125 protein-coding genes, 6 tRNA genes, 2 pseudogenes and 2 riboswitches are annotated in these 115,343 nt (G+C 43.3%); of the genes and pseudogenes, 32 read left to right on the plus strand and 101 right to left on the minus strand.

Annotation, left to right across the window (positions count from 1 at the left end):
• Positions 1–111: 111 nt before the first annotated feature.
• From ACFSUO_RS00005 to spoIIIAA, 8 genes are read right to left on the minus strand one after another with little or no spacing between them, the layout of a single operon-like run.
• Positions 112–684, minus strand: coding sequence for a SpoIIIAH-like family protein (locus ACFSUO_RS00005; RefSeq protein ID WP_382389875.1), 573 nt, complete (start codon positions 682–684; stop codon positions 112–114).
• 12 nt (positions 685–696) lie between these two features.
• A complete protein-coding gene (gene spoIIIAG / locus ACFSUO_RS00010; RefSeq protein ID WP_382389876.1) occupies positions 697–1,326 on the minus strand; it encodes a stage III sporulation protein AG in 630 nt (209 codons plus the stop codon).
• Complete coding sequence (gene spoIIIAF, locus ACFSUO_RS00015) at positions 1,323–1,955, minus strand: stage III sporulation protein AF (protein ID WP_382389877.1); 633 nt, start codon at positions 1,953–1,955, stop codon at positions 1,323–1,325. Before spoIIIAF ends, spoIIIAG begins: the two co-directional genes overlap by 4 nt.
• A 10-nt stretch (positions 1,956–1,965) precedes the next feature.
• The gene (gene spoIIIAE / locus ACFSUO_RS00020) at positions 1,966–3,156 is read right to left on the minus strand and encodes a stage III sporulation protein AE (protein WP_382389878.1); all 1,191 of its coding nucleotides are present in this window, start codon (positions 3,154–3,156) and stop codon (positions 1,966–1,968) included.
• 31 nt (positions 3,157–3,187) lie between these two features.
• Entirely contained in the window at positions 3,188–3,580 is a 393-nt protein-coding gene (gene spoIIIAD, locus ACFSUO_RS00025) for a stage III sporulation protein AD (protein ID WP_382389879.1), read from the minus strand.
• Between the two features lie 3 nt (positions 3,581–3,583).
• Entirely contained in the window at positions 3,584–3,793 is a 210-nt protein-coding gene (gene spoIIIAC, locus ACFSUO_RS00030; protein WP_382389880.1) for a stage III sporulation protein AC, read from the minus strand.
• Positions 3,794–3,815: 22 nt separating this feature from the next.
• Positions 3,816–4,328, minus strand: coding sequence for a stage III sporulation protein SpoIIIAB (spoIIIAB, locus tag ACFSUO_RS00035; RefSeq protein ID WP_382389881.1), 513 nt, complete (start codon positions 4,326–4,328; stop codon positions 3,816–3,818).
• On the minus strand, positions 4,273–5,250 hold the full coding sequence (gene spoIIIAA / locus ACFSUO_RS00040) for a stage III sporulation protein AA (RefSeq protein WP_382389882.1): 978 nt from the start codon (positions 5,248–5,250) through the stop codon (positions 4,273–4,275). The genes spoIIIAB and spoIIIAA overlap by 56 nt, the downstream gene beginning before the upstream one ends.
• A 42-nt stretch (positions 5,251–5,292) precedes the next feature.
• Between spoIIIAA and ACFSUO_RS00045 the strand changes: the two genes are divergently transcribed.
• Positions 5,293–5,520, plus strand: coding sequence for a hypothetical protein (locus tag ACFSUO_RS00045; protein WP_382389883.1), 228 nt, complete (start codon positions 5,293–5,295; stop codon positions 5,518–5,520).
• 538 nt (positions 5,521–6,058) lie between these two features.
• On the opposite strand, the gene efp is transcribed toward ACFSUO_RS00045, so the two are convergent.
• The 4 genes from efp to ACFSUO_RS00065 form a co-directional block, all read right to left on the minus strand.
• Complete coding sequence (efp, locus tag ACFSUO_RS00050; protein ID WP_382389884.1) at positions 6,059–6,616, minus strand: elongation factor P; 558 nt, start codon at positions 6,614–6,616, stop codon at positions 6,059–6,061.
• Between the two features lie 21 nt (positions 6,617–6,637).
• On the minus strand, positions 6,638–7,699 hold the full coding sequence (locus ACFSUO_RS00055; protein WP_382389885.1) for a M24 family metallopeptidase: 1,062 nt from the start codon (positions 7,697–7,699) through the stop codon (positions 6,638–6,640).
• 14 nt (positions 7,700–7,713) lie between these two features.
• The gene (aroQ, locus tag ACFSUO_RS00060) at positions 7,714–8,145 is read right to left on the minus strand and encodes a type II 3-dehydroquinate dehydratase (RefSeq protein WP_382389886.1); all 432 of its coding nucleotides are present in this window, start codon (positions 8,143–8,145) and stop codon (positions 7,714–7,716) included.
• A 118-nt stretch (positions 8,146–8,263) separates the two neighbouring features.
• Positions 8,264–8,779, minus strand: coding sequence for a YqhR family membrane protein (locus ACFSUO_RS00065; RefSeq protein ID WP_382389887.1), 516 nt, complete (start codon positions 8,777–8,779; stop codon positions 8,264–8,266).
• 270 nt (positions 8,780–9,049) lie between these two features.
• Here ACFSUO_RS00065 and ACFSUO_RS00070 point away from each other — a divergent pair, with 270 nt between their 5' ends.
• The gene (locus ACFSUO_RS00070; RefSeq protein WP_382389888.1) at positions 9,050–9,427 is read left to right on the plus strand and encodes an SA1362 family protein; all 378 of its coding nucleotides are present in this window, start codon (positions 9,050–9,052) and stop codon (positions 9,425–9,427) included.
• A 13-nt stretch (positions 9,428–9,440) separates the two neighbouring features.
• On the opposite strand, the gene ACFSUO_RS00075 is transcribed toward ACFSUO_RS00070, so the two are convergent.
• The 3 genes from ACFSUO_RS00075 to ACFSUO_RS00085 all read right to left on the minus strand — a co-directional run bounded on the left by ACFSUO_RS00075 (position 9,441) and on the right by ACFSUO_RS00085 (position 13,561).
• Complete coding sequence (locus ACFSUO_RS00075; protein ID WP_382389889.1) at positions 9,441–10,331, minus strand: patatin-like phospholipase family protein; 891 nt, start codon at positions 10,329–10,331, stop codon at positions 9,441–9,443.
• Between the two features lie 115 nt (positions 10,332–10,446).
• On the minus strand, positions 10,447–10,866 hold the full coding sequence (gene mntR / locus ACFSUO_RS00080; RefSeq protein WP_382389890.1) for a transcriptional regulator MntR: 420 nt from the start codon (positions 10,864–10,866) through the stop codon (positions 10,447–10,449).
• A 136-nt stretch (positions 10,867–11,002) separates the two neighbouring features.
• Positions 11,003–13,561 (minus strand): vitamin B12-dependent ribonucleotide reductase, encoded by a 2,559-nt coding sequence (locus tag ACFSUO_RS00085; protein ID WP_382389891.1) that lies wholly within the window; start codon positions 13,559–13,561, stop codon positions 11,003–11,005.
• 409 nt (positions 13,562–13,970) lie between these two features.
• Between ACFSUO_RS00085 and ACFSUO_RS00090 the strand changes: the two genes are divergently transcribed.
• Complete coding sequence (locus ACFSUO_RS00090; RefSeq protein WP_382389892.1) at positions 13,971–14,336, plus strand: rhodanese-like domain-containing protein; 366 nt, start codon at positions 13,971–13,973, stop codon at positions 14,334–14,336.
• Between the two features lie 210 nt (positions 14,337–14,546).
• On the opposite strand, the gene gcvPB is transcribed toward ACFSUO_RS00090, so the two are convergent.
• The 3 genes from gcvPB to gcvT are packed head-to-tail and all read right to left on the minus strand — an operon-like array spanning position 14,547 to position 18,474.
• A complete protein-coding gene (gene gcvPB, locus ACFSUO_RS00095) occupies positions 14,547–16,004 on the minus strand; it encodes an aminomethyl-transferring glycine dehydrogenase subunit GcvPB (protein WP_382389893.1) in 1,458 nt (485 codons plus the stop codon).
• Positions 15,994–17,346, minus strand: a complete 1,353-nt coding sequence (gcvPA, locus tag ACFSUO_RS00100) for an aminomethyl-transferring glycine dehydrogenase subunit GcvPA (protein ID WP_382389894.1) — start codon at positions 17,344–17,346, stop codon at positions 15,994–15,996. The genes gcvPB and gcvPA overlap by 11 nt, the downstream gene beginning before the upstream one ends.
• Positions 17,347–17,361: 15 nt before the next feature.
• The gene (gcvT, locus tag ACFSUO_RS00105; protein WP_382389895.1) at positions 17,362–18,474 is read right to left on the minus strand and encodes a glycine cleavage system aminomethyltransferase GcvT; all 1,113 of its coding nucleotides are present in this window, start codon (positions 18,472–18,474) and stop codon (positions 17,362–17,364) included.
• Between the two features lie 216 nt (positions 18,475–18,690).
• Positions 18,691–18,791, minus strand: a riboswitch (glycine riboswitch).
• Between the two features lie 3 nt (positions 18,792–18,794).
• A riboswitch (glycine riboswitch) is annotated at positions 18,795–18,884 on the minus strand.
• 141 nt (positions 18,885–19,025) lie between these two features.
• Here gcvT and ACFSUO_RS00110 point away from each other — a divergent pair.
• The gene (locus ACFSUO_RS00110; RefSeq protein ID WP_382389896.1) at positions 19,026–20,684 is read left to right on the plus strand and encodes a DEAD/DEAH box helicase; all 1,659 of its coding nucleotides are present in this window, start codon (positions 19,026–19,028) and stop codon (positions 20,682–20,684) included.
• The gene (locus ACFSUO_RS00115; protein ID WP_382389897.1) at positions 20,674–21,450 is read left to right on the plus strand and encodes a YqhG family protein; all 777 of its coding nucleotides are present in this window, start codon (positions 20,674–20,676) and stop codon (positions 21,448–21,450) included. The genes ACFSUO_RS00110 and ACFSUO_RS00115 overlap by 11 nt, the downstream gene beginning before the upstream one ends.
• Before the next feature lie 35 nt (positions 21,451–21,485).
• On the opposite strand, the gene ACFSUO_RS00120 is transcribed toward ACFSUO_RS00115, so the two are convergent.
• Entirely contained in the window at positions 21,486–21,662 is a 177-nt protein-coding gene (locus tag ACFSUO_RS00120) for a YqzE family protein (protein WP_382389898.1), read from the minus strand.
• A gap of 74 nt (positions 21,663–21,736) precedes the next feature.
• Positions 21,737–22,234 (minus strand): shikimate kinase, encoded by a 498-nt coding sequence (locus ACFSUO_RS00125; RefSeq protein ID WP_382389899.1) that lies wholly within the window; start codon positions 22,232–22,234, stop codon positions 21,737–21,739.
• A gap of 115 nt (positions 22,235–22,349) precedes the next feature.
• Between ACFSUO_RS00125 and comGA the strand changes: the two genes are divergently transcribed.
• The 3 genes from comGA (at position 22,350) to ACFSUO_RS00140 (ending at position 25,433) form a co-directional block, all read left to right on the plus strand.
• Positions 22,350–23,372 carry a competence type IV pilus ATPase ComGA gene (comGA, locus tag ACFSUO_RS00130; protein WP_382390206.1) on the plus strand — a complete coding sequence of 341 codons (1,023 nt, stop codon included), beginning with the start codon at positions 22,350–22,352 and terminating at the stop codon, positions 23,370–23,372.
• Positions 23,323–24,384 carry a competence type IV pilus assembly protein ComGB gene (comGB, locus tag ACFSUO_RS00135; RefSeq protein ID WP_382389900.1) on the plus strand — a complete coding sequence of 354 codons (1,062 nt, stop codon included), beginning with the start codon at positions 23,323–23,325 and terminating at the stop codon, positions 24,382–24,384. The genes comGA and comGB overlap by 50 nt, the downstream gene beginning before the upstream one ends.
• An 809-nt stretch (positions 24,385–25,193) precedes the next feature.
• Positions 25,194–25,433 (plus strand): glutaredoxin family protein, encoded by a 240-nt coding sequence (locus ACFSUO_RS00140; RefSeq protein WP_382389901.1) that lies wholly within the window; start codon positions 25,194–25,196, stop codon positions 25,431–25,433.
• A 122-nt stretch (positions 25,434–25,555) separates the two neighbouring features.
• On the opposite strand, the pseudogene ACFSUO_RS00145 reads toward ACFSUO_RS00140, so the two are convergent.
• From ACFSUO_RS00145 to ACFSUO_RS00165, 5 genes and pseudogenes are all read right to left on the minus strand, one after another.
• Positions 25,556–25,726 (minus strand): annotated as a pseudogene (locus tag ACFSUO_RS00145) (response regulator); the annotation flags it as partial.
• 64 nt (positions 25,727–25,790) lie between these two features.
• Positions 25,791–26,549, minus strand: coding sequence for a cytochrome c biogenesis CcdA family protein (locus ACFSUO_RS00150; RefSeq protein WP_382389902.1), 759 nt, complete (start codon positions 26,547–26,549; stop codon positions 25,791–25,793).
• A 2-nt stretch (positions 26,550–26,551) separates the two neighbouring features.
• Positions 26,552–27,196 (minus strand): hypothetical protein, encoded by a 645-nt coding sequence (locus ACFSUO_RS00155; RefSeq protein WP_382389903.1) that lies wholly within the window; start codon positions 27,194–27,196, stop codon positions 26,552–26,554.
• Between the two features lie 244 nt (positions 27,197–27,440).
• Entirely contained in the window at positions 27,441–28,037 is a 597-nt protein-coding gene (locus ACFSUO_RS00160; protein WP_382389904.1) for a TlpA family protein disulfide reductase, read from the minus strand.
• Positions 28,038–28,946: 909 nt separating this feature from the next.
• Positions 28,947–29,218, minus strand: a pseudogene (locus ACFSUO_RS00165) (5-methyltetrahydropteroyltriglutamate--homocysteine S-methyltransferase); the annotation flags it as partial.
• 182 nt (positions 29,219–29,400) lie between these two features.
• Between ACFSUO_RS00165 and ACFSUO_RS00170 the strand changes: the two are divergent.
• The 8 genes from ACFSUO_RS00170 to ACFSUO_RS00205 all read left to right on the plus strand — a co-directional run bounded on the left by ACFSUO_RS00170 (position 29,401) and on the right by ACFSUO_RS00205 (position 33,470).
• Positions 29,401–29,580, plus strand: coding sequence for a hypothetical protein (locus ACFSUO_RS00170; protein WP_382389905.1), 180 nt, complete (start codon positions 29,401–29,403; stop codon positions 29,578–29,580).
• Positions 29,581–30,530: 950 nt separating this feature from the next.
• The gene (gene comGC, locus ACFSUO_RS00175) at positions 30,531–30,848 is read left to right on the plus strand and encodes a competence type IV pilus major pilin ComGC (RefSeq protein ID WP_382389906.1); all 318 of its coding nucleotides are present in this window, start codon (positions 30,531–30,533) and stop codon (positions 30,846–30,848) included.
• Complete coding sequence (comGD, locus tag ACFSUO_RS00180) at positions 30,811–31,263, plus strand: competence type IV pilus minor pilin ComGD (protein ID WP_382389907.1); 453 nt, start codon at positions 30,811–30,813, stop codon at positions 31,261–31,263. The genes comGC and comGD overlap by 38 nt, the downstream gene beginning before the upstream one ends.
• Positions 31,250–31,594, plus strand: a complete 345-nt coding sequence (locus ACFSUO_RS00185; protein ID WP_382389908.1) for a prepilin-type N-terminal cleavage/methylation domain-containing protein — start codon at positions 31,250–31,252, stop codon at positions 31,592–31,594. The genes comGD and ACFSUO_RS00185 overlap by 14 nt, the downstream gene beginning before the upstream one ends.
• Positions 31,575–31,991, plus strand: a complete 417-nt coding sequence (locus ACFSUO_RS00190) for a competence type IV pilus minor pilin ComGF (RefSeq protein ID WP_382389909.1) — start codon at positions 31,575–31,577, stop codon at positions 31,989–31,991. Before ACFSUO_RS00185 ends, ACFSUO_RS00190 begins: the two co-directional genes overlap by 20 nt.
• A complete protein-coding gene (gene comGG / locus ACFSUO_RS00195; protein WP_382389910.1) occupies positions 31,963–32,337 on the plus strand; it encodes a competence type IV pilus minor pilin ComGG in 375 nt (124 codons plus the stop codon). Before ACFSUO_RS00190 ends, comGG begins: the two co-directional genes overlap by 29 nt.
• 118 nt (positions 32,338–32,455) lie before the next feature.
• Positions 32,456–33,154, plus strand: a complete 699-nt coding sequence (locus tag ACFSUO_RS00200) for a helix-turn-helix transcriptional regulator (RefSeq protein ID WP_382389911.1) — start codon at positions 32,456–32,458, stop codon at positions 33,152–33,154.
• Positions 33,155–33,227: 73 nt separating this feature from the next.
• On the plus strand, positions 33,228–33,470 hold the full coding sequence (locus tag ACFSUO_RS00205) for a DUF2626 domain-containing protein (protein ID WP_382389912.1): 243 nt from the start codon (positions 33,228–33,230) through the stop codon (positions 33,468–33,470).
• Between the two features lie 249 nt (positions 33,471–33,719).
• Here ACFSUO_RS00205 and ACFSUO_RS00210 read toward each other — a convergent pair whose 3' ends face one another.
• Complete coding sequence (locus ACFSUO_RS00210) at positions 33,720–34,343, minus strand: MBL fold metallo-hydrolase (RefSeq protein ID WP_382389913.1); 624 nt, start codon at positions 34,341–34,343, stop codon at positions 33,720–33,722.
• 154 nt (positions 34,344–34,497) lie between these two features.
• Between ACFSUO_RS00210 and ACFSUO_RS00215 the strand changes: the two genes are divergently transcribed.
• Complete coding sequence (locus ACFSUO_RS00215; protein WP_382389914.1) at positions 34,498–34,665, plus strand: DUF2759 family protein; 168 nt, start codon at positions 34,498–34,500, stop codon at positions 34,663–34,665.
• A 104-nt stretch (positions 34,666–34,769) separates the two neighbouring features.
• On the opposite strand, the gene ACFSUO_RS00220 is transcribed toward ACFSUO_RS00215, so the two are convergent.
• The 4 genes from ACFSUO_RS00220 to ACFSUO_RS00235 all read right to left on the minus strand — a co-directional run bounded on the left by ACFSUO_RS00220 (position 34,770) and on the right by ACFSUO_RS00235 (position 39,618).
• A complete protein-coding gene (locus ACFSUO_RS00220) occupies positions 34,770–36,692 on the minus strand; it encodes an LTA synthase family protein (RefSeq protein ID WP_382389915.1) in 1,923 nt (640 codons plus the stop codon).
• 222 nt (positions 36,693–36,914) lie between these two features.
• Positions 36,915–37,880 carry an ROK family glucokinase gene (locus ACFSUO_RS00225; RefSeq protein ID WP_382389916.1) on the minus strand — a complete coding sequence of 322 codons (966 nt, stop codon included), beginning with the start codon at positions 37,878–37,880 and terminating at the stop codon, positions 36,915–36,917.
• A complete protein-coding gene (locus ACFSUO_RS00230; protein WP_382389917.1) occupies positions 37,873–38,091 on the minus strand; it encodes a YqgQ family protein in 219 nt (72 codons plus the stop codon). Before ACFSUO_RS00230 ends, ACFSUO_RS00225 begins: the two co-directional genes overlap by 8 nt.
• 69 nt (positions 38,092–38,160) lie before the next feature.
• Entirely contained in the window at positions 38,161–39,618 is a 1,458-nt protein-coding gene (locus ACFSUO_RS00235; protein WP_382389918.1) for a spore germination protein, read from the minus strand.
• A gap of 155 nt (positions 39,619–39,773) precedes the next feature.
• On the opposite strand from ACFSUO_RS00235, the gene ACFSUO_RS00240 reads away from it, so the two are divergent.
• Positions 39,774–40,640: a hypothetical protein gene (locus tag ACFSUO_RS00240; RefSeq protein ID WP_382389919.1), complete on the plus strand. Its 867-nt coding sequence runs from the start codon at positions 39,774–39,776 to the stop codon at positions 40,638–40,640.
• 31 nt (positions 40,641–40,671) lie between these two features.
• Here the strand turns inward: ACFSUO_RS00240 and ACFSUO_RS00245 are convergent, their stop codons facing one another.
• The 5 genes from ACFSUO_RS00245 to rpmG form a co-directional block, all read right to left on the minus strand.
• Positions 40,672–42,228, minus strand: a complete 1,557-nt coding sequence (locus ACFSUO_RS00245; protein WP_382389920.1) for a rhomboid family intramembrane serine protease — start codon at positions 42,226–42,228, stop codon at positions 40,672–40,674.
• A gap of 145 nt (positions 42,229–42,373) precedes the next feature.
• Complete coding sequence (locus ACFSUO_RS00250) at positions 42,374–42,553, minus strand: hypothetical protein (RefSeq protein ID WP_382389921.1); 180 nt, start codon at positions 42,551–42,553, stop codon at positions 42,374–42,376.
• A 65-nt stretch (positions 42,554–42,618) separates the two neighbouring features.
• A complete protein-coding gene (locus ACFSUO_RS00255; RefSeq protein WP_382389922.1) occupies positions 42,619–43,632 on the minus strand; it encodes a ThiF family adenylyltransferase in 1,014 nt (337 codons plus the stop codon).
• Position 43,633: 1 nt separating this feature from the next.
• Positions 43,634–44,188: a 5-formyltetrahydrofolate cyclo-ligase gene (locus ACFSUO_RS00260; protein ID WP_382389923.1), complete on the minus strand. Its 555-nt coding sequence runs from the start codon at positions 44,186–44,188 to the stop codon at positions 43,634–43,636.
• 101 nt (positions 44,189–44,289) lie between these two features.
• Entirely contained in the window at positions 44,290–44,439 is a 150-nt protein-coding gene (rpmG, locus tag ACFSUO_RS00265) for a 50S ribosomal protein L33 (protein ID WP_129672548.1), read from the minus strand.
• Positions 44,440–44,618: 179 nt separating this feature from the next.
• Here rpmG and ACFSUO_RS00270 point away from each other — a divergent pair, with 179 nt between their 5' ends.
• Together ACFSUO_RS00270 and ACFSUO_RS00275 are read left to right on the plus strand one after the other, a co-directional pair.
• Positions 44,619–44,834, plus strand: a complete 216-nt coding sequence (locus ACFSUO_RS00270; protein ID WP_382389924.1) for a hypothetical protein — start codon at positions 44,619–44,621, stop codon at positions 44,832–44,834.
• 34 nt (positions 44,835–44,868) lie between these two features.
• Entirely contained in the window at positions 44,869–45,420 is a 552-nt protein-coding gene (locus ACFSUO_RS00275; RefSeq protein WP_382389925.1) for a hypothetical protein, read from the plus strand.
• Positions 45,421–46,216: 796 nt separating this feature from the next.
• Here the strand turns inward: ACFSUO_RS00275 and phoU are convergent.
• The 15 genes from phoU to ACFSUO_RS00350 form a co-directional block, all read right to left on the minus strand.
• On the minus strand, positions 46,217–46,873 hold the full coding sequence (gene phoU, locus ACFSUO_RS00280) for a phosphate signaling complex protein PhoU (RefSeq protein WP_382389926.1): 657 nt from the start codon (positions 46,871–46,873) through the stop codon (positions 46,217–46,219).
• A 20-nt stretch (positions 46,874–46,893) separates the two neighbouring features.
• Positions 46,894–47,718, minus strand: a complete 825-nt coding sequence (pstB, locus tag ACFSUO_RS00285) for a phosphate ABC transporter ATP-binding protein PstB (RefSeq protein ID WP_382389927.1) — start codon at positions 47,716–47,718, stop codon at positions 46,894–46,896.
• A gap of 15 nt (positions 47,719–47,733) precedes the next feature.
• Positions 47,734–48,612 carry a phosphate ABC transporter permease PstA gene (gene pstA / locus ACFSUO_RS00290; RefSeq protein WP_382389928.1) on the minus strand — a complete coding sequence of 293 codons (879 nt, stop codon included), beginning with the start codon at positions 48,610–48,612 and terminating at the stop codon, positions 47,734–47,736.
• A gap of 1 nt (position 48,613) precedes the next feature.
• Positions 48,614–49,540 carry a phosphate ABC transporter permease subunit PstC gene (gene pstC, locus ACFSUO_RS00295; RefSeq protein ID WP_382389929.1) on the minus strand — a complete coding sequence of 309 codons (927 nt, stop codon included), beginning with the start codon at positions 49,538–49,540 and terminating at the stop codon, positions 48,614–48,616.
• A 96-nt stretch (positions 49,541–49,636) separates the two neighbouring features.
• The gene (locus ACFSUO_RS00300) at positions 49,637–50,605 is read right to left on the minus strand and encodes a PstS family phosphate ABC transporter substrate-binding protein (RefSeq protein ID WP_382389930.1); all 969 of its coding nucleotides are present in this window, start codon (positions 50,603–50,605) and stop codon (positions 49,637–49,639) included.
• Between the two features lie 200 nt (positions 50,606–50,805).
• A complete protein-coding gene (locus ACFSUO_RS00305) occupies positions 50,806–52,887 on the minus strand; it encodes a peptidoglycan D,D-transpeptidase FtsI family protein (RefSeq protein WP_382389931.1) in 2,082 nt (693 codons plus the stop codon).
• Positions 52,888–52,958: 71 nt separating this feature from the next.
• Positions 52,959–54,230: an MFS transporter gene (locus tag ACFSUO_RS00310; RefSeq protein WP_382389932.1), complete on the minus strand. Its 1,272-nt coding sequence runs from the start codon at positions 54,228–54,230 to the stop codon at positions 52,959–52,961.
• Between the two features lie 174 nt (positions 54,231–54,404).
• Positions 54,405–55,016: a superoxide dismutase gene (locus ACFSUO_RS00315; protein ID WP_382389933.1), complete on the minus strand. Its 612-nt coding sequence runs from the start codon at positions 55,014–55,016 to the stop codon at positions 54,405–54,407.
• Between the two features lie 195 nt (positions 55,017–55,211).
• Positions 55,212–55,284, minus strand: a tRNA-Phe gene (locus ACFSUO_RS00320).
• A 220-nt stretch (positions 55,285–55,504) separates the two neighbouring features.
• A tRNA-Ser gene (locus ACFSUO_RS00325) sits at positions 55,505–55,597 on the minus strand.
• Positions 55,598–55,606: 9 nt separating this feature from the next.
• Positions 55,607–55,683 (minus strand) — tRNA-Ile (locus ACFSUO_RS00330).
• A 16-nt stretch (positions 55,684–55,699) separates the two neighbouring features.
• Positions 55,700–55,775, minus strand: a tRNA-His gene (locus ACFSUO_RS00335).
• A 14-nt stretch (positions 55,776–55,789) separates the two neighbouring features.
• Positions 55,790–55,863: transfer RNA gene (locus tag ACFSUO_RS00340), tRNA-Met, on the minus strand.
• Between the two features lie 3 nt (positions 55,864–55,866).
• A tRNA-Asn gene (locus ACFSUO_RS00345) sits at positions 55,867–55,941 on the minus strand.
• A 429-nt stretch (positions 55,942–56,370) separates the two neighbouring features.
• Positions 56,371–57,996: a Na/Pi cotransporter family protein gene (locus tag ACFSUO_RS00350; RefSeq protein WP_382390208.1), complete on the minus strand. Its 1,626-nt coding sequence runs from the start codon at positions 57,994–57,996 to the stop codon at positions 56,371–56,373.
• A 299-nt stretch (positions 57,997–58,295) separates the two neighbouring features.
• Between ACFSUO_RS00350 and ACFSUO_RS00355 the strand changes: the two genes are divergently transcribed.
• Positions 58,296–58,622 carry a hypothetical protein gene (locus ACFSUO_RS00355; RefSeq protein WP_382389934.1) on the plus strand — a complete coding sequence of 109 codons (327 nt, stop codon included), beginning with the start codon at positions 58,296–58,298 and terminating at the stop codon, positions 58,620–58,622.
• 17 nt (positions 58,623–58,639) lie between these two features.
• Here the strand turns inward: ACFSUO_RS00355 and ACFSUO_RS00360 are convergent, their stop codons facing one another.
• The gene (locus ACFSUO_RS00360) at positions 58,640–59,038 is read right to left on the minus strand and encodes a hypothetical protein (protein WP_382389935.1); all 399 of its coding nucleotides are present in this window, start codon (positions 59,036–59,038) and stop codon (positions 58,640–58,642) included.
• A gap of 156 nt (positions 59,039–59,194) precedes the next feature.
• On the opposite strand from ACFSUO_RS00360, the gene ACFSUO_RS00365 reads away from it, so the two are divergent.
• A complete protein-coding gene (locus ACFSUO_RS00365) occupies positions 59,195–59,476 on the plus strand; it encodes a DUF2624 domain-containing protein (RefSeq protein WP_382389936.1) in 282 nt (93 codons plus the stop codon).
• A gap of 55 nt (positions 59,477–59,531) precedes the next feature.
• On the opposite strand, the gene ACFSUO_RS00370 is transcribed toward ACFSUO_RS00365, so the two are convergent.
• From ACFSUO_RS00370 to gpr, 36 genes are all read right to left on the minus strand, one after another.
• Positions 59,532–60,425, minus strand: coding sequence for a deoxyribonuclease IV (locus ACFSUO_RS00370; protein WP_382389937.1), 894 nt, complete (start codon positions 60,423–60,425; stop codon positions 59,532–59,534).
• A 16-nt stretch (positions 60,426–60,441) separates the two neighbouring features.
• The gene (locus ACFSUO_RS00375; RefSeq protein WP_382389938.1) at positions 60,442–61,755 is read right to left on the minus strand and encodes a DEAD/DEAH box helicase; all 1,314 of its coding nucleotides are present in this window, start codon (positions 61,753–61,755) and stop codon (positions 60,442–60,444) included.
• Positions 61,756–61,828: 73 nt separating this feature from the next.
• On the minus strand, positions 61,829–62,938 hold the full coding sequence (locus tag ACFSUO_RS00380; protein WP_382389939.1) for a Nif3-like dinuclear metal center hexameric protein: 1,110 nt from the start codon (positions 62,936–62,938) through the stop codon (positions 61,829–61,831).
• A complete protein-coding gene (locus tag ACFSUO_RS00385) occupies positions 62,925–63,632 on the minus strand; it encodes a tRNA (adenine(22)-N(1))-methyltransferase (protein ID WP_382389940.1) in 708 nt (235 codons plus the stop codon). Before ACFSUO_RS00385 ends, ACFSUO_RS00380 begins: the two co-directional genes overlap by 14 nt.
• 99 nt (positions 63,633–63,731) lie before the next feature.
• Positions 63,732–64,136 (minus strand): cytochrome c550, encoded by a 405-nt coding sequence (gene cccA, locus ACFSUO_RS00390; protein ID WP_382389941.1) that lies wholly within the window; start codon positions 64,134–64,136, stop codon positions 63,732–63,734.
• 245 nt (positions 64,137–64,381) lie between these two features.
• Positions 64,382–65,503, minus strand: coding sequence for an RNA polymerase sigma factor RpoD (gene rpoD, locus ACFSUO_RS00395; protein WP_382389942.1), 1,122 nt, complete (start codon positions 65,501–65,503; stop codon positions 64,382–64,384).
• Between the two features lie 24 nt (positions 65,504–65,527).
• Entirely contained in the window at positions 65,528–67,342 is a 1,815-nt protein-coding gene (gene dnaG / locus ACFSUO_RS00400; protein ID WP_382390210.1) for a DNA primase, read from the minus strand.
• 433 nt (positions 67,343–67,775) lie between these two features.
• On the minus strand, positions 67,776–68,576 hold the full coding sequence (locus tag ACFSUO_RS00405) for a pyruvate, water dikinase regulatory protein (RefSeq protein WP_382389943.1): 801 nt from the start codon (positions 68,574–68,576) through the stop codon (positions 67,776–67,778).
• A 21-nt stretch (positions 68,577–68,597) separates the two neighbouring features.
• A complete protein-coding gene (locus ACFSUO_RS00410) occupies positions 68,598–69,257 on the minus strand; it encodes a helix-turn-helix transcriptional regulator (protein WP_382389944.1) in 660 nt (219 codons plus the stop codon).
• A gap of 53 nt (positions 69,258–69,310) precedes the next feature.
• On the minus strand, positions 69,311–71,398 hold the full coding sequence (glyS, locus tag ACFSUO_RS00415) for a glycine--tRNA ligase subunit beta (protein WP_382389945.1): 2,088 nt from the start codon (positions 71,396–71,398) through the stop codon (positions 69,311–69,313).
• Positions 71,398–72,276 carry a glycine--tRNA ligase subunit alpha gene (glyQ, locus tag ACFSUO_RS00420; protein ID WP_382389946.1) on the minus strand — a complete coding sequence of 293 codons (879 nt, stop codon included), beginning with the start codon at positions 72,274–72,276 and terminating at the stop codon, positions 71,398–71,400. Before glyQ ends, glyS begins: the two co-directional genes overlap by 1 nt.
• A 291-nt stretch (positions 72,277–72,567) precedes the next feature.
• Positions 72,568–73,311 (minus strand): DNA repair protein RecO, encoded by a 744-nt coding sequence (gene recO, locus ACFSUO_RS00425; RefSeq protein ID WP_382389947.1) that lies wholly within the window; start codon positions 73,309–73,311, stop codon positions 72,568–72,570.
• A 34-nt stretch (positions 73,312–73,345) separates the two neighbouring features.
• Complete coding sequence (locus ACFSUO_RS00430) at positions 73,346–73,495, minus strand: YqzL family protein (protein WP_382389948.1); 150 nt, start codon at positions 73,493–73,495, stop codon at positions 73,346–73,348.
• Between the two features lie 93 nt (positions 73,496–73,588).
• On the minus strand, positions 73,589–74,491 hold the full coding sequence (era, locus tag ACFSUO_RS00435; protein ID WP_382389949.1) for a GTPase Era: 903 nt from the start codon (positions 74,489–74,491) through the stop codon (positions 73,589–73,591).
• Between the two features lie 170 nt (positions 74,492–74,661).
• Positions 74,662–75,045, minus strand: a complete 384-nt coding sequence (locus ACFSUO_RS00440) for a diacylglycerol kinase family protein (protein WP_382389950.1) — start codon at positions 75,043–75,045, stop codon at positions 74,662–74,664.
• Positions 75,035–75,499, minus strand: coding sequence for an rRNA maturation RNase YbeY (gene ybeY, locus ACFSUO_RS00445; RefSeq protein WP_382389951.1), 465 nt, complete (start codon positions 75,497–75,499; stop codon positions 75,035–75,037). Before ybeY ends, ACFSUO_RS00440 begins: the two co-directional genes overlap by 11 nt.
• 208 nt (positions 75,500–75,707) lie before the next feature.
• Positions 75,708–76,667, minus strand: a complete 960-nt coding sequence (locus ACFSUO_RS00450) for a PhoH family protein (RefSeq protein WP_382389952.1) — start codon at positions 76,665–76,667, stop codon at positions 75,708–75,710.
• A 2-nt stretch (positions 76,668–76,669) separates the two neighbouring features.
• The gene (gene yqfD, locus ACFSUO_RS00455) at positions 76,670–77,899 is read right to left on the minus strand and encodes a sporulation protein YqfD (RefSeq protein ID WP_382389953.1); all 1,230 of its coding nucleotides are present in this window, start codon (positions 77,897–77,899) and stop codon (positions 76,670–76,672) included.
• A 22-nt stretch (positions 77,900–77,921) separates the two neighbouring features.
• The gene (yqfC, locus tag ACFSUO_RS00460) at positions 77,922–78,203 is read right to left on the minus strand and encodes a sporulation protein YqfC (RefSeq protein ID WP_382389954.1); all 282 of its coding nucleotides are present in this window, start codon (positions 78,201–78,203) and stop codon (positions 77,922–77,924) included.
• Positions 78,204–78,327: 124 nt separating this feature from the next.
• Positions 78,328–78,801 carry a hypothetical protein gene (locus tag ACFSUO_RS00465; protein WP_382389955.1) on the minus strand — a complete coding sequence of 158 codons (474 nt, stop codon included), beginning with the start codon at positions 78,799–78,801 and terminating at the stop codon, positions 78,328–78,330.
• 30 nt (positions 78,802–78,831) lie between these two features.
• On the minus strand, positions 78,832–79,827 hold the full coding sequence (gene floA, locus ACFSUO_RS00470; protein ID WP_382389956.1) for a flotillin-like protein FloA: 996 nt from the start codon (positions 79,825–79,827) through the stop codon (positions 78,832–78,834).
• 64 nt (positions 79,828–79,891) lie between these two features.
• Positions 79,892–81,232 carry an NfeD family protein gene (locus ACFSUO_RS00475; RefSeq protein WP_382389957.1) on the minus strand — a complete coding sequence of 447 codons (1,341 nt, stop codon included), beginning with the start codon at positions 81,230–81,232 and terminating at the stop codon, positions 79,892–79,894.
• Positions 81,233–81,411: 179 nt separating this feature from the next.
• Positions 81,412–81,861, minus strand: coding sequence for a GatB/YqeY domain-containing protein (locus ACFSUO_RS00480; protein ID WP_382389958.1), 450 nt, complete (start codon positions 81,859–81,861; stop codon positions 81,412–81,414).
• Positions 81,862–81,878: 17 nt separating this feature from the next.
• Positions 81,879–82,052, minus strand: a complete 174-nt coding sequence (gene rpsU, locus ACFSUO_RS00485) for a 30S ribosomal protein S21 (protein WP_382389959.1) — start codon at positions 82,050–82,052, stop codon at positions 81,879–81,881.
• Positions 82,053–82,339: 287 nt separating this feature from the next.
• Positions 82,340–83,011 (minus strand): deoxyribose-phosphate aldolase, encoded by a 672-nt coding sequence (deoC, locus tag ACFSUO_RS00490; protein WP_382389961.1) that lies wholly within the window; start codon positions 83,009–83,011, stop codon positions 82,340–82,342.
• Positions 83,012–83,112: 101 nt separating this feature from the next.
• A complete protein-coding gene (mtaB, locus tag ACFSUO_RS00495; protein WP_382389963.1) occupies positions 83,113–84,465 on the minus strand; it encodes a tRNA (N(6)-L-threonylcarbamoyladenosine(37)-C(2))-methylthiotransferase MtaB in 1,353 nt (450 codons plus the stop codon).
• Positions 84,466–85,248, minus strand: a complete 783-nt coding sequence (locus ACFSUO_RS00500) for a 16S rRNA (uracil(1498)-N(3))-methyltransferase (protein WP_382389965.1) — start codon at positions 85,246–85,248, stop codon at positions 84,466–84,468. It abuts the gene before it with no gap.
• The gene (gene prmA, locus ACFSUO_RS00505; RefSeq protein WP_382389967.1) at positions 85,226–86,179 is read right to left on the minus strand and encodes a 50S ribosomal protein L11 methyltransferase; all 954 of its coding nucleotides are present in this window, start codon (positions 86,177–86,179) and stop codon (positions 85,226–85,228) included. Before prmA ends, ACFSUO_RS00500 begins: the two co-directional genes overlap by 23 nt.
• 102 nt (positions 86,180–86,281) lie before the next feature.
• Positions 86,282–87,406 carry a molecular chaperone DnaJ gene (gene dnaJ / locus ACFSUO_RS00510; protein ID WP_382389969.1) on the minus strand — a complete coding sequence of 375 codons (1,125 nt, stop codon included), beginning with the start codon at positions 87,404–87,406 and terminating at the stop codon, positions 86,282–86,284.
• A gap of 234 nt (positions 87,407–87,640) precedes the next feature.
• Positions 87,641–89,479 carry a molecular chaperone DnaK gene (dnaK, locus tag ACFSUO_RS00515; RefSeq protein ID WP_382389971.1) on the minus strand — a complete coding sequence of 613 codons (1,839 nt, stop codon included), beginning with the start codon at positions 89,477–89,479 and terminating at the stop codon, positions 87,641–87,643.
• A gap of 34 nt (positions 89,480–89,513) precedes the next feature.
• Positions 89,514–90,107 (minus strand): nucleotide exchange factor GrpE, encoded by a 594-nt coding sequence (grpE, locus tag ACFSUO_RS00520; protein WP_382389973.1) that lies wholly within the window; start codon positions 90,105–90,107, stop codon positions 89,514–89,516.
• A 125-nt stretch (positions 90,108–90,232) separates the two neighbouring features.
• Complete coding sequence (gene hrcA, locus ACFSUO_RS00525; RefSeq protein WP_382389975.1) at positions 90,233–91,264, minus strand: heat-inducible transcriptional repressor HrcA; 1,032 nt, start codon at positions 91,262–91,264, stop codon at positions 90,233–90,235.
• 76 nt (positions 91,265–91,340) lie between these two features.
• Positions 91,341–92,501 (minus strand): radical SAM family heme chaperone HemW, encoded by a 1,161-nt coding sequence (gene hemW, locus ACFSUO_RS00530; protein ID WP_382389977.1) that lies wholly within the window; start codon positions 92,499–92,501, stop codon positions 91,341–91,343.
• A 74-nt stretch (positions 92,502–92,575) separates the two neighbouring features.
• On the minus strand, positions 92,576–94,384 hold the full coding sequence (gene lepA / locus ACFSUO_RS00535) for a translation elongation factor 4 (protein ID WP_382389979.1): 1,809 nt from the start codon (positions 94,382–94,384) through the stop codon (positions 92,576–92,578).
• Positions 94,385–94,524: 140 nt separating this feature from the next.
• Complete coding sequence (locus tag ACFSUO_RS00540) at positions 94,525–94,866, minus strand: hypothetical protein (RefSeq protein ID WP_382389981.1); 342 nt, start codon at positions 94,864–94,866, stop codon at positions 94,525–94,527.
• Between the two features lie 111 nt (positions 94,867–94,977).
• Positions 94,978–96,078, minus strand: a complete 1,101-nt coding sequence (gpr, locus tag ACFSUO_RS00545; RefSeq protein ID WP_382389983.1) for a GPR endopeptidase — start codon at positions 96,076–96,078, stop codon at positions 94,978–94,980.
• 184 nt (positions 96,079–96,262) lie between these two features.
• On the opposite strand from gpr, the gene rpsT reads away from it, so the two are divergent.
• Positions 96,263–96,529: a 30S ribosomal protein S20 gene (gene rpsT / locus ACFSUO_RS00550; RefSeq protein WP_382389985.1), complete on the plus strand. Its 267-nt coding sequence runs from the start codon at positions 96,263–96,265 to the stop codon at positions 96,527–96,529.
• 87 nt (positions 96,530–96,616) lie between these two features.
• Here the strand turns inward: rpsT and holA are convergent, their stop codons facing one another.
• Positions 96,617–97,639, minus strand: coding sequence for a DNA polymerase III subunit delta (gene holA, locus ACFSUO_RS00555; RefSeq protein ID WP_382389987.1), 1,023 nt, complete (start codon positions 97,637–97,639; stop codon positions 96,617–96,619).
• Positions 97,640–97,988: 349 nt separating this feature from the next.
• Here holA and ACFSUO_RS00560 point away from each other — a divergent pair, with 349 nt between their 5' ends.
• The gene (locus ACFSUO_RS00560; RefSeq protein ID WP_382389989.1) at positions 97,989–98,123 is read left to right on the plus strand and encodes a YqzM family protein; all 135 of its coding nucleotides are present in this window, start codon (positions 97,989–97,991) and stop codon (positions 98,121–98,123) included.
• Between the two features lie 220 nt (positions 98,124–98,343).
• Here ACFSUO_RS00560 and ACFSUO_RS00565 read toward each other — a convergent pair whose 3' ends face one another.
• The 11 genes from ACFSUO_RS00565 to ACFSUO_RS00615 all read right to left on the minus strand — a co-directional run bounded on the left by ACFSUO_RS00565 (position 98,344) and on the right by ACFSUO_RS00615 (position 107,417).
• Positions 98,344–100,614: a DNA internalization-related competence protein ComEC/Rec2 gene (locus ACFSUO_RS00565; RefSeq protein ID WP_382389991.1), complete on the minus strand. Its 2,271-nt coding sequence runs from the start codon at positions 100,612–100,614 to the stop codon at positions 98,344–98,346.
• Positions 100,615–100,623: 9 nt separating this feature from the next.
• Positions 100,624–101,187: a ComE operon protein 2 gene (locus tag ACFSUO_RS00570; protein WP_382389993.1), complete on the minus strand. Its 564-nt coding sequence runs from the start codon at positions 101,185–101,187 to the stop codon at positions 100,624–100,626.
• Positions 101,188–101,248: 61 nt separating this feature from the next.
• Positions 101,249–101,848 carry a helix-hairpin-helix domain-containing protein gene (locus ACFSUO_RS00575; RefSeq protein ID WP_382389995.1) on the minus strand — a complete coding sequence of 200 codons (600 nt, stop codon included), beginning with the start codon at positions 101,846–101,848 and terminating at the stop codon, positions 101,249–101,251.
• A gap of 530 nt (positions 101,849–102,378) precedes the next feature.
• A complete protein-coding gene (locus ACFSUO_RS00580; protein WP_382389997.1) occupies positions 102,379–103,140 on the minus strand; it encodes a class I SAM-dependent DNA methyltransferase in 762 nt (253 codons plus the stop codon).
• Positions 103,130–103,501 carry a ribosome silencing factor gene (gene rsfS / locus ACFSUO_RS00585; RefSeq protein WP_382389999.1) on the minus strand — a complete coding sequence of 124 codons (372 nt, stop codon included), beginning with the start codon at positions 103,499–103,501 and terminating at the stop codon, positions 103,130–103,132. The genes ACFSUO_RS00580 and rsfS overlap by 11 nt, the downstream gene beginning before the upstream one ends.
• Positions 103,498–104,082 (minus strand): bis(5'-nucleosyl)-tetraphosphatase (symmetrical) YqeK, encoded by a 585-nt coding sequence (gene yqeK / locus ACFSUO_RS00590; protein WP_382390001.1) that lies wholly within the window; start codon positions 104,080–104,082, stop codon positions 103,498–103,500. Before yqeK ends, rsfS begins: the two co-directional genes overlap by 4 nt.
• On the minus strand, positions 104,069–104,638 hold the full coding sequence (locus ACFSUO_RS00595; protein WP_382390003.1) for a nicotinate-nucleotide adenylyltransferase: 570 nt from the start codon (positions 104,636–104,638) through the stop codon (positions 104,069–104,071). The genes yqeK and ACFSUO_RS00595 overlap by 14 nt, the downstream gene beginning before the upstream one ends.
• Positions 104,639–104,649: 11 nt before the next feature.
• On the minus strand, positions 104,650–104,940 hold the full coding sequence (gene yhbY / locus ACFSUO_RS00600; RefSeq protein WP_382390005.1) for a ribosome assembly RNA-binding protein YhbY: 291 nt from the start codon (positions 104,938–104,940) through the stop codon (positions 104,650–104,652).
• Between the two features lies 1 nt (position 104,941).
• Positions 104,942–105,787, minus strand: a complete 846-nt coding sequence (gene aroE, locus ACFSUO_RS00605; RefSeq protein WP_382390007.1) for a shikimate dehydrogenase — start codon at positions 105,785–105,787, stop codon at positions 104,942–104,944.
• An 11-nt stretch (positions 105,788–105,798) separates the two neighbouring features.
• Positions 105,799–106,899: a ribosome biogenesis GTPase YqeH gene (yqeH, locus tag ACFSUO_RS00610; protein WP_382390009.1), complete on the minus strand. Its 1,101-nt coding sequence runs from the start codon at positions 106,897–106,899 to the stop codon at positions 105,799–105,801.
• A 2-nt stretch (positions 106,900–106,901) separates the two neighbouring features.
• Positions 106,902–107,417, minus strand: coding sequence for a YqeG family HAD IIIA-type phosphatase (locus tag ACFSUO_RS00615; protein ID WP_382390011.1), 516 nt, complete (start codon positions 107,415–107,417; stop codon positions 106,902–106,904).
• Between the two features lie 420 nt (positions 107,418–107,837).
• Between ACFSUO_RS00615 and ACFSUO_RS00620 the strand changes: the two genes are divergently transcribed.
• The 8 genes from ACFSUO_RS00620 (at position 107,838) to sigK (ending at position 114,326) form a co-directional block, all read left to right on the plus strand.
• Entirely contained in the window at positions 107,838–107,978 is a 141-nt protein-coding gene (locus ACFSUO_RS00620; RefSeq protein WP_382390013.1) for a sporulation histidine kinase inhibitor Sda, read from the plus strand.
• Between the two features lie 164 nt (positions 107,979–108,142).
• Positions 108,143–110,479 carry a Na+/H+ antiporter subunit A gene (locus tag ACFSUO_RS00625; RefSeq protein WP_382390015.1) on the plus strand — a complete coding sequence of 779 codons (2,337 nt, stop codon included), beginning with the start codon at positions 108,143–108,145 and terminating at the stop codon, positions 110,477–110,479.
• A complete protein-coding gene (locus ACFSUO_RS00630) occupies positions 110,480–110,818 on the plus strand; it encodes a Na(+)/H(+) antiporter subunit C (RefSeq protein ID WP_382390017.1) in 339 nt (112 codons plus the stop codon).
• On the plus strand, positions 110,811–112,286 hold the full coding sequence (locus ACFSUO_RS00635; RefSeq protein ID WP_382390019.1) for a Na+/H+ antiporter subunit D: 1,476 nt from the start codon (positions 110,811–110,813) through the stop codon (positions 112,284–112,286). The genes ACFSUO_RS00630 and ACFSUO_RS00635 overlap by 8 nt, the downstream gene beginning before the upstream one ends.
• A 5-nt stretch (positions 112,287–112,291) precedes the next feature.
• Positions 112,292–112,768, plus strand: a complete 477-nt coding sequence (locus ACFSUO_RS00640) for a Na+/H+ antiporter subunit E (RefSeq protein WP_382390021.1) — start codon at positions 112,292–112,294, stop codon at positions 112,766–112,768.
• Positions 112,765–113,076 carry a Na(+)/H(+) antiporter subunit F1 gene (locus ACFSUO_RS00645; protein ID WP_382390023.1) on the plus strand — a complete coding sequence of 104 codons (312 nt, stop codon included), beginning with the start codon at positions 112,765–112,767 and terminating at the stop codon, positions 113,074–113,076. The genes ACFSUO_RS00640 and ACFSUO_RS00645 overlap by 4 nt, the downstream gene beginning before the upstream one ends.
• The gene (mnhG, locus tag ACFSUO_RS00650) at positions 113,057–113,434 is read left to right on the plus strand and encodes a monovalent cation/H(+) antiporter subunit G (protein WP_382390025.1); all 378 of its coding nucleotides are present in this window, start codon (positions 113,057–113,059) and stop codon (positions 113,432–113,434) included. The genes ACFSUO_RS00645 and mnhG overlap by 20 nt, the downstream gene beginning before the upstream one ends.
• Before the next feature lie 184 nt (positions 113,435–113,618).
• Positions 113,619–114,326, plus strand: coding sequence for an RNA polymerase sporulation sigma factor SigK (gene sigK / locus ACFSUO_RS00655; protein WP_382390027.1), 708 nt, complete (start codon positions 113,619–113,621; stop codon positions 114,324–114,326).
• A gap of 14 nt (positions 114,327–114,340) precedes the next feature.
• On the opposite strand, the gene ACFSUO_RS00660 is transcribed toward sigK, so the two are convergent.
• Together ACFSUO_RS00660 and mtnN are read right to left on the minus strand one after the other, a co-directional pair.
• Positions 114,341–114,580 carry a YrhC family protein gene (locus ACFSUO_RS00660; protein WP_382390029.1) on the minus strand — a complete coding sequence of 80 codons (240 nt, stop codon included), beginning with the start codon at positions 114,578–114,580 and terminating at the stop codon, positions 114,341–114,343.
• Positions 114,581–114,653: 73 nt separating this feature from the next.
• Entirely contained in the window at positions 114,654–115,343 is a 690-nt protein-coding gene (gene mtnN, locus ACFSUO_RS00665) for a 5'-methylthioadenosine/S-adenosylhomocysteine nucleosidase (RefSeq protein ID WP_382390031.1), read from the minus strand.

Here is a 115,343-nt window from a genome sequence, read left to right on the forward strand (position 1 = left end):
CGTACTCCAATCCTTTAAAAGTTAGTTCAGTGTAGTAATCTACACTAGGTGCGACTGCCCGTCGCACATAAAACCGGGTGCAATAGCATCACCCGGTTATCTTTCATCTGATCATTTGGTTGCAGCCTGTTGGTCAACATTCACTTCTATATCACCAAACTCATCACGGACCATTTGCATGATGTTGACTACTTCTGATTTTGACAGCTGTTCAGACTCTTTCACATGAACTTGGACTTTGTCATCCTCATGACGCACCAGCACATCACCGTAATCGGCTGAAGCAATAATTGACTCTTCCAAAATCTTTTCCTTTCTGGATATTTCTTCGAGCTGGTTCATCTTATCCTTGGCCTCATTTTTCTCATCCACGCTCGCTGTGCTTGAGGCTACAACATCATCCAGCCGGTCCTTCGCTGCACTGCGCTCATCCTCGATTTCCATGCGGATGGAAGTAAACAGCTGATCTTCCTTAAGATTGGAGATGTCATTGACATCCGCTTCACTGTCATTCTTTTTTGCATTATCCTCTCCCGCCGCATCGGATGCCGCTTCCTCCGCAGAATCTTCCCCATCAGGCAGATACGCAAGATCCCCACTCCCCGGTGATGTCATGTAATAGACACTCAAAACAATCATTAAACTCAGCATTGTCAATAGCCATACCGTCTGTTTCTTTAACATTGATACACCCTCCTAATTTTTTGGCATTACAGATACTCTATGTGATGGTACATCAAGCACCCGGGAAACAGCTTCAATCACCCATTTTTCCACACTTGCATGATCGACTCCTTCAGCAACGACAAACACCCCCCTGACATCTGGTTTTTTTGTCTGAACGAGCAATGGAACTTCTTTATCCCCCTGCCGCACCAGTACAACTTGTGTTTCCTCCGAATTTTCTTCTATTTGCCTCTCACCGCCATTTGTATCTGTTTCTTCTGTTGATTGCTGATTTTTGATTAAGTTTTTTTCATAGACTTTCACTTTGGTTGAATCCAGATTGACCATGACTTCCGCTTCTGATACACCCTGAATCTTGTTCAGCAATTCCTGCAAATCTTCTTCATAGTTTTTCTCTATCTCATTAACACTGGAACTTTTGGAGGATTTATCCAGCATTGTTTCATCTGAAGATGGTTTCTCCATCTTTTTCGGCGGCTCCTCAATGGACGAATCTTCTTTTGCTGTGGAAGAGAATACATTCCCCAGCATCAAGAGCAGCAAGCCAAGCAGGCCAATAACAATAATATATCCGGCCTTTTTGGAAGGTTTGTTCGAATCTCCTGATGTTCCTAAAAGCTTTTGCAAGTATTTCTTCAAGATGCCCCACCCTCCCTTGCAATGGTGATTTTCTCTTTGTCCACTTCCCATACATCATGCAATAAGTTCTTAATTCCTTCTGCATTGATTTCGGTCTCTTCCGCGGCCGGTTTGTCCGTGTCAATTACAACGTTTTCAACAACCGCCACTCCCCCTTCCTCTGTCTGCGGTTCCTGCAGATATACAGTGACTTTTTCCAGATTCTTCTTCAGGTTTTCATCCGCAGCATCCACCTCATCCGAAATCTGGAGGTCCATGTCCGCAATTTGCTGCTGATAGTTTTTCTTAAGGGGCTCATTTGCCAATTCTTTTAATTGGACAGCCATTTGTTCTCCAATATATGCACGCTGGGACGCTTGTATTTCACTTTTTTTCATTTCCACTGTATTTTCCAGACTATTTTTTTCCGTTTGTTCATTCGTCATTTCCGTGTATGCCGCCTGGAGTGACTGTTTGACATCCATATCAAATAAATAGAATACGGGCTTCAAAAAAATGAGAATCAGAATCAGTCCAACTGTTAATTTAATATATTTTTTCATCGAGGTTGCCGGAATCAAAAGATCAACGACAGAAGCCAGCAGCAGAAACAGAATAATTTGGGTCACCCAGTCAATGAGAATATCCATCCCAACACCCCTAACGCAGCAGGATTGTTATATTACTTGCAGCTACCAGAATAACGATGGCAAGGAAAAACATTAATGTCACAGCCAGTAAAGCGGCCAGAATAAACACAATATACTTGCTAATCGTGTCCATCACAGAAATAACCGGACCATCGCCTATCGGCTGCAATATAGCCGCGGCTAATTTGTAGATGAGTGCGATGGCAAAGATCTTAACTGCCGGGAAAATGGCAATAAAAACGATAATGAGCACACCGGCAATGCCGACCGCATTTTTCAAGAGCAGTGACGCACTTAAAATCGTATCCGTCGCATCCGTGAATGTCCTGCCGACAACCGGGATGAAGTTACCGGTGATAAATTTGGTCGTTTTCATTGCAACGCCATCCTGGACAGCACTGGATGCTCCCTGAACAGACATGACACCCAGAAAGATCGTCAAAAAGATGCCAAGCGTTCCCATGCCAACTTGTTTCAATAGATTGGCTAGTTTCGACACACTGTAATTTTCATTTAAATTACTGACAATTAATAACAGTGCTGATAAAAACAGCAAAGGCAGAATGAACTTTGATACAAGCACCCCACTCAAATTAATAAGAAAAACAATGACAGGATGAAAAAAGGAAACAGTTATGACATTCCCCAACGTCGCCATAATGCCCAGCATTAGAGGTAACAGCGCGATCATGAAGCTGCTCATGGTATCAATCGCGTCGTTGGCATAGGAAACGGCCACGTAAAAACTGTTCAATGCCAGATAGATCAGAACAATATAAACAATATAGTACGCAATTTTACTGACAGCACTTTTTTCAAAGGCGGTATGGATGGTTTGCAGGATGACTGAAAACAACGTGAGCATTAATAGCTTGCCTAGCAGTTTTCCATTCAGAATGAGTTCATGCAGCAGGAACTCAAGAAGGCCCCATAATGTATTTTTAATAGAGAATGAGCCATTGTCTTTAATAAACTCATAAATGCTTGTCTTTTCAATCTCAGGTACATAGCCCCCATACTCATGCTCGAGCGTTTTCCAGAAGGTTTGGATCCCATCGAGTGAAATATCATTCAGCAGCTGGTTCTCCATTTCAGCCGGCTTCTCCCCGTCCTTCTCTGTCTCGGCGGAAACAATTGATTGTCCAAGAAGGAGTGACAGCAGAATGAAAATGACGCCAATTTTCCACTTAGTCTGTTTCACTAGAGCACATAACTCCTTTCCCGGACTCTTCCTATACGGAAGAGACAAAACGCAGGATAGCTTCAGCCACAGCACTTATAATCGGTATCGCCAGAAGCAGAATGAATATTTTCCCGGCCAGTTCGATCTTCGCTGCGACGGAACTGAGCCCGGCATCCTTGGTCAGGTTTGCTCCAAGCTCAGCAATGTAGGCAATGCCAATTATTTTCAGGATGGTTTTCATATACATCCCATCGACATTTGCTTTTGTACCCAACGATTCAATCAGCTGGAAAATGGTGCCAATTTGCTGGATGACGGCCAGAAAAATCATAATTCCGGTAATGACAACTAATAGAAATGCAAACGAAGGATTCACATCTTTAATGATCATATAAAGAATGCTTGCGATAATCCCGATGATTACGATTTGTATAATATCCATTCATTACTGCCCCTGAAAAAGGAATACGGATTTAATCTGCTGAAACAGATCCGAGAGACCATCAATGACAATGACCATCACGATAATGAAACCTACAAGTGTTGCAAACTGGGCTATTTCTTCCTTTCCCATTTGCTTTAAGATCGTGTGAATGAGTGCAACAATAATTCCTATCCCTGCAATTTGAAATAGTATGGATGCATCAATCGCCATAGTTGGTGCGCTCCTTTCCCTTCTAAATCAGCAGCAATACGACAAACAAACCACATAATACGCCTAAACTTTTTGCCATTTTTCCGTATTTAAACTGATTTTCCCTCGCCTCTTCCAACTGCCGGTCCAAATGGTTGATTGTCAAATGGATATGCTTCTGCTGCTGATCGAAGTCATGCTGCCCAAGCGTCCTGCCAAACTGATTTAAAATTTCCCCTTCATTTTCAGACAGGGATGATGTTGTCAGTAAATCATCGACATGGTTATTCCAGACACTGTACAAATCAGTGGCTTTCTCATGCATGGAAACGTGCATGTTATGAAAAAAAGTGCTTAGCGGTTCCGGAATTTGTCTGGCAATGGTTTCAAATGCTTCCGGCAAGGGCAACTGGCTGTATAAAATTTCTGCCTCCAAAATTTGCAGGGCGTTTTTCATCTGCCGAATATGTTTCGGACGCTCATTAAGTCTTCTGCTGATTTCAAACCCGATCAGCGTTGTTGTGCCTATAAAAAGAAGTGCGCCAATCCACTTCATCTGTTGAGCACCCCGATTTCTGCAGTAGGTTTTTTTCATTTCGGCTGTAAATACGATGGATGTCTCCAGGCTTTTTATGTCTGTTCAAGACGACAAACCGCTCGAATACATCATGTTCAAACAAAGGCTGCAATGATGGCCGTTTTTTAAGCTCCTGCAGTGAATCACCATGAATCGTGCAAATGACCGTGACACCGGCATTAATAGCTTCCATCAGTGCTTCTGCATCTGATCTGCTTCCAATTTCGTCAACAATCAGGATTTCCGGTGACATCGACCTGATCATCATCATCATGCCTTCCTCTTTGGGACAAGCATCCATTACGTCGGTTCGTATGCCCAGATCATGCTGCGGAATACCCTTTTTGGATCCGGCAATTTCCGAACGCTCGTCCACAATGCAGACTTTGCGGGCCCCGGTGCTGCCCCACCCCGTTCCAATCAGACGCGCAACATCACGAATAAGCGTTGTCTTGCCGGTCTGTGGCGGACCAATTAGAAGCGTGTTCAAATAATGGTGCTCGTAAAGGTACGGGATGAGCAAGTTGGCTGCACCAATTTTTTGCTTGGCAATCCGAATGTTAAAGGAAGCTATATGCTGGATGGCTTTCACGTGTCCATGCAGTGTGTTGACCTTTCCGGATAATCCGACACGGTGGCCACCTTCAATCGTGACATAGCCTTCACGCAGTTCATCTTCCAGCCGGTAAAGCGAGAACTCGCTGAGCTGATTTAGCACAAATATGCTGTCTTTTCGTTCCGGCCGTACATGCCCAATCCACTCGGCATAGTCATCAAAAACAAGTTCAACAGGCTGCTGGAGCCGAAAACGGATTTCCTGCATGTGTCCCCAGCGATTTCCAATTTTATCGTGGATCGCTTGTCTTATTCGCTCAGGAAATAATCTGAGTATTTCTTCCATAGCATGTCCCCACTTTTACAATAGCTTGTTAGTAAATATATGATGGCAGATTTGAATTATGACCTGACGTGCATAAAAGAAGCTGGGCATAACGAAAATCATCAACACGAAAACCGAATGATGACTGGAGTATTTTCGTATTCGCTGGGACAAGTCTTAACCCACCGCTGGAAAAAATACTTCGATGGCTTTAGATGGAAAACCATTTATAGTGATATTTCTAAGGAGACTATTGTGTATTATGTCACCTTAGCGAAAAAACGCCGCTGAACAATTTCTATAAACTGCGACGTAACTTACCGCTACGGAAGTACACTACGCTTTCCGCGGGCTCGCGATGAGCCTCCTCGTGAGAAAACCACTCACTGCGGGGTCTCATCGTCTTCGCTTTCCCGCTGGAGTCTTCGTGTATTTCCTTCGCTATTGCGGCGATTGGAGCGTAGGGCAGTCGACTCCTGCGGGAAAAGCAACAGCTGAAGATCCCGCAGGAAGCGGTTTTTGCTTCCGAGGAAGCTGAAGCGTTGCCCGCGGTAAAGAAGACACTGCGAAAAGCGTGAGGTTGAGCAGATGTCGCACTTATGCCTGTGGTGAAAGCGACTGCCCGGAGCGGAAATCAGCATTGCAGCAGTGTCGCAGTTTTTATCAACTACGCCGGAAAACAACAAAGTTTAAGACGAGAGTCATAAAAAAATCCGAACTGATTTAACATCTAACAGGGAAATGTTGAATCAACGTTCGGAATTTTCGTTGCCTCAATACTTTTGTCCCAACACAAACAAAGCGGCCCTTCGTGAGGACCGCTTTTTGTCTATGCTCTTGATACATATTTTCCTTCCGATGTACTTATGACTAACACATCACCCTGATTAATAAAGAATGGCACTTGCACGACATACCCTGTTTCAAGTGTAGCAGGCTTTGTTCCCCCGCTCGCCGTGTCGCCTTTCACTCCCGGCTCTGTTTCAGCTACGGTCAATTCCACGTTTTTGGGGAGTTCCACACCGATCACTTCCCCCTCATACGTACTTATCGACACTTCCATATTTTCCTTCATGAAACTCAGTTCATTTTCGATTTGGCTGGTTTGCAGTTCAAGCTGTTCATATGTGTTCGTATCCATAAATGCATGTGTATCACCGGAAGCATATAAATACTGCATCTTCCTGTTTTCAATATGTGCCCGATTTACTTTTTCGCCAGCACGGAATGTTTTTTCCTGAATATTACCATTGCGCAGGTTCCGAAGTTTGGACCTTACAAATGCGGCCCCTTTTCCCGGTTTGACATGCTGGAAATCAATAACTTGCCAAATATCGTTATCTACTTCAATCGTCAGTCCAGTCTTAAAATCGTTCACTGAAATCATGTAAAAGAGTCCTCCTTCAGTCTATAGTTGAATCAGTTCTTTCGGAGCTTTTGTCAGCCGCTCGTTGCCGGAACTGGTCATAATAATATCATCCTCAATGCGGCATCCGCCAACATTTGGAATATAGATACCAGGTTCCACCGTGACAACCATGCCTTCTTCCAGTTTCTTATCTGAACGGAACGACAGGCTTGGGGCCTCATGCACTTCCATGCCCAGACCATGACCTGTGGAATGGCCGAAATAGTCGCCATATCCCTGTTCCTTTATATAATCTCTTGTCAGTGCATCGGCCTCTTTTCCGGTCAAACCCGGTTTAATCCCGTCTACACCGCGCAATTGTGCCTCAAGAACTGTGTTGTAGATTGCTTGCAGCTCAGAAGAAATGTCACCGACAGCAACCGTTCTCGTTATGTCAGAGCAATAACCGTTGAACAAAGCACCATAATCCATGGTAACCAGTTCGTCGGATTGTATTTCTTTATCGGAAGCAACGCCATGCGGGAGCGCAGCCCTATAGCCGGACGCAACGATGATATCAAAGCTTGAAGAGGCTGCCCCTTGTTTGCGCATGAAGAATTCCAGTTCGTTGGAAATGTCTATTTCTTTAACACCTGGCCTGATATAATTCTGAATGTGTGTGAACGCATCATCGGCAATTTGGGCCGCCTGCTTCAAAATGCTTCGTTCTTCCTCGGTTTTAATCAGACGGAGGTTTTCCACCAGTCCGCTCACTCCGACTAAATCTGTAATGAATGTCTTTTTATACAGTTCATAGGCCGAAAAAGTCACGTGATCTTTCTCAAACCCAAGCCGCTTCACATTCATTTCCTTTAATTGGCTGCTGATTTCTTCATGGATCAGCTGTTTATGTTCCACTACTGTAAATCCGGCTGCCTGCTCATTTGCTTGATCTATGTAACGGAAATCTGTAATAAAGCGGGCATCGTTTTGACTGACAATTACTGCCCCAGCAGTGCCGGTGAACCCGGTAAGGTACCTTCTGTTTACTGGACTCATGATTAAAATAGCGTCCAGGTTTGCTTCCTCCAGTTTACTGCGAAGTTTGTTTAATTTCCCCATTCGATCATCCCTTTCTATTTATTCTCCAGGAAAGCCAATGCCGCCAGTCTGTAGCTGTTTCTTCCAAAGCCGACAATCTGCCCATAACATACAGCTGCCAGCATAGACTGATGGCGGAATGCTTCACGCTGATGCACATTCGATATGTGCACTTCAATAACAGGCGTATCGATTGCAGCGATGGCATCACGCAAGGCAATACTTGTATGGGTGTAGGCAGCAGGGTTGAAGAGAATGCCATCGTATTTCCCATTCGCCTGATGAAGGCAGTCAATCAGTTCCCCCTCATGGTTGGACTGAAAACTATCCAGTTCACCCCCATAGTGATGTACCAGTCCGGAGAGTTCCTCCTCGATGGACTGCAGCGTGAAATCCCCATAAACTTCCTTCTCCCGTTTTCCGAGCAGGTTAATATTCGGTCCATTCATAAGCAATAGCCGGTTCATTGCACTCATTCCTTTACCATTTCAGAATTGCTGCGGACTGTTATAGTCTATCATAAACAGAAACATTTGAATAATGGTAAAGTCCCAAAATAATGATGACCATGCATCCGTCCCGCCGCTAATTCTGTGCTTCGTTATCCTTTAATTGGTGCAGCGTATCATTGTAGTCATAAGAAATGGAATATCCGACAAACGTGCCATATAGTATATATAAACAGATGGTTGACACAATCGTATACATATTAAGATCCGTTAAAGGAGGAATGTTTGGAAAGACCGGCTGCAGCAGATAAAAAACGATTCCCCACAAAATAACTCCATAAACAGCGCCCATCAAAAAATTTTCTATCTTTTTAAAGAAAATGTAGTAAACAAACGCGACCCCAATGGACAGCAAACCTGTCATCACGACCGACAATGCATTGCCCAGCCATCTGTCCGTCCATTCCGCCGTTATCCACGATCGCAGCAGATAGCTCTTCGGGGTTACCTCCGAAAAATTGAAGAAATAAAGCACAATGCCAAGAAATCCAAATACCAGACCGCCAACAAAACCCGTAATCAGCGACCTGGACAATAAACTTAGTGGCTCCTCCCGTTTATTCTGCTCCAATTGCTTATCCTCATTTCCCACTATAAACACCTCCACTTTTATTGTTGCCAATGTCCAAAAATCCAATCATGCCATTTTAAATGGATTGGTCAGTGAATATCATTCGTTAAAAGAAGGATTTTTTAGTAAAATAGAATTAGACACAAAATGAATATAATACACAGGACAGGAAACAATGTAAGCAGTAGTATAAAGTTATAGTTTATAATTTTTTTGCTGGAGCTGATAAATATAGCAGAATAGTGGTATACACATTAGTAAGTATTGATTATTTGAAGGGAGGATATCCAAGTGGTTCGTAATAAATTTTCTTTGCTGGTTTATGCGATTATCGGGCTTGCCGTTATCGGTGTCATCACACAGCTGTTCACCAACACAGCTTCCTTTCTGACAAGTATACTGACGATGGTTGGTTTTGCTGCTGCCATCTTTGCGGTCATCTACTTTTTTGTCTTTCGGAAGGGGAGTTCTTCTTCCAATGACGCAAAAAAATATAAACAGGCCGTCAAACAATCCAAGTCGAAATATAGCCAAAAGCAAGCAAAACCAACTAATAACAACTCCCAATCACAGCCATCCGCAATGAAAAAGAAACTGAATAAACGTGCATCCCACCTAAGGGTAATTGATGGGAATAAGTCCAAACGTAAAAACCGGGCCAGCTTTTAAAACTGGACCGGTTTTATTCTGGCCAGCGCTTCAGGAACGCATCAGCTTGTTCTCTTCCAGCATCAATTAATTGCTGCTTCACCTCATCAGACAATTTAAAATTGGTTGCGTCTACATGTTCCACTGGGATAAAGATAATGTGATGCTGATCTGATTTGGAAACATACCGTGCATCATGGGCATGAAGCATTGTGCTGAACAGTGCTTGAAACAAGTCAAGCGCATTCCCAATTTTACGGGGGCTATTCTGTTCGGGATAACCACTCAGCTTCACCCCCAATACGGGCCGTGCGTACTGGTTTCTCCCATCCTCAAATACCCATAACGGAAAATTACTCAATAGTCCTCCATCAACAATCAGGCTTTTTTGCTTCTTTTTGCCGCGTAATTTTTCCGGCATAAAAAAATATGGGAAACCGGCGCTCATCCTTACGGCTTTGGCGACCGAAAAGCTGTTTGGGTTTATACCATATATCCGCTGTAAGTCATCTGGTATAACCACTAGTTTTCCGAGTGAGATGTCACTGACAATCACTTTCAGAAAGCCTGGATTCAAATCACTAAATGTATAAACACCTTTTCTGGCCAACTGTCTGTACATCCAAGTTTCCAGTTTATTACCCTTATACAAGCCGAGCTGAAAATATAGGTTCACCCACTTTGAAAATGGGATGAATGAAGTCCAGACAGGTGGATCCAAAAATTCCTGTACATCCAATTCTTGTACAAGCTGTTCTATGTCGTCAATGCTGTATCCAGCTGCAAGAAGAGAGGCCATCAAAGCCCCGGCCGATGACCCGGCCACCCGCTCAAAGGAATAGTTATGTGCATAGACCCGCTGTATAGCGCCAAGGAGAGCGTATGCCTTTACACCGCCACCGGAAAACACCCCATCAATTCTCATCTTGTCATCCCCGCCGCCCCTTCTCTAGTCATCCATTCTGACAAAGAATTCCTGTTTTATATATAGGCAGGCGTGCAGGAAAATAGAACAAAGAATACACTACTGGCGCAGACGATTATGCTTCGTTTTCTTCAATAGTCTGGTGTAACTGTTCAACACGTATGCTGTCCTGTTTGAAATACTGCACCAAGTCACCGATCCTGTCGATTGAATTCCAGCTAAGATGATGCTCGATGCCTTCAACATCTTCATAAATTTTATCACTGTCCACACCAATCACTTCAAGAAATTCTTCAAGCAGTTCATGCCTGTAAACAAGCCGTTCACCAAGTTTCTGGCCTTTGGCTGTCAAAATGAACCCCCGGTATTTCTCATAGTTGAGATATCCGTCTTTGTCCAATTTTTGCACCATTTTCGTAACAGATGACGGGTGAACCTCCAGTGTTTCTGCGATATCGGATACACGGGCATATCCTTTTGATTTCATTAAATTGTGTATCAGTTCAATATAATCCTCCATGCTCGGAGTAGGCACCTGAATCACTCATTTCATGGGAATAATTTTTTAGCTTATGCAACAATGTTTCTCTTTAAAGCATACACGATAGGTGCACGTTGGACAAGTCACAAACAAAAAGAAGGACGGCCATGCCGCCCCCCTTTTGAGGAAATTATAATCCGCACTTCAGCTGTGCGCCGCAGCTTGTACACGTATTACAGCCGCCTAATTCTTCAACACTTCCATTCCGGCATACTGGGCAAGTGTCGCCGACTTCCGATCCAAAGGTGACATTGGTTTTATCCAACTCCTGAATGGTATCCATCAGAACAACTTTCGGCCTTTCCTCTTCAAAAAGTTCGGTTTGTTCACTTGCTGCATTTTCTTCTGCTTTTAAGGTGAGCACTTGTGTATCACGGCTACCGTCGACGTATACGGTTCCACCTTTTGCACCGCCATTGTATAATCGCTGGTACACACTTTCCACCTGATCAACCGTATATCCTTTTGGTGCATTAACCGTTTTGGATATGGAACTGTCCACCCATTGCTGTATGACACACTGGGTATCCGCGTGTGCCTCTGGGCTTAGGTCCATTGCGGACACAAACCAGTCCGGCAGACTGTCTGAATCCTGTTCAGGATGCTCATCAAGGTACTCCTGAACAATGTCAGCTTTAACCTCAATAAACTTGCCTAATCTGCCGCTTCTGTAATACGAAAATGAGAAATATGGTTCCAGTCCGGTACTCACGCCAGCCATCGTTCCGGTGCTTCCAGTCGGTGCAACCGTCAGCAGGTGGGAATTACGGATGCCGTGGTCGCGTATTGCTTCTTTAATATCATCCGGCATTTTTTGCATGTATCCCGTGTTCACGAATGCCTCCCGCAATTCTTTTGTTTCGGCATCGGTCTCGCCGACGAGGAACGGGAAACTGCCTTTTTCTTTTGCCAGTTCAATCGACTCACGATAAGCAGTTGTTGCGATTGTTTCAAAAATACGGTCAACGAGTTTATTGCCTTCTTCTGATCCATATTTTGTCTGACAGTAAATCAATAAATCATGAAGACCCATGACACCTAGACCTACACGTCGCTCGCCTAGTGCCTGTTTTTTATTTTCTTCAAGGAAGTATGGTGTTGCGTCAATGACATTATCCTGCAGACGGACACCTGTCCTGACTGTCTGCTTCAGCTTTGCAAAATCCACTGTCTTCGTTTGTTTATCAGCCATTTCAGCCAGATTGACTGCGGCAAGGTTGCAGACGGAATAAGGTGCAAGCGGCTGTTCCCCACACGGATTTGTCGCAACGACCTGATCGCCATAGGCTTGTGCGTTTGTCATTTCATTGGCATTGTCAATAAAGAAAATGCCCGGCTCAGCCGAATAGGTCGCACAAATATTAATCAAATTCCATAGTTCTTTCGCCTTCACACGACGATAGACACGAACCCCGTAGCCCATCGCTTCCCATTTGCGAACATCTCCAACTTCATGCCATTTTTCGTTATAAGCACGCATCTCTTCCTCGGTATAATTTTCAACGTCTGGAAAACGGAGTTCATAGAAATCATCATTCTCAACGGCTTCCATGAAGTCTTTGGTAATGCAAACGGAAATATTGGCACCGGTCAGGAATTCCGGGTTATGAACCGTATACGTCCCAGCGGTCAGCAATTTCTGCTCTGCTTCACGAATAGCCGCCTGTGTAAAGCCACCTTGACCAGGCATGGACCGATAGTTGACGATCCCCTGATATAAATCGGTTTCTGTTTCCGTCAATGGTGTAAAATTCAGCTTCTCCTGTGCAAGCTTTTTAATCTGCTCGTCTTCGGTGTTTTCAATCAGATACCTAAGTATTCTCGGGTTCTGCATTTTAGAAATAATGAATTCGATAATATCGGGATGCGAATCAACCAGCATGATCATTTGGGCTCCACGTCTCGATCCGCCTTGTTCTACTAAATGGGTCAGTTTCGCAATATCATCCAGCCAGGATACCGAACCGGACGATTTGCCGTTCACCCCCCTGGCGAGTGCATTTCGCGGCCTAAGGGTCGATCCGTTGGTACCGACGCCACCACCCCGTGACATAATTTCCATCACTTGCTTGCGGTGGTCTGAAATTCCTTCACGGGAATCTTTGATATACGGCATGACGTAACAATTGAAATAGGTGACATCTGTGTCCGCACCGGCACCGTACAGAACGCGACCGGCAGGAATAAAATTCATACTGCTTAATTCCTGGTTAAATTTCTCAAACCATTCATCCTGTTTTTCTTTCGTTAATTCTACCTCTGCCAAGCCGTTTGCATTTCGTCTGGCAATTTGTTCGTAGTAAAGTTCCAAAGGTTTGTCGATCACATCAAGAGAGCGCCGCACAACACCTGTGGCCGCTTCCTCCTCATCATCAAGAACGGACAGAAACTCGGAATCTACCTGAATGGCAGCGTCCGAGTTGTCCCAATCAATAGATTTAATAAAGCCATGGCCACGTGCAGGAAACTTCGGGTCTGCCTTAACTGTCAGAACGACGAAATCCCCGGCTTTAAGTGTCCGCTTTGCGGTATCTTTGAATGCATACCGGTCGAGCATAACCAGCCTGGAAACACCTTTGTGCGTCCGTTTCATATCATCTGTAATCGGGTGAACCTGAGGGAAAAGTCTTATATCTTCATTCAATGATTGCACATCGATGTCAAGCTGATTTTCAACAGCAGTCGACATAATGGGGTCACTCCTTTATAAGGTTGTCCGGCATGGTAACTCACCATGCTGTTACTAATAACATATCATACTTCACTTTAAGAAAACAATATATAGTACATAACTTAAATTTGAATACAATATATGGGGTGAAGAGAACAAATACAATATGATTTGTCAATCGTAAGAAAGGATAAGTATATCAAGATAATGAAAGGATAATCAAGCTAATCGCGTAAAAAACAATTTTTTTGGGATTTTTAAATTATCCATTCAGCAGGAAATTCTGCAGGTTCCCACAATATCCGCCATTCCCATTTTTTGAGGATCTGAACATTGACTAATTTCCACAGCAAAAAATACTTTGAAAAATAGAGCGATACAGCATATAATAGACTCGATAGCAATGTGAATGACGGGGGAACAAATTATGGAGTATTTGATTATAGTAATAGTTGCGCTTCTGGCCTTTGGAATGTTCCGGTTCTTCAGACAAAAAAACTTTTTGAAAACCTTGACCGAAGAACAGTTCCGGGAAGGCTACCGTAAGGCGCAGCTCATTGATGTTCGTGAACCAAATGAATTCAAAAAAGGCCATATACTTGGCGCGCGGAATATTCCGCTGACACAGCTAAAACAGAGGCTTGTGGAATTGCGCAAGGATAAACCGGTCTACCTCTATTGTCAGAGCGGCACAAGGTCAGCACGAGCGGCCCAGCTGCTTCATAAAAAAGGATACGACGATTTGAGCCAGCTGAAAGGTGGCTTTAAAAAATGGACGGGGAAAGTCAAATGATGACCAGCGTTCCGGTCAGTGCCACGTAGTACTTCTTTGACTGGACACGAGCCGGCCAACCGGGCCATCATCTTTATAAGCCCTTAAAAAATGGACGGGGATTTATTTCCCCGTCCATTTTTTGCTTTGATTCTTATTTTATTAAAGGCTGTTTTCTAAAAGACTGTTGCTTTTTGCTTCACTCTACAGAATAAAACCTTGCTTAACAATTTATTTCGAGTAACGCAGTACCGGTTTCCGGGCTGCGGTTGTTTCATCCATTCTCTTGACCGGTGTATGATGTGGTGCTTCCTGAACCAGTTCCGGATTGTCTTTAGCTTCCTCGGAAATAGCTAGCATAGCATCGACAAAACTATCCAGCATTTCTTTCGATTCCGTTTCTGTCGGCTCTGCCATCATCGCCTCTTCCACGTTTAGCGGGAAATAGATGGTCGGCGGATGGAAATCATAATCTAAAAGACGTTTGGCAATATCCAGCGTACGGACACCAAGTTTCTTTTGTTTTTTGCCGGACAGAACAAATTCATGCTTGCAATGCTGCGAATATGGTAATACATATTCCTTTTCCAGCCTGCGCATCAAGTAATTCGCATTCAGTACGGCATATTCGCTTACTTTTTTAAGTCCCTCGGCACCCATCGTGCGAATGTAGGTATAAGCACGCAAATTAATCCCAAAGTTTCCATAATATGGTTTTACGCGACCAATGGATAAAGGCCGGTCATCGTCAAACATATACTGGCCATCCTTTTTAACCAGCAGCGGTTTCGGAAGGTATGGCGCAATTTCACTGGATACTCCGACAGGACCTGATCCTGGCCCACCGCCACCATGTGGTCCAGTAAATGTCTTGTGCAAATTCAGGTGGACAACATCAAAGCCCATGTCTCCCGGTCTTGCATAGCCCATGATTGCATTAAGGTTAGCCCCGTCATAATACAGTCTTCCCCCTGCATGATGAACAATCTCAGCCATTTCAAGAATTTCCGTTTCAAACAAGCCAAGCGTGTTCGGATTAGTAAGCATCAGCGCGGCTGTCTCCTCATTTACAACACGTTTTAAATCCTCAAGGTCAACAAGTCCCTGATCGTTTGTTTTGACCGTGACCACATCAAAGCCAGCAACGGAAACAGAAGCTGGATTTGTTCCATGAGCGGAATCCGGTACAACCACTTTTGTCCGGTTATAATCACCATTCGCCTCATGAAAAGCCCTGATCATCATAAGACCGGTCCACTCACCTTGTGCACCTGCGGCCGGCTGCAGGGAAAATTCATGCATTCCAGTTAACTCTGCAAGAGATGTCTGCAAATCATACATCATTTCCATGGCACCCTGAACTGACTTCGGATCCTGATGTGGATGCAATTGACTAAATCCATCGAACCGAGCCACATCTTCATTTATTTTCGGATTGTATTTCATGGTACAGGATCCAAGCGGATAGAATCCAGAATCAACCCCGTAATTCCGCTTGGACAGTGCCGTGTAGTGACGCATAATTTCCAGCTCACTCACTTCAGGCAAGTCAGGTGCTTCTGTCCGGATATAGGCATCATCAAACTCACTATCCAAGTCCAGCTCCGGTACATCAAGATCCGGAAAACTATAACTTGTTCTCCCCTCCTGGCCGCGTTCAAAAATTAATGGAAAATCCTTATTTGCCATGAATATCCCTCACTTCTTTTACAAAAGTATCCATCTCCGCTTTTGTACGAATTTCAGTGACGGCAATCAGCATATGCCCCTTTAGTTCCGGATACGCTTTTTCCAGATCGTAGCCACCAATAATTCCGCTGTCTAACAGCCTTTCGTTAACACTAGTGACATTTTCCGAAAGTTTTACAGCCAGCTCATTGAAAAATGGGCCGTCAAAAGCCGCCGGGATTCCGGCCTCTTGCAATTTCTGCTTCAAATACCGTGCCTTTTGCATATTCAGCACGGCCATTTTCCGAAGGCCATGTTTCCCGATAGAGGTCATAGCGACGGAACTGGCGAGCGCGTTCAATGCCTGATTGGAACAAATGTTGGATGTTGCCTTGTCACGCCGGATATGCTGCTCTCTGGCCTGTAATGTAAGTACAAATCCTCGTTCTCCCTCTTCATCCGTTGTCTGGCCAACCAGGCGCCCAGGAACTTTGCGCTTCAGCTTATCAGTTGTTGCAAAATAGCCACAGTGCGGCCCACCGAATTGTGCCGGGATGCCAAACACTTGTGTATCTCCAACAACGATGTCGGCCCCGAAATCTCCCGGCGGCGTCAGATAACCTAATGCGAGCGGATTGCTGGAGGCAATGAACATAGTCTTTTTTTGCTGGCGGATAATCGAATTTATTTCCTGCATTGGTTCTATCTGACCGAAAAAATTAGGATACTGGACAACAACCCCAGCAGTATTCTCATCCATTTCGTTTTGTAGCTGCCCAAGATCTGTCTGACCGTCTTTGTGATCAATTTCAATGATCTCTAGGTTTTGTCCTTTTGCGTACGTGTGAATGACTGCTCTTGATTCCGGATGAACGGTTTTGGATACGATTATTTTATCGCGCTTCGTCTGACCGGCACTCAGGGTCACCGCTTCTGCCAGTGCAGTTCCGCCATCATACATAGAGGAATTGGCCACTTCCATCCCGGTTAGTTCACAAATCATCGTCTGAAATTCAAAGATGGCCTGCAATTCACCCTGAGAAATTTCCGGCTGATACGGTGTATAAGCTGTATAAAATTCAGAACGCGAAATAACATGGTCAACAACCGATAGGATATGGTGATCGTAGACCCCGGCACCGAGAAAACAGCTGTATTCGCTCAGATTGGCATTTTTAGCTGCCATTCCGGCGAGTTCTTTTTTCAGCGAGGCTTCATTTGCCGGTTTTTTCAGATTCAATTCCCCTTTAAATCGTACTTTTTCCGGGATATCCGAAAAAAGAGCCTCGGTCGAGTCGACTCCAATGACATCAAGCATTTCCTGCTTATCGTTCTCTGTCATCGGCAAATAGCGAAATTCCATAGAAAAACCTCCCCCTTACTCATCACGTTTATAAAATGGTGTTTCCACAACAACAGCTTTTAATTTCCGCTTGCGGACCTGGATGTACAGTTCCGTCCCGGGCTGGGCATATTCACTTTCCACAAGGACCAGGCCAATATTTTTTTGAAGTGATGGTGACTGCGTGCCCGTTGTTACAAAGCCAATCTCCCTGTCATCATCGAGTACCGTATACCCTGTTCGCGGAATGCCTTTATCAAGCATTTCAATGCCGGCAAGTTTTCTGTCCGTTCCGTTTTCTTTTTGTTTTTTCAATACTTCTTTCCCGACAAAATCTGCTTCTTTCTTCACCTTGACCGCAAATTTCATACCTGCCTCAACCGGTGAAATGGTTTCAGAAAGTTCCTGCCCATATAATGGAAGATTCACTTCAAACCGCAATGTGTCTCTTGCTCCAAGACCGACAGGCTCCACTCCATATTCTTCGCCTGTATTTAAAATCAGGTTCCAGAGTTCCCGGCCTTTTGCAGCATCAATGTAGATTTCAAAGCCATCTTCCCCTGTATACCCTGTACGGGACACAATGGCTCCTGCATCGATTGCAGAAAAATAGACCGGATTTTCAAAACGGAAAAATTTAATTTGACTTAAATCGGTCTCCGTCAAGTTCTGGAGGACCGTTTCCGCCAGCGGGCCCTGCAGTGCAAGCTGGACGTACGCAGCTGAAACGTCTTTAATCGAGACATTCTCACCGTCTTCTTTCTGTTTTAACAGCCATTCATAATCCTTGTCCGTATTGGCCGCATTAACGACCAGTAAGTATTGATCAGCATCGAGCATATAAATGATGAAATCGTCTACTGTTCCACCGTCTTCGTAGCACATGAACGTGTATTGAGCACGTTTTGGGGTCAATCGTGAAACGTCATTTGTCACAACCCGCTGTAAAAATACTTCACTGTCCGGGCCTTCCACCAGAATCTCTCCCATATGCGACACATCAAACAATCCTGCTTTCGTTCTTGTAGCCTGGTGCTCATGCTTAATGCCGCTGAACTGGACTGGCAGCTCCCATCCGCCGAAATCAACCGTTTTCCCCCCTGATTTCGCATATTCTGGGTAAAGAGGTGTCTGCTTTAACTTACTCATGTTATCCACTCCCTTTAGAAGTTGTTCAAAAAGTCCGGTAAAAAATCCTCCTTTTGAACACGCACCTTTAAGAAACAATGATTAACTGCAAAAGGAACTAATCAAAACCGGAGAACCGGTTTATTGCAGATCTGGCATCCGGTCCCCGGCAGCTGAAAAATACGGCTTGTATTTTTCCAGACATAAAAATAGAGATTTCTCTGCTGCCAGGGAAATCTCTGTCCTTCAACCAGAAAGTTGCACACTTTTGTAACAATTCAAATTACAAAGAATGCTTGCTTCGTGGGTGGTCTACTATTTGTAAACACTCTCCAGAGCCGCGTCCTACAAGAGTCTTTTTGCCTGAGAGATTCACATATGTTTGCTCCTTCGGCGTTACTGCGCACAGTAAGCTCTCCCCTTGTATTCATTCGCATAATGATATTCCATTTTTTTGGTTATACTATGTATTGGATGTTATACGTTTCAAATCTGCAATCACATGTATTATAACACAAGCCGCATCGCAAAAATAGAGATAATCACAACTTTATGAAAAAAGGAAGTATACGATGAATCAGATTGATATAAAGCGGGATACAGATTTCATTGATGGATTAGAAACAAGCCTTGAACAGGAGGGTCCCTTTTCTGCATGGGATCTTTTCCAAATGAATTATCAGGCAGCCCTGACGACCATGGCTCCTTCATTTGACGGGCTGAAGGCACTGGAGTATCTGCCGCAAATGGAGTTTATGGATCATCAGATCTCCAGTGCCAAGCAAGTAATGGAAGACATGAACGGCCGTGCAATCCTGGCTGATGAAGTTGGCTTAGGGAAAACAATTGAAGCGGGTTTGATTTTAAAAGAATATATGCTTCGCGGTCTCGTAAAAAAAGCGCTGATTATTGTTCCGGCATCACTAGTAAACCAGTGGGCAAATGAGCTCAATGAAAAATTTTATATTCCTGCAGTGACTTTCAGGAAATCTCATCCGTGGGATCAGTATGACGTTATCATTACATCCATTGATACGGCCAAGCGCTCCCCACACCGTGAGCAGATACTGGAACAGGATTATGACTTTTTACTGGTGGATGAGGCACACAAACTGAAAAACCATAAGACCAAAAACTATGATTTCGTGAAATCTATAAAGAAAAAATATTGCCTGCTGCTGACAGCAACACCTGTGCAAAACCGTCTGGTTGAAATATTTAACCTTGTCTCCATTCTGAAACCGGGACACCTTGGTGATTATGATACATTTTTGAAACAGTATGGCAAAGACCGAAAAACAATCGGACAGGATGGGTATCTGAAGCAGCTTATCCAAAAAGTAATGATTCGGAACACACGGCAGACTGCCAAATTTGATACCATTAAACGAAAAATTGAAACTGTCTGGGTGGATTTCACCGAGGAGGAAAATAATGTCTACAGCCAGCTGGAGAACATGACCGAAATGCTGCCTGCATTTTCAAAGATTACCTTACTCAGGGAGCTTTGTTCCTCCCGCGAAGCGTGTTATTTGTCACTCAAGAAAATGATGGAAGATAAAGAAAAAGAGGAATGGATCCGTCCGGTAACCGAGGAGATTGAACAGCTCCCGCAGCACGTGAAGGCAGCGAAAGTAGTTGATCTCATTAACCAGATTGGCGATGAAAAAGTGATTATATTCACTGAATACCGCGCTACACAATTTTATCTGCAATGGTATCTGAAAGAAAATGGTATCACTTCGGTTCCATACCGGGGTGGCTTTAATAAAGGGAAAAAGGATTGGATGAAACAGCTGTTTGAAAATCATGCACAGGTACTGATTGCAACGGAAGCCGGCGGAGAAGGAATCAACCTCCAGTTCTGTAATCACCTGATTAATTATGATCTGCCATGGAACCCGATGCGTCTGGAACAGCGTATCGGAAGAATCCACCGGTATGGTCAGGAAAGAGACGTGCACATATACAACCTGGCCATCCGTGGGACGGTGGAGGAGCATATCATGACACTGCTGTATGAAAAAATAAATTTATTTGAGCAAGTGATCGGAAACCTGGACAGTATTCTTGCAGAACTGGACATCAATGACATTGAATCTGAAATTCAAACCATCTTTTCCGAATCGGCATCGGCCGGGGAAGCAAAAATAAAATTGGAAAATTTGTCCTCTGTTATCAAAATGACACATGACGAAGCAGCACAGGAGGAAGAGCACTATGGCAATTAACGATTTGCACCACTTTCTTGAATCCTATTTCACTGCACATCATTGCAGCATTTTGCACAATCAGGATGGTATGCTCACTGTCCAGCTGACGGAAAAAATGGACCGAGCGTTAATGAATCGCCCGTTTTATTGGCACTATATTAAGAAAATGGGGCACCCTGGCGATCCAAAGCAGCTGACGCTCATTACCGACCCGGAAAAGCGGGACGGGAAACATGAATGGGTTCACTTTGGCAGTCCCCGTTTGCACCAAATCCTGAACCATTTACATGCCAACGAAAAATATACAAAGCTGTTTGAAGCAAAAGACACGAACCAAAAAGCGGCTTTATTTCCATGGCTTGTTGCCAATATAAAAATCAGTTACCAAGGAAAACAAAAAAAGGATGAAATGGTCTCGATCGGATTGCATCTTGTAAACGGGACCATGAAAGTCGGAATGATGGAGGAAATGGAGGACAAGTCCATGCAAAACTCCATTTCCGATTACTGTTATACCATCGCACCAATCATAACTCTAAAGAGCGGTTTTAAACGCATGGAAACTGTACTGGAAGATTACGTCCAGAACCAGCCGCATGATTGGGCAGAGACATCTTTGAAAACGATGGAAGAAGAAATTAATTTACTGCGGCATTTTTACAAAGGGGAAAACGAAGACAATGAAATAAGAAAGGAAATGGATGAAATAAAAGAGCGGCATTACCCAAGCATTCATTTTGAAGTCATTAACGGAGGTGTTTTTTATCTGGCCGAACAAGACTAGAAATAAAACTGGCTCCCGTCTGCGCCGGGAGCCTGTCAGTCAGCCTTATTCATAAATACTTTCCATGCAAAAGGAAGCATTCCCAGCCACCGGTTTGTATAGACGGACTGGTCAGAGCGCTGCGGTTTACGCGACTTTTTTTCGTCTGGTGGCGTATCAATAAACTTCGTGAGCTGTTGCGTCATATACTTCACATAATCATTTACAGACAAAACAAACACCTCTTTTTGCTTGTTGTGTCTATTATTATTTGCAGCTGCAGCCTATTCTATACACGAATGCGTACTTATTTCGGTAACTGGAGAGAGAGAATTTCATCTGTAATAGCCTGCGCCTGTTTGTCATCGGTCAAAATGGTCATGTCCGCAGCTTCTGTGTACAACTCTTTTCGCCGATTATACAAACGGATTTTCCCCCGGTAGTCTCCTCCCCATAGCGGCCTGTTCGGATCATCGCCCAACCTGGAAGTTATTTCCTTCATGGAGGCATTTAAATGGATGACAGTTCCATTACGTTGCATGAATTCGACATTTTCTTTCCGTTCCACTATTCCGCCGCCAGTTGATACAATACAGCCACTCTCAGGAGTGCGTTTTAGCATTTCTGCTTCATGCATCCGGAAAGTCTCCTCCCCTTTCTCCCGGAATATAGCCGCTATTGGCCCGTATTCATCCACAACCATTTGATCCGTATCCATAAATGGAATGAACAATTTGTCACTCAGCATTTCACCAACTGTGCTTTTTCCCGTTCCCATAAACCCGATTAAATAGATGGTCTTCATTCTCTTCCCCTGCCTTTTAAGAGTTGTTCAAAAATTTTTTAAATAAATGTATAAAAAAAGAAGGAGTTCTGCAAACCGTGTCGAATAGAGTCTAATGAAGGAGGTGAAACATACGTTGGACACAGCTTCCAAAATCTCAGAGCAGCTTCTCCATGCTGCTATCAGCGCAGGAGCTTCGGATATTCATTTCTTCCCTTTCTCCGATCACGCTGATATCCACTTCCGGGTGCTTGGTGCACGTATTCACCACAAAACCATTCCCATTAGCCACTATCAGTTGTTGCTTACTTACTTCAAGTTTACATCAGGAATGGATATAGGTGAAGTCCGGAAACCCCAAAATGGGACGATGATGCATGATTTTTCAGACAACCGCCTGTCACTCCGGTTATCAACACTCCCGTTAAGCCTGACAGAAAGTCTCGCCATTCGGATCCTACCGCAGGATCAGAACCTTTCCCTTGAGGAACTTTTTCTTTTCCCAAAGCAATTGCAAAAACTGAAAAAATGGGTGACCAACCGCAGTGGTATCATCCTGTTTACAGGACCAACCGGCAGTGGCAAAACGACGACACTGTATACACTGCTGCAAACCATTCTGTCCGAAAAATCCTACCAGACCATTACGCTAGAAGACCCGGTTGAAAAAGACATTCATGACATCCTGCAGGTACAGGTGAATGAAAAAGCCGGCGTCACCTATCAGACAGGTCTGAAAGCTGCACTCCGTCATGATCCGGATATCATTATGATTGGCGAGATCCGGGATCATTTCACAGCTCAGTTTGCGTTTGATGCTTCGCTGACCGGTCACCTTGTACTCAGCACACTGCATGCCGGGAGTGCACAGGGAACCATTCAGCGGTTATTGGAAATGGGCGTCAACAATGTTGATTTAAAACAGTCCTTGATAGCAGTTGCAGCACTGCAGCTGGTTCCAATCAGCACTGCCCGCCACAGCGCAAGACGGGCGGCCATCATGGAAATGCTCGATGGCAACACTCTGGACAATGCTCTGAACGGTAAAAGCTTACGGAAAGCAGACCAATTCGGCACATTCCAACATTTACGAAAGAAGGCTTATGCATATGGGTTTATTTCAGAAAAAACGCTACTGGCCGCCGGGAGCAAACCATAAGTCGCCGCGCAAAGATCTGCAGCTGCGTTTTTTACACCGACTGTCCAGATTACTAAATAACGGGTACACCATGATTGGAGCACTAGAGATTATTCAATGGGATCACCAGCTGAAAGCCATTGCCTCCTCTGTCACGACCTCGCTTAAAAGTGGCAGTCCGCTTGACGAAGCACTGGAACATGTCCATTTCAGCCCGACCATAACTTCTTACCTGTATTTAGTCCGCAATAATGGTGATCTTCAATCAAGCCTGGAAAAATGTATCACCATGTATGAACAGCGGTTGGTGTACATGAAAAAATTTCAGGAAACGGCACGGTATCCAATCATTCTGCTTATCGTCTTCGCCTTCCTGCTGTACTTTATTAAGCAATCCATTCTTCCGTCGTTTCTTGATCTGTTCCATGGCACGGCGGCATCAGCATCAGCCATAATGCTGACGATAGCAATCGTTGATATTGCCGGATACATTTTGTTCGGCCTGTTCATCATCCTGGGACTGGGGTTTCTCCTGTGGCGGCTTAACAAAGAAAAGATCAGTATTGACAAGCGAATTAAAGTGTACAGTATGATCCCGATTTACCGGCGATACAAACAAACGCAAATCTCCTTTCTTTTTGCCGTGCACATCAGTTCTTTATTAATGAGCGGCCTTTCCATCAAAGAAATTCTGTCCAGCTTGTCGAGACAGAAGAAACAGCCCATTCTTGCTTACTACGCTTCCCTCTTGACCAATGAATTATCGAGAGGAATTTACGTAACAAACTTGTTGGCCAGACTGCCGCTCCTCGATAAACAGTTATCCGTCATCTTTCAAAAACATTCAGATGTTAAAGCATTGGAAAAAGATTTGTCCGTTTACAGTGAGCTACAGACGGAAGAAACACATCGTAAAATTATGAAAGCCATCACGTATATACAGCCTGTTTTTTTTATTATGCTGGCCGGGATGATTGTTGCCGTCTACATGTCCCTGATGTGGCCCATGTTCCAGTTAATCAATACAATCTGAAAGAGGTTGTTCAAAAAGTCCGGTAAAAATGACACATCGAATTTCTTCGTTGACTTATTTCTCCGCTTCTTGGAAAAGAAAAGCCCTTTTCCTGCGTGCGATGCGGACGTTTCCTGTGCTCGAAACAGCGTCGCCTCGAAATTTCGACGCACAAGACGTGCTAGTGTCGGCGTTGCAACAGGACGTTGCAAACTTAGCCGACCGGTCCTTTTTATCCTCTTTTTTGAACACGCCATTAAAAAGGAGATGCACAAGCATGTTCAAAAATCAACGTGGTTTCACACTAATCGAAATGTACATGGGATAGAATAAATATTAAAGGCTGACAGGGTTCTTTATTTATGGTGGCAGTGTGTACTTTTACACTGCCAAATTATGTACTTTTGTTTTAACACTACACAGTTAATCTTTGACAAAATCACGTACAAGGCTGTCCATTTGATTCATAAAGCCATCATTCGTTATACTTTGAGACATGGTAGGGTTTCTCCTCTCTTTGTTTTTTTGTCTAATTCTGAGGACACCCTACCACTTTTTGTCTCAAAGAGTTTACACAAACTATTTTACGTCATCAATTCATATTAAATTTAGTCTGATTTTTAGATTGCTTAAACAAGAAGGGAATATAATAATTCTTGATTGGCAAAAAGTAGAATCAAGTATGGGGGCTCCTTTTCACGTAAGGATTCCATCGGAAAAATTGAATATGAAGCTTGTTGCTGAAGGTTTCAGACAGAAGTAATAGTCTTAATCAAGATGTGTATGCAATATTATTTAGCAACTAAACTACAAAAGAGGGGCAATCTTCAATGAAACAATCCGCAACAATCTATACATCAACCTTATGCCCGGTATGTGGAATGGTTAAGAGTTTCCTGGATTCTTTTGAAATACCCTATAAAGAAGTAAATGTGGATATGAATCCCATTGCAATGCTTAAACTAATTGGCAAAACGAAAAAATTATCTGTTCCACAAATTAATATAAATGGGAAATGGATTTCTGGGTTTAATCCAGAAAAAATGCTGCAATCATTAAATGACCTATGAAAGAACAAACAAAAGGCTGATCCTTAATCAGATCAGCCTTTTTGACAGTGAAAGGAAGTAGTTGACACCGTCTGTTACTTCATGAATGACAAATACATTTAGAACACGGGTTACCGAATGATCAGCGAGAAATCAAGCACAATCAGACAAGGATGATACGTCAAAAATACCTTCTTGGCCTCTTCCCCATCTGCAGCTTCAATAACATCATACCCCGCTTTTTCTAGGTAAATGTTGATTAGTTCAGGAGTCATTTTATCATCTTCAACTACTAGAATGGTTTGTTTCTCCATGACCACCTTAAGTTAATTGTACTATATTACAATAAAAATTGGTTCTTCACGAATTACCTCTATATCATCCTAATTCAGATAACCATGTGCCCTCCACCAGATTAAGCAAGAAACCTGAAATACGCGGCATCAGCCCGAAAAATAACACTAGACCCATAATAATCATAATCACTGCTCCAACTTTCATAATAACCTGGCTGTGTCTGACAATCCATTTTGTTGAACCGAGGAAAAACGTCAACAAAAGAAACGGTAATGAAAAACCAATCACATACATGACTGTGTAAAACACACCTTGACCGGGATTACTTGCAGCCAGAAGCAGAATTGATCCGAAAATCGGTCCTATGCACGGCGTCCATCCTGCCGCAAAGCCAAGCCCAATTAAAAATGTCCCGGCATACCCCGCTGGCCTTTTGGAGAATTGATACCGTTTTTCCTTCATCATTGATGGAATGGTAATCCAACCGGCAACAAATAACCCCATCACAATAATAAGTATTCCGGCAATACGCTGAATAAGCAGTCCGGATTCTCCAATGAGCAAATCCTGTGCCCACTTACCTAGAAATGAGGCACTGGCGCCTAAACTGATAAATACCAATGAAACCGCCAATAGAAAGATGAGCGAATGACTTAACAGCTGTTTGCGTATTTTTGTATTCTGATCTCCCTGCAATTCTTTCACACTGATACCGGTGATGTGCGACATATAAGCCGGAAAAATCGGCAGCACGCACGGTGACAGGAAGGATAAGGCACCTGCACCCATCGCCAAAAACATTCCAAGAACTAACATTGTATCTGCTTCAATTCCACCCACTACTATCTCCTCCTTCTTTTACAATATAGAATATATGAAAAACCAATGACGAAAAAAAGACCCAAAAACCATGGTGTGATCATATAGCCAAATACAGTCACAAAGGGCTGAATTAACAATAATAATAGAACTCCAAGAGACCAAACAGTTAATATAACAAGGATTGACGTACCTGATGCAAAACGTTTTTGCATAAAAATAAATATTAACAAGAGTACAGTCAGCAGAATCAGATACCCGAAAGCAAATTGATTATCGTTCCATATGTATTGGATAAATTCATATGTAAAAGATGCTGTCAATAATACGAGCAGGAAAGATTCCAGGAACACAAGCGTATCCAGTTTCCACTTGGATGACTTATAAAAAAACAACACGACACTGAAAAGTACAGCCAAATAGAATGAATCCGAATCACTGGGATAAGCCAGTATGGTCAGCGGATCCTCTATAAAAACAGGAAAATTCAATATGATTTTTCCTACCCAGACAAAGATGACCAGGTTAATGAGTTGTGAAATCATTTCTTCCAGGTATTCTTTTCGTTGTTCCTTTGACAAACCGTCCAACATAACCAGGATAATAAAGCCGATTCCGATACTGAAAACCATTATCCCGATTGATATTAATTTACTTGTGATCACCACGAAATGATTCCTCCCATTTGTACTCGTACTATATAATACATGACCAATGTGAAAATTTGATGAATATACTTTCTCTGGATAGAAAAAGCAATGAAGGTATGGCAAAACAAAACCCTCCATTGCTTGTCAGATATTTATTTGGATACTGCCATTAAGAGGTTTAACTGAATCATTTCAGCTGCCTTTAAACCATTGTTCTCCAATCACTTCCACCGAGAACTATTTTGCATTGGAACAGAATCAGCTATTCTATCTTTTCCAATTCCTGAACCATAAGGTCATAATTCATTGCACCCATTGCCCTGTACTGTATATGACCACTGGAATCAATCATATAGGAAGTTGGATATGCCATTACCTGATACGTATTAGCAACATCGGAATTTTCATCCGTCAGAACCGGGAATGTCATGTCATATTCTTTCACAAACGCCCTGACATCCTCTATGCTTTCTTCCGTCTCTGTCAAATCAACTGCTAAAATTTCCACATCCTTATTGTCATACAGTTTTTGAAAATCGGGTATTTCTGCTCTGCATGGCGGACACCATGTAGCCCAAAAGTTGACGATGACACGTTCACCACGATAATCAGACAAACGCACTGTTTCCCCTTCAAGTGTCTTTAACTTAAAGTCGGGAGCAATTTTCCCAACCGAAATCCCCACTTCATCCGTCTCCTCGACCTGCTCCTCATCCCCGGTCGGGGGTGGTGAAGTAATTTTACCCCCACCCGAATTGTTATTTTCCTCAACGGCCGTTTCATCGGTTGAACTTGAGAAGTCATAAACAGCCCATCCAAGCATGCCTACTACAATAAGGACAAGAATCACTTTTTTCATTGCCTATAACCTCCATACTTTCCTGATACGGACAATCATGTAAACTCGACGTTAAGGACTCGAAAAAACTCCGAATTCACCTGATAGAAAATCATTTCACCCGAACCATGATTCCCCTATTATTCACAGTACAAAATAAGTATGAAAATTTGATGAAAATGACACTTATTTTTGTAAAAACTTAAAGTACAATGAAGATACAGGAAAATTACTTGCATTCATTCATCTATAATGTTCCAGATTGTTTTAATAATATTCAGTTTTTAGCAATAGGACCAACGCCATCAAGCAGGTTATACGGCTCATTCATAACCTCAACACTGCCGCCTTCAATTTTCATAGTCATCGAACTTCCTGTCGTATACAAAATATAACTCCCCCTATTTTACCTGACGGGGTATATACAAATTAAAATAGGTTGTATTGCCTTCTTTCGCTTCAGCCATTTACGATAATATCAGTCACCATTGCTTTATCACAGTTGCCACCAAAAATGATGCCTCCTTTTTTCTCAGAATGCCCCAATACCAGCATGGGTATATAAATGCGTAATAAAAAAAGGTTAGATTTATGCAACTTAACCCATTTTTAATAATTTCCTTTTTTTCAAAAGGACTATCCCCGTCTTAAATAGAGTAGGGTAACCTTTCTCAAGGCTACCCCCTCATCAAACCGCACGTGCCCTATTAAGGCATACGGCTTACCAGCGTGTTACATTGCTTATCAATCAGTTACTAATCGTTGGCTGGCATTCATTTTTCGTAACCGGTCAGGAGTAAAGTATTCCTGACCGGTTTCTTTTGCTCTAGCTATGGTTCTTTTCTGTTTGGCTTGTTGAGTCTGGTTCATTCGCTGGATGTAACTTTCCAGCGTAAACCCCGCTGATGAAATTGGAGGCATTTTCCGTTCAAATCCTTCAACGCGATCCAGGTTTTCAAGGAAATCAAAATGCCACCAGACCCGCCGTAGTTCGCCATCTTTCACAGCGTTGAACCCCAACTCCTTTTACTTTTCGACGGTGCATTCTGTTTCATTATTTTCGATTTCACGCAATTGTTCAGCGTTGATATCTCCATTCACTTTTTGCGGAGAGCCTGTTTTATTTTGTCAGGTCTTTATAAGCTCCCAACCTGATCAGCACGAAATGACGGTTTATTGCGTTGAAGTGAATGTTGTTCGATGATAATTTATCTCCCTTGAATTTTACGGGAAAGTGTTTTGTCATGCTTCCTCTTAGATGATATTCGTGATTGCAGTAACGTGACGTAGATACTGCTGGAATGAAGGCATCAATTCCCACCTATCAGTCCCCATATTAATGACACTCTTACTATATACCCGTATACGTATAATGTAAAATGGTTTGTTTGAGAGATATTCCCAAAAGGCAATTGTAGAAAAGGAATTTCATACGACACCGGAACAGCTGTATGATCGCCAGCAATTCCAACAAGTGGAGAAACAAGGCCACATCCAGCAAATGGAAGGATGCCAAGAAAAGCGACGCACTTCCCGCCATATTGTCTTGACGTTGCATTCCTAAAGAAAAACTTGTTGTGTTCACCATTCCTACACTTGCGACAACAAGGAACAACGCCGGGAGCTTGCAGGTGCTGACTGATAGACGGCTAGCTTGCCTGCCTTAAAAAATTTTATAAAATATTTCATAAAAAAAGAAGGAGTTTAGCAAAGCGTGTCGAATTTAGTCTAATAAAGGAGGTGAAATTTTCTTTGGACACAGCTTCCAAAATCTCAGAACATCCTCTGCAATATGTGCTTCGGATATTCACTCCTACCCTTTTCCAAATCAGGCAGACATCTACTTTCGTGTACTTGGAAAAAATCCTTCACTAGACAATTCCCATTAAACAATACCAATTACTGCTAACTTACTGTAAGTTTACGTCAAGAATGGATATAGGTGAAATTCGAAAACCGCAAACTGGAACAATTATCTATGTGCACCTTAACGATCATTATGCATTGCGTTATCCACACTCCCTGTCAACCATACGGAAAGACTTGCCATCCGAATCCTACCGCAGGAAAATAACCTTACCCTTGATAAGCTTTTTCTTTTTCCCAACATGCTAAAAAACTGAAGGAATGGATCACAAACCGCAGCGGAATTATTCTGTTTAAAGAACCGACCGCGGTGAAAAACCATAATTTTATACGCGTTGCTGCAAACAATTCTGCAGAAAAAATCCTATCAAACGATCACTCTGAAAAATCCGAATGAAAAAGATAATAATAACATATCACGGGTTAAGTCGCTTCTCACATCAGTTTTTTATTGATGACTGGCATATCCATAAAGAAATTTTAGTCAATATGTCCGAACAAAAAAGCAACTAATTCTTACGTACTACGCCTCACTAATGGTTGCTGAATTATCAAGAGGGTCTACATTACAAGCCTGATGGCAAATTTACCGATGATGATAATCAAATATCCATCATCAATACAATTTAGAAAAAGGAGTTGCAATCAATGTTTAAAAATCAACGCGGCTTCACATTAATTGAAATGCTTATCGTACTGATGATCATATCGGTACTGGTTATGCTGCTTATACCGAATTTAGGTAAAAAAAGTAAAGAGGTTAACGAGAAAGGGTGCGAGGCACTGGTGAGTGTTGTCCAAGCCCAAGCGGATGCGTACTATATTGAAAAAAACAGCTATCCAGGTACTATCGAAATACTGAAAACTGCTGAGTACATTACCGAGGACCAAACCACATGCCCGGATGGCAAGACAAGTTTAACCATCGATGAGGAAGGCAAGGTCTCCAGCGGCGATGCCCCATAAGAATGGATTCACATTGGTTGAGATGCTGCTGGTTCTTTCCATATGGTCCGTTCTGATTCTTTTGACAGTTCCGGTCCAACTATCCTTACTGGAGAAAAAAACAGAGAAGCAATTTTTTGAAACACTGGAGATGGATTTGCTTTACACACAAAGTCTTTCTTATAACTCCAAAGCGGGCTACTGGCTGACATTTCCGAATGACGGTCATTACCAAATCAAAAAAGGTTTTTTCACCATCTTGGAACGTAGCGTACCTGAAGGATGGGAAATTGATAAACGGACATTGCCAAAGATTTCATTCAATCACAAAGGAACCATCATAAGCCCTGGAACATTTTCCATTCAAACGGCCTCCAGTACCTATAATATTGTATGCCCATTGGGAAAGGGGCGGTGTTATATTGACAAACAATAAGGGTTTCACACTGATTGAAACCATTGTTGCAGCCAGTCTGCTTTTGATGGTGGTGGCAACACTCATCCCTGCTGCAAATCTGTTAATGAATGAACGGATGGTCCTGGAGCAAAAGCACCATATTGTGAAAGAATTGCACAGGGAGCTGCAGTCCTATTTATGGGATAATAAGCACCCCCTCCTCCCCAATGATTATATGAAGAAAATAAACGGAGCAGAAGCGACCTTTTCCTTCACTACAGAGGAAGAGCTCATGAAAGGATGTGTGACATGGACAAATGCCCGAAAAAGAGAAAGTAAATTTTGTTTATATGGCTACCCGGACAAATAAAAATGGATTTACGTTTATAGAATCACTTCTGACTATCAGCATCCTGTTAATGACACTTCCATTTATCGGATATCTCGTTAAAGGCACCGATTTCACATCAAACTATGATCAATTAGCGGGACAGCAGTTTTTTTACTTTTTGCGTGACGAGGTAATCAGGTCTACCGAAGTAACAATTGAACCGTCAACATTAGCACTCCTGCAGCAGGATGGTACAACTGCTTCAATTAAAAGAAACGGGAACAGGATTATCCGAAACGTGGACGGCAAAGGGTTTGAGGTTTATCTCCAACACGTGCGGGATGTTCGTTTCACTTCTGTTCCGCACGGTGTGCACGTTTCGATTACAATGACAGATGGTGAGCAATATGAAACAGATATTAGCATATACCAATAATCAAAATGGGTTTATTCTTCCCTACGTCCTTTTTTTTATAGCCATATCGTTCATCGTCATCACGGCCAATGTTCACTCCTATCGTGATGAAATCCACATTGCCCAGAATCACACGGAACAGCTAAAAATAGAAACATTACTGCAAATGGGACGAACACGCTTCAAAGATGAACTGGCAAGCGGCATGGATTTACCAGCTTCAACAATATATCATTTTCCATATGGAGATGTTGATATCCGCTATACCAAACAAACAAAGAAAAAATACAATCTATATTTAACCGTCCAAACAGACACTGGAGCCGCTCATAGCATCAAAAACCAGCTCGAGCTGACAGATGAATAAAATTCTTTTTTTGCGTAAACCTAAACTTGTGTACTATTTTCAACAAATGTTCCACTGCACTCTCTTCTCCAATGTTTTTTACTATAATAAAAGTAATAAACATAGTGAGGTGGTTTCAGTGGAACAAACACTGAAAGTAACAAATGTCATGAGCGATCCGACCAGGTTTAATATTTATCAGTATATGGTTCAGCACCATAGGGACGTGAGTGCGGCTGAAGTGGCGGACATATTCGGCATCCACGCAAATGTGGCCAGGCTTCACTTATCCAAACTTGAGGATGTCCGAATGGTGGAATCCTATTCCGAAAAAACCGGAAAAGGTGGCCGGCCAAGCAGGCGCTTTTCACTTTCGGATAAAGTAATCGAACTGAACTTCCCGTATCGGGATTATAAACTGCTTTCGTCCATCGCCATCGAGTCATTTGCTGAATTAGGCGAAGCAGGACGGGAAGCACTGTACAAAACAGGGAAAAAATATGGGACAAATATTATCAGCAGCCAGCAGCAGACAACCATACCCGCTGAACTTACGATGGAGCAAAAACTGCACATACTGGAAGACGCTGGGAATATGCTCGGTATGTATCCTGATTTTCACTATAATAAAGAACAGAATAATATTACATTCACCATTAACAATTGCCCATTTAAAGAAGTAGCCTCATCGAATCGGACCATGGTATGCCGGATGCATCATTCTTTTCTGAAAGGAATGTTTGAAGCGTTATTTGATGAAATCGAATTAGTGGAAACAGAAAACATGTTTCATGGATGTGAAAATTGTACCTATCTGGCAAAACTTTCAGCTGTTTAGCATGATTCATTTACATTATGTCATTCGTCGTTTATAATAGCCTTGATATGGTTACATAAAGGAGGAGGAAAACATGGATAGGATGTTTCGTGTCCTTGCCTTTTGGACAGGTATATTTACTGTCATGTTTTATATTGGAGATATGAATAAGACAGCCGTACTATTCCTTGTCCAAACGGCATTTTTCCTGACAGTAAGCTATCTGAAATTATCTGAGCGTATGTATATGTACTTGTTCGGAGCTTATTGCACATTATTTTTTATCGGTTTCACATGGTATTCAGAATTTATATTAGTGCCAGGATTCGGTCATTAAGTCGACCCTGGTTACTGAATGAAAACCCTGCCGGCATACAAATTGCGGTCAGGGTTTTTCATTTTGCCGTTTTTCACTATTGACATGTTGTTTAATTGCACTTATACTAAATAAGTAGCTTAACTTTTATCCCTAACCAACAAAAGAGCAGAGCACATCCCCCCTAAAAATGCCAGCCATAATCGATGGCTGGCATTTTTCTGTTCAGGCACCCGTATTCCCCATCCATGTTAACAGCACGTTGCATGGCTAAGCCGTAAAGAAAGGATTTTTCTGTTTCTCCTGCCCAATCGTTGTTTCCGGGCCATGACCGGGATAAACCAGATAGGAGTCAGGCAGCTGATAAAGAGACTCACGTATACTCTGTTCCAGCTGCTGGATATCCCCACCGGGCAGATCGGTTCGGCCGACCCCTCCATTAAATAATACATCCCCACTTATGACGAAATGCTCATCATGAAACAGGAAACTTACACTTCCGGGTGAGTGGCCGGGAGTATGCATGACATCAAATGAAAATGATCCTATTTGCAGGCTGCCGGGATTCAGCAGATGCTCTGCCTCCGCCGTTTTGATCTCGCTTCCTATAAATAAAGAAGAACCATTCCATTCCGGGTTTTCCAGCCAGGCTTGTTCGTTTGCGTGAAGATAGACGTCAATCCCGTAGTATGAGCGTAAATGACTGACACCTCCAATATGATCAAAATGAGCATGGGTCAGGAGTATTGCGTTAGGTGTCACTCCTTCGTCAGCCAAAAAGTCAATGATGTTCTCAGAGTCGCCTCCTGGATCAACGATAAGCGCATCCGTGCCATTGCTTACAATATAACAGTTTGTGCCCAGCGGACCTGCTGGAATACTATTTACTTTCACTGCTTTACCTCCTTCACATTTATTAAATAATTAAAATGGATTTACCTCGACAAAACTCATTTTATACTATAAAATAAGTATAGGAAACAGTTGGGTACATAATAATACAGATAAGCTTTATATTGTTTTCATTGACAAGGAGGATGTATTACAAATGGTCTTAGCAGTTATGTTTTTGCTTGTTACATTATTGGCAATCGTATCCGTAGTACGGCAGTTACGGATTAAAAACTTATTTGCCCTCGGTTTTTCAGCAGTGGCTGTATTAGTCTTTGGCTTTTTCTCCATTGGAACGATTATAACTGAATTAGGTATTATATAAAAAAGAACATGTCAGTTCATTGTTTATTTCACTCATTTCGCTTCATGAGGAAAGCAATAGTGAAAGCTGATCCGCTAATAAACGGATCAGCTTTTTTTATCTGCCTATTCGTTTTTACTGTTTGAGAAGTCAACGAAACGGAACAAATCCCCATAGATAATACTGTCGGACAATCCTAACTCTTTTTCAACTTTCTTCTTAATCGGTGTGCAAGGATTGGCCGTTTCCGTTTCATCCTGTACACCAGTATCGGTCTCCTCATCCGTTTCTACAGGTTCGCCAGTTTTACGGTTGTAGCAAATTCCGCCTGTTGAAATGTACTTATCGCTGATAAAATCCCCATTTCTAAGTGCGATATACCCTTTTCGGTCATCAATGAACATATCGTTGCCAAATTGGATATCGTTTTCTGTCGATATGCCCAAGAGATGCAATAACGTCGGTTTTACATCAATTTGGCCTGTTACTTCTGATATTACTTTGCCGTCCTCATAGCCAGGAATGTGAATAAACATTGGCACACGCTGAAGCTGAACATGATCATACGGTGTTATTTCATCTTTGCCTAGATAACGGCTCATCGCTTTATTGTGATTTTCACTAATACCATAGTGGTCACCCATAATGACAATGATTGAGTCTTTGTACAGGCCGGACTGTTTCAACTGGCCGAAAAATTCCTCAATAGCTTCATCCATGTACCGGACAGCCGGAAAAAAGTTATTCAGTGTATTGGAGCTGGAATCATATTTTTCAATAGACCGGTCCTCTTTATCCAAATGAAATGGAAAGTGGTTTGTCAGCGTAATAAACTTTGAATAAAATGGCTGCTCCATTGTTTGCAGATATTTCATCGACTGCTCAAAGAACGGCTTATCCTTCAGCCCCCAGCCAATCGAATTTTCCTCTGTTACCTCATATGCTTCTTCTCCATAGAAATGGTCAACTTCGAGACTGTCATACATCTGATCCCGGTTCCAGAAGCTTTTATTGTTGGCATGAAGAACAGAAGTGAAATATCCTTGATTGTTCAGCATCTCTGAAAGTCCGTGGTACTCATTTTGACCGTGCGTAAAGAATACAGCACCTCTTGACAGCGGATATAAAGAATTCTCCACTAGAAACTCTGAATCAGAAGTTTTTCCCTGTAATGTCTGATGGTAAAAGTTTTCAAAATAAAACGTACTCTCATCATTCACTAGACTGTTTAAAAACGGTGTGATCACCTGACCGTTTACTTTATTATTGATGACAAAACTTTGGATGGATTCTGCAGAAATGAAAATGACGTTCCGGTCTTCCGCAATTCCTTTAAGCGGCGATTCCTCGTCACTTTTCACCTCTTCTTCCACATACTCCTTAATTTCAGGGATTTCATTGCCATCAGCAAACACACGTTGCGTTTTTACTTTAGAATGTACGGCAAGATCATAAATATGATAGTTGAACAAACCAATATTTTTTACAAGGTACTCCCGGTCGAAAGCACGGGTGAACAGCTGCGGGCGTTCCATTTCTGCCAGGAAGAAATTTCCTGCCAACAGCATCAAAGAAACAGCAAGTGCAAAAACCCTTCCCCGTTTTGGATATGTGACGGCCATGGCACCCGGTTTTTTCTTACTTAAATACCAGATAATCACGACATCCAAAAAGAAAAACACATCATAGACTTCAATCAATGTCAGGATGCTTGAGCCCAAGTCGCCTATATTACTCCCCTGGAATAACTGGGGTATCGTGATAAAGTCGGTAAAAGAACGATAGAATACAAGATTGAAATAGACAATAATGGTCCCGATCAATGCTGTATAACGCAGAAACTTCATTTGCCGTGTATGGTTTTTAAACCATACCGCGATGGCAAAAATAAGAAATGCCGAAATGAAAGGGTTGATAAACAGGATGAACTCCTGCATGCTATTTTCCAATTCAATATGAAAGGAAAAACGGTAAATGATATAGGTTTTCAGGCCAAACAATATCGTGGCAATTATATATAATGGTATTCGGAAACGTTTAAAGTCCATATATTTTCCCCCTGCAATCAACATATTGCACTCTTCTATTCCCTATTCGTATTCGTTACCTTTCATTCCTGGAACTAAAATTTTAAAACTTGTGCCCTTTGTCTATAATAGACGGATATTCATTCAAAAAGTTTCATAGAAAATATAAACAGTCTAAAAAAATATAGCCCTAGAACAGGTCGCTCAAAAAAGTTCATTTGTATCCTCTTTTTTAAACACGCACTAGAATGTAAGTTTTTCTGTTTGTTGTTTCACTAAAAATGCCGCACCGATTATCCCTGCATCATTTCCGAGCCGGGCTTTTTTGATTATGCAGGTGTCACTGATTCTTCCCAGCGCATATCGACGAAAAGCCGTATCAATTAAACGAATGAATTGGTCCCCTGCCTGGGCAACACCACCGCCGATAATGATTTTGGCTGGATTAACAGTCAGGGCGGCATTCGCCAGACACAGCCCGAGAACAGAAGCAGTTTCCCTGATTATTTCTTTACAGAGGTCATCACCTGTTTCAGCCAGCTCAAAAATATCCTTTGCGGTTACCTGTTTATGCTTTTGAAAATGGGATGACAGCGGGCTTTCAGCGTTCAAATCCATTTTTTCCATCACTTGTCGGACCATGCCAGTGGCGGATGCGATGGTTTCCAAACATCCTTTTCGTCCGCAGTTGCATCGATGGCCATCAGGATCAACTGTCATATGCCCGATTTCCCCGGCCGTTCCATTTTCTCCATCCAGAATAGTGCCATTTGCAATAATTCCGCCGCCCACACCTGTACCAAGTGTGACTGCCATCAAATTTCTGGCCTGATCACCGGCGCCCTTCCAGTTTTCACCAAGCACTGCCAGGTTGGCGTCGTTTGCCACATAAACTGGCAGCCCGGATAAATCTTCCAGTTCCTTGGCTAATTCTACATTCTCCCAGTCAATATTGACGGTCTGATAAACATAACCTAATTTACTATCAACAAATCCCGGTGCACCAGCACCAATACCCATAATATCGGTATTGGACAGGTTCATTGTATCCATTTTTCCCTGTATGGAATTCCATAAGTCAGGAATGATCTCTGAACTGTCAGCATTTGTATCGATAGACCATTTATTCCATATAGCACCAGTTTGATCGATGATGCCAAGTTTGATAGAGGTGCCGCCGATATCAGCACCAATCATAAGCTTATCCATTATCGTTCGCCCCTTTTTCATCGCGGAGACGTGATGCCTCTTCCCGCAGAAGAAGCAGTGCCATTTGGTATGTTTTTGTATCAATAAACTTAGCTTGATACATTTCCCTGATTTCATCTTCCATTAATTCCAAATCAGCCAGCCTGTCACCGACATAGATAACCGTTCCAAAACGTTTCAATAACTGCCTTACATCATAAATTGTTTTCATACAAATCACCATTCTATAGTATACCAAAGGACACGCAAATAAGGAATTAAAAAATCCGGATCACCTTTATCAGCGATCCGGATCCTTTGGGTCCAAAAATAGAGGTCTGCGATTTTGCATTGGGATTGGCGAACGAATAAACACATTCCGGAATGCACGATAAGAAAATGGGAGCACTGGCCAGAGATAAGCAGTTTGAAATGACGACATGCGAATCAGATAGAGCAGCCAGAACGTGATTCCAACAATATAGCCAATCGCGCCAAACATCCCGGTTACCGCCAGGAGAAACATCCGGACAAGCCGATTAGCCAAACTTAATTCATAGCTCGGTGTCGCATACGTTCCAATGGCGGCAATTGCCAGATACAGAACGACTTCATTGGAGAATAACCCAACTTCCACCGCAACCTGGCCAATCAGGATAGCAGCAACAAGTCCGAGCGCTGTTGCCAGCGATGAAGGGATATGAATGGCAGCCGACCTGAGCACATCAATCCCTATTTCTGCCAGAAAAAACTGGAGCAGAAAAGGCATTGTCCCTTCCTCACTTGGACCAATAAATGAAAGGGATGCAGGAAGGAAATCAGGATTGACAGCCAAAAGATAGTAAAGCGGCAAAATAAAAATAGATGCAAAAACAGCAAAATAACGCACAAACCGCAAATATGCGCCAACGATCGGTTTTTGCCGGTATTCTTCTGCATGCTGCAAATGGTGCCAGTAGGTTGCAGGTGTAATCATAACACTTGGTGTCCCATCAATAATAATGAGCACATGCCCCTCGTATAAATGGGCAGCGGCGGTATCCGGTCGTTCCGTATAGCGGACTGTCGGGTATGGGTTCCAGTGCCGGCCGCTGAGATATTCTTCAACGGTCTTTTCAGCCATAGGCAAACCGTCTGTATCAATTTTTTGCAAGGTGGCTTTGGTATCTTCCACGCGTTCCTGGTCGGCAATATCTTCCAAATAGCATACCGCAACATCCGTCATGGAGCGTCGGCCTATTTGCAGATATTCCATGCGCAAAGACCGATCCCGTACCCTTCTTCTTGTCAGGGCAGTGTTAAATACAATCGTCTCAACAAAACCATCCCTTGGTCCGCGGGTAACCCGCTCCAAATCCGGTTCAGCCGGTGACCTGACTGGATATGTCCGAGCGTCAATCATAATAATTTCGTCAACGCCTTCCACAACCAATGCTGCCGGCCCCCCGAGCACCAGATCGGTTACCTTGTTTAAATCTTTCTCATGACCGACTTCAATATATGGTATATATGTTTTGAACAGCTTTTCAAGCGGATCCGGTTCCAGTTGCTCCGGTTCAAGCTTTGCCAGCAATTTCATAATGTAATGTAATATTTCATCTTTGGCAAAGCCATCAATCAAGAAAAGAGCCATATTTCTGCCGGCATACTCCAAGTCAAGATGAATCACATCGAAGCTCTTATCAACAGCAAGTCTTTCCTTTAAATAAGCAACATTCCTGTCATATGAAGAGAATAGCGGCTGTTTTTCTTTTTCCATTCAATCACCTGTCAATTGTAAAATGCGTACTTTAGTTGCCTGTACAGTAGTTTATACCGGATGTTCCATTCTATACATAAAGGTAACTTCGGCATCATACAATTTCTGTTAAGTGAACCCGCCTGCCAAAACAACCGCCCAAAAGGATGATGATGATGAAAAAACAACTGGCCATGTTAGCAATAATCCCATTTCTTTGTACATGCGTCCTTATTTACATGTGGCAATCAGCTTCAGCACCTGCCATTACTTATTTCCAGGAAGATCCGGAAGCGGGTTTTCAGGGGACAAGCACTGCGGTAAAACTGGTTTCACAAAAAACGAGAGATTCCTATGACGTTGTGTGGAAAAGCAAGTCAGTAAGTGAAAACGAGGCGTACTTGCGTCAGGATGTCACACTATTGTTCGATAATGGCCGGCTGTACGGCATAAAGACGAAATGGAAAGAAAATACGGACACGATTAAGATGAAGGAAAAAATCACGGGAGAGGACAGCAACTATTACCAGGCAATATCCTATCACCACGGGGAAGTGCATAATCCAGATGACCAGATAACCAGCATACAGCAAATGACATATGATCAGTTATATGTCATTGATTCCCCTAACACATCAATGCAATCGTTCAAGAAAGCGGAAACGGATGATGAACATGAATGGGAACGCCTGCTGGGACATACGACAGAACAGCAATTATCCTATTCATGGAACCAGCTGATGGACCACTTTCAGATCAATAAAGAATCTTATACGGCCGTTCCACTGACAGGACTGGAAAAATTCAACCACCAACCGCTCCCCTCATTCACACAAGAACAGACGAATCAGATAATCGGACAATTATGGGAAGGTCTTTATAAAAATTATGTGGTTCCATTCATCACTGCGGAATCTGAGTCTGAAACATTGACAAGCTTCGTCCCCGTCATTCTATTTAATAAACAGAACACCCATTTGGTCGTCCTCTATGAAGTAAATGGAAAGAAAAAAAGACTCATCCAGCAATATCCTGATTTCTGACAATCACCAGACTGCAAGCACAACGTTAGTATCATTGGGCAGGCTTACCCGTTATCCGTTCATACAGCTGCTGGATATCCTTATTGCCTGAATCCAGTTCATATGCTGTTTGAATGTGCTCGGTGGCCAATGCATCCGTTCCTTGATCATCATACAAGATGGCAAGATTGTAATAAGCCTCTGCAAACTGGTCATTCAGCTCAGTCGATTTCTCCAAATCGGCTATCGCCTGATCGATTCTTCCCAATTGGATATATGCATAGGAACGCTGAAATAATAACCGGCTCTCCAAGTCCGGGGACAGCTTTCCATCCATCGTCAATCCGGTTGTGGCCACATCAACAACCTCTTCATATTTATTCTGTGTGAGCAGCTGTTCTGCATTCATCAACTGGTAAGCCGGATTTTCTTCATTGGCTGTCACACCATAAGCAACCAATCCAGCGGTCAGCAGTACATACAATAGGAATGCAGATACTTGTATCATAGCCGACTTTCTTCCAGGCATCCGAACAATAACGGATGCGATAAAACCAGCAATTAACCCGCCAAGGTGCGCACTGTTGTCAATTTGTGGTACCAAGAGGCCGAAACCAATATTGATGCCAACCAATATAAGCAAATTCATCCCCATTGTCTGAAAAAATACCCGCTTATGCATAACACCAAAAAACAAGAGGGCACCGAATAACCCAAACAATGCACCAGAAGCACCTGCGGATATATTCTCCGTAAACGCAAAGCTTGCCAGTCCCCCGCCGATTCCAGCCAAAAAATAAATCAGAATGAATCTGAACGATCCGTAAATACGCTCCACAGCTGTTCCCAAGTAATAAACTGCAAGCATATTCATGGCCAAATGAGGAAGGCCAATGTGCAGAAACATGGAGGTAATGATTCGCCACCATTCCCCATTTTCCAGAATGGCAGGGTTGTATTTGGCCCCAAAACGGATTAATGTTTCAGTGGACGTACTTCCGCCATTCATGACAAGCAGCAGAAACAGGAGCAAATTAACAGCTAGCAGCATATACGTGAAGATTGGCTTGCCTTTTGCGAACAATTTTTCTGCTTCGCGCTGTTTTTGGTCCGCTTTGTCAGCCAGCTGCTTCCGGTAATAAGCGGCATGCTCGGATAGATCTGCTTCCGAATAATTTGCCGAATCATCTATGAGTTCTGCTCCGGCAACGTCCTGCAAGCGCTGTAATCCTTCTTCTTTTTCCTGCTCCGACAAATAATACAGATGCATTTTGATGGGATGCCTTTCCTGCAGCTGCATAGGCTTTCTCAATATTTCCCAATCATCCACCGGAGGATGTGCGGCAATATATACATTATGTATTTCCACATGTTTCCCCTTGAACGAACGCCTTATAGCTTTCGCTTTCTGAAAAACAAGTGCGATATCTTTTTTTAGGTGGTTTTTCCAGTCAAAACCGCCTTGAAATAGACGGACAACCCTTGATGTCTTACCAGCAAGCTTCTCCAGCCATATTTCATTTTCATTATAGTGCAGAACCTCAAAATCCCCTGTACTGATCAATTGATATGCCAAGTGATGCATTCTGTAGTTCTTCTCCACATCCATTCCCCCCCTCTTGGCAATCATACCAAACTTAAGCCGATTTTTCTTTTCGTAAAAGACCTTCTGCTGTTAGAAAAAACTTGTCTTAATGAAAAAAGAAGCTGTCCTAGTAACAGCTTCTCGACATTGGTTCGTTTATGGAACGGATTTAACGCTGAAACAGACCTGGCAATAACTTCTGGCGGATTGCCGGCATATTCATCGAAATCATCACTGCTGCCCGCCGCAGGAAACTGATGGCGAGGAGTGTGTTCATAATCCGGTAACGCCACTTGAAAATCATCGCTGCCGCTGTCACTGCCAGCGTAAGTACTGTAAAGAATCTCATAACTGACACACCCTTTTCTTATCGTATGGTGTTTTAGTTATCTGCCAATTGCATGAGATTATGCATCAGGATCCAATGTAGCGGTCATACCATATACGCGCCTGAACAGGGTCCTCTGTTCCTTGGACAAGCACCCGACCATCTTTGAACAGGACAAACTGAATCCCTTCCTGAAAAACAGCTTTCAGTAAAAACGGTGTGCGCTGTATATCCGCTGCGTGTGCAAGTGTTTTTTCCCAATATGTCAGATCCATGCCTGCTTCACGATGAATCTGGACAGTATCACGCCCGCATAAAACCGTTTCCTCATTCTTAACTGATTGATTCAAAGCTGGGTATTCATGGTTCCCGCAGACCGGGCAGCTTGGATCAGTTGCTGATAATTTCATATCGTACTGGTTGTTCAGCCAGATATCGAACGTTTTTAAGGTATTCCGGAGTGCATTCCGGTTGCCGGTCAAATACTTCAGTGTTTCTGTCACCTGATGGGATGCAACGATATTGACCGCCGGCGAAATGACACCTGCTGTATCACATGTCTGCCCACTGGCTGCACCTTCTTTTGCAATACAACGCAGGCATGGGGTTACATGCGGAATAAAGAACGCTTGCATCCCCCTTGAACTGACCACCCCTCCATAGGAAAATGGAATTCCTCTTTGAAAACAGGCATCGTTCAGCAAATAGCGGGTGGAAAAGTTATCTGTCCCGTCCAAAACAACGTCAATGCCGTCCAATAGTTCATCTGTATTGTCGAGTGATACGTTGCCAACGATAGCTTCCACTGTCACCTGGCTGTTCATTCGTTCCAATTTCCTTTTCGCTGCGATGGCTTTCGGCACCGCCTCTCTGACATCATCTTCATCAAACAGCATTTGCCGCTGCAAATTGCTCCATTCAACATAGTCACGGTCGATCAGACGAATCTTGCCAACCCCCGCCCGCACAAGCTGGTTGCTAATAATACTTCCCAACGCACCTGCACCGACAACGAGTACCGAGCTTTCGGCTAGTTTTTGTTGTCCTGTTTCCTGGATCGGTCCAAACAGCATTTGCCGTGAATACCGTGCAAAATCCACCTTACATTCCTCCCTGATGCAGCATTCCCTGTTCGGTGATGATGGAATCTACCGGGATATCGTAGGATTCAGACGGGAGATTTTCAACTACTTGAAATGACCCAGCCAGTGACAATTTTTGATTCGGGAAGTCAGTCAGGAAACGGTCGTAGTACCCACCGCCAAAGCCAATCCGAAAACCGCCTTTGTCAAAGAGAAGTCCTGGGACAATGAGCAAATCAATATCCTGCTTGTTCACCCTTACTGTTTCAGATGGTTTTGGTTCCAATAGGCCGTGATAAACGGTCTCCAGCTGATCATATGTATCAAGGATGAAAAAATTCAGCTTCCGCTCGTCTGGGAAGCATTTAGGTACACAGACTGTTTTCCCTTCTTGCCAGGCAGCATCGATGATCGGCTCCGTGTTCCACTCAAACCCTTTAGCCACCGTTATGCCAACCCTGTCCGCCGATTGCCACGCATCCGAAACTGTAAGGTGCCGCTTAAGCTCCTGCTCAATTTGCCGCCGTTGATTATCTGGTATATTTTTCAGTTCTTCCATTGCGCCTTTCCGCATTGCTTGTTTATCCAGTTTAAACACCCCCGACTGAACTGTACACCATTCTGTTGCAATAATAAAGCTCTTGCCGCAATATGGCAAGAGCTGATAGGACCGTATTATTTGGTCTCGCGGTGAAGCGTATGTTTCTTCAGACGCGGGCAATATTTCATAAGCTCCAAACGTTCTGGGTTTTTCCGCTTATTTTTTGTTGAAATATAGTTACGGTCACCTGTCTCTGTACAAGCAAGTGTAATATTTACGCGCATTTATTTTCCCTCCAAACAATAGAATGTCACTTTTCAAAGACGTTTATTATGACGTTTCAGACTTAATTATAATAGCAGATATCCGAGAAATATTCAAGAATCACTGTTAAAAATTGCTCATTTCTCTTTTGGGCAATGTATGTTATAACTGTAATGATGAATGAATGGAGGGGAATATCATGATCTTTGCGATAGTTGCCGTCATTGTCATTGCAGTGGTGCTCCTAATCCTGTCGTTTTTCATGAATGATAAGTTTGACGAACTGGAAAGCGAGCTGGAACAAATTTCGATTTCAACTATGCAGGACAATTATCAAATGAAGAAAAAAATAAAAGTCCTGGAAGAAGAACTGCTGACAAACGACTTCTCGGAAGACACTGTACATAATGACTAAAATACTCAGCTTAACAGAAAGATAGGGGAAGATGATGAAACAATTAATCCGCTCTTTTGCACTTGGTTTATTGACAGCCGGAATCATATTGCTTGCAACATTTTATTTTTCCGGCAGCGGCCAGAACAATTCGGAGCTATCAACCGAAGACATGATTAAAAAGGTCGAATCGAAAGGCTATCATGTCATGACAGAATCAGAATATATTTCGGTTTCAGTACAATCCGATCAAAACAAAAACGAAGAAACGGATTCCGATCAGAAGAACAAAGGTGAGGAGACAGCCTCCAGCACCAATAAAAATGAAAAAAGTCAAAGCGAAGAGAAAAATAGCAATAACGATGATGACGAAGGAGAACAAACGTCCGAGGACAGTCAGCCAACAACTTATACGCTGACAATTGAATCTGGGACGCCCCCATCTACTATCAGTGAAACACTGCAGGAAAATAACATTATTGAAAGTGCAGACGAATTCACACAATACCTGGAGGATAAAAGCTACACCAAATATGTGCAGCTCGGTGAATTTGAACTGACAAGTGACATGAGCCATTATGAAATTGCAGAGGCCATCACGAATTAAGCTGTATTGCAAGCGCAATACAGCTTTTCTCTGTCTATTTTAATGGCTGTTTCCTAAAAAAACTGCTGCTTCTGGCGTCACTTTAAAAAACAAACCCTACTAAACAATTTCTAATGCTATGTAAGTGCTTGTTGATTTCCGTTCCAGCCAGTCGCTTTCACCACAGGCATAAGTGCGACATCTGCTCAACCTCACGCTTTTCGCAGTGTCTTCTTTACCGCGGGCAACGCTTCAGCCTCCTCGGAAGAAAATCGCTTCCTCGAAAAAGGAAAACACTTTTTCTTCGTGCGATGTAACGCTGCCGCAGCTTTCCTTGTCCTGCGGGGTCTTCAGCTGTTGCTTTTCCCGCAGGAGTCGACTGGCCTCCACTCCAATCAACCATCAAAATAGAGATATAATTAAGCATCAAGTAAATATAATAAGATTACAAGTACAACACCAGCGGAGGACATACACCTGTGGGAGCAGAGGCCTAGATGAGACCCCGCAATGCGCAAGCACAAAGCAAGACTTCACTGAGTAATCTGCGACCTGCGAGGAGCGTATGCTTCACCGAGTTAGCTTGTAACGTGACGAGCATGAGGAGGCTCATCAGCCGCCCACGGAAAGCGACGAGCAAAACATCCACCGAGTTGGCTGCGAGTTGCGAGGAGCGTACACTTCGCCGAATCAGCTTGCAACGCGACGAGCACCCCAGTGTATTTCCGCAGCGGCAGTTTAACGCTCATACAAAGTTATATCGCACTTTATATCAACTGTACTGGAAAAAACATTAACGTATACGAAAAGAGCCGTTTTAATTGAGCTTATGGGACTCTCCTTTAACAAGGTAAATAATGCTCTCGCAAATATTTGTAATATGGTCAGCAAATCGTTCCATATACCGGGCGCTGAAGGCCATTTGCATAATATATTGGATTTTTTCCGGATTTGCTGCTGTTTCACTTAATAAATTCTGGATCATGCTTTCATATAAATCATCCACTGCATCATCCATTGCGGACAGCTTTCCAGCAATGGTAATATCCTCATACTGAAATGCCTGTATGGCAGTATGATTCATATCCATCACCATATTGCGCATTTCTTTTACCTTCTGAGGAATTGCTAAATGGTGCTCCTCTCCCAGACGAAGGGCTGATTCAGCAATATTCCTGGCATGATCAGCCATCCGTTCAACATCGGTCGTTATTTTCAGTGAAATAATGAGACGACGTAAATCGGTAGCTACCGGCTGCTGTTTCGCCATCATGACAATCGTTTGTTCATTTATTTCGTTCTCTCGCCTGTCTATTTCCCTATCCTGCTTTATAACCTTCTCAGCCAACATAACATCCTGATTGAACAAAGCGTCAACAGCCTTTCCAAGCGCATCTTCAGCAGTTTGTGCTAAATCTATTATATCTTTTTTAACCATGCTTAAATCAGCTTCAAAATGTTCCCTTCCAGCCACTTAACCCCTCCCTCACCTAATCAGCCGAATCGGCCAGTAATATAATCTTCGGTCCGTCTGTCTTCCGGGTTGGAAAATAATTTGTCTGTGTTTTCGAACTCAATTACTTCCCCATTAAGAAAAAAGGCTGTCTTGTCTGAGATCCGAGCAGCCTGCTGCATGTTGTGGGTAACAATGACAATACTGTAATCCTCTTTCAGACTTTGTACTAGCTCCTCCACTTTAGCCGTCGCTATTGGATCCAGGGCAGAAGTCGGTTCATCCATTAAAATAACGTCAGGCTCGATTGCCAGGCACCTTGCGATACATAGCCGCTGCTGCTGACCACCGGATAAACCGAATGCATTTTCTTGCAGGCGGTCTTTTACTTCATCCCATAACGCCGCGCCCTTTAGACTGTTCTCCACTATCTCATCAAGCACCTTCTTTTTGCGGATACCATGAATTTTCGGACCGTATGCGATATTGTCATAAATTGATTTCGGGAATGGATTTGGATGCTGGAAAACCATACCGACATCGGTCCTTAATTGTTCTACTTTGTAGTCCGGACTGAATATATCCTGTCCAGCATAACTGATACTTCCGCTCATGTTTACGGACGGAACCAATTCCACCATCCGGTTAAGTGATTTGATGAAGGTTGATTTCCCGCACCCGGATGGTCCGATGATTGCTGTTACCCGATTTTCCGGAATAGCAAGCTTCACGTCGTAGAGAGCCTGATCATTGCCATACCAGAGATTAAAATTATCAACATTGTAAATGGACTTTTTTACATCTTCTTTTTCGTTCTCCACTGCATTTGCAAGAAAGATACGTTTACTCTCTAAAGCTGTACTCATGGAAAAAACCTCCGATTAAAGTCGTTTTGTAAGCTTATTTCGTATAAACACAGCAACCGAATTCATCAAGAGCAGGATAACCAGCAATACGATAATGCCTGCAGAAGCCACCAGATGAAATTCTTCCTGTGGTCTTCCGGTCCAATTGAATATTTGGATCGGCAGTACTGTAAAACCAGACCATACATTTTCCGGCAAATAGGCAATAAAAGACAGAGCGCCAATCATCAAAAGCGGGGCTGTTTCACCGATCGCCCGTGACAATGCAAGAATACCACCGGTCAGAATACCGGGAATGGCGGCAGGCAGCACCACACGAAGAACTGTCTGCCATTTCGTTGCTCCCATTGCAAAGGATGCTTCATACTGATCCTTGGGAATAGCCCGTATCGCCTCCTGGGAAGACACAACAATAATTGGCAGAATCAACAGACTCATCGTCAATCCGCCTGCCATAATACTTCTGCCCATATCCATCAGCCGAACAAACACGGTAAGGCCTAACAGACCAAAGACAACCGATGGAACCCCGGCAAGATTCGAGATGTTCATTTGAATAAACCGGGTAATCTTATTTTCCTTTGCATATTCCTCAAGGTAAATGGCGGTCCCGACACCGAGTATAAGTGATACAGGAGCCGTAACTGCCATCAGCCATAATGAACCAATGATGGCTGCTTTAATTCCCGCCTCTTCCGGAAACCTGGAAGCGAAACTCGTTAAAAAGCTCCAATCGAGATAGCTTGTGCCTTCTGAAAAAATACGATAGAGCAACACCGCCAAAACAAGCATTCCAAAACCAGCTGCAAGAAAAAAGATTGATCTGGCCAGCTGGTTTTTGACGAGCCGCTTGCCCATGCTGTTCTGAACCGTTTGTTTATTGACCAGATTCATCTCAATAGTCCTCCTTAAAGCGCCGAGAAATATAGTGCGATACTAGATTCATGATTAATGTGAACACAAATAAGGTCATCCCCACTGCATAAATGCTGTAATATGCTGTGGAACCATATGATGCATCCCCGAGGCTCACTTGAACAATATAACCAGTCATTGTCTGGATTGATTCCGTGGCATCCCACGTCAGCTTTGGCGTAGCACCGGCAGCTACAGCGACGATCATCGTCTCCCCAATCGCGCGTGATATGCCAAGAACAAATGAAGCTATAATTCCAGATAATGCTGCCGGGACAACTACTTTCATAGCCACTTCCAGCCGTGTGGACCCCATTGCTAACGCACCTTCCCTCATGGAACCCGGCACCGAGCGAAGTGCATCCTCAGACAGCGATGCAATCATCGGAATAATCATGACGCCGACGACAATCCCAGGACTAAGTGCATTGAAAATGGGTAAATCCTGAATAATTGTTTCCAGAACAGGTGTCACAAATGTCAGAGCAAAGAAACCGTAAACGATGGTCGGAATCCCTGCCAAAACTTCCAGAACCGGTTTTATAATTTTACGTGTCCGCTCCGGGGCAAATTCACTTAAATAAATAGCTGATGCAAGTCCGGCTGGAAGAGCGACAAGCATGGCAATAACCGTAATCAGCATGGTTCCACCTATTAACGGAAGAACACCGTACGTTGGGTCTTCACCAAACGGCCACCACTCCGTTCCCGTAATAAATTCCAAAAATGAAACCCTGCTGAAAAATGTGATAGTTTCGACAAGCAATGTCAGGATAATCCCAACCGTCGTAAGAACCGATATTGTCGCACACAGGAAAAAGAATACAGGTGCAGCCTTTTCTGTAAAACGCAAGAAAAATCGATTTGTTTTTCGCTGTTTGATCCTATTTTTTACATTTACTGACATGCAATAACCTCTCTTCATTGGGTAACCTGTCTACTTCTCATGGCAAACGTAGGAAGTGAGAAAAGCGTACGAAATCTTTTCTCACCTGCCTCCCACCTATTTACCGGCTATTTCATCAACCTTTTGCAAAGCTTTTTCATATCCACTTTCCGGTTTACCAACGTACCCTACTGCTTCTGCCATTTTACCGGCATTTTCAAGTGCATACGTTGTAAAATCATACACTGCATCTTGTTTCAATGCTTCATGTTTAACATAGATAAATAACGGCCGTGAAAATGGATTATAAGCACCCGACTGAATGGTTTCTTTGCTTGGTTTGACTGCCTTTCCATCACTATTCACAATCGGGACCGCTTTTAAATTATCCTTGTTTTCAGCATAATAGGCATATCCAAAGTAACTGATGCCATTAGGGGAACCCATTACCCCTTGGACAAGGACATTGTCATCTTCTGATAATGATGCATCTTTACGAATTTGCGTATCCCCAAGAACAACTTCGCTGAAATAATCAAATGTGCCGGAGTCCGCTCCAGGGCTATAAAACTCAATTTCTTTTTCAGGCCAGCCTTCTTTCACATCTGCCCATGTTTCTACACCGCCATCCTCGGACCACATTTTTTTTAACTGGTCAACCGTCAGTTTATTAACCCAGTCGTTTTCTTTATTAACGACAATGGAAAGACCATCAAGAGCGACTTCGAATTCGGTATAGTCATCAATACCCGCATCCTTAAGCGCCTGCTTTTCTGCTTCTTTGATTGGCCGGGAGGCATTGGAGATATGCGTTTCGCCTGCAGCGAACTTTTCAAATCCGCCACCGCTACCGGAAACACCAATATTGACCCGGGCATCGGGATTTTGTTTTTGATAATCTTCAGCTATAGCTTCCATGATTGGAAAAACAGTAGATGATCCATCCACGACTACTTCGGACGACCCGTTTCCTTCACTTTTCTTTCCTCCATCATTCCCCTGTGCATTATTGCTTCCTTCTGCATTGCCGCATGCAGCTAACAGCAGTGACATGGTGATTGCCACAAGTAGAAATAGCGATCTCATACCACAAAAGCCCCCTGTCGTTATTTTTTGTCAGAAAAGGAATGTCGTTTCCCCCCCCTGCAATTCCTATCATAACTAATCAGTTTTAACTGCCTATTAATTGAGTGTAAAAATAACGTAAAGAATAACTTCCCATAAGTGCCGAAGTGTAAAATAAAAAGCCTGAACACTGCAACAAGTGCTCAGGCTGGTATCTGTCTTTACTCTTCATCTTTTTTGTCTTTTAAATTAAAATACGCATCCAAAATCCCTTTCCCAATTTCATGGTTAATCGGATGTTTATTGCCTGTTCCTGCCTTCGGAACAATAAGGGCAAAAGCTACCTCTGGATCATCATGTGGGGCATAGCCGATGAGTGCCAGGTTTTCCGCATCGCGTACTTTTTTTCCATCATCATAAACGTCTGCTTCTGCAGTTCCAGTTTTACCGGCAATATCATACATAGCATAGGGTTTATCGTCAAAATGGGTATACGCGGTACCACCAGGTTCTTGAAATACCTGCCGGAACCCTTCCTGTACGCGGTTGATATACTTCTGGTCCATGTCTATCCGGTTCATGAATTCCGTGTTATTACTTTTGTATACCGGACCAAGCTCCTCACTGTGTGGGACCGGGTTACGAATCGCCTTTAGGAAATGCGGCCGGATGCGATAGCCGTCATTGGCAATCGTTGACACGTACTGTGCCATTTGCATGGTTGTATACGTATCATATTGCCCAATCGCCAGGTCCAAGAGATTTCCTGCAAGTGGATCACTACCTTGATACCCGATTGACTCCGATGGAAAATCGATGCCCGTCGAAACACCAAGACCAAACTGACTGTAGTACCTGCGCATTTCAGTAAATGCTTTCGGGTCAAAATTAAGCGGTTCATTTCGCTGATAGTTAAAGTCGCCACCCATGCGCATGGCAATATAGAACATATATACGTTAGAGGAACGCTTCAGCGCTTCATAGTCATTGACCCACTGCAGATTTTTCCAAGAACTTTTTTCCGGCGTTCCTTTTATCTTGATCGGTGTATCATAAAACCGCTGGCCAGGTTTTATCACACCGGATTCATACCCAGCAAGCATTGTCGCGCCTTTGACAGCTGAACCCGGGCTGTATGCACTGTGTATCGTACGCTGACCGGCATTTTGAAATTCCTTCTCCTCCCGGTTGTAGTATTGTCCACCGGCGGCCAGGATTTCCCCTGTCTGAGGATCCATCATAACAGCAAGTGCCGTATCCATATAATGATTTTCATATGGCTGGTTCTGGATGGCCGTTTTTAATTCTTGGCGCAACACCTTGTTTACTTCTTTCTGGAGTTCCATATCGATGGTGAGGACCAAATCTTTCCCGCGCTGCCCTTCGACGGCTACATCCGAATCAACGATTGTGCCATTTTTATCTGTTGTATACTGAATTTTCTCTTTCCGACTGCGTAGGACGCTTTCATACTGCTCCTCGAGACCACTTCGGCCAACACGGTCATTCCGGCTGTAGCCCCTCGTCATGTAATAATCTTCTTTTGCGGCTAATATGCCCTGTTTTTCCGATGTAATATTGCCCGCAAACGACTGAAACGTGCTGCCGTATGGATACTTACGGTTCCAGTCTGTGGAGGCGTTAATTCCGGGCAGCTCATCCAGATGCTCAGCCACACGTGCAAATTCTTCAGGAGTTACTTCTTTTCCCTTAATAATGATTTGCGGTGTAAGGGCCATTGCTTTGTCCATTTCTTTTTTAATGGCCATTACTTCACGCTGCTGTTGGCTGAAATTATCAAACGCAACTTCTTCTTCTTTAATCCGTTCAAGCATCGTACTGTATTGCTCACTATTATCCATTTCTTCAATTTCTTTATCTGTGAGCCGGCTTTTTGCTTCTTTCGTATTTTGAATATACCAGTATTCTTTTCGGTTCCGTAATGTAAGACCATACTGTTTATCTTTTCCCGGGTCCATGGAAATGTACTTAGCTAATTTCTCTGCCACGTCGAGTCTATCTTCTGCCTGTGTTCCTTTTTCCGGCGTATACGTAATTGCATATTCAGCATCGTTCCCAACGATTAAATTTCCGTTTCGGTCATACATTTTACCACGCGGAACTGGAATTTCCGTGAAATCATTGGATGTCCGGTCAATTTCCGCCTGGAATGCTTCCCCATTCAGGATCTGAACAACCCCAAGCTGCAAAACCAGCAGTGAAAATAACAAAAACACGGCAAAAAACAGTATATTTAAACGAAAGGGCAACTGGGCCTTTTTCCTTTTCTTTATGTTAGCCATATCTCTCTCCCTCACCCTTTAAAATTGTACAGCTTCATTATACCATTTTTGCCTTCTGATTCTAACAGGAATCATCGATTTTTTTCATCTGTCACTGGCTCCTTCGTGATGGGTTCATTTGTACCGGCTGCCCCGAGGTAAATATCCTTGACAAACAGATAAATCACAATATGACCCAATCCGAAGAAGGCGAGCAGGTATGGAATAATGACTTCTGCTGAAACCAATGATATCGCAATAAGAAACACAACAATGGCTGTCACCCTGCCAATATTGGCAAACACCTCCCGAACAACAATATACTCCACCCGAAGTTCTTTCGCTTTCCATGCCTTTCCAATCACATCGAACGTCATGGAAAAGTATGGTACGTTGACCACAGGATAGGCAATACCGATTAATGCCGCATAAATCATCAACTGAACATACCCAGTATCAAACAAAATAATATAGATCGAGAAATACAGGATAAGCGCTCCCGTTAGTATAAACTTTTTCCGCATGGATGGTTTAATCCATCTGGTAACAATGAAGTAAAACACAAAGGACAAACCAGAAAGAAACAGGTTGAACATCCCAAGTGAAAATTCACTGCCGGTTGAAAGAAACACCCATATGGAAATCACAAATAAAAAGATTCCTTCCCGTAGTCCTTGTGAAATATGGGCGTTTAGGATTTTTCGCCAGTTTTTATTGTGGTTCCACTCCGTCAGTACACGCTTGAAATGAAACCGTCCTTCTGCCTGCCGCCGTTTAAGAAAAAAGCTGCAGACAACTGCACCAATAAACAGGCTGAACGAAATTGTAAAAATGACTGTATACCCAATAGTTTCTTCCATTCTGGCGATGAGCGTCCCCGCAAGCAATGGGCCAATCATACCAGCAAATGACTGCAAGACACCTAAGAACCCATTAAAAAAGTCCCTGGATTCAGGTTCCGTGATTTCAAATGTAAGCACATTGAATGCCAGCCAGTAAAATCCAAAGCCGATTCCAAGTAAACTGCCGAGCATAAAGTTATACGTTGCTGCTTTATCGGCAACCAGCAGGACACTCAGAAAAAAGAGAGATAAAAATATGACCCCCAATCGGAGTACAATGACACGGTCAACTTTTTTGGCAATTTTTCCTGCAAGAATGAATGTCACCGGCTGGAACAGATAAATACCAAGATTGTAAAAAGCAATCGTGCTGTAATCCCCTGCTTGGCGCCATAAATAAATGTTCACAAAGGTATTGGAAAGGAAAATACTTAGTGAGTACAGACCACCTATGACAAGCAGTAAAATAAGATCACGGTTTATATCCATTTTTCCTGTAAAGGCTTGTAAGCTTTTGTGCATAATATCCATTGCTCCTTTTTGTTCATTTATAGTGTGAGCAAATTAGAGCATGGATATGTAATGCCGAAAATGTTAAAAATAAGCATGTATACCCCATCACATCAAATGTCTTTATCGTTGGGTATAAAAAAACACGGGTATTTTTCCCGTGTTTTTTAAAGAAGCGTTCATTTATTATTTAGCTTCGTTATAATTCTTAGCAACCTCGTCCCAATTTACAACATTCCAGAATGCTGCCACATAGTCAGGACGGCGATTTTGGTAATTAAGATAGTAAGCATGTTCCCAAACGTCAAGGCCTAAAATCGGTGTTTTTCCATCCATAATCGGTGTATCCTGGTTAGGTGTGCTTGTCACTTCGAGTTCACCATTATGAACAACGAGCCAAGCCCAGCCTGATCCAAAACGGCCTTTTGCGGCTGTCTCAAACGTTTCTTTAAATTTGTCGAAACTGCCGAATTTATCATTGATTTTGTCAGCAAGCTCACCGGTAGGTTCACCGCCGCCGTTTGGTGACATTACTTTCCAGAACAGACTATGGTTAGCGTGTCCACCGCCATTATTACGTACAGCCGTACGGATATCTTCCGGTACAGCGTCAAGATTGCTGAGCAGATCCTCAAGTGATTTCTCTTGAAGGTCTGCTTTACCTTCCAGTGCCGCATTCAGTTTGGTAACGTAAGTATTGTGATGCTTCGTGTGGTGAATATTCATCGTTTCTTTGTCAACAGTTGGTTCTAAAGCATCGTATGCATATGGTAGTTCTGGCAGTTCAAATGGAGCCATTTTATACATCCTCCCTTAGATCTTTTATTAAAAGGATTGAAGATTCAACCTTTTAATCTTACCGTACCAAAGGTCGGTTACACTTGCAAACAATATGCATGTTTTTAAAGTGCCAACAGTTATAAGCAGTACCGTCATGTTTTGGATTTCATTTTGTGCAAAAGAAAAACAAGCAAGTATGCTTGTTTGGAAAAATGGCTCGGGACGGAATCGAACCGCCGACACACGGATTTTCAGTCCGTTGCTCTACCGACTGAGCTACCGAGCCGTATGATATTAAAAATTTCTTGCTATCATCACTTAATCTCTTCAGGTTTGGTGCTCGTCACGTTGCAAGTAATTTCAGTGTTGATTACGTTCCTCGCAGGCCTGCACTTAGGTGATGTTTCGGTGTTGCTAGCGGCCAGCTACCGAGCCGTATGATATTAAATTTCTTGCTATCATCACAATTGCACTTACAATCACATTTGATAACTGTTAAATATGTATGGAGGAGGTAGAGGGATTCGAACCCCCGCGCGGTTTGACCCGCCTGTCGGTTTTCAAGACCGATCCCTTCAGCCAGACTTGGGTATACCTCCGAATGTCAATGGTGGACCCTGCAGGATTCGAACCTGCGACCGATCGGTTATGAGCCGATAGCTCTGACCAGCTGAGCTAAGGGTCCACTTTAAATTTTAGTATGGGGCGACCGGTGGGGATCGAACCCACGAGTGCCGGAGCCACAATCCGGTGCGTTAACCACTTCGCCACGACCGCCATTAGGAATGAAATAGCGGTGGAGGGGATCGAACCCACGACCTCACGGGTATGAACCGTACGCTCTCGCCAGCTGAGCTACACCGCCATATGGCTCCACAGGCAGGATTCGAACCTGCGACCGATCGGTTAACAGCCGATAGCTCTACCGCTGAGCTACTGTGGAATAATTTTTATGATATTATATCAAAATTGTTGTACTCTTCCTAGCAGACCTTTACATAAAAGGCTGTCCAAAGACGACGTAACCTTCATGTTGCTGCATGTTTTTATCAGCGACGAAATATAATTTATCATGTTCGGCAGAATATGTCAATAACTTTTGCTCACAAAATTTATGTAAGGCCGAAAAAACAAATCAGCAACAGACAACATTAATAACTATAGCATGTTCAATCCATATTATCAATAGTGAATAAAGGAAAAAATTTTACGTATTTACATGAAATGAAGTCCGACTTTAGACATACAAAAATACCGGCAGCAGCCAATATGCAGCCGTGCCGATATTTCGTACCCATTAAAGGACGTCGCGAACTTAGGTCCTATTGATCCTCTTTGACACGCAATTTTGAGCACGTACAATAAGTGTTGTTTATTCATCCAAAATCGCTTCAGCAATATTTACTGCATGATCGGCAATACGTTCAAGATTGCTGATAATATCCACAAACACAATTCCCGCTGATCCGGTACATAAGCCTTCATTCATCCGGATGATATGTTTCTTTCGGAAATCCCGTTCCATTTTATCAATTTGATCTTCTTTCTGCATGACCGCCAGTGCCTTTTCGCGGTCCATTTTATCCAATGTTTCGACAGATTCCTTAACTGTCATAATCGTCAAATCAAACATATTATTCAGATCTTCCTGAGCTTGTTCGGTTATATGGACTTTGTTGGATATTTTATAATCTATCAGTTCAATAATGTTTTCAAAATGATCTCCTATGCGTTCTATATCACGTACAGAGTCCATCAGAAGCGTATGCTTGGTACTGTCCAGTTCAGACATATATACACCTGACAATTCAACTAAATAATCCGTTATCTCTCGGTCGAGGTTGTTGAGTGCACCTTCGATTTGCATTGACATTTCCGAATGCTTCTGGCTTTTCGTTGTTAAATATAAGTTGGTCTCTTCAAGCCCTTTGTACGAGTATTCACCCATACGAATAATCTCAGCTTTTGCCTGGTCAAGTGCTAATGTAGATGATTGCTGGATAAAAATTGGATCCAGATGCTTTGGCTTATATTCCACAACTGTATCGTCACCAGGAATAATTTTTGTTACTATCCATGCAAGTGCACCGATGAAAGGAAATTGAATAATCAGGTTGACAAGGTTAAAGCTTCCATGCGCAAAGGCTATCGTCATTTCCGGATTAAGATCTAATAAGGATTGCAAATAAATAACGTAATTCGTAAAAAAGCCCAAAAGAAGCAATACGACAGTCGTACCAGCCAGATTAAAAATAACGTGAACATATGCTGCCCGTTTGGCGGCTACCGTTGCACCGATGGAAGCAAGGACTGCCGTGATGGTTGTTCCTATATTGTCCCCGAATAATACGGGCAATGCGGCCTTCAATTCAATTGCACCTTCAGAAAACAGCCCCTGCAGAATACCAATCGTGGCACTGGAACTTTGCACAACAAATGTAAACAATGTACCAATAACGACACCAAGTATCGAATGCTCACTCATACTCAGTGTGAGTTCTTGAAATGCCTCAAGACTTCTTAATGGTGACATCCCGCTGCTCATCAGCTCAAGGCCAAAGAACAGTGCCCCGAAGCCAAATATAGCCTGTCCGAGATTATTCACTTTTTGGTTTTTAAAGAAAAACAGTAAGAAACAGCCAACAGCTATAATCGGCAGGGCATATTGACCCAGATCAATCCCTATAATGAAAGCAGTTACCGTTGTACCAACATTGGCACCCATAATAACACCAATAGCTTGTCTTAGAGTCATAAATCCAGCGTTAACGAGCCCGACCGTCAACACTGTAGTCCCTGAACTGCTCTGAATAAGGATTGTCACTACGATACCTGCAAGCACACCAAGGAACGGGTTGCTCGTTGTTTTGTCAAGTATATCCCGCAGTCGGTCGCCCGCAGACTTTTGAAGTCCTTCCCCCATATATTTGATGCCAAGCAGAAATATGCCAAGTCCGCCAATAAATTCAAATATCAGTGTTTGCACATCGATATCCAAAGAAACGCCACCCTTCATGTAGAAAACTGTCACATACCTTCCCCATTATTAATGGATTCGACAGCGTTTGTAAAGTATATCTCGAAAAATTAACATAAAGTTTACATTCACCTTTTTTCCCGTGTGCTCCTGGTTATAATTTGCCCGAATGGATCATTGGGAACGTACATGAAAACTTGCGTAAGTAGTCGACTGTGTAGGTTCTCTTTCGGCTGCAGCAGTAATAAATCAGATGTATTAGCATAAATATCAAACGAAAAGGTATTTGGCTGTAGAGCTGTATAAAGGAATGAGAAATTATGAAGCGACTCGGATTGTACATTTTTATTGGATTGTTTCTCATTAGTATTTATAAAGACCTTACCACAGGATTACTTCCGGAAAACACGACAGAACAAACGGATGAAAACAGGGTCGAAAAAGAGAGTCTGACAGGAATCCGTGCAGAAGTGGACAAGGGGGATACCGTGCTGTCAGTTGTCGAAAAAATAAATGAACAACTTGGTAAAGTTGACATTCCGGAAATACGAGCCGATTTCAAAACATTAAATCCCCATACAGATCCCCTCCGTATCGAATCTGGTGAATATTACTATTTCCCGCTGTATGAAAAAGGGGCTGAATAAATCTTCAGCCCCTTTTGTTATACGAATGGCAAGACAAATAATCGGATGAGAATGGATATTGCACCTACAATTATCGCGGAGTTACCAAGTGTTTCTGCACCCCGATTTCTTGAAATGAAGCCTAGGATTATCCCGGCACCGCCGAGTATGATTGGCATCATGAAAAAAGAAATCACTGACAATGCCACACCAATCCAGCCAAAAGCTCCGGTGGCTTCTGTGTCATCATCCTCAGTATCCGCGATATCGTCCGCGGTCATTTCTGCGGCAAATTCCTCATCACGTCTACTTTGTACATCCTCGATATCCGGTTCGTCGCCATTAAAATTGGTTGCAACCATATCGTCCGTGTCCGGCTGTTCCTCAAGCTTCGGTCCATTTTCCGAGCTATTTATCCTGCGGTTTGTTTCATCCATCAGCATGACCTCTCTTTCTTTGATGAGGTGCGTTTATAGCTTATGGATGTCCGCGGTTTATCATGCTGGTACTTATTGTAAGTGATAAGGGGAGAGAGTAAATTTTTTGGAGCTAATGCATACAGTACATCAGATCACTTTTTAAGGGGAGAGAATATGTCGTCGTTTATCAAACAGTTCGTGAAAACTAAGATGAAACAGCTGTCGGCAGATGAGCTGCTCCATTACGCACATGAATATAACTTTTCCATTTCCAGAAAACAAGCAAATGCCATCACTTCCTATTTACAAACACATACGGTTGATCCTTTCAGCTCCAGGAGCCGCAAAAAAATGTTTCGAGAGCTTGCCCGCATAACGGATGAAAATACAGCAAAAAAAGCGGAAAAGCTGTTCCAGGAAACCATTAAAGCGTACGGTCTGGAACATTTGTTTTAGAAAAGAATGTTATAAGTAGGCAGGAATAACGTGCGAGACATTATTCCTGCTTATATTACTGATTGACAATTTTTTCTTTCAAGCCCGAATCAAATGAGCCATCCCGGATCATATCAATTTCAAATTTATATGGGGGCTTTTTGTTTTTCTTATCTTCACCTACAAATGGTGTTTCAAGGATTTTAGGCAACTCTTCCAATTGCGGATGTGTAATGACATGGTGGAGCCCTTCGAAACCAATATGACCGAACCCGATATTTTCGTGACGGTCTTTTTGGGCGCCTTGTTCATTCTTACTATCATTCACATGAACGACCTTTAAGCGGTCCAGCCCAATAATACGGTCAAATTCATCCAGTACGCCATCAAAGTCATGGACAACATCATACCCCGCGTCATGGATATGACATGTATCCAGGCAAACAGAAAGCTTTTCATTATGGGTCACCCCGTCCATAATTGCAGCCAGTTCGTCAAATGTGCGCCCAATTTCTGATCCTTTACCAGCCATCGTTTCCAATGCTATCTGAACATTCTGGTTTGGATCAAGCACTTCATTGAGCCCTTCAATAATTTTAGGAATCCCTTTGTCCGCCCCTTGTCCGACATGTGAGCCAGGGTGGAGGACAATTTGTTCGGCTCCAATTGCGCTTGTACGATCAATTTCATTCCGCAAAAAATCCACGCCCAATTCAAACGTTTCCTTTTTCGTTGTGTTGCCTATATTAATGATGTATGGTGCATGGACAACAACATCAACGATACCGTTCTCCGCCATATGCTGTCTTCCAGCTTCAATATTTAATTCTTCAATCGGCTTCCTTCTTGTGTTCTGTGGTGCACCGGTATAAATCATAAACACATTTGATCCATATGAAACTGCCTGCTCACTCGACCCTTGAAGCATTTTTTTCCCGCTCATGGATACGTGTGATCCAATCTTTAACATTTCCTCACCCCAACACTTATTTTCGCTTTTTGTTTGATTTTTTCATTAACTGATTTTTCGCCTTTTCCTGCTGTTTTTTCATTTTTTTCTTATATCCAGGTTTAACCTTTTTATACTTCTTGACCTTTTTCCAGGCCATGTTATCTGCATCTTGGTCCGTTGTATCGTCTTTCTTCCGGTCATTCCGGAACTTGGAAGGTTTCCATTCACCATTTTTGACATCCCAAAAAGCAACGGGAAGCCCCTTTTGTTTTAATTTTTCCATCAGACGTATGTCATTATCGTCATAGAGACTGATCACTGTTCCTTCCATACCGGCACGTGCTGTCCGACCCGCACGGTGTACATAAAAGTCTGTTTCCTTTGGCAGTTGCGCATTAATAACATGGCTGACCCCTTTAATATCCACACCGCGTGAAGCAAGATCGGTCGCCACGATATACTGATAGCGGAGGTTCTGTATCTCTTTCAGGACACGTTTTCGTTCTCTTGGTGCCAGTCCACCATGTATGAGCCCCGTATCAAGCCCTTTTTGCTGCAGGGAACTGGCCAATGCATCTGCATTTTCTTTTCCGTTTGTGAAAATAATGGCCAAATATGGCTGAATCGTTTCAGAAATCCCTGCAATCACTTCTGCAGGATCACGGTTTTTCAATGGTATAAACCGGTGTTCCAATGTTTCTGGCGATAATGCATCGTCGACTTTGACATGCAGCGGGTTTTCCAGGTATTTACGGTAAAAATGTTCAAGCTGCTGTGGAATGGTGGCGGAAAATGCCAGTAACTGGATATCTTGCTTTGCCCGGACCAGCAGCTGATCCACATCCTGAATAAAACCAAGTTCAAGCATGAGGTCAGCCTCATCAATCACGAAGGCTGATGCAATATAAATGGAAAGGCTTTGCTCTTTTACCAGGTCGAGCATCCTTCCAGGAGTTCCGACGACAATATGCGGCGGTTCCTTCAACTTTTCCATCATTTTTTGCTTATCCATTCCTCCGACCAGCAGCTTGGCAAACCAGGTTCCTTTCTTCCCGGCGTAATCAATAATTGTTCTCACTTCATCATATATTTGTGTTGCCAATTCTCTTGTTGGCGCGGTAATGACAAGTTGCACTTCCCGCTTTTCCGGGTCAAGACGGTTCAGTAGCGGGAGAAGGTATGCGTGTGTTTTCCCGGAACCTGTCTGTGACTGGCCAATAACGCTTGTCCCTTCAAGAACAGCAGGGATCACTTGCTCCTGAATGGCCGTTGGTTTCTTAAACTCCAGCTTATGGATGACATCTGTCATGATAGGCCGGAAGTTGAATTGGCTAAAATGTTCAGTCATGTTGGGTTACTCCTTTTTATCAAGCTGTATTTATTCATAAATGACGGAACGATAAGGTAGCGTGTAAAAATGCTCAGACAGTTTGGAAAGGATTTGTATTGGCCTGGGATACCATTACTTGCAGCCCGTCCGTTTGAAAAGCCTCATCAAGGTAGGCCTTCGTATAGTCTTTCATCACTTTTTCTGCATAATGACCAGGGTCAATCACGGACAGATCCAATTCCTGTGCATCCTGGGCCGAATGAAATGTCATGTCTCCAGTGATATATGCATCTGCACCCATTTTCATTGCTTCCTGAATATATTTTTCCCCGCTTCCGCCAAGAATAGCTACTTTTTTTACTGGTGCGGACAAATCACCGGTTACCCTTACGTTTGGGATGTCGAACGTTCTCTTGACACGTTCACACAATTCCGCCAATGTCAGGGATTCATTCAGTGTTCCCATTCGTCCCAGCCCATAAGAAGTACCGCTGTTTTCGACTGGGTACAAATCATAGGCAGCCTCTTCGTATGGATGTGCTGCAATCATTGCCTCAACCACGGACGGCAAATCCTTCTCCGGTATAATGGTTTCCAGTTTGACTTCATCGACAAATTCCAAGCTGCCCTGCGACCCAATATACGGATCAGTTCCCTCAAGCGGTTTGAACGTTCCTTGACCAGCTGACTGAAATGTGCAATGGCTATAGTCCCCAATGTGTCCTGCGCCCTGCTGACTCATGGCTTCTCTGACATTGTCTGCATGCGTTTCTGGAACAAACACAGCTATTTTAACCAGCTTTTCTGTATAGTTTTCAACAAGGATCTCTCGATTATCAATACTAAGCAAATCACAAAGCATATCATTTACTCCGCCATTAGCAGCATCAAGATTCGTATGTGCTGCGTATACGGTTATATCGTGGGCAAGCAATTTACGGATAACCCGGCCTTTAGGAGAGTCTGTGTCCAGCTGTTTGAGCGGTTTGAACAGCAAAGGGTGGTGAGCAATAATTAAATCAACATTATTTTCAATTGCCTCATCCACTGTTGATTCCAAAACGTCCAAAGCAATCATCACCCTATTCACCGACTGTTGCGCTGAACCAATCTGCAACCCCACGTTATCCCAATCATACGCTAAATATTTTGGCGCCCACACTTCCATGGTCCTGAAAATATCCGCGTTACGGACAGTCATCTTCCACTTCCTCCTTTATCCACAATAATTCTTTTTCAAATGAAGCTATTTTTGCAGCTTCCGGCACTTTCGCATGTTTCATTTGCTCAATGATCCGGTGCCGTTTCTTCCGTTCCTGTTCCCATTTTTGATAAAACAAATCCGATTTCTGTTGCAGAAGACGAGGGCCGAACAAAAGCTGTTTACCAGTCAGCTGTTGTCTCCCGGTATGTTTATCACCGACAATAATTTCATATATATGGCCATTTTCTTCAAGCAAGACTTCATCCATAATGACATAGCCGTGAGTCGAAAACCATTTTCGGACATCCCGTTCATCCGTGTTGGGCTGGGCAATGATACGCTTGGTGCCGGCCATACGATCGCTGCCATGTTCAAGAATGGCCCGAATCAACGAGCCCCCCATGCCCGCAATCACCACTGCGTCCACTTCACCGGGAGAGAAAACCTTCAGCCCATTGCCCAGGCGGACATCGATTCGGTCTGACAAGTTATAAAAAGATACGGTTTCCCGTGCACGCTGAAAAGGGCCTTCATTCACCTCTCCGGCAATGGCCTGTGCAGTTAAGTCTGAAAGGCAAATATATGAAGGTAGATAGGCATGGTCAGATCCGATATCGGCAAAACGAATTCCCGGTGGTACAAAAGAAGCCGTTTCTTTAAGCCGCTTGGAAAGGTTTACGGTATTGTTCATCTCATACTCCTTCCCTCTATAATATTTCAAAGAACAAAAGAGCAAGCCTGCTGCATAATACCAGTAAGCTTACTCTTTCAGACGCTTGCATGATGTCTTTTACTTTTGTTCTGAAAGCCACTGTGCCAGAGCATCAGCTTTCTTGCCCTTTACAATTCCTGCGGGCATGTTCGGAGGGAAACCGTTAGCGATTATTTCTTTAATTTCTTCTTTTGAATAATCACTGCCAACCGAAGTCAGGTCCGGTCCGACTCCACCGGATAAATCACTTCCATGACAGCTTGCACAGTTGCTCTGGAAAATTTCTTCCCCATTCGCTGCAGTTTCTCCGCCTCCGGATCCTTCATCCTGGGACTTTTCCTGCTGTTCCTCTCCCTGCTTCTCTTCGCCATTCTGTTCGTCCTGAATTGCCTCCTGCTGATTCAGGCCGACAACCGATATAACAATGACTAAAAGTATTCCGAGAGCGGCGGTTAAAGCATAGGGTATAACCGGATTCTTCATTGCTGTTCCTCCTTATGTAATTCCATTATAAAATGATAGAACTATATATATATTCTATCCAAAAAATGATCACCTTTAAAGGAAAAAGGTGTGACATTTTTTTAACAATGTAAATAAGATGACTATCGAACGATTTCAATTTTTATGTTATGCTATACTATAGATACATTTTGAAACCGCTTTTTTGCAAAAATATGTATGAACAGTCATTGCACACGAAAACTGTGCTCAATGACTGAAATACACTATTCAAGAAAATCCTTAAGTCGTTTGCTGCGGCTAGGATGCCTGAGTTTTCTGAGTGCCTTCGCTTCAATCTGGCGGATGCGTTCCCTTGTAACACCAAATACTTTTCCTACTTCTTCCAGTGTTCTTGTCCGGCCGTCATCGAGCCCAAATCGCAAACGCAACACATTTTCTTCGCGGTCGGTCAAGGTATCAAGGACGTCTTCCAACTGTTCTTTCAGCAATTCATATGACGCATGGTCTGATGGAGAAACAGCTTCCTGATCCTCGATAAAGTCGCCAAGATGGGAGTCATCTTCTTCACCAATTGGCGTTTCAAGTGAGACTGGCTCTTGTGCAATTTTAAGAATTTCTCTAACCTTATCCGGCGGCAGTTCCATTTCTTCCCCGATTTCCTCAGGGGTTGGTTCCCGTCCGTAATCCTGCAGCAGTTGACGCTGTACCCTGATTAGCTTATTAATCGTCTCAACCATGTGTACCGGTATACGGATGGTCCGTGCCTGATCCGCTATAGCGCGTGTGATTGCCTGTCGAATCCACCATGTTGCATACGTACTGAACTTGAAACCTTTTCGATAATCAAACTTTTCTACTGCCTTGATCAAGCCCATATTCCCTTCTTGAATCAAGTCAAGGAATAACATACCGCGTCCAACATAACGTTTGGCAATACTTACAACCAGGCGCAAATTGGCCTCAGACAAACGCCGTTTTGCTTCTTCTTCGCCATTTTCGATACGGGTTGCAAGATCAATCTCTTCTGCAGCAGACAATAGATCTACTCTGCCGATTTCTTTCAGGTACATGCGTACAGGGTCGTTTATCTTGATGCCAAGCGGAACACTCAGGTCATTCAGATCAAACTCTTCCTCTTTCGCAATTTCCTGCATTTTTGGGTCTTCCTCAGAATCTCCAATTACTTCCACACCCTGATCTGTCAGGTACTCATAAAATTCATCCATCTGTTCCGATTCAATCGAGAAACTGGACAGACGGTCGGCAACTTCTTCATAAGCCAGGACACCGCGCTTTTTGCCCATCTCAACCAGTTGTTCTTTTGCCTGATCAAGCGTAAGCTCACTATTATTATCCTTTGTTTGTGAAGGCTTATTTTCGGCCATGAGTCCCCCTCCTTCCAACTGCATTCAATTTATATTCTTCCATTGCTTCTGAAGTTCAATGATCCGCATAGCTATTTCTGCGGCTTTAATCGGATTGTTTTGCTGCTCGGCCAGTTTTTGTTCCTCTTTCAGTGACTGAATGTTTTCCTTATTAACATGTTCTGCCCGAATTATCCGTATATAATCATTGATTTCATGATCTGTTATATCATCCTGAACAGAAAGCATAGCAATTTCCGTGACTACCTTCTTTAAATTCTCATCTTCCAGCATTCCAATAAATTTACTCACATCTGTTTCATTATATTCCTCATAAAAGGCATATAGGTGCGTGGCAATAATTTTATGCTCTTCAATGTTAAAGGATGCACCTATTTCCTCCTGCACTTTATCAGTAATGGACGGGTCTTGCAACATATATGCAAGCAGCTGCCGTTCCGCATTATGAAACGCGGGCAGTAATTTTTTCGGCTTTCCAATTTCCGGTGCCTTATTAGTATAACTGTTCCTGCTGCTCTTATCCTTGACAGTTCCCATCTTTTGCCGATGTGATTGTATTTGCTGGGTCAGTGAATCCATGGAAATATCATACTCACTGCTCAGCTCTTTTAAGTAATATTCCCGCTCAACGGAACTGTCAATCGTTGCAAGGTGTTCCAGGACCCTCTCTATATACTGTATGCGGTCACCTTCCAGAGTAAGATTAAAGTCTTTTTTGAGATACCGCATGTAAAAACTTGTAAACGTAAGGCTTAATTTGATAACCTCATCTTGAAAGGCTTCCCCTCCGAATTCCATAATAAAACTGTCAGGGTCCATATTTTCCCTTAAGTTGGCAATCTTCACGTCACACCCGGCCCTTTGGAGGATCCCCGCAGCTTTATATGTGGCGTCATTGCCTGCATCGTCTGCATCATAGCATATGATGACTGTGTCGACATACCGCCTTAGGAGCCTGGCCTGCGTCTCTGTCAGGGAAGTGCCTAATGTCGCGACACCGTTCTTCACGTCCGCTTGGTATGCGGAAATGACATCCATGTACCCCTCGAATAGAACGGCTTGATTCTGTTTACGAATATGTTTTTTGGCAAGGTCAAAATTATAAAGAATCCGCCCTTTTTGAAATAGCTCACTTTCAGGACTGTTTAAATACTTTGGCTCCTGACCTGCTAAAGTCCGCCCGCCAAAAGCAATTGGTTTACCCAGGTGGTTGCGGATTGGAAAAATGACCCTTCCCCTGAACCTGTCGCTCACACTGTTGTCTTCGTGCTGTGATAGGAGACCGGATTTAATAAGTGTCTGCTGGTGGAAGCCTTTTTTATCAAGGAAAGCAGCGGTAAAATCTTTCGCTTCCGGTGCAAAGCCAAGTTGAAACGCGTCAATTGTCTCGTCCGTTATCCCCCGGTCTTTCAGGTATTGGTAGCCTTTTTTGCCATCTTTCGTAAAACGCAGCAAATGATGGTAAAGTTTGGCCACCCACTCTGATGCAGAAAGTATCTGCTGATTTTCCGGCGAGACGGATGACTGCTTTTCCTCAACGGCTTCAGGAAGTTCCGTTCCGCTCCGGTTCGCAAGAAACTGTAAGGTTTCATAAAATGTATAGCCTTCCATTTCCATGATAAAGGTTAGAACATTTCCGCCCTTTCCGCAGCCAAAGCAATGGAATATCTGTTTCTCCTGCGCCACCGAAAAGGAAGGGGTCTTCTCACCGTGGAACGGACAAAGCCCAAAGTAATTTCTTCCCTGTTTCTTTAATTGAATGTACTCCCCAATGACATCAACGATATCATTGGAGGTACGCACTTGTTCAATTACCTCTTCAGATACTTGACTAGTCATATGGACCACCATGCTTTATATTTCTATACACACGAAAAAAATCCTTCAAGTTTCGACAATCTTTTTCAGCAAGTCGAAAAAAATTTCCTTCCAAAGCTTGTTTAACATAAAGAAGGACTAATTGCTCACTTTCCTATTGTACCTCTTGTATCACCTCGGTAAACGTGCTGTCAGACATCTTACATACTTGTATTCTACACCTGAGTCGTTTTTCCTTCCTGGATTGCAATGTTTTATTTTTCTGAATATCTGAGACTCCTGTGAAAACAGATGTGCGCACTCGTTTATACATTTTTTACACAAATTATAATTATAATACAAAATAATATAAAATACCAACAAAAAATTTCACTTTTTTTCTTATTTCATGCCCATAAGCCTAAACACAGAAAACATCCTGCACTGCTGCAGAATGTTTTCGTCAAAGGAAGACTTATTTCGTCATCCGCAAGATTATGTTTGCCGTCTCTTCCACCGCTTTATGGGAAACATCAACGACTTTACATCCTATTTTTCCCACAACCTGATCAAAATAATCAAGTTCCTGATGGATCCTCTGCATATTTGCGTATGTGGCCTGATCACCAAGGCCTAATGCTTTCAGTCTTTCCTTTCGTATATCATTCAGTTTTTCGGCATTTATTCGTAAACCAATACATTTAGCTGGGTCAACTTCGAACAGCTCTTCAGGAGGATCAACTTCAGGAACAATCGGAACGTTAGCAACCTTTAGCCGCTTATGTGCCAAATATTGGGATAAAGGTGTTTTGGATGTACGGGACACACCAATTAAAATTATGTCAGCACGGGCAATCCCGCGAGGATCCCTTCCGTCATCATACTTTACTGCAAACTCAATGGCTTCGACCCGCCTGAAATAGTCCTCATCCAGTTTATGGACAAGTCCCGGCTGCATATGCGGACTTCTGCTGAATATCCGCTCCATTGCATTCAGCATTGGCCCCATGATATCAATGGCTTCCAGGTTCTTGTCATCCGCCTGTTCATTCAAGTATGCACGCAGTTCGGGATCAACGAGTGTAAACCCGATGAGTGCTTCCTTTTCCAGTGCCAGCTGCAATGTGTCGTCAATCGTTTGTTTGTCTTCCACATATGGAACTCGCTGGATGCGGTATTCTCCATTGTTGAATTGGCTTAGGCCTGCTTTTATGACCAATTCTGCTGTCTCGCCAACCGAATCCGAAAGAACGTAAACAAGTGGCTTACTATCCATGGATAGACTCCCCCTCTCGTATTAATACTCATCCATTATCAGTTCAACAAAAACTTTCGTAATCGTTGTTTTCGTAATCCTTCCGACGATTTCTTTCCCGGCATCGGTTTCTTTAACGACTGGCAAGCCGTCAATCTGTTTGTCAATCAGCTTTTTGGCGGCATCGACCATCAGATCATCCCGATGGCAAATTGTGATGTTCGGCATTCTGGTCATAATGATATGAACTGGAATAGCATCCAATTCCTGATTGCCGATACTGGCCCGGAGCAAATCTTTCCGGGACAGGACACCAGTCAAATTGGAATGCGTATCCACAACAAATAACGTCCCGACATCTTCAAGAAACATAGTAGAGATGGCATCGTATACAGAAGCCCCCTCTTTCACCACAATCGGGACAGACTGATATTCGTATACTTTAAATTGCTTAATTTTTTCAGTCAGTAACTCGGTCCCAGTCTTGCCTGTGTAAAAATAGCCAACGCGCGGTCTTGCGTCAAGGAAACCTGCCATAGTCAAAATGGCCAGATCGGGCCGCAATGTAGCCCTTGTCAGATTCAGCCTTTCCGCTATTTGTTCACCGGTTATCGGACCATTTTCTTTGACAATTTCAATTATTTGATCCTGTCTATTGGATAATTCCACCTTTTTCACCACCTGTGCGTTCAAATGTGACATACTACCTTACAATATTATAGCCTATTCATGGTGAAAAAGGAAAGCCAGTCAGCTTATGCAAATTGCTGTTTCCACTCAATGACAGATAAATCCGCGTAACTGCGGATCAACGCTGCAATATTATTCACTAGCGAAAGACGATTTTCACGAAGTGCTGCATCATCGGACATGACCATGTTTTGATCAAAGAAAGCATGTATCGGCTGGGCGAGCCTTCCCAGCTGCTGCAAAGCCTGATGAGCATCCTGCTGTTCATTTGTGTGCCGGAAAGCCTCCTTTGTTTCCTGTAACGCATCATATAATTCCTTTTCGGATGCTGTCTGGAACATAGCTGGATCAATCTTAAACCGCTCCGTTTTTCCAGCTAAATTAAGCGTGCGGACAAGGGCTTCCTGAATCGGTGTAAACTCCGGATTGTTCCGCTGCTTCGATAATTCTTCAGCTTTTGCCATTGTATAAGCCATAACACCAATATCATCATGCAGCACCGCCTGAATGATATCCTGCCCGGCTGTTACACTTTTTAGGAGGTAGGCAGCACGTTGTTTGAAAAACTGATCCAATTCCGTCCCGGCTTTTTCCTGATCTGACTGTTCAATCCCCGTGTCCAGATAAAGACTTTGTGCCAATTCCAGCAGTGATTCAACGGTCATATTCCAATTGCGCTCGTGAAGTATTCTTAACAGCCCAATCGCTTGACGTCTTAAACCATACGGATCATGTGACCCGCTCGGGATTAGTCCTGCTTCGATACAGCCAACAATGGTATCCAGTTTATCCGCCAGACTGACCATTGCACCTTCACGTGTCTCCGGAAGTTTTCCGTCAGCCTGGACAGGGAGATAGTGCTCTGCTATAGCGTGGGCTACTTCTTTATTTTCTCCGGCATTTAATGCATACGTCTCTCCTATGATTCCTTGCAGATTCGTAAATTCATTGACCATATTTGTCGGTAAGTCAAACTTACAAATCTCAGCTGCTCTGGCAGCATCTGCCTGTACCTTGCCATCCAGAGCAAGCCATTGTGACAGCTGTTCTGTAATCTTCCGGATTCGTTTCACTTTATCACTGATTGTTCCCAGTTTCTCCTGAAAAACGATACGTTCCAATTTATTTAAGTAGTAATCAATGGTTTGTTTCTGGTCTTCTTCAAAAAAGAACTGTGCATCGGACAATCTTGCACGAAGTACTTTTTCATTCCCTTTCTTTACCGTTTCAATCGCATGGTCATCTCCATTGCGTACACTGACAAAGTAAGGTAGCAGCTTATCATTTGTATCTTTCACAGGAAAATAGCGCTGATGCTCTTTCATTGATGTAGTAAGCACATCTTCCGGAAGGTTTAAATACGCAGAATCGAAGGATCCGGTGAAAACCGTAGGATACTCAACAAGATTGCGCACTTCCTGTAGAAGCTCGTGGTCTTCCGGTATCTGAAAACCATGTTCATCTTCCAGGTCAGCCAGCCCGTCGGCAATTAATTGCTGCCGTCTCTGCGGATCTGCAATAACATACTGTTCCTCCAGTGCTCTCACATAATTTGCTGGTGATGTCAGTGTTACTTCATCACCCAGAAAACGATGGCCATACGTCTTATTTCCGGTTTTAACACCCGCTATTTCAAACGGAATGACTTCATCGCCAAACAATGCCACAATCCAGCGAACAGGGCGTGCATACCGCAGTGACTGCTCCGCCCAGCGCATATTTTTCGGGAATGAAATTGACTCAATTATTCCCTTGAAGGCTGGCAGCAGTTCCTGTGTGTCCTTGCCAATGACCTGGTTTTCAACAAAAATGTAGCTGGTTCCTTTTACATCTTTCGTATAAATATCATCAACCGTTTTCCCCTGTCCTTTGGAAAAGCCGATTGCTGCTTTCGTCCATTCACCGTTCTCGTCTTTGGCAATTTTCTCTGCTGGTCCTTTCACTTCTTCCCGGACAGATTGCTGTGATTCAGCCACTCCGCTGATTTCGACTGCAAGTCTGCGTGGCGTTGAAAAAGAAGCGATTGTTTCATAATTAATGCGCTGTTCTTTAAGCCACGTTTGCGTATTCTGAAGCAGCTGTTTTTCTGCATCATCGACAAAACGTGCCGGAAGCTCTTCCAAGCCTATTTCCACCAATATATCTTTAGCCATTACTCTGCCTCCTTCTTAAGCATTGGGAAACCTAAACGTTCCCGCTCGTTCACATATGCTTTCGAAATGCTTCTTGCAAGATTGCGGATTCTGGAGATATACCCCGTTCGTTCTGTCACGGAAATAACTCCTTTAGCATCAAGCAGATTGAATGTATGAGAGCATTTAAGAACATAGTCATAGGCAGGGAAAACGAGTCCCTTTTCCATTGCAGCTCCCGCTTCTTTTTCATATTTCGAAAAGAGCTCAAACAGCATATCTGTATCAGATTCTTCAAACGTATATTTGGAATGTTCATATTCCGGCTGGAAAAAGATATCGTTCAGTGTGACACCATTTGTCCATTCCAGCTCAAACACATTTTCCTTGTCCTGAATAAAAGATGCAAGCCGCTCTATACCATAGGTGAGCTCAACGGAAACAGGACTTGCTTCCAGTCCTCCTATTTGCTGGAAGTAGGTAAACTGGGTAATTTCCATCCCATCAAGCCAAACCTCCCAGCCAAGCCCTGCAGCACCCAGCGTTGGGTTCTCCCAGTTATCTTCCACAAAACGGATATCATGCTCCAATGGGTCAATCCCCAGTGCCTTCAATGATTCCAGGTATAAATCCTGAATATTATCCGGGGATGGTTTCATAATAACCTGGAACTGATGATGCTGATACAGCCGGTTGGGATTTTGTCCGTAACGGCCGTCTGCAGGTCGTCTTGATGGTTCTACGTATGCAACATTCCATGGTTCGGGACCAAGGCTGCGCAAGAGTGTCATTGGTGACATCGTGCCGGCCCCTTTCTCAACATCATACGCCTGCATTAATATACAATTCTGGTCAGACCAGTGTTTCTGCAGTGTTAAAATGATTTCCTGTATTGTCATCATTTCATCCTCCATTTCCTAAACAATATAAATACCCGCCCCCATGTCTTTATACAGACATAGGGACGGGTTCATTCCGCGGTTCCACCCTACTTGCTCTTGTAACTAAGAGCCACTTTCATATACTCGCTTGGGAGTGCCATTCCTTAAAGTCCTGCTGCCCGGCTTACACCATCCCAGGTTCGCTAAAAACAGGGGCCCATAAGTACTACTCTCCTTCGTTGCCAGAGTCACTTATTAAATATGTATAAAATATAACCGCACTGATCCTGTTTTGTCAAGAAGACAGTGCTACAATAGTTTATCCAATTGATGCAGAAACCGCTTTGATTTCAAATAATACCCTCCATAAGCATCATAATACGCATCCATCATTTTGCGGAGCAGTTTCCTATTTTCTTCCTTGACGGAAATGGTTCCAACGCGCTCCAGTCCCACTTCAGCAAATATCCTTAGCAGTTGTGCCTGTTTGGTAGAAAGCTGAACTGCCTCCGGATCCTTATGTTTGCACTGCGGGCAGAGGAGTCCACCTTCTGCAATGGAAAAGGCAAACGGACCTTCTTTCTGTCCGCAGTGGACACATTGATCAACAACAGGACTGAATCCTCCCCTGGCAAATACTTTTAATTCATACATCATAACGGGAACCGCCGCATCCTCATGCTCTGCCATCCACTGCAGTGTCTCATGCAGCTGGTTATACAAATCCGGATCAGGCGACTGGGAGTCAGTCAATTTTTCGGTTAGTTCGGCGATATAGGAAGCATAAGCCGTTTTGATGATGTCTTCTCTGACTTTTCTGTTGGCATTAATGACATCTCCCTGCTGAATTGTACTCAATCCTGAGTTGACGTAAACAAAGAATTCACCAATGATGAATGGCTGCGTAACTGCAGCCATTCTGCTTTTTGGTTTCTTGGCCCCTCGGGCGATGGCAGCTATTTTTCCAAGTTTATTGCTGAACAATGTTACAATCTTGTGCGTTTCTCCATAATCTTGTGTCTTTATGACAATACCTTGCATTTTTTCAAGCAAACAGTCTCACCTTCTATGGATAATGCTGGCCAATTTACAACTCCAGATTGGCAGATGATGTTTCCGGTTCTCCCTGCTGGTCGGCCTTATCTGCAGTTGACTTATTTTTTTCAAGCTCTTTCAGTAATAAATAGGTTTCAATGTTTCCTGTTTGACTGAATAACTTCCAAGTAAAGTCGATCACAAGAAACCCCGCCTTTCTTTAACATGTTTATAACGACTGCAGTATTATGTTTTCCGCATATGGTGAATCAATGAGTATTAAAATTTACCAAGTCTAATATTCGTCGCTGCGATACCCGAGTTCCTCAAGCTGTGATTGTTTGTTGCGCCAGTCTTTCTGGACTTTCACCCAAAGTTCAAGATAAACTTTGGAACCGAGCAGTGCTTCGATATCTTCACGTGCCTTTTGGCCAATACTTTTCAGCATTGCTCCCTGCTTGCCGATAATAATCCCTTTTTGTGTCTTTCGTTCAGTCACAACGGATGCCTGAATGAAGATAGCGCCGGACTCCCTTTCTTCCAGGTTTTCAATAGTAACCGCAATGGAATGGGGGACTTCTTCCCTTGTCAGCTCCAGGACTTTTTCCCGGATAAACTCGCTTATGATAAATCGTTCCGGGTGATCGGTTACATAATCATCCGGGTAGTATTGCGGCCCTTCCGGCATATGATTCTTAAGATCTTCAAGCAAACTGCTGATATTATTGCCGTGCAATGCGGAAATAGGGAAAACTGCTTCAAAGTCATACTTGTTCCTGTATGTGTCTATTAATGGCAGAAGGTTATCCGGATGAACAAGATCGATTTTATTAATAACGAGAAAAACTGGACGATTAACCTTCTCAAGCAAATCCAGTATATATTGATCCCCTTTCCCGTAGCCTTCCGAAGCATTCACCATAAACATTACTGCATCTACTTCATTCAGGGTATCTTCGGCTGATTTCACCATAAAATCCCCTAATCGGTGTTTGGGTTTATGAATTCCCGGTGTATCAATAAACACAAGCTGTGAATCAGCGCTGGTCATTACACCCTGAATCCGGTTCCGTGTTGTCTGCCGTTTCTCACTCATAATGGCGATTTTTTGGCCAATAACATGATTCAAAAATGTTGATTTACCTGCATTCGGTCTGCCGATGATGGTTATAAAACCTGATTTAAATTCGTCATTCATGATATATATCCTCCGAAGCATCTGCTAATTTTTATCATACTATAAATGCATGTCCATTTCATGCTTATGGACAAAACCTTTAAAAATAACCATTATTTCAACAAGAATTGACAAATAATGGTGGAAAAAATAACCTTCACTAACGGAAGGTTCACTCTATAAGCAAGGGTTCAAAAAGGAACAACCCCTTTTATGGCATATAGTTCAGGAAGGAAAACAAACAGCCCTGCTGCGGCAGCAAAAATAGCTGCTATAAGCACTGCACCAGCTGCAATATCTTTAATTATTTTCACACGGGGGTGGATGTCGGGTTTCAGGTAGTCCATCGTTTTTTCAATAGCCGTATTAATAAGTTCGGCTGTCAGTACCATACCCGAAGCCAGCATAATGATTGCCCACTGAGACGTTTCGATACGGAAAAATACTCCAGTTGCCACAACTAGAAAAGCTGCCGCAAGATGGAACCTAAAATTTCGCTCCGTTCTAGCCGCTTCCTTTAGTCCATTCCATGCGTGGGCAAAACCAAACACTGATTTTTTCGGATTACCGTTCAAGGCCAAATTCACCCAGTATCAATTCCTGTTTTTGAAACATGGCTGCTTCTTCGTCTTTGTTCATATGGTCATACCCGAGTAAATGCAGGAAACCATGTACTGTCAGAAATCCAAGTTCCCTTTCCAGCGAATGTCCATATTCCTCTGCCTGTTCTATTGCCTTATCGACAGAAATAACGATATCGCCTAATACAAGCGGCAAATCTTCGCCAATAATCGCCACCTCATCATCCGTGCTTTCCTGCATCGCAAATGATATAACATCGGTTGGTCTATCCTGCTGACGGTAATTCCGATTAATTTCCTGAATTTCCCTATCGTTAACAAATATGACAGACAATTCCGCCTCGTTGGCAATGACCTCTTTTTCTGCTGCAAACATGAGCAGACGCTGCAGCATATCAATATTATCAGCCTGGACAGATTTTGTTTCATCATGAAAATCAATATGCATGATGTTTGCCCCCTTCCCTAGGATTATCGCTTCCAAAACAGTTTCATTATCCAACACATGTAAGTCCACTATACAAATGTGCGCTGCTGCAGATCAATAGATCCTGCTATTGCCTGTCAAGCCTGTAGCTGTGCTGTTTGTTTATCTCGAGGCCAGCTGAGATACAGAAATAAGACCCGCTGATTGGGGTCTTACACTGACTGTACACCTACTTTGCTTGTTCATAAGCATCAATGATTTTTTGAACCAATGGGTGCCGGACAACATCCGTCTGATTTAAATGAATAATGGATATGCCATTTACAGATGCCAGAAGTTCATTAGCTACCCGCAAGCCGGATTGGACTCCTTTAGGGAGATCGACCTGGGTTATATCACCGGTAATGATCATTTTCGATCCGAAACCAAGCCGGGTCAGAAACATTTTCATTTGTTCGGGAGTCGTATTTTGAGCCTCATCCAAAATGACAAAGGCATCGTCAAGTGTCCGCCCCCGCATATAAGCAAGCGGGGCAATCTCTATGGTGTCGCGTTCGATTAAGCGCATCGTATGTTCACTTCCCAGCACATCATGCAATGCATCGTATAGCGGGCGTAAATACGGATCAACCTTTTCCTTTAAGTCACCTGGCAAAAAGCCTAGACTCTCCCCTGCTTCTACGGCAGGGCGTGTTAAAATAATCCGCTTCACCTCACCATTCTTTAGTGCACGGACTGCCATGACCACTGCAAGATATGTTTTGCCTGTTCCGGCCGGCCCAATGCCAAAAACAAGGTCATTGGATTTAACGGCTTGAATATAGTGCTTTTGTCCCAGGGTTTGAACACGAATAGATTTCCCTTTCGCATTCTTCGTAATCTCGTCTTCAAAGAGGGTTTCAAACTGACTGATTTTCCCCTTTTTGGCTAAATCTACGGCATATACGATATCCCGTTCGGTTATATCGATACCTTTTCGTACAATGGAAAGGACTGTCAGCAGGATATCTTCCACTAGTGCGATCTGTTCATTTGTGCCTGAAACACTTACATGTTCTCCTCTTGTGACGATGGACACATTCAACAAGTGTTCCAGCTGTTTTAAATGTTTATCGTTTGTCCCGAATAAGGTCAGCGCCTCATTGGGATTTGCAAGTTGCAGCTCGATTGTTTTCAAGTTTTCTGACATAATCAATCTCCTTGGTCAATTGGTTCCTGTCTGACAATATCTTCTTCAGCAACCATATACAAGATTAATTTCACTTTACCATTCTCCGTTGATTGATGCAAAATATTTTCCGATTTAATTTTCGCATCAGGGCCAAGTTTCAGCTGCAATTCTTTTTTGGCTTGTCTGATTCCAGCTTCGATCGCCTCTTCTTTACTCCTTTTGCCCTGCTGGTGTTTTTTCTCGCTTACAGTGGTTTCAACAAACTTTATAGGGAGTTTCCATTTAAAAAAGTATAAATCTTTCTCATTGCGTTCGCGGTGGGCCTGTTTATAATCAGGGTCTCCGAATCCCCAAATCGGTAATTCAAATGAATTTAATTTCAAATGGTATTTCTTTTTCTTCTCACCGGTCAGCAAATCGGTACTGGCAGTCAGCGGTACGGTCACTTCTGTCTCATACCATGTTTTTGCTATTACTTCACCTTCTGCAGCAGTCAGCTCAGGACTCTCTTCGTCTTCCTCATCATCACTGGCATCGGCGTTTTCGTCATCAGCTGTAGGCATCTTGCCTGATACGAGGACATCCCCTTTTTCCACATAGTCATTTACGCGAACCATCGGCTGTCCTTTAGCAACATACATTTTTTCGATGACACCTTTTTTGGAAGCCACCAGGTTCCTAGGTCCATCCACTTCTTCCTCTTCCACTATTGTTTTTTCAACACCTTCCAGCACGAAGGTTGTCCCTTTTTGGTGTACCCCAATCCAAAGCAGTTCAGGAATATCATTCATTAATTGCTGCTGGATTTCACTCGGTGGATCAAGCGTAAATGTCCATGATCCCCGATGGATCCCGTATTCATCCAGTTGCTTGCTGATTTTCTCCTCCAGATCCTTAGGGACATTTGTTATCTTGACTTCCCATATGATATTAGAAAGGCTAAAAATAAGCAGCACACTCAATGTGAGAGCAAGCAGAACTTCTTTTCTCCTGATGAACTTCTTCATTAGAAAAGGAAAGCCCCGTTTGCTGGTGAATGTCAGTTTATAGTTTGTCCCCCATTTTTGTTTCCTTAACCCGGAAATGTCTTGTAACTTAATATTTCCGCTACAGACATTTTCCGATTTCTTTTGAATATTCCAGACCATAATACCCTGGCTGGCACATCTTTGAAAAAATAATTCCGGATACCATCCCTCAACCCGGACTGTAACGTATCCGGTGATGAAGGAACCTTGTATAAGTTTCATGGCAGCCTCCTTCAAACAGGTTTTATTCGGGAATGAACTTCACTTCCTTGATGGTTCCTTCCAGCAATATTTCTTCAGGAAGCATCATTTTTAGGACAAACGATGAACCTGTAATTTGCACATAGCCTTTATTCGTTTTCAGCCTTAGCTCCTTATCTGAATAGACAGCTAATCCTTGATGGTTTTCAATATAAACATGGAGTTCGCCGATGATGGTAATTCTCGGAAGTTCCATCATGACATCGGAAGGAAGTGAAAAATACTTTGTAAGCCATGGAGCGATCTGCTGTTGCCATTTCTTCAATGATGTGGCCCCCTCTCACAACCATATTTATGATGAAAGAAGCAGGATAAGAACAAAAAAGCACCATTATCAGGCGGGCTTTTCAGCGTGCCGATAATGGTGCTAGGGCATTATTCATAACTCTTCATTTTTTGCGCTGGGCAATAATGCTGCGGTAAGGCTTTGTTGCTCTCGGCTGGCCCAGTACTTCTGACATGATAATACCATTCACTAAGCCGGAGCGACTCAGATTCTTACGCATATTTTTTTTAAGTTTTTGCTGTTCCAGTGCTGCATCTGTCGCAGGCTTTCCGGTGTGATGCTCTAAGTCTGTGTCATGCTGTTGTTCCGGTTCTTCCTGGTTTTTATCGCCGCTGTCCATGCGTTCTGCCAGCTGTTCTCGCTGTTTCTTCTGGATTTCCTCAATCGAAGCTGTGGCAGCGGTCGGCTGAGTTTCATTCCCTTCGTTCGGATTCGCATCAGAACGGCGGGTTTGTTTAGGTACTGTTTCCGGCGGGGCACTTTTCCGTTTTGGTACAGGTTCCGCCGTTTCGGACTTATCTTTAAACAAACCGGAAATGGCCCCAATAATGGCAAGGACAGCTAGAATAATCTCCACTGTACCCCTCCTCGCTCAAGCAATGACATCTTATTTCTCATCGTTATTATTATCTTCATCATCCTGGGTCAATTTCCCGATGGAGCCGCGCATGTCTGTGTCGGCATCAATGTTTTTGTAATTCATGTAGTCCATGACACCCATGTTCCCTGAACGCAATGCTTCTGCCAGTGCACGAGGGACATCTGCCTCTGCCTCGACAACTTTTGCACGCATTTCTTCCACACGGGCAACCATTTCCTGCTCTTGTGCCACGGCCATGGCGCGTCTTTCTTCCGCTTTGGCCTGTGCAATATTCTTGTCAGCCTCTGCCTGGTCTGTTTGCAGAATGGCACCAATGTTCTTGCCAATGTCAACATCCGCAATATCAATCGACAGAATTTCAAACGCTGTTCCTGCATCCAGCCCTTTGCCAAGGACATTGTGTGAAATCGAATCAGGATTTTCCAGAACTTTGGTATGTGCCTCGGAACTACCAATCGTGCTGACAACACCTTCCCCTACTCGGGCAATAACTGTATCTTCACCAGCACCACCGACCAGACGATCAATATTGGCTCGGACGGTAATACGTGCTTTTGCTTTCACTTCAATCCCGTCCATTGCAATACCAGCAATAAATGGCGTTTCGATAACTTTTGGATTAACACTCATCTGAACGGCGTCAAGCACATCACGTCCGGCCAAATCAATTGCTGCCGTCCGTTCGAATGATAGTTCAATATTGGCGCGCTGAGCAGCAATCAGAGCATTTACCACTCTGTCCACATTACCACCTGCAAGGTAGTGACTTTCCAGCTGGTTCGTTGTCACATCCAGCCCTGCCTTATGCGCTTTAATCAGCGGATTAATGACTCTTGATGGCACTACCCGACGCAGACGCATCCCAACAAGGGTAAAGATTCCCACTTTTACGCCTGCTGCCAGTGCACTGATCCACAGCATCACCGGTATGAACGTAAATAATACTGCGAGCACTATCAGAATGATAACGGCTATAATAATCGGCATCCATTCCATTCCCATTTTAATTCCTCCCTCAAATGTATTAAAGATATTTCCCGAATACTGCTGCGCAATCCATTATGAATCATAATTCTCTAACGATTACACGAACACCTTCCACTTTGATTATTTTCACAGGTTTATTTTTTTCAATGAAACCTCCTTCCGTTACTACATCCAACCGTTCATCATTAAATACTGCTGTGCCTGATGGCCGCAGTGGGGTTATCGTTTCCCCTTCAAGGCCAATGAGTTCGAGCCGATTTTCTGAGGAAACATAGCCTTTTTCGGTTGTTGTCTGATCCTCCAGGATAAAATTACGGAAAAATCCTTTGCGCATTCCCATCTTCCTAAACATGATAACAGCTGCAATAACAGTGACGATAAAGGCAATACTAATGCTCATTGTCATATGACCCAAATCCTGACCGGACATCAAAAGCGAGCCAATAATTGCTACAAATCCAAGCAGGCCAGCAATTCCGCCAGGCAGGAAAAATTCTGCAATCACAAGACCGACTCCAATAATCAGCAAAATGATTGCTTCCATTCCTGCCAATCCAGCAACGGCATGCCCGTAAAAAAACAGGACTAGTCCGGCTATTCCCATGATCCCCGGAATTCCAAATCCCGGTGAAAACAATTCCCCAATAAGACCAAGGCTAGCTATCGATAGAAGGATTGGTACAACAACTGGATTGGTAATAAACCGGGCAATATGTTCCGAAATGGTCAATTCTTTTTCCACAACAGCAGCTTTCTGTAATCCCAAATCTTTGAGAAGTGCTTGGCGATTTTCTACCGTGCCGTCTGAATAACCAACATCTTTTGCATTACTTGGTCCCAACGTAAGATATTTTCCTTCCCCTGCTCCATACTTGGGAAGATCAATACTCGGATTAGCCATTGCCGCTGCATACTGGGGATCCCTTCCTTTTGATTCTGCAGCGCTCTTCATGGCAGACAGCCAAGCAGACTGTGCTTTTTTATCCGCGGCGGTACCATCCTGGTTAATCACCCCGCTTGCCCCCATTGTCGCATTAGGCTTCATATAAATATTATCTGTATTCAATGCGATATAAGAACCTGCAGAAAGTGCTCTATTGGTGATGAAAGCAGTTGTTTCAATTTTTAATCCCTGCAGCAATTCACCAATTTGTTCAGCAGCAGCGACTGCCCCCCCAGGCGTGTCGATTTCAAACAGAATATGGTCGGCACCTTTTTCTTCTGCTTCACTCGTCGTCCGCTGCAGGAATGCTTTCAGTCCCATTTCCACTTCTTTTTCAATGGGAATGACATAAACTTGCTTACCACTTCCATCGGCTTCGTCATTGGCCTGAGCAGAGATAACCTGAGCTGTAGCAAGTACAAACGCCAAAACAGCCATCATGGATATTATGTATTTTCTCAGTCTTGTACTCCCCATCCATTTTCACCCCTTTTTGCGAATCCAGCACTTTACTATACGATTTATATGTGTGAATAGTTTCATTTAATTTTGCTAAATCAGATTGTGTGTGGAATCAGCAAATCAGACAAGTGTCAGTTACACCCGTCAGGTCTATTATGGAAAGAGGCCCTGCCAGCTGTGGCAGGGCCTCCCATTCAAGCATTTAAATGTTTTTGAACAAGTTTATTAATTCGTGCACCATCAGCTCTTCCCTTTACCTTGGGCATGATGGTGTTCATCACTTTCCCCATATCCTTCTTGGAAGTAGCATTAACTTCCTGGATTGTTGAGGTAACAACAGCCTCCAGCTCTTCTTCTGTGAGCTGATGCGGCATATATGCTTCTATCACATTGATTTCTGTTTCGAGCTTACTGACAAGATCATCGCGTTCGGCTGATTTAAATTCTTGGAGGGAATCCTTCCTTTGTTTCAATTCTCTTGAAAGAACTGTCAATTCTTCGTCTTCAGAAAGATTTTTCTTACCAAGTTTAATCGTTTCATTCTGCAATGAAGCCTTTATCATACGTATTACTGCAAGTCTATCTTTCTCTTTACGCTTCATCGCCTGCTTCATGTCCTCGTTCAGCTGTTCAACTAGCGGCATATGCCTGCACCTTCTTTTTACTTACGTTTCCTAGCAGCCTCTGACTTCTTCTTGCGGCGTACACTTGGCTTTTCATAATGTTCACGCTTACGGTATTCCTGCAATGTACCACTCTTAGATACGTTGCGTTTAAAGCGACGAAGAGCATCTTCAAGAGACTCGTTTTTACGAACGCGAGTGTGATTTGACATGCTAATTTCCCTCCCTCCGAAGCAAAGACAAAAATGTAACGACATGTGATGCAATGCCACATATCACTGCTAATTATAATATAACAGCATACCTAGGTCAACTTAAATATTATTGTTTTTTGCATTAAAGTGAAACTTCATTCAGTGGTAGGTTCCTTTCCCCCACTGAATGTTAGTTGAACGAATCAGGAATTTACGGGCTGTTGATCCCCCACCTTCACGTGTATGGTTTACTCACGTTTAGAAGTGGGGGTGTTACAGTCCGTTAATGCGTGATAAATGCCATTTTAATAGGATGACGTGCCTTCTTCACCGTTAACAATTGCTACACCGGCACTTGCGCCGATCCTTGTCGCACCGGCTTCAATCATTGCTCTGACTGTTTGTGTATCCCGGATGCCGCCGGATGCTTTTACTCCCATTTCACTGCCAACAGTCTCGCGCATCAGCCTTACGTCTTCAACAGTGGCACCGCCTCCGGAGAAGCCTGTGGATGTTTTTACATAATCTGCCCCTGCTGCACTAGCAAGCTTGCACGCGCGAATCTTTTCTTCTTCATTTAATAGCGATGTTTCTATGATTACTTTTGTCAGTGCGCTCCCATTTGCAGCTTCTACAACTGCTTCGATATCACGCTGGACCGCCTGATTATTGGATGCTTTCAGTTCTCCAACATTCAGCACCATATCAACTTCCGCTGCACCATCACTCAACGCCTGTTTCGTTTCATAAACTTTTGACGCTGTGCTTGTTGCACCAAGCGGAAAACCAATCACCGTACACACTTTTACATCCGTGTCTTTTAGGTTTTCATAACAATAGGGAACCCAGTATGGATTGACGCAAACGGATGTAAAGCTGTATTCACGTGCCTCACGAACAATCTCGGCTATCTTGTCCTTGCCAGTTTCAGGCTTCAACTGGGTATGATCAATATATGCTGCAAGTTCTGCGCTCATGGCTGAAACTTCCTTTCGTGTATTGTGATCTTTTCTTATCTCATCATAGCATGTCCGACTTATAAACTTAAGAAAAAACTCCCCGGAAGTTCCGGGGGGAATTAGGAAGGCAGTTTATCCGCTGCTTCTGCGGCATCGTCCATAACACGAACAAAAACACCTTCATTATATGGATATCCCGATTTCGTGATCTTTACGCGCACCAGTTTCCCGATCAATTCCGGTGAGCCACTGAACCTTACTTTCAAGTAGTTATCTGTATATCCTTGCAGGAGATTGGCATTATCCTCATCCACCTGCTCTTCTGGAATGACTTCCAGTACTTCCTCTTCATAATCAGAGGCATAATTTTTAGCAAGCTGATTGGATAGATCAATCATCTGGTTTACTCGTTCATTCTTGATATCGTCATCAACTTGGTCATTCATCCGGGCGGCCGGTGTACCAGTTCTTCTTGAGAATGGAAACACATGGAGTTCGGAGTAGCCAATCTCACGTACAAATTGGTACGTTTCCATGAACTCTTCTTTCGTCTCACCCGGAAATCCAACAATGACATCGGACGTAATAGCCAGACCAGGCAGTGCTTTTCGGATTTTATCAACCTTTTGTTTATAGTAGCCAGTAGAATATTTCCGGCGCATACGGTGCAGCACACTATCTGATCCAGCCTGCAGCGGAATATGCAGATGACGGACAATTTTTTCCGATTTGTCCAGTACATCAATCACTTCATCCGTAATCTGGCTCGCCTCAATCGACGAAATGCGGATCCTCTTCAGACCATCCACTTTTGTTTCCAGTTCCTTCAGCAGCTTGGCAAAATTGTAGTCATTCATGTCTTCTCCATACCCTGCAGTATGAATACCGGTCAGCACAATTTCTTTATAGCCGGCTTCGACCAGGTTTTGCGCCTGTTCAATCACATTTTCAGGCTCCCTTGATCGCAACAGGCCTCTGGACCATGGGATGATGCAAAACGTGCAAAAGTTGTTGCACCCTTCCTGGATTTTTAAAGACGCACGCGTGCGGTCAGTAAATGCCGGCACGTCCATCTCTTCAAATACACGGTTTTTCATGATGTTGGAAACACCATTGATTGGTTCACGCGTCTTTTGGTGTTCTTCTATATAATCAATCATTTTCTTTCTGTTCTGTGTCCCGACGATGACATCAACCCCGGGAATTTCCATGATTTCGCCTGGTGAAGTCTGGGCATAGCAACCTGTTACACAAACGACAGCGTCGGGATTTTTCCGGACTGCCCGCCGGATGACCTGCCTGCTCTTTTTATCCCCGGTATTAGTGACCGTACACGTATTGATGACATATACATCCGACTGACGGTCAAAGTCAACCCGTTCATACCCGTGTTCCTTAAACATGTTCCAAATGCCTTCTGTTTCATAATGGTTAACTTTACACCCCAGTGTATGAAAAGCAACTGTTGGCATTTATTCACACCCCATTTCTTCAAAATGATACGAGATACTTGCCAGTGCATACATAGCAGCCGTTTCCGTCCTTAAAATGCGTGGACCCAGACGAACAGGTGCAAATCCTTCCTGCTTCATCACGTTTGCCTCATTCTCAGAAAAGCCACCTTCTGGGCCAATCACAATCAGCACATGGTCCCCTGGTTTAAACCTTGCCACCGACTGAGCGAATGTTTGAAATGCATCCGTTTTTGCTTCTTCTTCGTAGGCGAACAGTTTCCTCTCAAAGCTCTGGCTCTGTTCCATTAATTCCTTGATTGCCATAGCCGGGTGAAGCTGCGGGATTTTATTGCGATGGCACTGTTCACTGGCTTCTTTTAAAATTTTGGAATACCGGGCCATTTTCTTTTCTGCCTTTTTGTCATCCCATACCACAACAGAGCGCTCTGCCTTGAGCGGAATGAATGCAGATGCCCCCAGCTCTGTTCCTTTTTGAAGGACAAGTTCAAATTTATCCCCCTTCGCCAATGCCTGGACAATGGTAACTGATACAGGGGACTCGTTTGATGTATCCATCCATTCTTTTATTTCAGCCCTGACTTCATCTGCGTTCATGCTGGTTATGGTACAAATTGCAGCCTGTCCATCCGGATGATTGCAGATAATCTCATTGCCAGTCTTTAGCCGCATGACACGTGTGACATGGTGTGCATCATCACCCGTGACATAAACTTGTTCATCTATCCAGTTTTCGGAGGGTACAAAATAACGCTGCAATTCAGGCACCACTTTCGTTATCAATCTTTTTAGCCGCAATCGATATCCAATCTTCCATTTCATTTACCTCCAAAATGCGAAACCCGGCTTCTTCCAATGCCTCCTGCACCGCTAGATGTTTTTCCTTGATAATACCCGATGTAATAAAAACACCATCCGGTTTCAGGTTGTTCCAGGCATCATCGGTAAATTGCACAATGATATCTGCTAAAATATTTGCAACAATCATGTCGGCCTTCATGTCGACTGATTTAAGCAGATTATTCTGTTTAACCGTTATCAGTTCTTGCAAACCGTTCAATTCAGCATTTATTTTCGTGCTATTCACAGCCACATCGTCCAGGTCAAAAGCATGAACTTTACTTGCTCCCAGCAATCCAGATGCAATGCTTAACACACCTGAACCACACCCAACATCGAGGACAACATCCTGTTCATTTATGTATTGTTCAATTGCACGAATACTTTGTGCGGTAGTGGGATGGGTTCCCGTCCCGAAAGCCATCCCCGGATCAAGTTCAAGAACAACTTCCTCTGCAGCAGGCTCATATCTTTCCCATGTCGGGATAATCGTTACCTTGTCAGAAATTTTAACAGGCTTATAATATTTTTTCCAGGCGGTTGCCCATTCTTCCTCATTTATTTCACTTACAGTCAATTGATTTCTGCCCAAATCAATCCCAAGCCGCTCCAATTCATTAATGGCCTTCTTCATGGCATCTACTGTTTCCCCAAGCTCACTGTTTACTGGAAGATAAGCCTTGACATGGACACCGTCTGCTGGATAATCATCGGGGTTCAGCTCATAAACCTCACCAAAAAATGTATCCCGCTCCTTAATCAGTTCAGCAGGATCCTCGATGACAACACCACTGGCACCTTGTTCATGTAAAATATTTGAAATTGGCTCAACCGCTTCATTTGTTGTATGGATACAAATTTCAGACCATTTCACGTTTGTTCACCCATTCCCTGATATCGTCTATACCTTTTGACGTTGTAAAAAAGCCCACGTTCAGTGGGCAATACAGAAGCTACAACGGTCTTGACGGCATACTTAGCTCTTAAATGCATTTTTGAAACGCTGGAACAATGATCCTTGCTCATCCGTCGATTCATTACCGCCAATTTCGTTAAATTCACGCAGAAGTTCTTTTTGACGGTCAGTCAGTCTGCTTGGTGTAACCACTCTGATTTGCACATGCTGATCGCCATGACCATACCCGCGCACATTGGGAGCACCTTTTCCTTTCAGTCGGAAGACTTTCCCTGTTTGCGTGCCGGCAGGTATTGTCAGCATCACTTTGCCATGAACCGTTGGCACTTCTACTTCGTCACCCAGAGCAGCCTGTGCAAACGTTATGGGCAGTTCGCAGTAGATATGATCCCCATCACGTTCATAAAACTCATGCGATCTGACTTTGATTACGACAAACAAATCTCCTGGAGGCCCACCATTGACACCTGGCTCTCCTTTACCAGAAACGCGGATCTGATGGCCTTCGTCAATCCCTTTTGGAATAGAAATATGAATCGTTTTGTTCTCTTTCACTTTACCGGAGCCACCGCATGTGGTGCATTTTTCCGGAATAATTTTTCCGCTGCCGTTACAGTGGTGGCATACACGACGGTTTACAACACGGCCGAATGGTGTGTTCTGCTCCATATTCAATTGGCCGGATCCCTTACAATGGGAACACGTTTCTGCTTTTGTTCCAGGTTTGGCACCTGAGCCATGACAGGTATCACAATTTTCTTCTTTTGGTATGTTGATATCTGTCTCTTTACCGAAGATGGCTTCTTCAAAATCCAATGTCATCGTATACTGCAAATCAGCACCTTGCTGCGGAGCATTCGGGTCGCGTCTTCTGCCGCCACCGAAGAACATATCAAATATATCTCCGAAACCGCCGAAGTCACCAAAATCCTGTGCACCACCAAAACCACCAAAGCCTTGTCCCTGTGCTCCGGCATGGCCAAATTGGTCGTATTGCGCACGTTTTTGTTCATCACTTAATACTTCATATGCCTCTTTGGCTTCCTTAAATTTATCGGCTGCGTTTTCTTCTTCACTGACATCCGGGTGATATTTTCGGGCCAGTTTACGGTACGCTTTCTTGATATCGTCTTTTGACGCATCATTTTCAACACCAAGCACTTCATAATAATCGCGCTTACTCACTTGTACATCACTCTCCCGACACTATTGCATACGTATCATCTTATCATTATTAACGTTCTGATAGCAACCAGTTACCGCTGTCTATTTGCTTAGGTTAAAAAACTTGGCTTTTACTCGGAAACCCTTATGCATTGGAGTGCAAGCTTTAGTAGCACTTACACTTCCTTAACTGCGAAAAAAGTCAAAGTCAAGAGAGCCCTGACTTTGACTTTTTCCATTTGTTTCAGTAGCTTATTACTTTTTATCTTCTTCGTCGTCAACTTCTTTATAATCAGCATCAACTACATCGTCATCAGAATTCTGGGCTTCACTTTCCTGACCCTCTGATGCTTGCTGTTCCTGCGCCATTTGCTCATACATTTTAACGGAAAGCTGCTGCACCTGTTCTTGCAGTGCATCTTTCTTCTCTCTGATCTGTTCAAGGTCATCAGAGTCTATGGCTTGCTGTAAAGCTTCTTTAGCTTCTTCAGCTTTTTGTTTTTCTTCTTCTGTTACATTGTCGCCCAGATCTTTAATCGTCTTGTCCGTCGTGAAAATCAGCTGGTCAGCTTCATTGCGCAAGTCTGCTTCTTCACGGCGTTTTTTATCCTCTTCAGCGTTTTCTTCAGCTTCTTTTACCATCTCTTCAACCTCTTCTTCAGACAAGCCTGAAGATGATTTAATGGTGATTGACTGTTCTTTGTTCGTGCCTTTATCTTTTGCACTTACGTTCACAATACCATTGGCGTCAATATCAAATGATACTTCAATCTGTGGAACGCCACGTGGTGCCGGTGGTATATCCGTCAATTGGAAACGGCCCAGTGTCTTGTTGTCGGCAGCCATTTCACGCTCACCCTGCAGAACATGAATGTCAACAGCTGTCTGATTATCAGCAGCAGTGGAGAACACTTGTGAATGGCTTGTCGGAATCGTTGTGTTCCGCTCAATCAGTTTTGTCGTAACACTGCCCATTGTTTCAATCCCCAGTGATAGTGGTGTTACGTCAAGCAGTACGACATCTTTTACATCGCCCTGTAGGACACCGCCCTGAATAGCTGCACCAAGTGCGACCACTTCATCTGGATTAACACCTTTTGACGGTTCTTTGCCGATGTTTTTCTTAATGGCTTCCTGAACCGCAGGAATTCGTGTCGAACCACCGACCAGAATAACCCTATCAATATCCTTCGCTGCCATGTCTGCGTCCTGAAGCGCTTTGCGAGTTGGTCCCATCGTGCGCTCGACAAGATCTGAAGAAAGTTCCTCAAACTTAGCACGCGTAAGATTCATTTCTAAGTGCAATGGACCATTTTCACCAGCAGTGATGAACGGTAATGAAATTTGCGTTTGGCTCACACCAGAAAGTTCTTTTTTGGCTTTTTCAGCAGCATCTTTCAGGCGCTGTTTAGCCATTTTATCCTGCCCGAGGTCAATTGCGTTTTCTTTTTTGAATTCCTGAACCATGTGATCGATAATGACTTCATCAAAGTCATCGCCGCCAAGACGGTTGTCGCCGGCAGTTGAGATAACTTCAAATGTGCCATCACCGATATCCAGGATGGAAACGTCAAATGTACCGCCGCCAAGGTCATAAACAAGAATTGTCTGATCCTGGTCATCCTTATCGATACCATATGCCAGTGACGCGGCGGTCGGTTCGTTGATAATACGTTCAACTTCCAGTCCGGCTATTTTACCTGCGTCTTTAGTAGCCTGACGTTCAGCATCATTAAAGTATGCAGGAACGGTGATTACTGCCTTGTCAACTGTGTCTCCAAGGTATTCTTCCGCATAAGACTTGATATGCTGCAGGATAATTGCTGAAACTTCCTGCGGTGTGTAGTCTTTGTCACCGATTGTTACTTTGTAATCGGTACCCATGTGACGTTTAATGGACTGAATGGTGTCAGGGTTTGTGATAGCCTGACGCTTGGCTACTTCACCCACCTGGCGTTCACCGTTTTTAAATGCTACAACAGATGGTGTTGTACGATTACCTTCCGGGGTTGGGATGACAACCGATTCGCCACCTTCCATCACTGCTACACAAGAGTTTGTTGTTCCTAAGTCAATTCCGATTATTTTGCCCATAATTAAATTCCTCCTTCACTGCTCATCCAACTGATTATTTATTTACTTTAACCATTGCTGGCCGGATAACACGGTCTTTCAGGTAGTAACCCTTTTGCAATTCTTCTATTACTGTTTCAGGTTCCGCTTCTTCATCTTCCTCTTGCATGACTGCATGGTGTATCGTTGGATCAAACGGTTTGCCAACCGTCTCAATTTCCTCTACACCATGATTTGCCAGGGCGTCTTTCAGCTGGCGGTACACCATAGTGATGCCTTCTGCAAAGTTTTTGGTTTCATCTGTGACTTCAACCTGCAATGCACGTTCAAAATTATCCATGACGGGCAATAACTCTTTGACAATGTCTTCTGCTTTATATTTGCGGTCAGCCTCTTTTTCCTTTTGGGTCCGCTTCTTATAATTGTCAAATTCTGCCTGGATACGGAGCACACGCTGATGCATTTCTTCTTTTTCCTGATTCGCCTTATCCAGTTCCGCCTGCAGCGGATCCGGATCTGACTCTTGTGCTTCTGTCTGATCATCCGCATCAATTACTTCGGTGATCGTTTCATCCTGTTCTTGTGACTCCTGCTGCTGTGCCTGATTCACATCATCTTGAACGGCTTTTTCTTCTTTTTGATCTGCCAATACTGCCACCTCCTGTATCAAATCGCCACGAAAGACTATATCATGTTTTTCGCTGTAAATAAATTAATAAACATAAAAGCGGATGGGAAGGCCCCATCAAGACGATAGATTTATCTTCCTATCCATCATTCATCATTTTTGTGCCACTTATACAAAACATCCGACATTTCATTTGATAATGCATTTAACAAAGCAATAACTTTTTTGTATTCCATCCTGGTTGGGCCAAGTAACGCAATAGTCCCCATCTGATCGTCGTTCAAATCGTATGTTGCCGATATCAGGCTGCATTCCTTAATGGCATCTGCCTCATTCTCATGCCCAATCCTTATCTTAATACCATTCCCATCACTTTTTAGCATGTCTGCCAATTCATCTTCTTTTTCGATCATGGAATAAAACGACCGAACTTTTTCAATATCATTAAATTCCGGCTGCATCAGTATGTTGGTCTTTCCACCAAAGTACAATTTGGCCGGATTTTCCGTGAAAAACACAGCCTTCAGATAATGAAACGACTTCTCAAAGTCCGTCACATACGAACCCATAAGATTAATTACCTCTGTACCCAGTTTCTCATGGAGCCTGAAAATGGGCACGCCGTATAGTCGATTGTTTAAAATATTAACCATTTTCTCTAAATCTGATGCATTAATTTCATCCGGGACCGTAAATGACCGGTGTTCAACATGACCAGTATTGGTAATCAATATGGCTACAGCAGTATGCGGTGATAATGACACAATCTGCAGCTGCTTTAATTTCGTTTCGAACACTTCCGGACCCAGGATAATCGATGTATAGTTTGTAATCTCGGACAGTATCTCGGCAGAACTCTGGACAATCTGTTCAAATTCGAACAGACCTTCCTGCATAACATTTTCGACTATTTTAATGTTGCTCATTGTTTCCTTAGGCGACACCAAATGATCGACATAATACCGATAACCTTTTTCAGATGGGATGCGGCCGGATGACGAATGGGTTTTTTCAAGAAATCCCATATCTTCCAAATCGGCCATTTCATTCCGTACGGTTGCCGGACTGTACGTGATATTCTCTTTCTTGGCAATAGAACGTGATCCTATCGGCTGTGCCGTTTCGATGAAATCATCAATAATTACTTGCAGAATCAGCAATTGTCTTTCCGTTAGCATGATGACCACCTCTGTTAGCACTCTTCGCTAACGAGTGCTAATGCTATTAATAAATTATCAGATCGGTAATTTGTTGTCAACGCACACGATTCAGATCATTTTCTTCCAACAAAAATCGCTCAAAAACCTCGTTCCCGAATAAAACACCCTGATCAGTCAGACGAATATTCTTTTCTTCATCAACTATCCAGCCTTTTTGTTTTAGCGTATGGATAACATTGCCATACAACTTCTCATAAGGAAACCCGAATTTTTTAATAAAACTCTCCCTGTTTATTCCATCCATTTTTCTGAGTCCCAAAAACATTTCCTCTTCAATCATTTCCCGTTCGCCTAATTCCTCTGTATGCAAAATTGGTCTGCCATTCTCCATCGCCTGCTTCACATACGCCGGAAGCGGCCGAATATTACCTGTGCGTACACCCGGAAGATACCCGTGCGCCCCTGCTCCAAAACCATAATAATGGTCATTATTCCAGTATGTCAGGTTGTGCTGGCTTTCAAAACCGGGCATGGCAAAATTGCTTATTTCATACTGATTCAGGCCATTGCTGCGCATCGTGTTTTTCAGCAGTTCATACATTCGTACTTCCTCTTCCTGTGGAGGTCTATGCAGTTTTCCTTTTTTATACCGCTGATAAAAGATCGTTTTCGGTTCAATTTGCAGCGCATATGCTGAATAATGCGGGAGCCCGAAAGCAATAGCCTCCTCCAAAGTGTGCTGGAAATGTTCTACCGTCTGGTTTGGCAGGGCATAAATAAGATCAAGACTGATATTATAAAAACCATTCCGCTGCAGCAGATCGACTGTTCGGTAAACATCCTTCACCTGATGAAGCCGCCCCAGCTGCTCCAGCATCGCATCATCGAACACTTGTACGCCAAGCGAAATCCTATTCACGCCAAAACTGTTGAGCAGTTTTATTTTTTCTTCATCAAAGTCACCAGGATTAGCTTCAATCGAGAATTCCAGGCAATTGTCAATATCAAACTTTGAATCGATCAGCTGCATAAGTGACTGCAGTTGGCCCATATTCAGAGCTGTCGGTGTGCCACCACCGATAAAAATTGTGTTCACCCGGTTTTTTTCACCGTCAATGGCTGTGTTTATTTCCTGTTTAAGTGCATCTATATAGTCATCCGCCGATTGTTCATTATAGAAAAACTTCGTAAAATCACAATAATGGCATATCTGCTGACAAAACGGGATATGGATGTAAACGGATTGTGCTTTCATTTTGTTCGCTCCTATACGAAGAAAAGGGATAACCCCTGCCACCCGGCAAAAGTTTTCCCCATCCTGCAAATTAGTTAATCATCATTCATTTCTAATACGGCCATGAAGGCCTCTTGCGGCACTTCAACAGACCCGACCATTTTCATTCGCTTTTTGCCTTCTTTTTGTTTTTCCAGCAGTTTTCGTTTTCGTGAAACGTCCCCACCATAGCATTTGGATAACACATTCTTTTTCATAGCTTTAATGGTTGACCGGGCAACAATCTTATTCCCGATTGCCGCCTGGACCGGCACTTCAAACTGCTGTCTTGGGATCAGATCCTTCAGTTTGTCAACAATATGCTTTCCCCGCTCGTATGCGAAGTCACGGTGTACAATGAACGACAGTGCGTCAATAGTGTCCCCATTCAGCAAAATATCCATCTTAACAAGGTTGGACGGGCGATACCCGATCAAATCATAGTCAAAAGAAGCATAACCTTTTGTTTGTGATTTCAGCTGATCAAAGAAATCATACACAATTTCAGATAGCGGAATGTGGTAGATAATATTGACGCGGACTTCATCGAGATACTCCATATTAACAAATTCGCCGCGTTTTTTCTGCGCAATCTCCATGACAGCCCCAACAAAGTCATTCGGCACCATAATCGTCGCTTTAACAAAAGGCTCGCGGACTTCGTTGATAATTTGCGGATCCGGCATTACGGACGGATTGTCAACTTCTACTGTCTCATCGTCTGTTTTCTCAACTTCATAAATAACTGATGGTGCTGTTGTAATCAGACTAATATTAAACTCCCGTTCGATCCGTTCCTGGATGATTTCCATATGCAGCAGTCCCAAAAAACCGCACCGGAAGCCAAAGCCCAGTGCCTGTGAACTCTCCGCTTCGTACTGTAGGGAAGAATCGTTCAGCTCCAGCCGTTCCAATGCTTCACGCAAATCGTTATACTGATTGGGATTAACTGGGAAAAGTCCACAGAAGACCATTGGGTTCAAACGTTTATAGCCCGGCAGTGGTTCTTCTGCCGGGTTTTTGGAAAGGGTAATTGTATCCCCGACACGGGTATCACTGACATTTTTGATGGATGCTGTCAAATAGCCGACATCGCCAACGGTCAGCTCATCCCTTGGCACCGGATTTGGTGCAAAAACACCAATTTCGTTAATTTCGAATTCCTTTCCATTCGCCATCAGCTTGATTTTGTCACCAACTTTGACGGAACCTTCCTTAACACAAATATAAGCTATCGCACCGCGGTATGGATCATACAGGGAATCAAATATAAGTGCTTTAAGCGGATCTTCAGGATTTCCGTATGGTGCTGGTATGTCTGAAACAATCCGTTCAAGAATTTCATCCACTCCGATATCATCTTTTGCCGAAGCTAGAATCACGTCATCTTTATCAATGCCAACCACGTCTTCCAGCTCCTGAGCTACCCGTTCAGTATCGGCATTTGGCAGATCAATTTTGTTAATAACCGGAATGATCTCCAGGTCATTATCAAGGGCAAGATAAACATTTGCCAGTGTCTGCGCCTCAATCCCCTGTGCAGCATCCACAACTAAAATAGCACCCTCACATGCGGCAAGACTCCTGGAAACTTCATATGTAAAATCCACATGCCCGGGTGTGTCAATCAAATGGAACAAATAATCCTCTTTTTGTTTATTCGTATAGTTTAGTCGTACTGCATTCAGTTTTATGGTAATTCCCCGTTCACGCTCAAGTTCCATCCCATCCAGGAATTGTTCTTTCATCTCTCGCTGCGTTAATGCCTTTGTCTTCTCCAGGATGCGATCCGCAAGTGTTGACTTGCCGTGATCGATATGCGCTATAATCGAAAAATTACGTACGTTTGCCTGCTTCCTCACCATAAATGATGTCCACTCCTACATGTCTTCTACCGAATAGTCTCCGGTAAAAGGCCAATTTTCAACGTTCGTGACTAGGATTGATTATAGCAATTGCACAGAAGACATTCAAGAATGAAAGCATGTCCGATATTCGAGCGATGTCAGAAAAACACCTGAGCTAGCTGATATGCCACACGTACAACCAGCTCATAAGCCCCCGTGACACCAGCTTCCAAAAAAGATGCAGCTTTCAGAATGAAATGGTTCGATGCTGCAGGTTCCGCTGCCGCTGCATCAGCCACTTGATCATTATTCTGTTCCTTCACTTTAGTTACTTTTATTTTTTCTTTGTCCGGGTCTTGTTCATCGCTTGATTCCGTTTGCTCAAAATCATCTTTCTTATTATTTGTCGTGTCAGCCTGGTGCCCATCACGGTCCATCCCTACAACCATACCTGTCAAAAAGAACAACGCCAGTAATAAAAGAACAACAAGGGAACGCACCATTCTTCCCTCCTTCATTTTTTATGCCTGTTATGGAATCTATGAATGATGCTTTTAAAATAGAACCAAATTCTTTTCAATCTATTCACCGTGATAGAGCTGACAGAACTGTTACCGTGTGTATGATGCAGAATTTTCCACTGTCACTCGATCATGCAGGGCGGCATTTAAACCTGTTGCAAGCAGTACAGCCATATCCTTCATAAACCCATCCACTTCTTTTGGTGTTACCATTAGATTGTATCCCAGCGGTGTAAGGACTTCTTTAATCAATGACTTTTTCTCTTCCTCTGATAAACTCCCTACCATTCCAAGAAATGATTTGCGCTTTTCTTCATCCGGCAGGTCCTCCTCAGACAAGTCCTTACCGCCAAATGATAATCCAGCAGGTGTCAACGATTTGGAAGGTTTGTCTTTCTCACGCCACTCTCTTCCTAAATGCTTTAACATGAAATCGATGGTATCACTTGTAATTGTCACTGCGTCAACGACTGTGGGACAACCTACGGCAAAGACCGGTACGCCCAGTGTATCTTCACTAAGCTCTTTGCGCTTATTGCCGACACCTGAACCAGGATGGATGCCAGCATCCGAAATTTGGATGGTTTCGTTGACTCGTTCAACAGACCTTGAGGCAAGCGCATCAATGGCGATGACAAAATCAGGCTGGAATTTTTCAACAATCCCGAAGATAATATTACTTGTCTCAATGCCCGTCACCCCCATCACTCCAGGTGTAACGGCCGCTACCGGACGATAGCCTTCTGAAACAGATTCATGCTCCAGTTCAAATAAGTGGCTTGTTACCAGCACTTTTTCGATAGACATTGGTCCTAACGCATCTGGCGTTACATTCCAGTTTCCAAGCCCCACAATCAATCCGGTACCATCTTCCGGAACCTTATTCTTATTCAGCAATTCTCCCAATTCCTTGCCAAAAACCTCAGCTGCTGCTTTTTGACTGGCTGTGTCCTGGTTCTTTACACCGTCAGCATAGATGGTGATATAGGAACCCTGTTTTTTACCAAGTCGTTCCTCTCCCTCCGCATCAATGTCAACATAGGTTATAGCAATGTCCCCTTCCTGCTTTTCTTTGACGGTTACGCCTTGCACATCATTTTTTTCCTCGTCTTCCTCTTTTTCAACAATCATATCTTTTGCTTCAACTGCAAGATCTGTCCGGACATCAAACTGTTTATCCTCGTCTCTCATTCCAATCCTCCCTTTCCGGTAAATGAGTCCATTCTATAGACTGTACGATTTCTGTCCAAAACATACAGAGCAGCGGGCAAAGCTATTGAAAAGGTCGTAAACGTCTGATACAATTACGTTTGCTGCACTAGATGAAGTAATATTCCAGTGACGTAATCCACTTATGGCAACGGAGGTGAAACAATTGGCTAACATCAAATCAGCAATTAAACGTGTCGGCGTGAACCAGAAGAAGCGCGTTGAGAATACAAACTTCAAAACGGAAATGCGCACACGGATCAAGGATTTGGAGAAATTAATTGAGGCGAAAGAGACAGATAAAGCAAAAGCTGCACTGCCTGTAACGTTCCAAAAAATCGACAAAGCCGTACAAAAAGGCGGCGTCCACAAAAATAACGGCAACCGGCAAAAGTCCCGCTTGGCCAAAATGGTCAATGAGCTGGGCGCTTAATGCAAACACATACAAAGAATTAAAAACGATCCCATTCAAGGATCGTTTTTTACGTTCGTTATCATGTCGCAGTGGCGATGTTTATGTCTACTGGACCAGCTCATGGAGCAGCAATTCGAAGGCAAGCCCTTTCTCCATACCGCCCCGCTTAATGGCGTGATCCGTCTCAGCCAATTTATCCATTATTTCCTGCAGACGGTCTGTTGTAAATTTCTTTTCCCGCTGCATGGCCATTTTAATAACATACGGATGCACCCCGACCTGCTTTCGCATCTGAGATTGGCTATATCCTTTCTTGTTCAGCAATTTCACACGCAAGATGGTGCGGAATTGGAAAGCGAGCAGTGCCACAAGACCAATTGGTTCTTCCTTCATTTTTTCGAGATCTTTATAAATGGAAATGGCTTTATGCAGATCCCGGTCAATCACTGCATCAACTAGACGTAACGATGAGCTATTTCCGGAGTGGGCAACCAGTTTTTCGGCAATTTCCCTGGTAACCGTGCCATTTTCCCCAACATATAGCTTGAGCTTGTACAGTTCGTTCCGCAGCTGATGCAAATTAGCGGTCAACTCAGATTCCAGCAACTCATAAACATCGTCCTGGATTGTTATCTTCATACTGCCGGCGAGATTGGTGATCCAGCTCCGCAGCTCATACTCCCGAATCGGATTGCATTCTGCGGCAACACCATTCTGTTTCAGAAGCTTTGTGACTTTTTTCCGTTCATCAATCTTTTCATACGGTGCTGTGAATATGATGATGGAATAGTCGACGGGCTGGCTAAGATAGCGGCTTAAGGTGTCAAGGTCATGATCAAACGGCAGCTTATCCGGTTTAGTTTTTAAAAAGCCCGGATTATTGGCGATGATTAATTTTTTTCCTCCGAACAGGGGATATGTTTCCGCATCTGTAATCACTTCCTGCACAGGTGTTTCCTCCAGGTCATATACAGACAAATGCTCACTTGGATCTGCATCATCAGGCAGTACGGCTTTTTTTATGTACGCTGTTATTTTCTGTATGAAATACGATTCTGTTCCATATAATAAATATACTGGTGCAATCTGTTTTTTCTTTACTTGCTGCAGCACGTCCATATACGTCATACGATTCACTCCATACTGTAATCGTAAAACGGATCCTGCTGAAAGGCAAGCATTTTAATTATATCCCGCCATGGGAATCAGATGGCGGGATAATCATGTGAAAATGGGGCAGGAGGGAACTGCAATGAATGAACTGAATTCCCTCCGCAATCTATATGAACGTTTAAACTTCAGCCCTAGGAACTGAATTTTAAACGGGGTTTGTTACTTATAGGTTTAACGTTTACGGCCAAAAGTATAGTTGTTAAGTCTTTCTAGTGATGGCAATTAATTTTTGTGACATTTGCGGTCAAAAGTGGATTTTTTTATGTATTTATTTTATACTGGTAACTGTATAGGAGGGGTAGATGTGAACGAATTTGAAAAGGACCCGCAATCAAAAAATAATGATGTAGTCGATTCCATTAAAGGCTTTAGCTTTTCGTTTATTTTCTTTGTCCTGATTTTTGCAATTGGTGTTTTATTCAACGTTGTAGGTTCGTGATTTGAATTGGATACCTATTCCTATCTCCGGAACGTACATTAGGAGATCATGACTTATTACAACGGGCTAACCCGTTCATCCGGAAAAAGAGACTGCTTACCCGCAGTCTCTTTTCTTATAACGTCAGAAATCATAAATTATGGATGACCTTATAAGAAATACTCCGGCACTTGCTATAAAACAAGGCTAGGCCCCCAGTCTTTCTAATGCCACTCATAGCCTATGGCAAATAGGTGGAAAATGTGCCTCTTCTTCCTCTGAAATGGTACTGTACTGCCCCCTGTTCATCTGTGCGAAAAACCATTACATCCTCTTCCGCCAGTGAACGGAGCACCTGCTCGTGGGGATGGCCGTACATGTTGTTCTCCCCCACGGAAATAAGCCCATAGGCAGGCTTAATCTTCTGAAGAAAAGCAGGATCTGACGACGTATCACTTCCATGATGAGCGACTTTGAGTACATCAGCATTTAACCCAGAGTAGTTGCTGATTATGTTTTTTTCTATACCGTCGTCGACATCACCAGTAAACAGCCATGTTTTCCCGCCAAATTCTGCATAAAGAACGAGTGAATTTTCGTTTGGTGTCCCATGATCGGTATTTGGCGACAGCACTTTGAATACCTGATCCCCGACCGTCAGAGCATCACCAGAACCCGCCCGGACAATTTCCGCACCAGCATCTGTTATTGTGTCGAACACAGATCTCCTGAATGTATAATATGGACTCACAATTACATGGTGAACCGGCAGATCTTCTGCTATGAATGGAAGGCTCCCCATATGATCCAAATCTCCATGTGAAATGAAAATAGCATCAATTTCATTAATCCCCTGTGACAGCAAATACGGTCTGATAATTTGTTTATAAACACCTTCAGATGGCTTGTCTGTGTCAAAACTCAGCTTTGCTCCTGCATCAATGAGAATAACACTTTCACGATAGGGAAGTTCCACAACAATCGCATCCCCCTGTCCAATATCAAGCATGGTCACTTTTCCGTCGGGGGATAAATATGGCCTGATGACAATCATAAATAGGAGCAGTACGAGACTGCATCCCCAGATGAAAGCCTCTTTCCGTCTTTCTGCTTCGACTTTCATCATGAATGTGACGAAAATAATGTAATACAAGGCAACACTTGCCAACGGAAACGCTCCGATGACGAGAGGTTCATGTGCCACTTGATCAATAAATTGAATGAATAGAATGAACAGGTTATGGATACGAACGAACAGGACTTCCAATAACGGAAGAAGGAAACCTGCAGCAGGAGCAAGGAGCAGGATAGCGAACATAAGTGGAATAACAAACAGTGTAAAGTAAGGAACGACGACCACATTGAATAGAATGGACAGGGGCTGAAATGTAAAAAAATACGTCACTTGAAGCGGGAGAATCATCATCTGGGAGATAAAGCTGATTTTCAGGATGGAGAAAAATGAGCTACTCGTCTGTAGAAGCCAGTCCTTTGACAAAAGCAGGCCAAACGTCACACAGAAGGATAATTGAAAGCCTACCTGATAAACGATATACCGATCAAGGCAAATCAGCACAATAAAAACAATGCTAAGCACATCCAGCGCACTGCATTTCCATTTCAGCTTTCCAGCGGCTATAAACAAAACAACCATTGCACTTGCCCGCCAGACAGATGGTTCACCGCCGGCAAGCAGCGCATAAACCGGCAAAAAAATCATTACAGACCATTGCGCCTTATGTTTCGTCACTCCAGCGTATTTAACGAGAAAAAGATAAATAAACCCGACGACCAGCCCAACGTGCAAACCGGAGATGGCCAGGAGATGGGTTAAATTCCAGCGCTGGAAAATCTGTTTAGTGTCATCACTAATCTGTGAATCATCTCCAAGCACAAGCGCATTCAGCCATGCCGCCGTCTGTGGACTTACTTTTTGGCGTACGTAATCGATCAAATCAGAACGCAGCTGATACAGATGCTGCATGGACGATGACCCAGTACACGTGGCAGCTTCAGGCGAATTAAGCACGATCTGATAATGTATTCCCTGTGAAGCCAGATAATGACGAAAATCAAACTGCCCCGGGTTTTTGCCGGGTTCAGGCAGCTCAGGGGTTCCATCAATCCGGCAGGAAGCACCGTGTTTCAAATGCAGACCTTCTCGCTTTTCCCCAAAATAAGTGACGAGAAAGTCAATGCCGGTAAGATCATCCGTCAAAGTGAATTCGATTTTTGCTTCGCTTTCATGCACGGGACTTGTTACCAGTCCCGTAATTGTCTGATTACCGTTGTAGGGAATATCTGGTGCGGGGGTTTCCAGACTGGGAAGGTAAAATAATGAAAAAAGTGTTGCGGCCAGGGAAACAATAATGGGCAGTTTCCCCAGCCTTTTGCGAACATATAACCAGGCTGTCCAGCAGAAGAATAGCCCAATCAGCCACCCTTGATTAAGCGTAATGGCCAGAAAGCTGGTTACCATGCCCAGGGCGGGGAGATGCCAATATCCGCGCATCAGGCGCACCTATAACCGGAAAAGGGATTCAGCCTCAGTTTGTAAGGCCTGGAACTTTTCCTGGTTCGTTGTCTGCCTTTCAAGTTCTGCCAGAAGCCGCTTAACATAGGCATCCTTGTCCTGATAATTCGCATCAATCGACAGCTCTGTCAATTCCACTTTCTTTGTTTCCACGCCGGCATCTTCGAATAAGGAAAGTGCATATGGATGATTTTTATAATCCGTGGCGTAATATACCGCCTTCATCCCACTTTGAATAATCTGCTTGCAGCACTGCAGGCATGGAAAATGTGTTACATACATTTCTGCACCGTCCGTTGGCACGCCGAATTTGGCACATTGCAGCAGCGCATTCGCCTCCGCATGGATGGTGCGGACACAATGGCCATCCATGATATAGCAGCCTTCATCAATACAATGAACGCCCCCGGAGACACTACCATTGTACCCACCTGCAATGATGCGCTTATCCCTGACGATAGTAGCCCCGACCATTAGCCTGGTACAGGTGCTGCGCATGGCCAGCAAATGACTTTGTGCCATAAAATATTGATCCCACGGAATTCGCTTCATATATCATTACCCACCTTTACTTCATTAGTTCAGTTTACATCCGCTGTTTTTAATGCGTCAACTACGGTATCTGAATATCTTCCTTCATTGCTTCGAGTGTTTTCTCACCGATACCGGAAATGTCGAGCAGGTCTTCTGCGGTTTTAAACAATCCGTTCTCCTCACGGTATTGAATAATTGCCTGTGCTTTCGATGGCCCAATTCCATTTAATTCTTCTATCGCGGCCTGGTCTGCATAATTAATCCGCACTTTCTCCGTTCCTGACCCAGATGCTGCTGAAGATGGGTTTGTGTTTTCCGCATCATCCGGCACCATAATGACCATCTCATCCTGGACTTTTTGAGCCAGATTAACGGTTGTCTGGTCAGCATTTTTCGTAAATCCGCCGGCCATTTGAATCACATCATGGACACGGGCATCCGTTTTGGCTTCGTAAACACCCGGCTCGGTAACTTCCCCTTTCACATCGACCATCACTTTAGTGGGCGCATCAATTGTACCAGTGTCACCGGGGGCCTCTGTCTCCTTCGCCGAATCAGCAGCATCAGGATCCTTTTCAACAGCAGCATGGTTGGAATCATTGTTATTCCAGAATATAAAGATGCCAGCAATCACAACAAGAATAATAGGGAATCCATATTTTTTCAGAGGATGAAGCAAGAGGCGTCACTTCCTTTGGAGAATTTTAGCGTACTGGAGAATGAGGGGGACTTTTTCATTCATATAACCTATTCGACATTCCTCCGCAAAATCCTTTTTATTTATTGGTTTTTTTCTAAACTGTTGATTTTTGCGTCACTCTAAAGAATGAAACCCTACTTAACAATTCCTATAAATTGCGACATAACTCTAGCATGACCTCCTCTCATCCTATATAATATGAGCGCTAGTCCAACGCTGCGGAAAAATACTCGCTTTCACCACTCCGGGTACAAGCGCGACATCTACTTAAGCTTCCTTTGGGCGCATTCGCAGTGTCTTCTTTGCCATGGGGAACGCCTCAGCCGGCTGAAGCCGTGCCCGCGGAAAGCAAAGTATTCTGCCGGAGCGAATTCAAGCACTCATCAATCATTAGAACGAAAGAAAGTGTCACGAAAAGAATTTTCAGTGTGTCACAGTTTATATTAACTGCAATGGCTAAACAACAAGGTTGCGAAAAGGTCCATCATTTAAAAAACGGCCAGAGAAATTTATTCCTCCGGCCGTTTTACAGCAGTGATAAATAGTCGTTCAGCATTTTCTCCGATAGCATTGTTTTCTACAGAAAAATCACTTGCTACGTGCTGGATCGCAAACCCCGTTTCATTCAGCAGCTGTTTATAAAAACCGATTGGATATGTCCGCTGGTGATGATACTCGTCAAACCGGGTATAGCGACCACTGATATTGTCCCGGGCAAAGAACGTCAGGTCATGGTGCATGTCACCTTCCTGGTCACCTTCTGCACAAAACCATATGTAAGCGACCTCATCATCGACATCGGCAAACGTCTGGTTCATATAGTGCTCATGCACGTGCTGCAAGGAATGCACGTCAAAAATGAACAGGCCCCCCGGTTTTAGTGAAGCTGCAACACACTGAAAAACAATCCGAAGCTCATCCTCTTCTATTATGTAATTCATAACATCACAATAACTGACAGCCGCATCGTATCCATGCAACCCTTCAAGCATCTGCAAATCCTGCTGAATGAATTGCACCGGAAGCTTTTCCGTTTCCGCCCGTTCTTGCGCGACTGCCAGCATATCACTGGAATAATCAACCCCAGTCATTTTATAGCCCGCCCTGGCAAGGCGTGTGGTGATCTGACCGGTCCCACAGCCTAAATCAATTATAGACGAAACCGGTTTTCCAGCTTGTGCAATCATGGCTTCGGTAAATGATTTCCATTCATCATATGGGGCCTCTGCCATCAGCACATCATAATAATAAGCCATCTGCTCATAACTCATGATCATTTCCCGCTGACTCTATAGGAAGATTAATTCGTTCCGCATCGCCCCATAACCGTTCCAGATTATAATACAATCGTTCATCCTTATGGAATACATGACAAACAACATCATCCAGGTCAACCAGAATCCACCGAGCCTGTTCAAACCCTTCCATCCGTTTAATGGTCATGTCCATTTCTTCCATGGTTTCTTTAATGGCTCTTGCAATTGCCTGAACCTGTCGTTCATTATTGCCATGACAAATAAGAAAATAATCCGCTACGAGTGATACTTCCTGCATGTCTAAAGCTGCAATATCTTTCGCCTGCTTATCATCACATGCGTGTGCAATCTGTTCAATAATTTTTTTACTATTCATGAATTGTCATTACCTCCAGCATTAAGACGTTTCGTTAAATCATTGTACGCATAAAACGTATCAGGATAAACAGTAGCGTGTTTGTCAACAAGAAACTGTATCGTATTTCTGAGCGCCATCCAAGCTGCACGGTGTAAATTTGTTTCCGCTGTTTCTCTCACTTCATCGACACCCGGAAATGATCTTCCCGGCTCAATATAGTCAGCAACAAAAATAATCATTTCCATCTTGCTCATACTGGCTCTTCCTGTTGTATGATAATGAATCGCATTTTGAATGTCTGTATCCATTACCCCGTGCCGCCGTTTCACCAGAACGGATGCTGCAGGCCCGTGCCATAATTCGTGGTGGTAGTCCAGCAAATCGTCGGACAAGTCGCTTTCGCTAATAATCTGCTGCATATCTTCAAGCGGAAAATACTTAGCATAATCATGCAGAATGGCTGCCAATTCCACTTTTTCCAAAGAACCGCCATATTTTTCTGCCAATCGGACAGCAGTATCGGCAACTCGCAATGTGTGTTCGAATCGTTCCTGCTTGAGATGCGGCTTTACAATTTGGATAGCTTCATCTTTCTTCATACAAATGGTTCTCCTTTATATAAGTCTCAACACCCGCCGGAACCAAATACTTAATGGATCTTCCACTGGCAAGCCGGTTTTTTATATCTGTTGACGAAATGTCAATGAGCGGGATATCCACTTCTATAATTGGATACGTGGTTTCCAGCTCAAAACCGTTTCGTTTCACTCCTACAAACCGCACCATATCCATAAGCTCGTCAATATGTTTCCAGTGCGGCAAATACTCCACCATATCGGCACCTATTACAAAGTAAAAACGAACTTCCGGGTGTTTGTCTGTCAGCAATTTTATTGTATCATACGTATAGGACTTACCTGAGCGATCCAATTCAATCGTCTCCACGCTAAAAGAAGGATTAGCGTTGATGGCGCTGCTGACCATATTGACACGATCATCGGCGTCAGCTGCTGCTGTATGTTTGTGCGGCGGTTCCTGTGATGGCATGAGCCATACTTCGTCAAGCTCTAGTTCCGCACGGACTTCCTCAGCGACAATCAAATGGCCTATATGCGGCGGATCGAATGTACCGCCCAATATTCCAACATGTTTCATGACTGACTCCTTTACGGAAGCTGAATTTGTTTGTTTTCCATTGATTCTTTATAAAGTACAATATTATTTCCAATTATCTGGACAACCTCAGCGCCAGTACCGGCCTCAAGTTTCTCAGCAACTGTATGCTTATCTTCCAGACAATTCTGCAGAATACTCACTTTCAAAAGTTCCCGTTTCTCGAGTGCGTCACCAATTTGATGGATCATATTGTCATTCACACCTGTTTTACCTACTTGAAAAATTGGTTTTTCATGATGTGCCATCGAACGCAGTTGGCGTTTTTGTTTTCCTGTCAGCATATTATCTTCCTTCCAGTACGTTTTTTAGCTGCTGTTCCATATCGCAAATTGGAACCTTTTCCGATGTCCATAGTTGAAAAGCATATTGTGCTTGGTATAACAGCATGGTGTGACCATAGTGAATCGATGCCCCTCTCCGGCGTGCCTCCTGTAACAGACTGGTGGTGAGTGGCTGATAAATAATGTCACTGACAATACTGTCCGCATCCAAGTGCTCCAGTGAAATGATTTGTTCCTCGGCATTTGGTTTCATGCCAACGGCGGTTGTCTGGACAATCAGACTGTAATGTCCAAGCGATTCTCCGGCCTCGTGCAACCCTAAAACCGCAGTTTGGACACCACCATTACCTGATTGAGCAATTGCCTCAGCACTGGATGGTGTCCGGTTGGCTATATCAATACGCGAAAACCCTTCAGCGGCCAATGCCTGATAAATTCCCCGTGCAGCCCCGCCTGCCCCCAGTATTAAAATCCTGTTTGAGGTATCCCTGAAAACAGATGGGTATTTCTCTTTCAGACCACGTACATAGCCAGTCCCATCAGTGTTATACCCTATCCATTTTCCATTGTTGCTGACAACCGTGTTAACAGCACCTGTCATTTCCGCCTTCCAATCAAGCTCATCCAGATAGGGAATGATCTGCTGTTTATACGGAACTGTCACGTTAAGCCCGTTAATCTCACTTGTTTTCAGATGCTCCAATTTCTTTTCAAATGAATCTTCTGGACTGATTTCGAACAATGAATATTGTCCGTCTGTCCCCGCTTTTTCGAGAAAGCGGTTATGAATCCACGGTGACAGGGAGTGCTGAATGGGATAACCGATGAGACCAAGTTTTAGGCGCATATGGGAACCTCCTACGTAAATGAATTTCTGACGGATACACGGACGCCTTTCGGACTATGCGCGGACACGGTCAAATTGCTGCCGGGCACCGTAACCCAACCTAGTCCGGGAAATACAATATCATTTTTTTCGCTATCCAGCCGGAATGAATGGTCATCCATTTCCGGCAGAATCCTAAGTGTATCCTCATCAGGCGGTGATAAAAGCTCCCCCTGATGCTCTCTGAACAGATCGTCCGCTTTTTGCAGCTTCGTCCGATGTATCGCCAGTTCATTTGCGAAATAGCAAATAAACGATTGACGTTCCCCCTTCAGGAAGTCGAGCCGTGCTAATCCGCCAATAAAAAGAGTCTGCTGGCTGTTCAGCTGATAAACCCTCGGCTTAATTTCTTTTTTTGGTGTAATCACTTTCAAATCGTTTTCGGAAACATAGTGCGCCATTTGCTTTTTATTGACAATGCCCGGTGTATCAATAAAAGCTGACGCATCATCAAGCGGAATTTCAATAAAACCAAGTGTTGTACCAGGGAAATAGGAGGTGGTAATCACATTCTCCGTACCAGTTGTCTGCTCAATCAGTTTATTGATAAACGTCGATTTCCCTACATTTGTCGTCCCTACGATGTATACGTCTTGCTGATTTCTCCAGCGATCAATGGCTTCCGTTAAATCGGACAGCCCATGCCCTTTTACGGAGGAAATCAAATAAACGTCTTTAACGGTAATTCCTGCTTTTTTCGCTTCCGACCGGAGCCATTGGGTAAGCTTTCTCCGGTTCGTCGATTTCGGAAGCAGATCCATTTTATTCCCAACGAGAATCACCGGCTTGTCGCCAATGATCCGCGGCAAGCTCTTAATAATAGTCCCTTCCGCATCAAAAATATCAATTAGATGAACAACCAATCCTTCTTTGTCCCTAATTTGACTCACCATTTCCAAAAAGTCATCATCAGACATAGACACGTCCTGTATATCATTGTAATGCTTCAGACGGAAACAGCGCTGACATAAGACAGTATCCCTGTCAAGCGCGCTTTCCGGTGTATAGCCAGCCTGATCCGCCTCCGTTGTCTGGATAGGAATTCCACAGCCCTGACAATTGATTTTTTCCATATTTACTCCTCCCAGCTTATCTTACCCTTCCTGCGCATAAAACTTAAAATTCGCCGTTCAATTTTCCGGTTTATCCGGGTGACTTTTCCATCCGTCTGTACAATTGGCACTACCAGAATTGTATAAAACCCTGCCATATTGCCGCCAAGAATGTCTGTTAGAATCTGGTCACCAACAACGACAATTTCTTCTTTCTTTAATTTCATCTCCTTTGCAGCACGTTTGAATGCGTGGCTCAGTGGCTTTCTTGCACTGAAAACAAATGGCGTATCAAGCGGTTCGGAAAAAAGCTTCACCCGTTCCATTTTATTATTGGAGATAATCGTTACTTTTATATTATGTTCATTCATTATCCTGAACCATTCCATTATTTCAGGTGTCGCATCCTTTACATCCCATGCGACAAGCGTGTTATCCAAATCGGTAATGATCCCTTTTATCCCCTTTTGCTGCAAGTCGGCCGGATGAATATCAAAAACACTTTTTACATGCTGATTCGGCAAAAACAATTTAAACAACCCGTCACACCTCTTACTGCTACTATTTCGATTGTATTATTCCCTTTTGCAATACGTTCAACCATACGTTAATTTTAATAGAATATACAGCATTTGCCTATTATAACGTAAACCAGTACCAACTTTCCACATTGAAAACAAACATATTGGAGCAAATCCATACTGTTTTTTTCTGCTCTATGAATAGTATGCCAGAAACCGTTCGACAATTTCAGGCATAATTCGATATGTGGATAACTCAGTGCACATAGTCCACAGCGAAATATCAACATTTTTCGCTCGTTTTATTATCCTGTGCACAGGTTATCTACAAACGAATGTGGATAACAGAATGCTTGTTCCGGCTACTATTTCATGGTAAATTATTAAATATCATCAAGTTATGCAGCAAGCGTTGAAAAAGTTAGGAGGGCTATATTCATGGAATATTTGTCAGATGAGCTGCTGCTGGAATCCTATTATAAAGCAAATGAATTAAACTTAAGCCCCGACTTTATATACCTTATTGAAAAAGAAATCAGCAGAAGGAGTTTAACGCACAAAATCAAATCACATAGCTGACCAATATCGCCATCACCCCCCTTGTCATCAAATTGACAAGGTTTTTTTATTTTCTGTAACACGGGATTGTGATAAGCTGACCATGATAATATCAAAACCCTGGCACAAACTACTTAAAAAAATAGAAATATTGCCTTTCATACTTAGAGGAGGACTTTAACCAGATGCTTTACATAGTACTTATTCCACTTCTGCTTGCCTGTATCATCCCTTTCATCAGCAAAATGAAACATAAACTGCATACAGGAATTCCTGTACTTCTGATTCCGGCAGCAGTTTTTCTCTACTTTATCCGTTTTATCGGAACAGGTTTTGAACCTGTCCGGCAATCATATGACTGGATTCCGTCACTCGGCATTAATTTTGATTTCTACCTGGACGGCCTGAGTCTCTTATTTGTATTGCTGATTAGCGGAATCGGTACTCTGGTAGTTCTGTATTCCATTTATTATCTTGACAGAAATGAACGTTTGGGACATTTTTACGTTTACTTACTGATGTTTATGTCAGCTATGCTTGGCGTCGTGCTTTCCGATAACATTTTTGTGCTATATACGTTTTGGGAATTGACATCCATTTCTTCCTTTTTGCTGATTGGCTATTGGCATTTTAAGGAAAAGTCCAGATACGGTGCACTAAAATCCATGCTTATCACCATTTTTGGCGGTTTAAGCATGTTCGGCGGATTTATTCTGTTATCCGTTATGACAGGGACATCGAGTATCCAGATCATGATCAGTAATTCTGAAGTCATCATGAACAGTCCATACATGCCGCTTGCCCTCGGATTTATTTTATTGGGGGCATTCACCAAATCGGCCCAATTTCCGTTCCATATCTGGCTGCCTGATGCAATGGAAGCACCGACACCTGTCAGTGCTTACTTGCACTCAGCAACCATGGTAAAGGCTGGACTGTTTCTGGTGGCGCGATTCTCACCGATTTTCGCTGATTATGAATGGTTCTTTATCATTGTAAGCATCGCCGGCATCATCACATTATGCTGGGGATCCTACATGGCCGTTCACCAGACAGACCTGAAAGCTATTTTAGCCTTTTCAACAATCAGTCAATTGGGCATGATTATGGCGATGCTGGGTTTTGGCACAGAGGTCGCGATTTTTGCAGCTGTTTTCCATATTCTTTGCCACGCTACATTCAAAGGAAGTCTGTTTATGGTTGCCGGTATTGTCGACCATGAAACAGGTACACGTGATATACGGAAGCTGGGCGGACTGATGACATTCATGCCAATGACTGCGGCACTGGCGTTTTTTGGCACCTTTTCCATGGCAGGCATTCCGCTGCCATTTCTGAATGGGTTTTACAGTAAAGAACTGTTTTTCGAATCAACACTAGAGTTGCCGGCAGACGCTAGTGCTGTGGCGAATTTTCTCGTGGAGGCCATTCCATACTTAGCAGTGTTTGGCAGTATTTTCACCTTTGTCTATTCGCTCTACTTCCTTTTCGGTACGTTTGCAGGTAAAAAACAAACCGGCCAACTGCCCAAACAACCGCATGAAGCACCGTTTGGCATGCTTATCGCACCACTTATCCTGGTACTTGGCGTTATTCTGATTGGCCTGTTTCCGAACGCATTTAATGGCACGTTCATTGCACATGCCGCGGAAGCAGTAGCAGGAACAACCATTGTAAAAGAAATTACGTTCTGGCATGGTTTTGAGTCAACTGCCTTTCAAATGTCGCTGGCGGTTGTAGCGATTGGTGCTGTCCTTGTTTCCACAAGAAGGAAGTGGAGCAAGGTTTATAGCTTCGTTCCCGGCCAGAGGAGTGTCAATAACATTTACGACAGTATTATTGCTAAATTGGACAGCTGGTCAGGGAATATTACCAGATTCTATATGACAGGGTCCTTAAGGCTTTATATTGCCATCATTCTAAGCACCATCCTTTTGGTAACACTTGGATTTATGCTGGCAACTGACGGCTTCACGATTGATTTCAGCAACCTTGCGTCCGTGACCGCTACAGAGGTAGCCGTCGTTCTCGTCATTGTTGCTGCGGCAATCGGAACCATTTTTGCAAAACAGAACCTTGGTGCTATATTGATTGCCGGTGTGGTGGGCTATGGCGTCTCTCTCTTGTTCGTCATTTACCGGGCACCTGATTTGGCACTGACCCAACTTGTGGTTGAGACCGTCTCAGTGGCACTGTTTTTACTCTGTTTTTATCACTTGCCGAATTTGGACAACAATAAAGAACCAGCAAGCACTCGGTTGACAAATGGCATTGTTTCCATTGGATTTGGCGCACTAATGACGCTGATTGGCATTTCCGCCCATAGCAGTGACTGGTTTGGCACCATTTCCGACTATTTTCTGGAAACATCGCATTCGCTTGGCGGCGGGGACAATGTTGTCAACGTTATTCTCGTTGATATGCGTGGGCTTGACACACTATTTGAAATAACAGTTCTCGGCATTGCAGCGCTTGCCATCTATAGCCTCATTAAGTTGAAATCAAATAAGGGGGCAAAGTAAATGGAGTTTATCATTTTAATTCTGGCAGGAATTCTATTTGCCACTGCCATTTATAATCTGCTGCAAAAACAGCTGCTGCGGATAATTATCGGGACTGTCCTGCTGTCCCATGGTGCACACTTATTCATCCTGACCATGGGGAAGCTGAAACAGGGTAATCCACCTATCCTGACAGAAGGGATATCTGAATATACGGATCCATTGCCACAGGCGCTCATCCTGACATCAATTGTCATCAGCTTTGGGATTACAAGCTTGCTTCTGGTACTGGCATACCGGACAGCAACCGAAAATGATACTGATAATATGGAACAATTAAGGGGTAACGATAATGAGTAATCTTGCAGTTTTGCCTATCATCACACCATTAATTGCGGGTATCATCCTTGCATTCTTTCCGAAGAAACTGCAATGGGTTCGCCCGTTATCCAAACTATTCATTCTTATTAATCTGGTTATTGCCGGACTCCTGCTCTGGGTGGTCTTTACAGATGGCACCGTCATTCTCGAAACAGGTGACTGGAAAGCGCCATATGGGATCGTCCTAGTTGCTGATAAACTGGCGGCACTCCTTGTATTTACAACGAATATTGTCGCAACCGCCTGCGCGTTCTATGCACCGAGCTCTCTTACAGACAGGAAAGAACGATTCTACTTTTATTCGTTCTTTTTCTTCTTAATATCAGGTGTGTCCGGTGCTTTTCTGACCGGTGACCTATTCAATATGTTTGTTTTCTTTGAAGTGCTGCTGATGGCTTCCTATGGACTGATTGTTCTTGGCGGGGATAAAGTGCAGCTGCGCGAATCCATCAAATATGTATTCATTAACTTATTCTCGTCTATGCTGTTTGTAACCGCCGTTGCCTTTATATATGGCGCGGTTGGAACAGTTAATATGGCCCAGATCGCCCAGCGCGTACAGGAGGTCGATCAGCAGGGAATCCTGACAACCGTCGGCATCCTTCTGTTTTTTGTTTTTGCGGTCAAAGCAGCTTTGTTCCCATTATACTACTGGATGCCGAATTCATATGCTGCTCCAAACCCGGTTATTTCGGCACTGTTCGGAGCTTTGCTGACGAAGGTTGGAATCTATTCGATTATCCGTGTCTTTTCCTTGATTTTCGTACATAAAACCGGACTGACACACGACATTTTCATCTGGATTGCAGGTTTATCGATGATTTTTGGCATCATTGGTGCACTATCAACCAGTAATATCAAGTTGATCATTGCCTACAATATTATTCCGGCTATCGGCTTTATTCTGATGGGGATTGGCGTATTCAATCAGTTTGCGCTAAGCGGTTCTATCTACTATCTGATCCATGATATGCTTATTAAAGCAAGTCTGTTTTTGCTTGCCGGAACTGTTGTTTATGCTGCGGGCACGTCCGATTTGCGCAAATTCAGTGGGTTGATCCATTATTACCCATTTCTCGGCTGGCTTTTGTTCTTGTCAGCATTTGTCTTAGCTGGAATCCCGCCGTTCAGCGGCTTTATTGGTAAGTTACTGCTACTGAAAGGTGCTTTGGCCAGCAGGGAAGTGGCAATTGTAATTATTGGGCTGCTTACAAGTCTATTAATCCTTTATTCCATTATGAAAATTTTCATTAATGGATTTTGGGGAGAAAAGGACGAATCAGTCAAACGCATATCATTAAAAGGACGGATTGCCCCCATTGTCATGCTGCTGGCATTGTCGGTATTTATCGGAGTCGGGGCAGAGTTTATCTATCCGTTTATTGAATCAGTATCCGCTGATTTGCTTCAGCCGGAAATCTATATTGATGCTGTATTGAAGGAGTAATGTATATGGCCTTTCAGATTGTTATCAACCTAATCATTGCGGTAATGTGGATGTTCTTAAGTGAAAGCTATACACCAGCCAGTTTCATTGCCGGCTATGCTTTGGGGATCCTGTTATTGCTCCTGTTGAATCGCTTTATACCGGATACATTTTATTTACGGCGTGTATGGAGAATAACGAAATTAATTGGTTTGTTCATCAAGGAGCTGATTTCATCAAACATTGACATCGTCAAACTGGTGTACAAACGTGACCCTGAATTTGAACCGGGCATATTTGCCATGCCGACTGATTTGAAAAACGACTGGGAAATCACCCTGCTTGCAAACCTGATTTCTCTCACGCCTGGCACATTGTCAGTCGCCGTTTCAGACGACAATGCCTATCTTTACATCCATGCAATGGATATCGATGATATTGACGACTCCATCCATGACATTAAAAATACGTTTGAAAAAGCCATTTCAGAGGTGACACAATGAGCAGTCTTCTTTCTGCAACTGAAACCATATTGTATATCGCAACAATTGCTGGTCTTGTGGGGATTTCCATCTCCCTGCTCCTGCTTTTGTACCGAATCATCAACGGACCCACCAATGCTGACCGTGCAGTGGCACTCGATTCCATTGGCATGAATTTAATGGGACTTGCCGCATTGATGGCAATACTAGTTGTTACAACGAAATTCAATGACGTTATTTTGCTCATTGGGATTCTCCTGTTCATTGGAACGATAGCAGTAGCCAAATATCTGGAAAGGGGTGTCATTATTGATCGAAACGTGGATTGAGATAACACTGAACATCGTCATAGCCTTTTTTTTACTGTCAGGAACATTTTTCATCCTGTCAAGTTCCATTGGCATTGTCCGATTCCCTGACGTTTATACACGACTCCATGCAGCCACAAAAGCTTCCACTCTCGGTATTGCCGGCTTATTGATTGGTGCCTTTTTATTCATGTACGCTGAACACGGCATTGCCAGTGGTAAGCTATTACTGGCTATTCTCTTCACCCTGCTGACTGCCCCTGTGTCCGGACATATGATTTCTCGTGCTGCTCATCGCAACGGAGTAAAACCCGTTCTGAAAAACAGGACAGACGAATACGAACGAACGATTCAGCAACATATGGAAAAACAAAAGTGACCTGATCTGAGGGTCACTTTTTTTATAGAATGACGACTGTTTTCGGTTAGTTGTCGCCGTTTCCCCCACTTCTGATCATGATTTTGCTTACGATTTTTCTGGGACAGACACAAAAGCGCATTTTCTTCATATACATGTGTATATAGGCAATAGCCCAGCAGGTATTTGAAGGAGGTGCATCCGTTTGTCAGGTGTTTTGAGTTTTCTGGCCTTACTTATCAAGGAAGCACTATTTTTTGTTTCCTATGTGAAAAACCATGCATTCCCCCAGCCGCTTCCACCTGAAGAAGAAAAGAAATACATCAAACAGATGCAGGAAGGTGATGGAGAAGCCAGGAATAAACTGATTGAACACAATTTGCGACTGGTGGCGCATATTGTAAAAAAATTCGAAAACACCGGAGAAGATATGGAAGATCTTATTTCCATTGGAACCATTGGTCTGATAAAAGGGATAGAAAGCTACTCCCCCGATAAAGGAACCAAACTTGCAACGTATGCTGCCCGGTGTATCGAAAATGAAATTCTGATGCACTTACGATCTCTGAAAAAGGTAAAGAAAGACGTTTCGCTTCAGGACCCGATTGGTCAGGATAAAGAGGGAAATGAAATCAGCCTGATGGATATCCTTGAGGCAGAAAACCAAAATATTATCGAGTACATCCAGCTTAATATGGAAATTGAAAAAATGAATGAATACTTAGCTGTGCTGGACAGCAGGGAAAAAGAAGTTGTCCTGTATCGTTATGGGCTGAATGATTATAAAGAAATGACACAGCGGGAAATTGCAAAAATGCTGGATATTTCCAGAAGTTATGTATCGCGGATTGAAAAAAGGGCATTAATGAAGGTATTTCATGAATACTACCGAAAAGAAAGAGGCAGGGAATAGTGCGCGCATAACCATTATGCGCGCTCTTTTTCCTTTATTTTCTGTTTCAAATAATGAGAGTAAAGCATAAACAGGGCGGCAGCAGCAGTGACAACAAATGACAGCACGGCCAGTCCTCTGCCATCGGGGGAATAATGGATATACGTGTTAATGACCGTCCCCATATATAAATAAGACGCCAAAATTAAAAGTGTTACCGTAAATCGGCGAAAATCCTGCAGTTTCATCTCCAGTTTCTCCTTATGATGTTTCATATCTACCTTCCCCTTTCTACCAAGCATCATAACATATGAAACCGGACTGGGTGGAAGGTAAATCATGGATAAGCTAAATGGATTCAACTATGTTCATAATTAAAGCAGCTGCATTTCCGGCTGCAGTTTCCAGAAATGAATCAAACGAGACGGATGAATCTTTGCCTGCAATATCCGATAATGCTCTAATAATCACAAATGGCGTCTGATACTGATAACTTACTTGAGCAATCGATGCCGCTTCCATTTCCGCAGCAATCATGGACGGGAATTGTTCACGTACAAACGCAACCCTTTCAGCATCTTCCATGAAGGAATCACCTGTTGCAATGATTCCTTCCTTCCAGTTTAATTCAAGCTCTTGCATTGCCTGTCGCGCTTTTTCAATCAACCCGGTATCCGCTTCATACTTCGCCGGCATTCCGGGGACTTGTCCATACACGTAATCAAATGCTGTAGCATCAACATCATGATGAACAACATCGGTGGAAATAACCACATCCCCAACATCCAAATCCTCACTGAATCCACCCGCTGATCCAGTGTTAATGACACATGTGGGATGAAACCGTTCATGCATGATTGTTGCTGCCATTGCTGCGTTCACTTTGCCAATCCCTGATTTCAATAATACAGCATCCCGTTCAAAAAGTTTGCCGTGAATAAATAGACAGCCGGCAACCGTTTCTTCAGCAGTATCCGTCATCTTTTCCTTTAGTGTGGCTATTTCTTCATCCATTGCTCCAATAATTCCTATTGTCAT

It is taken from the genome of Lentibacillus juripiscarius, from assembly GCF_042685205.1.
Classification (GTDB): domain Bacteria; phylum Bacillota; class Bacilli; order Bacillales; family Amphibacillaceae; genus Lentibacillus; species Lentibacillus juripiscarius.

What these genes read in the sequence shown, in the direction of transcription:
- ACFSUO_RS00005 (WP_382389875.1), bottom strand. Translation starts at nt 684, where the DNA reads ATGTTAAAGAAACAGACGGTATGGCTATTGACAATGCTGAGTTTAATG.
- spoIIIAF (WP_382389877.1), bottom strand. Translation starts at nt 1,955, where the DNA reads ATGGATATTCTCATTGACTGGGTGACCCAAATTATTCTGTTTCTGCTG.
- spoIIIAD (WP_382389879.1), bottom strand. Translation starts at nt 3,580, where the DNA reads ATGGATATTATACAAATCGTAATCATCGGGATTATCGCAAGCATTCTT.
- spoIIIAC (WP_382389880.1), bottom strand. Translation starts at nt 3,793, where the DNA reads ATGGCGATTGATGCATCCATACTATTTCAAATTGCAGGGATAGGAATT.
- spoIIIAB (WP_382389881.1), bottom strand. Translation starts at nt 4,328, where the DNA reads ATGAAGTGGATTGGCGCACTTCTTTTTATAGGCACAACAACGCTGATC.
- spoIIIAA (WP_382389882.1), bottom strand. Translation starts at nt 5,250, where the DNA reads ATGGAAGAAATACTCAGATTATTTCCTGAGCGAATAAGACAAGCGATC.
- ACFSUO_RS00045 (WP_382389883.1), top strand. Translation starts at nt 5,293, where the DNA reads ATGGCAGATTTGAATTATGACCTGACGTGCATAAAAGAAGCTGGGCAT.
- efp (WP_382389884.1), bottom strand. Translation starts at nt 6,616, where the DNA reads ATGATTTCAGTGAACGATTTTAAGACTGGACTGACGATTGAAGTAGAT.
- ACFSUO_RS00055 (WP_382389885.1), bottom strand. Translation starts at nt 7,699, where the DNA reads ATGGGGAAATTAAACAAACTTCGCAGTAAACTGGAGGAAGCAAACCTG.
- aroQ (WP_382389886.1), bottom strand. Translation starts at nt 8,145, where the DNA reads ATGAACCGGCTATTGCTTATGAATGGACCGAATATTAACCTGCTCGGA.
- ACFSUO_RS00075 (WP_382389889.1), bottom strand. Translation starts at nt 10,331, where the DNA reads ATGAGAATTGATGGGGTGTTTTCCGGTGGCGGTGTAAAGGCATACGCT.
- ACFSUO_RS00085 (WP_382389891.1), bottom strand. Translation starts at nt 13,561, where the DNA reads ATGTCGACTGCTGTTGAAAATCAGCTTGACATCGATGTGCAATCATTG.
- ACFSUO_RS00090 (WP_382389892.1), top strand. Translation starts at nt 13,971, where the DNA reads ATGGAGTATTTGATTATAGTAATAGTTGCGCTTCTGGCCTTTGGAATG.
- gcvPB (WP_382389893.1), bottom strand. Translation starts at nt 16,004, where the DNA reads ATGGCAAATAAGGATTTTCCATTAATTTTTGAACGCGGCCAGGAGGGG.
- gcvPA (WP_382389894.1), bottom strand. Translation starts at nt 17,346, where the DNA reads ATGGAATTTCGCTATTTGCCGATGACAGAGAACGATAAGCAGGAAATG.
- gcvT (WP_382389895.1), bottom strand. Translation starts at nt 18,474, where the DNA reads ATGAGTAAGTTAAAGCAGACACCTCTTTACCCAGAATATGCGAAATCA.
- ACFSUO_RS00110 (WP_382389896.1), top strand. Translation starts at nt 19,026, where the DNA reads ATGAATCAGATTGATATAAAGCGGGATACAGATTTCATTGATGGATTA.
- ACFSUO_RS00115 (WP_382389897.1), top strand. Translation starts at nt 20,674, where the DNA reads ATGGCAATTAACGATTTGCACCACTTTCTTGAATCCTATTTCACTGCA.
- ACFSUO_RS00125 (WP_382389899.1), bottom strand. Translation starts at nt 22,234, where the DNA reads ATGAAGACCATCTATTTAATCGGGTTTATGGGAACGGGAAAAAGCACA.
- comGB (WP_382389900.1), top strand. Translation starts at nt 23,323, where the DNA reads ATGGGTTTATTTCAGAAAAAACGCTACTGGCCGCCGGGAGCAAACCAT.
- ACFSUO_RS00140 (WP_382389901.1), top strand. Translation starts at nt 25,194, where the DNA reads ATGAAACAATCCGCAACAATCTATACATCAACCTTATGCCCGGTATGT.
- ACFSUO_RS00160 (WP_382389904.1), bottom strand. Translation starts at nt 28,037, where the DNA reads ATGAAAAAAGTGATTCTTGTCCTTATTGTAGTAGGCATGCTTGGATGG.
- comGC (WP_382389906.1), top strand. Translation starts at nt 30,531, where the DNA reads ATGTTTAAAAATCAACGCGGCTTCACATTAATTGAAATGCTTATCGTA.
- comGD (WP_382389907.1), top strand. Translation starts at nt 30,811, where the DNA reads ATGAGGAAGGCAAGGTCTCCAGCGGCGATGCCCCATAAGAATGGATTC.
- ACFSUO_RS00190 (WP_382389909.1), top strand. Translation starts at nt 31,575, where the DNA reads ATGGCTACCCGGACAAATAAAAATGGATTTACGTTTATAGAATCACTT.
- comGG (WP_382389910.1), top strand. Translation starts at nt 31,963, where the DNA reads ATGAAACAGATATTAGCATATACCAATAATCAAAATGGGTTTATTCTT.
- ACFSUO_RS00205 (WP_382389912.1), top strand. Translation starts at nt 33,228, where the DNA reads ATGGATAGGATGTTTCGTGTCCTTGCCTTTTGGACAGGTATATTTACT.
- ACFSUO_RS00215 (WP_382389914.1), top strand. Translation starts at nt 34,498, where the DNA reads ATGGTCTTAGCAGTTATGTTTTTGCTTGTTACATTATTGGCAATCGTA.
- ACFSUO_RS00220 (WP_382389915.1), bottom strand. Translation starts at nt 36,692, where the DNA reads ATGGACTTTAAACGTTTCCGAATACCATTATATATAATTGCCACGATA.
- ACFSUO_RS00225 (WP_382389916.1), bottom strand. Translation starts at nt 37,880, where the DNA reads ATGGATAAGCTTATGATTGGTGCTGATATCGGCGGCACCTCTATCAAA.
- ACFSUO_RS00230 (WP_382389917.1), bottom strand. Translation starts at nt 38,091, where the DNA reads ATGAAAACAATTTATGATGTAAGGCAGTTATTGAAACGTTTTGGAACG.
- ACFSUO_RS00235 (WP_382389918.1), bottom strand. Translation starts at nt 39,618, where the DNA reads ATGGAAAAAGAAAAACAGCCGCTATTCTCTTCATATGACAGGAATGTT.
- ACFSUO_RS00240 (WP_382389919.1), top strand. Translation starts at nt 39,774, where the DNA reads ATGAAAAAACAACTGGCCATGTTAGCAATAATCCCATTTCTTTGTACA.
- ACFSUO_RS00245 (WP_382389920.1), bottom strand. Translation starts at nt 42,228, where the DNA reads ATGGATGTGGAGAAGAACTACAGAATGCATCACTTGGCATATCAATTG.
- ACFSUO_RS00250 (WP_382389921.1), bottom strand. Translation starts at nt 42,553, where the DNA reads ATGAGATTCTTTACAGTACTTACGCTGGCAGTGACAGCGGCAGCGATG.
- ACFSUO_RS00260 (WP_382389923.1), bottom strand. Translation starts at nt 44,188, where the DNA reads ATGCGGAAAGGCGCAATGGAAGAACTGAAAAATATACCAGATAATCAA.
- rpmG (WP_129672548.1), bottom strand. Translation starts at nt 44,439, where the DNA reads ATGCGCGTAAATATTACACTTGCTTGTACAGAGACAGGTGACCGTAAC.
- ACFSUO_RS00270 (WP_382389924.1), top strand. Translation starts at nt 44,619, where the DNA reads ATGATCTTTGCGATAGTTGCCGTCATTGTCATTGCAGTGGTGCTCCTA.
- ACFSUO_RS00275 (WP_382389925.1), top strand. Translation starts at nt 44,869, where the DNA reads ATGAAACAATTAATCCGCTCTTTTGCACTTGGTTTATTGACAGCCGGA.
- pstB (WP_382389927.1), bottom strand. Translation starts at nt 47,718, where the DNA reads ATGAGTACAGCTTTAGAGAGTAAACGTATCTTTCTTGCAAATGCAGTG.
- pstA (WP_382389928.1), bottom strand. Translation starts at nt 48,612, where the DNA reads ATGAATCTGGTCAATAAACAAACGGTTCAGAACAGCATGGGCAAGCGG.
- pstC (WP_382389929.1), bottom strand. Translation starts at nt 49,540, where the DNA reads ATGTCAGTAAATGTAAAAAATAGGATCAAACAGCGAAAAACAAATCGA.
- ACFSUO_RS00300 (WP_382389930.1), bottom strand. Translation starts at nt 50,605, where the DNA reads ATGAGATCGCTATTTCTACTTGTGGCAATCACCATGTCACTGCTGTTA.
- ACFSUO_RS00305 (WP_382389931.1), bottom strand. Translation starts at nt 52,887, where the DNA reads ATGGCTAACATAAAGAAAAGGAAAAAGGCCCAGTTGCCCTTTCGTTTA.
- ACFSUO_RS00310 (WP_382389932.1), bottom strand. Translation starts at nt 54,230, where the DNA reads ATGCACAAAAGCTTACAAGCCTTTACAGGAAAAATGGATATAAACCGT.
- ACFSUO_RS00315 (WP_382389933.1), bottom strand. Translation starts at nt 55,016, where the DNA reads ATGGCTCCATTTGAACTGCCAGAACTACCATATGCATACGATGCTTTA.
- ACFSUO_RS00355 (WP_382389934.1), top strand. Translation starts at nt 58,296, where the DNA reads ATGAAGCGACTCGGATTGTACATTTTTATTGGATTGTTTCTCATTAGT.
- ACFSUO_RS00360 (WP_382389935.1), bottom strand. Translation starts at nt 59,038, where the DNA reads ATGGATGAAACAAACCGCAGGATAAATAGCTCGGAAAATGGACCGAAG.
- ACFSUO_RS00365 (WP_382389936.1), top strand. Translation starts at nt 59,195, where the DNA reads ATGTCGTCGTTTATCAAACAGTTCGTGAAAACTAAGATGAAACAGCTG.
- ACFSUO_RS00370 (WP_382389937.1), bottom strand. Translation starts at nt 60,425, where the DNA reads ATGTTAAAGATTGGATCACACGTATCCATGAGCGGGAAAAAAATGCTT.
- ACFSUO_RS00375 (WP_382389938.1), bottom strand. Translation starts at nt 61,755, where the DNA reads ATGACTGAACATTTTAGCCAATTCAACTTCCGGCCTATCATGACAGAT.
- ACFSUO_RS00380 (WP_382389939.1), bottom strand. Translation starts at nt 62,938, where the DNA reads ATGACTGTCCGTAACGCGGATATTTTCAGGACCATGGAAGTGTGGGCG.
- ACFSUO_RS00385 (WP_382389940.1), bottom strand. Translation starts at nt 63,632, where the DNA reads ATGAACAATACCGTAAACCTTTCCAAGCGGCTTAAAGAAACGGCTTCT.
- cccA (WP_382389941.1), bottom strand. Translation starts at nt 64,136, where the DNA reads ATGAAGAATCCGGTTATACCCTATGCTTTAACCGCCGCTCTCGGAATA.
- rpoD (WP_382389942.1), bottom strand. Translation starts at nt 65,503, where the DNA reads ATGGCCGAAAATAAGCCTTCACAAACAAAGGATAATAATAGTGAGCTT.
- dnaG (WP_382390210.1), bottom strand. Translation starts at nt 67,342, where the DNA reads ATGACTAGTCAAGTATCTGAAGAGGTAATTGAACAAGTGCGTACCTCC.
- ACFSUO_RS00405 (WP_382389943.1), bottom strand. Translation starts at nt 68,576, where the DNA reads ATGGATAGTAAGCCACTTGTTTACGTTCTTTCGGATTCGGTTGGCGAG.
- ACFSUO_RS00410 (WP_382389944.1), bottom strand. Translation starts at nt 69,257, where the DNA reads ATGTCACATTTGAACGCACAGGTGGTGAAAAAGGTGGAATTATCCAAT.
- glyS (WP_382389945.1), bottom strand. Translation starts at nt 71,398, where the DNA reads ATGGCTAAAGATATATTGGTGGAAATAGGCTTGGAAGAGCTTCCGGCA.
- glyQ (WP_382389946.1), bottom strand. Translation starts at nt 72,276, where the DNA reads ATGACAATACAGGAAATCATTTTAACACTGCAGAAACACTGGTCTGAC.
- era (WP_382389949.1), bottom strand. Translation starts at nt 74,491, where the DNA reads ATGAATGACGAATTTAAATCAGGTTTTATAACCATCATCGGCAGACCG.
- ybeY (WP_382389951.1), bottom strand. Translation starts at nt 75,499, where the DNA reads ATGCATATTGATTTTCATGATGAAACAAAATCTGTCCAGGCTGATAAT.
- ACFSUO_RS00450 (WP_382389952.1), bottom strand. Translation starts at nt 76,667, where the DNA reads ATGTCAGAAAACTTGAAAACAATCGAGCTGCAACTTGCAAATCCCAAT.
- yqfD (WP_382389953.1), bottom strand. Translation starts at nt 77,899, where the DNA reads ATGAAACTTATACAAGGTTCCTTCATCACCGGATACGTTACAGTCCGG.
- floA (WP_382389956.1), bottom strand. Translation starts at nt 79,827, where the DNA reads ATGGGAATGGAATGGATGCCGATTATTATAGCCGTTATCATTCTGATA.
- ACFSUO_RS00475 (WP_382389957.1), bottom strand. Translation starts at nt 81,232, where the DNA reads ATGGGGAGTACAAGACTGAGAAAATACATAATATCCATGATGGCTGTT.
- ACFSUO_RS00480 (WP_382389958.1), bottom strand. Translation starts at nt 81,861, where the DNA reads ATGCCGCTAGTTGAACAGCTGAACGAGGACATGAAGCAGGCGATGAAG.
- rpsU (WP_382389959.1), bottom strand. Translation starts at nt 82,052, where the DNA reads ATGTCAAATCACACTCGCGTTCGTAAAAACGAGTCTCTTGAAGATGCT.
- deoC (WP_382389961.1), bottom strand. Translation starts at nt 83,011, where the DNA reads ATGAGCGCAGAACTTGCAGCATATATTGATCATACCCAGTTGAAGCCT.
- mtaB (WP_382389963.1), bottom strand. Translation starts at nt 84,465, where the DNA reads ATGCCAACAGTTGCTTTTCATACACTGGGGTGTAAAGTTAACCATTAT.
- dnaK (WP_382389971.1), bottom strand. Translation starts at nt 89,479, where the DNA reads ATGGGCAAAATAATCGGAATTGACTTAGGAACAACAAACTCTTGTGTA.
- hrcA (WP_382389975.1), bottom strand. Translation starts at nt 91,264, where the DNA reads ATGCTAACGGAAAGACAATTGCTGATTCTGCAAGTAATTATTGATGAT.
- hemW (WP_382389977.1), bottom strand. Translation starts at nt 92,501, where the DNA reads ATGAAAGCACAATCCGTTTACATCCATATCCCGTTTTGTCAGCAGATA.
- lepA (WP_382389979.1), bottom strand. Translation starts at nt 94,384, where the DNA reads ATGGTGAGGAAGCAGGCAAACGTACGTAATTTTTCGATTATAGCGCAT.
- gpr (WP_382389983.1), bottom strand. Translation starts at nt 96,078, where the DNA reads ATGAGAGACGAGGATAAACAGTTTGATGTCCGGACAGATCTTGCAGTT.
- holA (WP_382389987.1), bottom strand. Translation starts at nt 97,639, where the DNA reads ATGACGTATATGGACGTGCTGCAGCAAGTAAAGAAAAAACAGATTGCA.
- ACFSUO_RS00565 (WP_382389991.1), bottom strand. Translation starts at nt 100,614, where the DNA reads ATGCGCGGATATTGGCATCTCCCCGCCCTGGGCATGGTAACCAGCTTT.
- ACFSUO_RS00570 (WP_382389993.1), bottom strand. Translation starts at nt 101,187, where the DNA reads ATGAAGCGAATTCCGTGGGATCAATATTTTATGGCACAAAGTCATTTG.
- ACFSUO_RS00580 (WP_382389997.1), bottom strand. Translation starts at nt 103,140, where the DNA reads ATGAGTTATGAGCAGATGGCTTATTATTATGATGTGCTGATGGCAGAG.
- rsfS (WP_382389999.1), bottom strand. Translation starts at nt 103,501, where the DNA reads ATGAATAGTAAAAAAATTATTGAACAGATTGCACACGCATGTGATGAT.
- yqeK (WP_382390001.1), bottom strand. Translation starts at nt 104,082, where the DNA reads ATGAAGAAAGATGAAGCTATCCAAATTGTAAAGCCGCATCTCAAGCAG.
- ACFSUO_RS00595 (WP_382390003.1), bottom strand. Translation starts at nt 104,638, where the DNA reads ATGAAACATGTTGGAATATTGGGCGGTACATTCGATCCGCCGCATATA.
- yhbY (WP_382390005.1), bottom strand. Translation starts at nt 104,940, where the DNA reads ATGCTGACAGGAAAACAAAAACGCCAACTGCGTTCGATGGCACATCAT.
- aroE (WP_382390007.1), bottom strand. Translation starts at nt 105,787, where the DNA reads ATGCGCCTAAAACTTGGTCTCATCGGTTATCCCATTCAGCACTCCCTG.
- yqeH (WP_382390009.1), bottom strand. Translation starts at nt 106,899, where the DNA reads ATGGAAAAAATCAATTGTCAGGGCTGTGGAATTCCTATCCAGACAACG.
- ACFSUO_RS00620 (WP_382390013.1), top strand. Translation starts at nt 107,838, where the DNA reads ATGGAATATTTGTCAGATGAGCTGCTGCTGGAATCCTATTATAAAGCA.
- ACFSUO_RS00625 (WP_382390015.1), top strand. Translation starts at nt 108,143, where the DNA reads ATGCTTTACATAGTACTTATTCCACTTCTGCTTGCCTGTATCATCCCT.
- ACFSUO_RS00630 (WP_382390017.1), top strand. Translation starts at nt 110,480, where the DNA reads ATGGAGTTTATCATTTTAATTCTGGCAGGAATTCTATTTGCCACTGCC.
- ACFSUO_RS00635 (WP_382390019.1), top strand. Translation starts at nt 110,811, where the DNA reads ATGAGTAATCTTGCAGTTTTGCCTATCATCACACCATTAATTGCGGGT.
- ACFSUO_RS00640 (WP_382390021.1), top strand. Translation starts at nt 112,292, where the DNA reads ATGGCCTTTCAGATTGTTATCAACCTAATCATTGCGGTAATGTGGATG.
- ACFSUO_RS00645 (WP_382390023.1), top strand. Translation starts at nt 112,765, where the DNA reads ATGAGCAGTCTTCTTTCTGCAACTGAAACCATATTGTATATCGCAACA.
- ACFSUO_RS00660 (WP_382390029.1), bottom strand. Translation starts at nt 114,580, where the DNA reads ATGAAACATCATAAGGAGAAACTGGAGATGAAACTGCAGGATTTTCGC.
- mtnN (WP_382390031.1), bottom strand. Translation starts at nt 115,343, where the DNA reads ATGACAATAGGAATTATTGGAGCAATGGATGAAGAAATAGCCACACTA.